Below are 113,638 nucleotides of genomic sequence, written 5' to 3'. Positions count from 1 at the left end.
CGGCATGGTGCGGGTCTGCCTGGCGTTGCGGAACTTCCCGTCGCGGAACTGCGGCGAGTCGCGGACCCGGTCGCCGCCGGGCTTGCCGCCCAGCGCGACCGGGACGTCCCGGGCGGCCCAGGCCACCGCCCCCGCGACCAGCCCCAGCGCGAGTCCGAGCTTCTTCATCGCCACCGCCCCCTCACAGCTCGTCCGCCACCACAACGGTGCGGTGCCCGAGCCGGGCCGACAACTCGGCGACGAACCCGGGGCGCAGCGGTGGCCAGTTCCAGAAGGTGAAGGCCACGGCACCGAAGCCCCACTGCGGTACCCAACGCCACCCGTTCGGATCGAGTTCCCGGGCGCACGCCGGGCACGGCCGCGCCCCCGGTTCGCCGCGCAGCCACTCGTCGAACGAGTCGGCGACCCGCTCCAGGCCGACGTCCGCGCCGCAGTGCGGGCAGAGGACGCCCTGGTCACCCCTGGTGTAGTGGACGGCGCGGCCGACGACGACCTGGAGGCCGTTCCACGCCGGCACCGCCTGGTCCGCGTCCGGCGGGGGCGCGGCGAGGGCCCGTTCCGGGCCGGGCGCGTGACCGGGACCACCGGCGCAGCTGGTGACGCCGGCCACGACGACGCCCCGTTCGACGAGCCACGCGGTCACCGCGGCGGCGAGGTCGGCGGCCTCGGCGTCGGTCGCCTCGACGTCCACGACCGTCTGGTACCCGTTCTGCATCAGGCAGGTCTACACGCACCGGGGCGGGGGCACCGCACCGGTGCCCCCGCCCCGATCCCGCGGTCAGTCCAGGACGATCAGCAGGTCGCCGCCCTCCACCTGCTGCACGCCGCGCACCGCGAGCCGCTTCACGCGGCCGGCCCTCGGCGCGGTGATCGCGGCCTCCATCTTCATCGCCTCGATGGTCGCCACGGTCTGCCCGGCCTCGACCCGGTCGTCCTCGTCCACGCTCGGCGTGACGACGCCCGCGAACGGCGCGGCGACGTGGTCGGGGTTGGCCCGGTCGGCCTTCTCGGCCACCGGGACCTCGGCGGCGATCGACCGGTCGCGCACCTGGATGGGCCGCAACTGGCCGTTGAGCACCGCCATCACCGTGCGGACGCCGCGCTCGTCGGCCTCGCCGATGGCCTCCAGGCCGATCAGCAGCCGCACGCCCGGCTCCAGGTCGACCGAGTACTCCTCCCCCGGCTTGAGGCCGTAGAAGAAGTCCTTGCTGCTCAGCACGCTGGTGTCGCCGTAGGCGTCCCGGTGCGCCAGGAACTCCTTGGTGGGCGCCGGGAACAGCAGCCGGTTGAGCGTGGCCCGCCGGTCGCCCTCCAGGCCCTTCTCGTCGTCCTCGGTCAGGTCCGCCACGCCCTTGGGCGCCGGGCGGCCCTGGAGGGCCTTGGAGCGGAACGGCTCCGGCCAGCCGCCGGGCGGGTCGCCCAGCTCGCCGTGCAGGAACCCGATCACCGAGCCCGGGATGTCGTACCTGCCCGGGTCGGCCTCGAACTCCTCCGGCTTCACGCCCGCGCCCACCAGGTGCAGCGCGAGGTCGCCGACGACCTTCGAGGAGGGGGTCACCTTCACCAGCCGGCCGAGCATCCGGTCGGCCGCGGCGTACATCGCCTCGATCTCCTCGAACTTCTGCCCGAGGCCGAGCGCGACCGCCTGGGTGCGCAGGTTCGACAGCTGCCCGCCGGGGATCTCGTGCGTGTAGACGCGGCCCGTGGGGCCGGGGATGCCCGACTCGAACGGCGCGTAGACCTTGCGCACCGCCTCCCAGTACGGCTCCAGGTCGCACACCGCCCGCAGGTCCAGGCCCGTGGCGCGCTCGGTGTAGTCGGTGGCCGCCACGATCGCCGAGAGCGGCGGCTGCGACGTCGTGCCCGCCATCGAGGCGACGGCGCCGTCCACCGCGTCCACCCCGGACTGGATCGCCGCCAGGTAGGTGGCCAGCTGGCCGCCCGCCGTGTCGTGGGTGTGCAGGTGCACGGGCAGGTCGAACTCCTTGCGCAGCGCCGTGATCAGGCGCGCGGCGGCCGGCGGGCGCAGCAGGCCCGCCATGTCCTTCACCGCGAGCACGTGCGCGCCCGCGCCCACGATCTGCTCGGCGAGCTCGAGGTAGTAGTCGAGCGTGTAGAGCCGCTCCGCCGGGTCGGACAGGTCCGAGGTGTAGCAGAGGGCGACCTCGGCGACCGCCGTGCCGGTCTCCCGGACCGCCTCGATGGCCGGGCGCATCTGCTCGACGTCGTTGAGGGCGTCGAAGATGCGGAAGACGTCGATGCCGGTCTTCGTGGCCTCCTCGACGAAAGCGCTGGTCACCGCCTCGGGGTAGGGCGTGTAGCCCACCGTGTTGCGGCCGCGCAGCAGCATCTGGAGGGTGATGTTGGGCACCGCCTCCCGCAGCGCCGCCAACCGCTCCCACGGGTCCTCGGCGAGGAACCGCAGCGCCACGTCGTACGTCGCGCCGCCCCACGCCTCCAGGGACAGCAGCTGCGGCGCCATCCGCGCGACGTGCGGCGCGACGGCCAGCAGGTCCTTGGTGCGCACGCGGGTGGCCAGCAGCGACTGGTGCGCGTCGCGGAACGTGGTGTCGGTGACGCCGAGCGCCTTCGACTCCCGCATCCAGCGGGCGAAGCCCTCCGGGCCCAGCTCCACCAGCTTCTGCTTCGACCCGGCGGGCGGTTCCGCGGCGAGGTCCGCGGCCGGCAGCTTCACGCGCGGGTCCACGGCGGGCGGGCGCGGGCCGTTCGGCTTGTTCACCGTCACGTCGGCCAGGTAGGTCAGCAGGCGCGTGCCGCGGTCGGCCGGGACGCGCGCGGTGAGCAGCCGGGGGCGCTTCTCGATGAACGAGGTGGTGACGCGGCCCTCGTAGAAGTCCGGGTCGTCCAGCACCGCCTGGAGGAACGGGATGTTCGTGGACACGCCTCGGATGCGGAACTCGGCGACCGCGCGGCGGGCCCGCGCCACGGCGGCGGAGAACGTGCGCCCGCGGCAGGTGAGCTTGACCAGCATCGAGTCGAAGTGCGCGCCGATGGCCGTGCCGGCGCCGGTCGTGCCGCCGTCGAGGCGGATGCCCGAGCCGCCCGGCGAGCGGTAGGCGCTGATCATGCCCGTGTCGGGGCGGAACCCGTTGGCCGGGTCCTCGGTGGTGATGCGGCACTGGAGGGCCGCGCCGCGCAGCTGCACGGTCTCCTGGCTGAGCCCCAGGTCCTCCAGGGACTCGCCGCTCGCGATCCGCATCTGCGACTGCACGAGGTCGACGTCGGTGACCTCCTCGGTCACCGTGTGCTCGACCTGGATGCGGGGGTTCATCTCGATGAAGACGTAGTTGCCGTGCGGGTCGAGCAGGAACTCGACCGTGCCCGCGTTGCGGTAGCCGATGTGCCGCGCGAACTTCACCGCGTCGTCGCAGATGCGCTGCCGCAGCTCCGGGGCCAGGTTCGGCGCGGGGGCGATCTCGATGACCTTCTGGTGGCGGCGCTGCACCGAGCAGTCGCGCTCGAACAGGTGCATCACGTTGCCCTCGCCGTCGGCGAGGATCTGCACCTCGATGTGCCGCGGCTCGACCACGGCCTGCTCCAGGAACACCGTCGGGTCGCCGAAGGCCGACTCGGCCTCGCGGGACGCCGCCTCCAGGGACTCGCGCAGCGCGCCCTCGTCCTCCACCCGCCGCATGCCGCGACCACCACCGCCGGCGACCGCCTTCACGAAGACCGGGAAGTCGATGCCCTCGGCGGCGGCCAGCAGCTCGTCGATGTCGCTGGACGGCGCGCTGGACTTCAGCACGGGCAGGCCGGCCTCGCGGGCCGCGGCGATCGCGCGGGCCTTGTTGCCGGTCAGCTCCAGCACGTCGGCGGGCGGGCCGACGAACGTGATGCCCGCCGCGGCGCACGCCTTGGCCAGCTCGGGGTTCTCGGAGAGGAAGCCGTAGCCGGGGTAGACGGCGTCGGCGCCGGCCTTGCGCGCCGCCCTGATGACCTCGTCCACGGACAGGTAGGCGCGGACGGGGTGGCCCGGCTCACCGATCTCGTAGGACTCGTCGGCCTTCAGCCGGTGCAGGGAGTTGCGGTCCTCGTGGGGGAAGACCGCGACCGTGCCCGCGCCCAGTTCGTAGGCGGCGCGAAAGGCGCGGATCGCGATCTCGCCGCGGTTGGCGACAAGAACCTTGCGGAACATGCGGCGTTCCCTCCCGGTTGCTCGACGTGGATCAAGGCAGGGGTGAATCAAGGCACGCTACCGCGCGCTTCCCGCCCTTCGGGAGTTCCATCCCACGTGACGGACGTCATCGTGATCGGTCACTCATCCGGTCAAGGGTGGCCGCGACCTGGGACCATGCCCCCGGATTCTCCCCTGCGGCGCCCTCCGGCGCAGCTCCTCGTTCCGTCGAACACGCGTTCGACGCACGGCCGTCACGCTCCGTTCACCACGCACGCAGGATGACCGACCCGTTACGGTGCGTTCGCTGCATCGGGTGACTGCGGTCAGCGACTTCTCGGTAGGGTTGAGGTCATGGCCGGGGCTGAAGGGACTGGGCAGCCTGCTGCCCGCACCCATTTCGACGTCGTTCTGCGCGGGTACAACCAGCGTCAGGTGAACGAGCGCGTGACGCGTCTCGAGTACGACCTGAAGAACTCCAACAGAGCGCGTGAGGCGGCCTCCACCCAGGTCGCGGAGCTGTCCAAGCTGCTCGGCTCGACCCGCGCCGAGCTGGACAAGGTCAAGGGCCAGCTGAGCAACCTCGCCAACAGCCCGGTCAACGCCTCCAACGTCACCGAGCGCGTCCGCGTGATGATGACGCTCGCCGAGGAGGAGATCGCCGACATCCGCAAGGCCGCGCTCGACCAGGCCAACGCGACGCGCGCCGAGGCCGAGCGCGCCGCCGCCGAGGGCCGGGCGGCGCACCAGCGGGCGATGACCGACCTGGAGGAGCGCCGCCGCCAGTTGGAGGCGGCCCACCAGCAGCGGACCGCCGAGCTGGAGCGCCAGTACGAGGAGCGCCGCGCCGAGCTGGAGAAGTCGCTGGAGGAGCTGCGCGCCAAGCTCACCCGTGAGCACGAGGCGCTGGTGGCCGAGGCGACGTCGGAGCGCGAGCGGCTGACCGCCGACTTCGAGGGCCGGACCGCGGAGCTGGCGGCCAAGCGCACCGAGCTGGAGCAGAAGTACAAGGGTCACCACGACGAGCTCGACAAGGAGTACGACGAGCTGCGCACCACGCTCCGCGAGGAGCACGAGGTGCACGTCGTCGAGGCGAAGGCCGAGGCCGCGAAGCTGCTCGAAGCGGCCCGCGCGGACACCGCCGAGCTGCGCGCCGAGTCGGCGAGGCAGATCGCCGAGCTGGAGTCCGAGGCCCTGGCCAAGGCCGAGAAGGCCATCGCCGACGCCAACGCCCGCGCCGAGAAGACGATCACCGAGGCGGACGCCCACGCCGACCGCCGCGTCACCGCCGCCGACCGCAAGCTCGCCGAGCTGCACAGCGTGCACCGGGCGGTGACCGAGCAGTTCGGCGCGGCGCAGGAGGCGATCACCCGGGCGATGGCCAGCCTCTCGCCGCTGGACGTCGAGGCCCTGGCGGACGACGAGGCCGAGAGGGCCGCGGCAGCCGAGACCGAGCCGGCCGAGTCCAAGGTCGCCGAGTCCAAGGTCGCCGGGACCGAGGCCTCCGCACCGAAGGTGAAGGTGGCGTCGAAGGCCGCCGAGCCCGAGGTCGACCCGTCCGAGCAGCCCACGACCCAGCTCCCGGTGCCGAAGGCGGCGCCCCGCAGGGGCAGGTGACCCGGGCCGACCGGCTGCCGGCTACCCCGGCAGCCGGTCGGCGGGCACGACCTCGGCCTGGTCGGGCACCGCGATGTCCACCGGCCCGCCCCAGTCGCGGAACCGGGTGGTGGACCGCTTGACCACCTCGCCGTCCAGCTCGAAGCGGTACTCGGCCTTCAGCGGCGCGCCGGTGCCGTCCACCCACACCGAGGCGGCGATGGCCACGCCGTACTCGGCGAGCTGGGTGTGCTGGAGCTGGATGTCCCGGTCCTCCACGACCTTCGCCATCGTGAGCGGGTCGACGACCAGGTCGTGGCGGGTCACCGGCACGCCGTCGAGCTGCTCGGACGCCGTGCCGACGACCAGCGCGGCCCGGGGTTCCACGTAGTCCAGCTCGGCGCCCACCGTGGCGCTCGGTCCGAACCCGCGCATCAGCGCGTCCAGCGAGCCGCTGTTCTCCGCCGTGTAGTAGCCCCACTTCTTGCCCTCGGGCATGGGCGCGCCCGCGACCTGCACGTACGTCCCGGCGGGCACGACCACGAGCGACGTCCTGTTCGCGGGCCGACCGCCGGTCGCGACGTCCATCACCATCGACGCGCTCACCCCGCCGGGCGAGTGCCGGACCGACCCGTCGACCACGCTGCGGACCTCGGTGGCCTGCCCGTCGGAGGCGAAGCCCTCGGTGTGGAACGTGGCGGTGGACAGCTCGGCGCGGCGCTGCTCGATGCGCTCGGCGAGCACCGCCAGGTCACTCCGGGGCGGCGCGCTCGACGGGGCCGGGTCGCCACCCGGACCGGACGAGCAGGCGACCAGCGCCAACGGGATCAGGACGAACGGGAAACGGCGCACGATCCACCCTAACCGGACCGGCGCTCAGGCCTTCTCCAGGTACTCGGCGCGCTCCTCGTCCAGCAGGCCCGCCACCAACCCGGCCAGCCCCGGGTGGTCCGCCAGGTCCGGGTCGGCCTCCACGACCTCCTGCGCCACCACCCGCGCGTCGGCGATCACGTCCTCGTCGCGCAGCAGCGACAGCATCTTCAACCCCGATCGCGTGCCCGACTGGGCCGCGCCCAGGACGTCGCCCTCCCGACGCAGCTCCAGGTCCAGCTGCGCCAGCTCGAAGCCGTCCAGCGTGGACTCGACGGCCCGCAGCCGCTCCATGGTCGACGTGCCGCCGGGCATCTCGGTCACCAGCAGGCACAGCCCCGGCGCGCTGCCCCGGCCGACGCGCCCGCGCAGCTGGTGCAGCTGGCTCACCCCGAACCGGTCGGCGTCCATGACCACCATGACGGTGGCGTTGGGCACGTTCACGCCCACCTCGACCACCGTCGTCGCCACGAGCACCTGCACCTCGTTGGCGGCGAACGCCCGCATCACGGCGTCCTTGTCGTCCGGCGCCATCCGACCGTGCAGGATGTCGACCCGCAACCCCCGCAGCGGCCCGGCGGCCAACCGGTTCGCCACGTCCACCACCGCCAGCGGCGGGCGGCGCTCCGAGCCGTCCTCCTTCGGCGGCGCCTCGCCGTCCTCGTTCTCCCCGTCGCCGATGCGCGGGCACACCACGTACACCTGGTGCCCCTTGCGCACCTCCTCGTGGATGCGCTGCCACGCCCGGTCGAGCCACTGCGGCTTCTCCGCGATCGGCACCACGGACGTCGAGATCGGCGACCGACCGCGCGGGAGCTCGCGCAGCGCGGACACCTCCAGGTCGCCGTAGACCGTCATGGCCACCGTGCGCGGGATCGGCGTCGCCGTCATCACCAGCACGTGCGGCGCGGACCCGCCCGCCCGCCCGCTCAGCGCGGCCCGCTGCTCCACGCCGAACCGGTGCTGCTCGTCCACGACGACCAGCCCCAGGTCGTGGAACTCGACCTCGTCCTGGATCAGCGCGTGCGTGCCGACCACGATCCCGGCCTCACCGGTCACGATCTCCAGCATCGCCTTCTTCCGCGCCGCCGCCCCCATCGACCCGGTCAGCAGGGTGACGCGCGTCGCGTGCTCCGCTCCCCCCAGCTCACCGGCCCGCGCGAGGTCCCCCAGCTGCTCCCGCAGCGACCGCGCGTGCTGCGCGGCCAGCACCTCGGTGGGCGCCAGCATCGCGGCCTGCCGCCGGGCGTCGACGACCTGGAGCATCGCCCGCAGGGCGACCATCGTCTTGCCGCTGCCGACCTCCCCCTGGAGCAGCCGGTTCATCGGCACGTCGCGCGCCAGGTCGGCCGCGATCTGCTCGCCGACCTCGCGCTGACCTGCCGTCAGCTCGAACGGCAGGCGGGCGTCGAAGGCGTCGCGCACCAGGCCGTCGCGGGGCGGGCACGCGGGGGCCGGCCGGGCGGTCGAGGACCGGCGGCGCTGGGCCAGGGTGAGCTGGACGGCCATCGCCTCGTCCCACTTGAGGCGCTGCTGGGCCACGGTGATGGCGGCCCAGCCATCGGGGCGGTGGATGTCGCGCAGGGCCTTCTCCAGCGGCACGAGGTCGCGGGCCCGGCGCAGGTCCTCGGGCAGCGGGTCCTCGGTCACGCCGTCCCACAGCGCGAGGACCTGCTCCACGCAGTTGGAGACGTTCCACGACTGGATGCCCTGCGCCGCCGGGTAGACCGGGATGAACGCGCCCGCGAACTTCGCCGCGTCGCCGTCGAACCCGTCGAGGACCTGGTAGTCGGGGTGCGCGAGCTGGAGCTTGCCGTTGAACAGACCGACCTTGCCCGCGAACATGGCCTCGCGGTTGGGCAGCAGCTCCCGCTCGACCTTGCGCGAGCCGCGCCCGAAGAACACCAGGTGCAGGTCGCTGGTGCCGTCGGTGATGACGGCCTCCAGCAGCTCGCCGCTGCGCGACTTCATCCGCCGCTGCCGCGCGCTCTTGACCCGCGCCTGCACGGTGACGTGCTCGCCCAGCTCCAGCCCGGCGATCTCGGTGAGCTTGCCGCGCTCGTCGTAGCGGCGCGGGTAGTGGCGCAGCAGGTCGCCGACCGTGCGCAGGCCCAGGCCGGACTCCAGCGCGTCGGCGCTCTTCTTGCCGAGCACCGACACCAGCTTCTCGTCGAAGGTCGTCATCAGCGGCCCATCCAACTACTCGACACCGACAAAACCGCTACTCGACGCCGACGACGACGAGGGCGTCCGCCTGTCCGCCCTGGTAGGCGGCAAGCTCCACTTCGGGGTGGGTCACCCGCAGGTGATCCTCCAGCACCAGCTCCAGGCCGGCCGGGGCACCCCGGCCGAGCAGCACGGTGACCAGCTCGCCGCCGCTGGCGAGCATCCGGTCGACCAGGCGGCACGCGAGGTCGCCCACGTCCTCGCCGCCGGGCGCGATGAGCACGACCTCGCCGTCGAGCATGCCGAGCAGGTCGCCCGGCTCGCAGCGGCCGACCCAGGTGATGGCCTCGCGCCCGGACACCGCGACCTCGCCGCGCCGGGTGGCGGCGGCGGCCTCGGCCATGGCGACCACGTCGTCGCCGGCACGCCGGGTCGGCGAGTGCACGGCGAGCGCGGCCAGCGCCTGCACGGGCGAGAACGTCGGCACCACCACCACGTCCTGCCCGGCGGCGACGGCCTGCGCGACGGCCTCGTCGAGCGGTTCGCGCCACGCCGGGTCGCCGGGCAGCACGGTCACCTGCCGCGCTCGCGTGCCGACGATCACGGCGAGCAGGTCGGCGGCGGTGACCCCGTCGCCGGGTTCGAGCACCGCGGCGCCCTCCGAGCGGAACAGCTCGGCCGCGCCGGGCCCGTCGACCAGCACGACGATCGCCCGGTCGCGCACGAAGCGGGGTGCGGCGGCGGCGATCTGGTCGGCGAACCGGGAGACGGTGATGCGGTGCGGGCGGCCGACGGCGATGCCCGCCTCGATCGCCGCGCCGACGTCGTTGCAGTGCACGTGCACGGTCCACAGGCCGGCCCCGTCGCCGACGACGGACACGCAGTCGCCGAGCGCGCCCAGCGAGACCTTCAGCAGCTCGGCGTCGAGGTCGCCGTCGAGCAGGTACATGACCTCGTACTCGTAGTCGGCGGACCCGGCCTCGCGGGCGGTGGTGAGCGCGTCGCGCGGCACGGTCGCCGGGACCGCCGCCCCCACGGGCTTCGGGACGGCGGGATCGGGGACGGTGGGCTCCGGGACGCGACCGGTGACGACGTTCACCAGGGTGTCCAGGAGCACGACGAGGCCCCGCCCGCCCGCGTCGACGACCCCGGCGCGGGCCAGCACGGCCAGTTGGCGGGGTGTGTCGGCGAGCGCGACGGCGCCCGCGCCGGCGGCGGCGGTGACCACCTCGCCCAGGTCGTCGGAGCCGCAGTCGCGGGCCGCCTCGGCGGCGGCGTGCAGGACGGTCAGCACGGTGCCCGGCACGGGCGCGGACACGGCGGCGGTGGCGAGTTCGTCGGCGCGCAGCAGCGCCCTCCGCAGCGACGAGCCGCCGGCCGTGGACGCGCCCTGGGCGGCCTCGGCGAGGCCCCTGAGCACCTGGGACAGGATGACGCCGGAGTTGCCGCGCGCCCCGGCCAGCGCGCCGCGGGCGAGGGCGGCGAGGGCCGTGCCGACGTTCTCGTCGGCGGGGGTGCGGAGCAGGTCGTCCAGCGCCGAGCGCATGGTCTGGAGCAGGTTGGTGCCGGTGTCGCCGTCGGGCACCGGGAACACGTTGATGCGGTCGATGTCCTCCCGGTTCGCGTCCAGGGAACGCACACAGGCGTCCGCCCACTGGCGCACCGCGACCGCATCGAGAGCCCGCATGGCCGCCCAGGGTATTCGACCCGGTTTGGAGGGGGTGCGGCCGACCGGTTACCCTGTCCAGGTTGCCATGCCCGGCTGAGGCTTGTGCACGCTTGCGCGCCCGCCGGGGCGTGAGTACCCCCAGAAGAATCTGAAGGAGTGGCTGACGTGGCTGCCGTGTGCGACGTCTGTGGCAAGGGGCCGGGCTTCGGCCATTCTGTCTCGCACTCCCACCGGAAGACGAACCGCCGGTGGAACCCGAACATCCAGACCGTGCGCGCGAAGGTGTCCTCTTCGCAGCGCCAGCGGCTCAACGTGTGCACCTCGTGCCTGAAGGCGGGCAAGGTGGTGCGCGGCTGACGCCGTGCCCTGACGTGCAGTGGAAAGGCCCCCGGGGTTGTCGCCCCGGGGGCCTTTCGCTGTCCGCGCGGCCGGTCGGGCGCGGGTCCGGGGTGCCAGGTGGACGGACCCGCTGTGCCCTGGTGGCGGAACCCGGGCGGCGCGCGGAGGTCTGTGGTGGTCAGTGGTCGTCGGCCGCCCAGACGTGCTCCGGGTGCGGGTCCGGGGTGGCGGGCGCGAGGACGGCGGTCGCCGGGCGGTCGCCGTCGTAGCCGACGCCGAGCACGAGCCGGCGGTTCGCGCCGTGGGCGAGGGTCCAGCCGCCGTCGCCGCTCGGGCGCAGGGCCCAGCGCTGGTCGGCGGCGCCGTCGCACGCCCGCAGCCCGACCCGCGCGCCCGGTCGCACGTCGGTGGCCGGCCCGGTGAGGCACCGGCCGGTGGCGGTGTCGCGGACCCGGACGCCCTCGGTGGTCTGGTCGACGTCCCAGGTGTCGGCGTCCGAGCTGCGGGTGAGCACGACCGCGTCGCCCCTGGCGGCCAGCCGGGTGCCGGTCGACGGGTTCGCGAGCCGCGTGGTGTCCGGCTCGGCGCCGGTCCGGCCGGGCTGGTGGCCGGGGGTCGAGACGACGCCGGGCGTCACCACCGGCACCGGGACGGGCCACCCCGCCCGTTCCGGACCGGCCGCGAGGGCGGTGGTGGCGAAGGCGGTGGCGGCGCAGGCCGACGCGGAGAGCGCGAGGAGCGCGCCGGACGTGAGCGAGCGTGCGAGCGGCATCGTCGGTCGTCCTTCCCGTCGGTCCTGGGGACCTCGGGGTTGCCCGCCCGGCACGCCCTACGCGGCCGACCCCCCGGCCGTGGGCACTTCTCCCACCTACGGGTGAAGGGAGGTGCTCAGGGCAGTTTCCAGTCCACGGGCTCCGCGCCCTGCTGCACGAGCAGCTCGTTGACCTTGCTGAACGGCCGCGAGCCGAAGAAGCCGCCGGACGCGGACAGCGGGCTCGGGTGGACCGACTCGACGCACGGGTACGGCGCGAGCATCGGCTTGAGCGCGCGGGCCTGGCTGCCCCACAGGACGGCGACGAGCGGGGTCTCGCGGGCCGCGAGCGCCTTGATGGCCTGCTCGGTGACCGGCTCCCAGCCCTTGTTGCGGTGGGAGTTCGACTTGCCCGGCTGCACGGTCAGCGCCCTGTTGAGCAGCAGCACGCCCTGCTCGGTCCACGGCGTCAGGTCGCCGTTCGACGGCGTGGGGTGGCCGAGGTCGGCCGTGTACTCGGTGTAGATGTTGTTCAGGCTCTTGGGGATGGGCCGGGTCTCCGGCGACACCGAGAAGCTCAGGCCCACGGCGTGCCCCGGTGTCGGGTACGGGTCCTGGCCGACGACGAGCACCCGGACGGAGTGGAACGGCTGCTGGAACGCCCGCAGCACGTTCTCCCCCGCGGGCAGGTAGGTGCGCCCCGCGGCGACCTCCGCCCGCAGGAACTCGCCCATCCTGGCGATCTGATCGGCGACGGGCGCGAGTGCGGCGGCCCAGCCGGCTTCCACGATTTCCTCAAGGGGACGTCCCACGGCGGGACCCTATCTCAGTCGAGGCGCCGCAGTTCCCCGCGGTAGCGCGAGGCGTTGTCCACGTACTTGTCCACCGCGAACTGCCAGGCGCCGTCCGGCACGACGTACCCCTCGCGGATCTTCGCGGGCACGCCGAGGGCCATCGACCGCGCGGGCACGTGCCCGTCGAACGAGACCACCGCGCCGGCCCCGACGATCGAGCCCTCCTCGACCACGGCCCCGTTGAGCACCACCGACCCCGACGCGATCAGGCAGCGGTCGGCGATGGTGGCGCCCTCGATGTGCGCGTTGTGGCCGATGACGCACTCCGCGCCGATGACGGCCGGGTGGACCTCGGTGCAGTGGACGACCGTGCCGTCCTGCACCGACGTGCGCTCGCCGACCTCGATGCGCCCGTAGTCGCCGCGCAGCACGGCCTGCGGCCACACGGAGGCGTGCGCGCCGATCCGGACGTCGCCGATGACGGTGGCGTCCGGGTGCACGTAGGCGTCCGGGTGGATCACCGGTTCCAGCCCGCCCAGCGCGTAGATGGCCACGACCGCTCCCTCGGGGTCCTAGAGCGCCTTCCCGTAGCAAAGGCTGTCCGGATGATTCCGGTAGACGCCGAAGTTGTCTATGCGCCCGTACCCGGCGGCCTCGTACAGGCCGATCGCCTCGGGCTGGCGGGTGCCGGTCTCCAGCACCATGCGGGTGCGGCCGGCGGCCCGCGCGGCGTCCTCCAGCGCGGCCAGCACGACCCGGGACAGGCCCCGTCCGCGCAGGGAGTCGACGACGTACATGCGCTTGATCTCGGCGTCGCCTGGGCGCAGCGCCTCCTCGGCCACGTCGTGCGCGCGCCACCCGCCGCAGGCCACCGGGGTGTCGTCGAGGTAGCCGACGACGAAGTGCCCGAGGGGCGCGGAGAACTGCGCCGGGTCCACCGGGGTCACGTCCACCTCGCCGTAGCGGGCGACGTAGACCTGCTGGAGCTCGGAGATCAGCTTGACCGAGTCCGGATGGTCATACGGGAGCGTGCATAGTTCCACATTCGTCAGGTTACCTACCGCCAGTGCTCCCAGCCAGGGGGTTTCTCGTACGCGCGGCCGTCCACGGTGACGCCGCTGCCGTGCCGGACGGTGCCGATGGTCTGCCAGCCCTCGGGCACGGCGGCGGGTTCCGGGAACGTCGCGGCCAGCGCGTGGTCCTCGCCACCGGTGAGCGCCCAGTGCCGGGCGTCCGCGCCGAGCGCCGCGGCCACGTCGATCAGCCGCGGGTGCACCTCCAGCAACTCGGTGCGGATGTCGATGCCGATGCCCGACTCGTCGGCGATGTGCCCGAGGTCGGCGAGCAGCCCGTCCGAGACGTCGATCATCGCCGTCGCGCCCGCGGCGGCGGCCTGCGGCCCGGCGGCGTACGGGGGTTCGGGGGTGCGCTGCGCCCCGACCACCGCGACCGGCGACCGGAACCCCCGCTGGAGCACGGCGAGGCCGCCCGCCGCCCAGCCGAGCCGCCCGCACACCGCGACGACGTCGCCGACCTGGGCGCCGGACCGCGTCACGGGCTCCAGCCCGCCCATGTCGCCCATCGCCGTAACGGAGATCACCAGTGTCGCGGAGGACACCATGTCGCCGCCCACCACGCCCGCCCCCGCGACGACGGCCTCCTGCCACAGCCCGGCGGTGATCCCCTCCACCACCGAGGAGGGCGTGTCGGCGGGGCACGCGAGGCCGATCGTGAGGGCCGTCGGGACCGCCCCCATGGCGGCCACGTCGGCCAGGTTCACGGCCGCCGCCTTGCGGCCGACCTGCTCGGGGGAGGACCAGTCGAGTCTGAAGTGGACACCTTCGACCAGCACGTCGGTGGACACCACCACGCGGCCGTCGGGCGCCGCGACCACAGCCGCGTCGTCACCCGGGCCGAGCAGGGTGGTGGGCGGCTGCGTCCGACCTGCCGTCACCCGGCGGATGAGACCGAACTCACCCACTTCAGCGACCGTGTCCGCGTTCCGCGGCGGCTCCGGACGCAAGATTGCCTCCCGTTCTGAGCATTCGGAACCCCGACTGGGGTACGTTGCTGTCCACGTTCCTACCCCGACCTAACCTGTCGCGACGAAGGGGCACGCCGTGGTGCACGCATACATCCTCATCCAGACCGAGGTCGGGAAGGCAGCCGCCGTCGCGGCGGAGATCTCCGGCATCCCCGGAGTGGCCCAGGCGGAGGACGTCACCGGCCCGTACGACGTGATCGTCCGCGCCGAGGCCGACACCGTCGACCAACTCGGACAGCTCGTGGTCGCCCGCATCCAGAACGTGGAGGGCATCACGCGAACCCTGACCTGCCCGGTGGTCCACCTGTAGGCCCGTGCTGTCATAACCGGGTGGCACAGGAACCGGAACCCGCCTCGCTGCTCCCCCGTCCGCTGCTCGCCGTGGCCCTGGGCCTGCCGGCGCTGCTCGCGGCGGGCGTGGCGGCCGTGGGCCTCTTCCTCGGCGCGGGGGGCAAGGACGCCCCCGCCGACCCGTCGGTCGACCGCTCCGGCCCCGTCGCGCTGGTACCCGTGCCCGCGCCGGGCGCCGGGTCGGCCGAGTGCGCGGCGCTGGTGAGCGCGCTGCCGATGCAGCTGCTGTCCAACGGCGCCACGCTGCCGCGCCGCGAACTGGCGCCCCCCGCCCCTCCGAGCGCGGTGGCGTGGGGCGACGCGGCGCACGAGCCGATCGTGCTGCGGTGCGGTCTGGACCGACCGGCTGACCTCACGCCGACCTCCACCCTGCGGACGATCTCCGACGTCGACTGGCTGGTGCTGTCCGAGGGTGCCACGTCGACCTGGTACGCGGTGGACCGGCCGGTGTACGTGGCGCTGACCGTGCCGTCGGACGCGGGCACGGGGCCCCTGCAGGACATCTCGACGACGATCCGAGACACCCTCGCCAAGGGCCCCGTGGACACGCGGGGGTGACTAGCGCAGGCCGGTGCCCCGGGCGATCGCGGTCTCCACGAGCGTCGTGAGCAGCGACGGGTAGTCCACGCCGGTCTTCGCCCACATCGCCGGGTACATCGAGATCGGTGTGAAGCCGGGCATCGTGTTGACCTCGTTGACGACCAGCTCGTCGTACTCGGTGACGAAGAAGTCGACGCGGGCCAGGCCCTGGCAGTCGAGCGCGCGGAACGCGGCGACGGCCATCCGGCGCAGGTCGCGGGCGACGTGCTCGTCGAGCTTGGCCGGGATGTCGAACTCGGCGACGTCGTCGAGGTACTTGGCGTCGAAGTCGTACCAGTCGACCGCGCCGCCGACGATGCGCAGCTCGGCGGGCAGCGACGCCTCGACGCGGCCGTCCGGGAACTCCAGCACGCCGCACTCGACCTCGCGGCCGGTCACCGCGGCCTCGATGATGACCTTCGGGTCGGTCTTGCGGGCCAGCGCGATCGCGCTGTCCAGGTGGGACCAGTCGACGACCTTGGAGATGCCGACCGACGACCCGGCGCGGGCGGGCTTCACGAAGACCGGCAGGCCGAGCCGCTCGCGGTCGGCGTCGGCCAGGGTCTGCTCGTCGCGGCGCAGGATCGCGAACTCGCCGACCGGGAGGCCCGCGTCCTTGAGGAGGCGCTTGGTGAACTCCTTGTCCATGGCGACCGCGCTCGCCAGGACGCCGGGGCCGACGTAGGGGATGTCGGCCAGCTCCAGCAGGCCCTGGACGGTGCCGTCCTCGCCCCACGCGCCGTGCAGGACGGGGAAGACCACGTCCACGTCGCCCAGCACCGCGTCGGGGGTCACCGGGACCAGCTCGCCGCCGGACACCGGGACCAGGGAGGCGACGGTGGGCAGCTGCCGGTCCCGCACCTCCAGCGCCTTCGTGTCGTCGGCGCCGATCACCCACGCGCCGCCCTCGGTGATCCCCACCGGCACCACCTCGAACCGCTCGCGGTCCAGGTGCGGGAGGACGCTGCCGGCGGACAGGCAGGAGACCATGTGCTCGCTGCTGCGCCCGCCGAACACCACGGCGACCTTGGTCTTGCGCTGTGTCATGGCTCGGACCCTACCCGGATGGCGTAACCCCCACCGCGACCGTGGAACTCGGACGTCGCGAGAGTCCGACGCCCGGGTCGCGAGAGTCCGGTGTCGGACTCTCGCGACCCGGGGGTCGGACTCTCGGGGTGAGGACGGGGATGAGGGTGGGGATCGCGGCGGTGAGCTGGTCGCGCGAGCAGGCGCTGTAGCCGATCGCGGCGCCGTGGACGCCGGGGCGGCCGGCGTGGTGGCGGCCCAGGCCGTCCAGGCGCAGGCCGTGGGCCAGTGCTTCGGCGAGGACGTCGCGCTCGGCCTGCGCGGTGGGCAGGGGCACGACGATGTGCGCGCCCGCGTCGTCGCCCAGCACGGGGATGCCCGCCTCGGCGAAGGCGGCGGAGAGCAGGGCCCGGCGCTCGGACAGCTCGCGCCGGAGCTTGCGCAGGTGCCGGCCCAGGTCGCCGTTGCGGGCGAGTTCGACCAGCACGCGCTGCCCCGCCGCGGACGGGCTGGTGCCGGTCTCGTCGCGGTGGGCGAGGACGGCGGTGGCGACGGGTTCGGGCGCCACCATCCAGCCCGCGCCGAGCGTCGGGGTGAGGATCTTGCTCGTCGTGCCCAGGTGCACCACGACGTCCGGCGCGAGCGCGGCCAGCAGCGGCAGGGGGGCGACGTCGTAGCGCAGCTCGCCGTCGTAGTCGTCCTCCACGACCAGCCACCCCTCGGCGCGGGCGCGCTCCACCAGGGCCACCCGCCGCCCGGCCGACATGCGCCCGCCCATCGGGTACTGGTGCGCGGGCGAGCAGTACACGCCGCGCACGCCCGCCGGCACGGCGTCGACGAGGATGCCCTCCTCGTCCACGGGCGCCTGCACGACCCGCACGCCCGCCGACCGCAGGGCGGACACGGCGCGCTGGTAGCCGGGCTCCTCCACGGCCACCGCGTCACCGGGTTCCAGCACGGCCGCCGCCAGCTCGACCAGCGCGGCGGTGGTGCCACCGGTCGCCAGCACGTGCTCCTCGCGCAGCCCGCCGCGCACGGCCAGGCCGCGGTGGCGCAGCAGGTGCTCGGCGACCACGGCGCGGTACTCGGGCAGCCCGGCGCGCGCGGGCCGGAACAGCGGCGGCACGTCCGCCGCCGCCCGCCACGCCCGCCGCCACGCCGCCCGGTCCAACCCCTCCGCCCACGGCGCGCCGGGCGCCAGGTCGAGCACCCCGGACGGCACGGCGGGCGCCGCGGCACGGCGGGTGCGCGCCCGCAGCGCCCCCGGCGGGGTGGTGGTCACGTAGGTGCCCGACCCGTGCCGCCCGGCGATCCAGCCCTCGGCGTGCAGCTGCTCGTAGGCCGCCGCCGTCACGGTCCGGCTCACGCCCAGCCGCTCGGCCAGCGCCCGGGTGGACGGCAGCCGGTCGCCGCTGCGCAGCCTGCCGTCGGCGGCGGCCGTGCGCAGCGCCTCCGCGAGCTGCACGGCCAGCGGCTCGCCCGACGCGCGGTCCAGCGAGACGGCGAGCGCGGTCTCCGACACAGTGGCCTCCTCGAAACGCCGGGAATTGGCACTTGAGAATAGCCACTCTACCGGAGAAGCTGATCGCATGACCCTGTCACCGACGCCGCGCAGCACGATCAGGCGCGGGAGCAACCGCGCCGCCACCGACCGCGCCGACCTGCACGCCGTCCTCGACGCCGCCCTGGTGTGCCACCTCGCCGTCGTCGTGGACGACGCGCCGCTCGTGCTGCCCACCGGCTACGGCCGCGACGGCGACACCCTCTACCTGCACGGCTCGACCGGCGCGCGCAGCCTCCGCGAGGCCGCGCGCGGCGTGCCGGTGTGCGTCGCCGTGACCCTCCTGGACGGCGTCGTCTACGCGCGCTCGGTGTTCGACCACTCGATGAACTACCGCGCGGCCGTCGTCCACGGCACGGCCGTCCCGGTCACCGACCCGGACGCCAAGGCGCACGCCCTGCGCGTCCTCACCGAGCACATCGCGCCCGGCTCGTGGGACTACGCCCGGCAGCCGACGCCGAAGGAGCTGGCCGCGACGTCGGTGCTGGCGCTCGACCTCGCCGAGGCGTCGGTGAAGATCCGCAGCGGCCCGCCCGGCGACGAGGAGGACGACGTCGCCGCGAACGCGCGGTGGGCGGGCGTGCTGCCGCTGCGCACCTCGTGGGGCGCGGCGGAGTCGGACCCGGCGCTGGTGGGCGACTGGGACGTCCCGCCGCACGTCGTGAACAGGACCTGACGGCGGGCGCTAGCCGACGGGGTCGAACCGCACCGGGCGGACGGTGCGCCCGCCGTCGCGGTAGACGTGGATCGTGACGGCGGGGTCGACGCCGTCGTTGCGCACCTGGTGGGCGTAGTCGGGCCCGAACACGCGCGACTGGCCGGCCACCAGGTTGTGCAGCACCTGGTGGCCGCGGGACGCGACCACCTCGGTCAGCGAGCCGCCGACCACGGTGAACGCGCCGGTCGTCGGGCCGTGGTCGTGCAGGTCGGTGTGCTGGCCGGGCAGCCAGCTCATCAGCCACACCTCCTGCTCGTCGGTGCGCTCGACGAGGGCGGCGAAGCGGGTGTCGGGGTCGTAGCGGAGCAGGTGGGCCCAGCGCTCTCGCCGCGCCGCCACGTCGAGCGCGATCCGCACCGGGTGCGGCGCGGCGTGCGACTGGGGCAGGGCGATCGTGTTCTCCGGAACGGCGAACATCAGGTTCCTTCTTCGGGGTGCCGTGGGTGGCGAGCGTCGACTGCTCGCGGGACGCGGGGCGATCACCGACAGGAACAGAGTGCGCTGGCGACCAGGCCGAGGTCGATGTGACCCCGCCCGTCGATCATGGCGCGGAAGGACATGACGACGAGGGTGGCAGCGACCCGCCACCCCCGCAACCACGTCCCACGAAATGGACCCGTTGGGGCGAACTTCAGAGGGCCTTCAGCACGTCGGCCACCAGGTCCCCGGTGTCCTCGCAGCCCGCGGACAGCCTGACCAGGCCCTCCGGCACCGGGTCGCCCCACTGGGCGCGCCGGTCGAGGCTCGTGTGCAGCCCGCCGAAGCTGGTGCTCGCGTACACCAGCTCCGAGCGCGCCAGGAACGCCGCGACGGCGTCCGCGTCCGCCAGCACGAAGGTCAGCACGCCGCCGAAGCGGCGCATCTGCCTGGCCGCCACGGCGTGCGCCGGGTCCTCGGGCGCGCCGGGCCAGCGCAGCCCGGTCACGGCCGGGTGCGCCTTGAGCGCGTCGTACAGCGCGGCGGCGTTCTCCGCCTGCCGGGCGAGCCGCAGGTCGAGCGTGCCGAGCCCGCGGTGCGCCAGCCACGCCTCGAACGGGCCGGGGATCGCGCCGCCGGTGGTGCGGGCCGCGCGGACCTCCTCCGCCAGCTCCGGGTCGGCCGCGGTGACGTGCCCGAGCAGCACGTCGCTGTGCCCGGCCACGGCCTTGGTGTCGCTGCTCACCACGACGTCCGCGCCCAGCGCCAGCGGCAGCTGCCCGAGCGGCGTCGCGGTCGTGTTGTCCACCGCCACCAGCGCGCCGGCGGCGTGCGCGGCCTCGGCGAGCGCCGCGATGTCGCACACGTCGAGCCCCGGGTTGGACGGCGACTCCAGCAGCACCAGCCGCACGCCGTCGAACGACGGGTACGGCCCGGCGGTGGGCGCCTCGACGACCTCCACGGGCATCCCGGCGACCAGCGCGCGGGTCAGGTAGTAGCCGTCGCCGGGCACGACGACGGTGTCGCCGGGGGCGAGCACGACGCGCAGCAGCGTCGAGATCGCCGCCATGCCGGACGGGAAGAGCACGGTCGTGCCGCCCTCCAGCCCGCCCAGCGCCTCCTCCAGCACCCGCCACGTCGGGTTGTGCGCGCGGCCGTAGGTGTCCGCGCCGCCCAGGTGGTACGCCGACGCGAACACGGGCCCCGCGGTGAACGGCTCCCCCGCCACCGCCGGCGTCGTGTGCACGACCCGCGTGCCGTCGCCCCACCGGCCGACGTCGTTCACTGCCGTTCCGCCTTCCGCTCCCGCCCGAGCAGCGCCGCGGTGAGCACGCGCGGGTCGAGCCCCTCGTGGCACACCTGGTGCACGCCCTCGGTGATGGGCATGTCCACGTCGTGGCGCGCGGCCAGCTCGCGGATCGACGAGCACGACTTCACGCCCTCGGCGACCTGCCCGTGCGCCGCCTCCTGCGCCCGCGCCAGGGAATCGCCGCGACCGAGCCTCTCACCGAACGACCGGTTGCGCGACAGCGGTGAGGCGCACGTCGCCACCAGGTCGCCCAGGCCGGCCAGGCCCGCGAACGTCAGCGGGTCGGCGCCCAGCGCCGCGCCCAGCCGCGCCGTCTCGGCCAGGCCGCGGGTGATGATCGAGGCCATCGTGTTGTCGCCGAACCCCATGCCCGCCGCCATGCCGCACGCCAGCGCGATGACGTTCTTGCACGCCCCGCCCAGCTCGCAGCCGACGACGTCGACGTTCGTGTACGGCCGGAAGTAGGAGTTGGAGCAGGCGTGCTGCAACTCCACCGCCCTGTCGTGGTCGGTGCACGCGATGACCGTGGCGGTCGGCTGCTCGGCCGCGATCTCCTTGGCCAGGTTCGGCCCGGTCACCACGGCGACCTGGTCCTCCGGCACCCCGGCGACCTCGCGGACGACCTCGCTCATCCGCTTGAGCGTGCCCAGCTCGACACCCTTGGCCAGGCTGACCAGCGTGGCGCCGGGCGGCAGCGACGGGCGCCAGCCGGCGAGGTTCCCCCGCAGCGTCTGGCTCGGCACGGCCAGCACCACGGCCCGCGCGCCGTCGAGCGCCTCGTCGGCGTCGGCGGTGGCGGTCAGGTTCGCCGGCAGCACCACGTCCGGCAGGTAGTCGGTGTTCACCCGGCCCGTCGAGATGGCGTCGGCCACCTCGGCGCGCCGCGCCCACAGCACCACGTCCGTGCCGGAGTCGGCGAGCACCTTGGCGAAGGCGGTGCCCCACGACCCGGCGCCCAGCACCGCGACCCGGTCCACGTCAGGACTTCTTCGCCGAGTAGAAGCCGTCCGGCGCCTGCTCCTCGCGGATCTCCGCGAGCAGGCCCTTCACCTCGCCCATCAGCAGGTCGGTGACCTCGCGCAGCAGGGCGAGGTTCTGCGGCCGGGCGCGGTGGGCGGACAGGTCGACCGGCTCGCCGACCTTCGTCACGACGGTCTTGCGCGGGAGCGGCCGGAACTTCCGGCGGTAGTGGTCGTAGACGTCGCGGGTGCCCCAGCGGGCGACGGGCAGCACCGGCACGTCGTGCTCCAGCGCGAGCCGCGCCACGCCCGTGCGGGAACCCATCGGCCAGCCGTCGGGGTCGCGGGTGATCGTGCCCTCCGGGTAGATGATCACCACCAGGCCCTGCTCCAGGGCGTCGTGGGCGGCGCGCAGGCTCTGCTGGGCGTCGGACGTGCCGCGGTAGACGGGGATCTGGCGGGCGCCCTTGAGCACGGAGCCGAGCACCGGGACGTTCCACAGGCCGTGCTTGGCCAGGAAGTGCGGCACGCGCCCCTGCTCGTGCGTGAACACCGCGTCGTAGACGGGGTCCAGGTGGGACACGTGGTTCATCACGACCAGCGCGCCGCCCTTCCGGGGGAGCCGCTCGCCGCCCTCCGTGCGCCGGCGCGCCATCACGGCGGTCGACGGGTAGAAGACCACCGCGGCGAACCCGACCCAGAAGCCGCCCTTCTCTCTGGCCACGTGCACTCCCTCTCCGTTCGTGGACCTGGAGTCTTCCCCGGAGGCCCCGGCCAGGTCCAGCCGGCATCGGGGAGTCCGGCATCGGGGAGTATGGCGGGGTGGGAGCCGAAGTGGACCTGGTGGTGCCGGTCAAGACGCTGGACCGGGCCAAGTCGCGACTCGTGGGGCTGGACCGGCCGGCGCTCGCGCTGGCGTTCGCGCTCGACACCGTCACCGCCGCCCTGCCCGCCGTGCGCCGTGTGGTGGTCGTCACGTCCGATCGCGCGGTGGCGGCGGAGCTGCGGGCGCTGGGCGTCGAGTCGATCGCCGGGCCGGAGGGGTTGAACGAGTCGCTGCGGTTCGGCTGGGGGGTGCTGCGGGCGCGGGACGCCTCGTCGGTCGTGGGGGCGCTCCAGGCCGACCTGCCCGCGTTGCGGACCGCCGAACTCGCGGCGGCGCTGGCGGCGGCGACGGGCCGGTCGTTCGTCCCGGACCGCCAGGGCACGGGGACGACGGTGCTGCTGTCCGCGCCCGGCGGCGCGCTGGACCCGTCGTTCGGCGCGGGGTCGGCGGCGGCGCACGCGGCGTCGGGCGCGGCGGCGCTGATCGGGCCGTGGCCGTCGCTGCGGCACGACGTGGACACGGCGGAGGACCTGGGGTCCGCGGCGGCGCTGGGGCTGGGCGCCCGGACGGCGGCGGTCCTCGCGCCGGTGTGCGGCTGAGGGGACGGGGCCGAGGGGGTGGGGCCGGCGGGGTGGGGCCGGCGGGGTGGGGGCCGGGCGCCCGCGGGATCGGTTAGCTTGGCGGTGTGACCGAGCAGGCGACCGTGAGCGCGCACCACCCGGACGGGTCGGCGACAGTGCTGCGCGACGACGGCGTTCTCGTGGACGTCCCGGCCGCCGCGGTGGCCGAGGGCGGGTGGCGGGTGCTGCGCCCCGGCCAGCGGGTGGCGCTCGTGCGTGACGGCTCGGGTGCGGTGCGCGGTCTGCTGCGGCCGGTGTGACGGGGAGTTCACCTCCCGGCCGGCTCCGATCGGCGCGAGTGGCCCGGAATTGGTGGACAATACTGTTCGTGAGCACGGACAACACGCCTGAGCAGCCTGCGCCGAAGCGACGCTCCAGGACGCCGCGGGCCACGCCCGCCGCGAGCGCACCCGCCGCGGGCGCGCCCACGCCTGGGGCGCCGAAGCGCCGACCGCGACCGGCCGCCCGCCGGGCGCCCACGGACGGTGCGCCGGCGGCGGTGCAGCCGAAGCCGGAGACGCCCGCCCGCCCGTTCCCGAGCTCACCGCCCGCCGCCACCGCCACCGAGGCGCAGGCCGACCTGCCCGACGACCGGTACTTCAACCGGGAACTGTCCTGGTTGGACTTCAACGCCCGGGTCCTGGCGCTGGCCGAGGACGCGTCCCAGCCACTGCTGGAGCGGGCGAAGTTCCTGGCGATCTTCGCCTCGAACCTCGACGAGTTCTACATGGTGCGGGTCGCCGGTCTGAAGCGCCGCGACGAGACGGGCCTGTCGGTGCGCAGCGCGGACGGCCTCACCCCGCGCGAGCAGCTGGCGAACATGTCCAAGCGCGCCCAGGAGCTGGTCGAGCAGCACGCCCGCGCGTTCCTCGACCACGTGCAGCCGGAGCTGGAGAAGCACGGCATCAGCATCGTCAACTGGGCGCAGCTCAGCGAGTTCGAGCGGCTGCGCCTGTCGAACTACTTCACCGACCAGGTGTTCCCGGTCCTCACGCCGCTGGCCGTGGACGCCGCGCACCCGTTCCCCTACATCTCCGGCCTGTCGCTGAACCTGGCCGTGACGGTGCGCGACCCGGAGGGCGGCGCGGAGCGGTTCGCGCGCATCAAGGTGCCCGACAACGTGCCGCGCCTGGTGCGCGTGGAGAACGACCGCACCAGCCCGACGGCGACGTTCCTGCCCGTGGAGGAGCTGATCGCGGCGCACCTGGGCGAGCTGTTCGCGGGCATGCACGTCGTCGAGTGCCACGCCTTCCGGGTCACCCGCAACGCCGACCTGGAGGTCGAGGAGGACCAGGACGAGGACCTGCTCCAGGCGCTGGAGCGGGAGCTGGCGCGCCGCCGGTTCGGCCCCCCGGTCCGCCTGGAGGTCGCCGACGACATGACCGAGAACATGCTGGAGCGGCTGCTGCGGGAGATGGAGGTCGACCCGCACGACGTCGTCCAGGTGCCCGGCCTGCTGGACCTGTCGTGCCTGTGGCAGCTCTACGGCGTGGACCGCAAGCAGCTCAAGGACGCGCCGTTCGTGCCCGCCACGCCCCCGGCGTTCGGCGAGCGGGAGACGCCCAAGAGCATCTTCGCCACCCTGCGCGAGGGCGACGTGCTCGTGCACCACCCGTACGACTCGTTCTCCACGTCCGTGCAGCGGTTCATCGAGCAGGCCGCGGCCGACCCGCGCGTGCTGGCCATCAAGCAGACCCTGTACCGCACGTCCGGCGACTCCCCGATCGTCGACGCGCTCATCGACGCGGCCGAGGCCGGCAAGCAGGTCGTGGCGCTGGTGGAGATCAAGGCCCGGTTCGACGAGCAGGCGAACATCAAGTGGGCGCGCGCGCTGGAGAAGGCGGGCGTGCACGTCGTGTACGGGCTGATGGGCCTCAAGACGCACTGCAAGACGTCGCTGGTGGTGCGCCAGGAGGGTTCGCGCATCCAGCGCTACTGCCACATCGGCACCGGCAACTACAACCCGAAGACGGCCCGGCTGTACGAGGACGTCGGCCTGCTCACCGCCGAGCCGACCATCGGCGCGGACCTGACCGACCTGTTCAACGTGCTCACCGGCTACGCCCGGCAGGACCACTACCGCAGCCTGCTCGTCGCGCCCTACGGCGTGCGGCGCGGCATCGTGGAGCGCATCGAGCGCGAGGTGGAGCACGTCCGGGCCGGCCGGCCCGCCGGCGTGCGCATCAAGGTGAACTCGCTGGTGGACGAGCAGGTCATCGACTCGCTGTACCGGGCGTCGCAGGCGGGCGTGCCGGTGCAGGTCGTCGTGCGCGGCGTGTGCTCGCTCAAGCCCGGCATCGAGGGCCTGTCGGAGAACATCCACGTCCGCTCGATCCTCGGCCGGTTCCTGGAGCACTCGCGGGTGTTCCACTTCGTCGGCGCGGGCGAGCACTGGATCGGCAGCGCCGACATGATGCACCGCAACCTCGACCGGCGCGTCGAGGTCCAGGTGCGGGTGACCGACCCGAAGCTCACCGCGCAGCTCGACTCCATGCTCGACTCGGCGCTGGAGCCCACGACCCGCTGCTGGGTGCTCCAGCCCGACGGCGAGTGGGAGGCGTCGCCGTCCGACGGGAGCCGCGTGCGCGACCACCAGACCGAACTGCTGCGGGCGCACCGCGCGCAGGGGTGAACCACGTGATCAGGGCTGCCGGCGCCGTGCTGTGGCGCGAGGGTTCCGTGGCGGTCGTGCACCGGCCGCGCTACGACGACTGGTCCCTGCCGAAGGGAAAGCTCGACCCGGGCGAGACGGTGCCCGCGGCCGCGGTGCGCGAGGTTCGCGAGGAGACCGGCTTCCACGCCGTGCTCGGGCGGTACCTGTGCCGGGTGTCCTACGAGGCGTTCGGCAAGCCGAAGGTCGTGGACTACTTCAGCGCCCGGGTCGGGTCGGGTGCGTTCGAGCCCAACGACGAGGTGGACGAACTGCGCTGGCTCCCGGTCGCCGAGGCGGCGGCGCTGGTGACGGGGGACGGCGACCGGCGTGTGCTGGAGCGGTTCGCGGCCGAACCGGCGGACCTGGCGACCCTGCTGCTGGTGCGGCACGCGAAGGCGGGCAAGCGGGACAACTGGCCGGGTGACGACGACCTGAGGCCGCTCAGCTCGGCGGGCTGGCGGCAGGCGGCCGGGCTGCGGTCGCTGCTGCCGCTGTGGGGTCCGTCGCGGGTGCACGCCGCACCGCGCGCGCGGTGCGTGGACACGGTGCGGGGCGTCGCGGACGACCTCGGCGTGGGCGTGCTGCTGGAGCCCCGGCTGTCCGAGGAGGGCTACTGGCCCGACCGCGAGGCGGGCCTGGTCCGGCTGCTGGAGATCGCCGACGGCCCGGGCACGCCGGTCGTCTCCAGCCAGGGCGGGGTGATCCCGGACGTCGTCTCCACCCTGGCCGACCTGGGCGGCCTGCACCTGCCCGACGTGCCGTGCAAGAAGGGCAGCGCCTGGCTGCTGGCGTTCCGCCGCCCGGCGCCGGGCTGGTCCACTTCGGACTCGTCCACGGGCTGGCCGCGACTGGTCTCGGCGCACTACATGCCCACCGCGTTGGCCGCGCCGACCACCTGACGGGTACAGCGGGTCCGCGTCCGTCCCGCCACGACTGGGCCGGACGGGTTCGTGGTGCGGCCGGTCGGGTAACGCGGGAATGCGCGTCGGCACGGTGGGTTCCGGACGGCGGGTTCCGGCGTTCACGGGTGCGGAGTTCGGGAGGCCGAAAAGCCCCGGCCCATTCCGCCGCGGATTCCACGCCGTGGCGCCGACTTCCGCCGCGTGGTCCGGCTTTCACCTCTCCCGGTAGCGGGGTCGGTCACCGGCCGCGCGGGCGGAAAGGCGCGAAACCCGAACTTGTTAACCCGTAAGTGTGGTCTTGCGGCTGATACCGGCCGGCGTCGTCGGACCGCGGGCGCCGAGACGGCCGCTGAGCGCCGAACGGCCGGCGCCCACCCTGAAAACAGGCTCAGGGCCCGGTGCGCGTCCGCACCGGGCCCTGAGCGCCTGGAACTGCTGTGCCTGGCCGGCGATCACCCGGCTCAGGGTCACTTCTTCTTGGCCGGGGCCTTCTTGGCCGCGGGCTTCGCCGCGGCCGAGGTGGTGGCCTTCGCCGCCGCCGGGGTGGCGGTCTTCGCCGCCGCCGGGGTGGCGGCCTTGGCCGCCGCCGTCGTGGCCTTGGCGGTGGTCGCCTTGGCCGTGGTCGCCTTCTTGGCGGCCGGGGCCTTCGCCGCGGTCGTCTTGGCCGCCGTCGCCTTCGCGGTGGTGGCCTTGGCCGGGGCGGCCGCCTTGGTCGCGGTGCTCTTCGCAGGCGCGGCCTTGGTGGCGGTGGCGGCGGGCTTCGCGGCCGCGGCGGTCCGACGGGTCGCCGGGGCCTTCGTCGCGGCGGCAGCGGCGCGCGTGGTGGTGCCGGTGGCACGCGTCGAACGCGCCGTGGTGCCGCGCGTGGCCGGGGCCTTCGTGGCCGCGGCCGGCTTGGCGGCGGCAGCTGCCGCCGGCTTGGCGGCAGCGGGCTTCGCGGCCGTCACGCGCGGCAGCTTCTTGGTGCCGCTGATGACGTCCTTGAACGTCGAACCCGCGCGGAACGCGGGAACGTTGGTCTTCTTGACCTTCACGGTCTCACCGGTGCGCGGGTTGCGAGCGGTGCGGGCCGCACGGGCACGCTTCTCGAAGACACCGAAGCCGGTGATGTTGACCTTCTCGCCCTTGTGGACGCTGCGGACGATCACGTCGACGATGCCGTCGACAGCGGCAGCCGCGTTCTTCTTGTCGCCAAGGCGCTCGGCGAGCGCCTCGATGAGCTGGGCCTTGTTCACCTTCAGTCCCTCCCAGGACGCTCACGGCCCTTAGCTCGGGCCGACTGATTGCCCACGGTAAGCCCATATGCAAGGAAATACCAATCGCCACGCCAGATTTTCCGTTGTGGCGTGGGCGATTACGACCCTTCGAGGGACGCCCCGGGAGGCCCCGGCGGAAACGAAGGGGTCGGATTTCCGCTGCTAGAGGCGAAATCCGACCCCTTCGACTACCGGGTGGGCAGCGGATCGGTGGTGGGCAGCCAAGCCGCCCTTCCCCGCTCGAACTCGGTCACCTCATCGGCGTGCCGCAGGGTCAGGGCGATGTCGTCCAATCCCTCCAGCAGCCGCCAGCGGGTGTACTCGTCGATCCCGAAGCGGGCGGTGAAGTCCTTGGCGGTGACCGTGTTGTTCGTGAGGTCGACGGTCACCGGGGTGCCCGGGTCGTTCTCCAGCACCTTCCAGAGCAATTCGACATCGGACTGCTCCAGCTGCGCGGCCAGGAGCCCCTGCTTGCCCGCGTTGCCCCGGAAGATGTCGGCGAACCGGGAGGAGATGACCACCCGGAAGCCGTAGTCCATGAGCGCCCAGACGGCGTGCTCGCGGGACGAGCCGGTGCCGAAGTCGGGCCCGGCGACGAGCACGCTGCCCGCCTTGAAGGGCTCCTGGTTGAGCACGAAGTGCTCGTCGGAGCGCCAGGCGGCGAACAGGCCGTCCTCGAAGCCGGAGCGGGTGACCCGCTTGAGGTAGACGGCCGGGATGATCTGGTCGGTGTCCACGTTGGACCTGCGCAGCGGAACGCCGACCCCGGTGTGCGTGGTGAACGCTTCCATGGTTGTAGAACTCCCTCAGACCAGGTCGGCGGGCGACGACAGGGTGCCCCGCACGGCGGTGGCGGCGGCCACGAGCGGCGAGACCAGGTGGGTGCGACCGCCCTTGCCCTGCCTGCCCTCGAAGTTGCGGTTGGAGGTGGACGCGCTGCGCTCACCCGGCTTGAGCTGGTCCGGGTTCATGCCCAGGCACATCGAGCAGCCGGCCTGGCGCCACTCGGCGCCCGCCGCCAGGAACACCTCGTGCAGCCCTTCGGACTCCGCCTGCGCGCGCACCCGCATGGAGCCGGGCACGACGAGCATCCGGACGCCGTCGGCGACCTTGTGGCCCTTCAGCACGTCCGCGGCGGCCCTCAGGTCCTCGATGCGGCCGTTCGTGCAGGAGCCGAGGAACACGGTGTCGACGTGGATGTCGCGCAGCGGGGTGCCCGCCTCCAGGCCCATGTAGGCCAGCGCCTTCTCGGCGGCGACCCGCTCGTGCTCGTCGAGGATCGCCTCGGGGTCCGGCACCCGGTCGGTCAGCGGCAGGCCCTGGCCGGGGTTGGTCCCCCACGTGACGAACGGCGTCAGCTCGGCGGCGTCCAGGCGCACCTCGGCGTCGAACTCGGCGTCGTCCTCGCTGCGCAGCGTCTTCCAGTACGCGACGGCCTCGTCCCAGCGCTCGCCGGACGGCGCGTGCGGGCGGCCCCGGAGGTAGTCGAACGTGGTCTGGTCGGGCGCGATCATGCCCGCGCGGGCCCCGGCCTCGATCGACATGTTGCAGATCGTCATGCGGGCTTCCATCGACAGCGCCTCGATCGCGCTGCCCCGGTACTCCACGACGTAGCCCTGGCCACCGCCGGTGCCGATCTTCGCGATGACCGCGAGGATCACGTCCTTCGCGGTGACCCCGGGCGCGAGCTGCCCGTCGATGGTGATCGCCATGGTCTTGAACGGCCGCATGGGCAACGTCTGGGTCGCCATCACGTGCTCGACCTCGGAGGTGCCGATGCCGAACGCCAGCGCGCCGAACGCGCCGTGCGTCGAGGTGTGGCTGTCACCGCAGACGACCGTCATGCCCGGCTGCGTGAGGCCCAGCTGCGGACCCACGACGTGCACGATGCCCTGTTCGAAGTCGCCCATGGGGTGCAGCCGGACGCCGAACTCGGCGCAGTTCTTGCGCATCGTCTCGACCTGCGTGCGCGACACCGGGTCGGCGATGGGGAGGTCGATGTCCACGGTGGGGACGTTGTGGTCCTCCGTGGCGATGGTGAGGTCGGGGCGGCGCAGGCGGCGCCCCGCGAGGCGCAGGCCGTCGAACGCCTGCGGGCTGGTCACTTCGTGCAGCAGGTGGAGGTCGATGTAGAGCAGGTCCGGCTCGGCGCCACTCCCGTGGCGCACGACGTGTGCTTCCCACACCTTCTCCGCGAGCGTGCGGCTCATCGCAACTCTCCCAAGATCTGGACAGTCGATAGATCTGGACTTCCCAGACAGTGGGAAGTTAGTATCGGCTTGTGGGACAGCATAGCGGGATCGGCGTGTTGGACAAGGCAGTGGCTGTCTTGAACGCCGTCGCAAAGGATCCGTGTGGGCTCGCCGAGTTGTGCAACCGGACGGGTCTGCCCCGGGCGACCGCGCACCGGTTGGCGGTCGGCCTGGAGGTGCACCGGTTGCTGCGGCGGGGTTCCGACGGCCGCTGGCGGCCCGGCGCGGCACTGGCGGAGCTGGCGGGTGGCGCGACCGACCCGCTGCTCGACGCGGCGTCGTCGGTGTTGCCGCGCTTGCGCGACATCACGGGCGAGAGCGTCCAGTTGTACCGGCGGGACGGGATGCAGCGGATCTGTGTCTCCTCCGCGGAACCGCAGAGCGGTTTGCGTGACACCGTGCCGATCGGTGCACGTTTGCCGATGACCGCCGGATCGGGCGCGAAGGTATTGGCCGCGTGGTCCGACCCGGGCACCCAGCGAGCCGTTCTCGCGGACGCCGTTTACGGCGAGCGCACTTTGTTGGAAGTGCGCCGCCGGGGTTGGGCACAAAGCGTGGCGGAACGGGAACCGGGCGTCGCGAGCGTTTCCGCGCCGGTGCGCGACAGTTCCGGCGCGGTGGTCGCCGCGGTATCCGTTTCGGGCCCCATCGACCGCATGGGCCGCCGTCCGGGGGCGAGGTGGGCCGCAGACCTCCTGGCGGCCGCGGAAGCCCTCCAGTCACGCCTCTGAGCACCGCAGGAGCCCGTGGCGCCCTCATCACCCGGTGGGGCGCCACGGGCTCCCGGAGGGCGGTCGGCACACAAGGAAAATCCCCCCACCCGCGATGGGGTGGGGGGATTTCCGTGTAGCCCCGAAGGGATTCGAACCCTCGCTACCGCCTTGAGAGGGCGGCGTCCTAGGCCGCTAGACGACGGGGCCCTGGGAACTTCCGTTATATTCAGTTTATCAGATCCGGGAGGCTCTCACCAAATCCGGGGTCTTGCTCTGTTGCTCCGGTAGTCTAGCAGGTCTTTCTTTCCACCGTTGCAGCTGGGGTACCAGGACTCGAACCTAGACTAACTGAACCAGAATCAGTCGTGCTGCCAATTACACCATACCCCATTGGTTTCCCGGCGAGCCTACCCGTCCTCCCGGGATCTTGTCCTCGGGGTTTCGGGGGCTCTCCGTTCCGCCGGGAGGAATACTAGACCACGAGCCCGGCGGAACGGAAATCGGGGGTCACACGGAGGCTGCCGACAGCTCGCAGACGAGGAGTTCGGGCAGCTCAGCGAGGCTGGAGATGGCCGAGATGCCGGTGGGCAGCCCGCCGTCGCGAGGGCCCAGCCGGTTGAGCCAGACGCCCCTCATGCCGGCGTCGCGGGCGCCGATGGCGTCGGCGTGCAGCCGGTCGCCCACGTGGATCGCGTCGCCCAGCTCGACGCCGAGGTCGGCGCACGCGGTGTCGAAGATCACCCGGTCCGGCTTGGCGGCGCCGACCTCGCCCGCGATGAGGACGGTGTCGAAGTACTGGGCCAGCCCGAGGGCCGCGATTTTCACCCGTTGGTGGCGTCCCGAGGCGTTGCTGACGGCAGCCACGGGCAGACCGGTGGCCCGCAGCCACTCCAGGCAGGGCACGACGTCGGGGAACAACCGCCAGCCCGACGCGAGGACCTCCTGGCGGCGCAGCTCCCGCCGGGTCGCCTCCTCCTGGTCCAGCTCCTCGCCGAGGGCCGCGAAGAAGGCGCGCGTGCGGATGTTGCGCATGCTCTCGTACTCGAGCTCGCCGGCGAGGAGGCGGGAGCAGTGCTCATCGGTGATGCGCTGCCACAGCGGCCACGCGTCGGCGTTGCCGACCATCGCGGCCAGGGCGGCCCGGGACGAGGTGCTGTAGTCGACCAGGGTGTCGTCGACGTCGAGGCACACTGCCCGGATCTCGCCGGTTCTCCGAGGGGTGAAGGTCGGGGCTGCGGTTGTCACCCCGTGAGGCTAGGTGCGGTCACCCCTCGTCCGACTCGACCAGAGAGGTGATATCTGGCGGTGCTTGCACGATCAAGCACCGCCGAACCGCCCGATCGCACCAGTCAGATTGCCCCGAGCGCGCGCCGCAATCGCCCGATCGAGCGACTTTGGCCCAACAGTTCCATGCTTTCGTACAGCGGAGGCGAGACGGTACGGCCCGTCACGGCAACCCGCACGGGGGCGTAGGCCTTGCGCGGCTTGAGGCCCAACGTGTCCACAAGGGACACCTTGAGCGCCTCCTCGATCGCGGCGGTCGTCCACTCGGGCAGCGGCTCCAGGGCGGCGATCGCCGCCTCCAGCACGGGGCGCGCGTCCTCGCCGAGCGCCTTGGCCGCGGAGTCCTCCTCGGGCGCGAAGTCCTGCTCCGCGACGAACAGGAACCGGACCATCCCGGACGCTTCGGACAGCACGACCAGCCGCTCCTGCACGAGCGGCGCGACGCCGGCGAGCACGGCGAGCTGCTCGGGCGTGGGCTCGGCCGGCAGCACGCCGTCCTTGACGAGGTGCGGCACCACGCGGCTGACGAACTCCTCGACGGGCAGCGCGCGCAGGTGCGTGGCGTTGATCGCCTCGGCCTTCTTCAGGTCGAAGCGGGCCGGGTTGGCGCTGACCTTGGACAGCTCGAACGCCTCGACCATCTCGGTCATCGAGAAGATGTCGCGGTCGTCGGCGATGGACCAGCCGAGCAGCGCGAGGTAGTTCAGCAGGCCCTCGGGCACGAAGCCGCGGTCGCGGTAGAGGAACAGGTTCGACTGCGGGTCGCGCTTGGACAGCTTCTTGTTGCCCTCGCCCATGACGTAGGGCAGGTGGCCGAAGAGCGGGGTGGACGTGGTCACGCCGATCCGGGTCAGCGCCTCGTACAGGGCGACCTGGCGCGGGGTCGACGGGAGCAGGTCCTCGCCGCGCAGCACGTGGGTGATGCCCATGAGCGCGTCGTCGACGGGGTTCACGAACGGGTACAGCGGGTCGCCGTTGGCGCGCACCATGACCGGGTCGGGCGTGCTGCCCACCTTGAACGTGACCTCGCCGCGGATCAGGTCGTCGAACGTGATGTCGCGGTCGGGCATGCGCAGGCGCAGCACCGGGTTGCGGCCCTCGGCGCGGTACGCGGCCCTCTGCTCGTCGGTGAGGTCGCGGTCGTAGCCGTCGTAGCCGAGCTTGGGGTCCTGGCCGGCCGCCCTGCGCCGCGCCTCGACCTCCTCGGGCGTGGAGAACGACTCGTACAGCTCGCCCGCCTCGAACAGGCGCTTGGCGATGTCGTCGTAGAGGTCGCGCCGCCGGGACTGCCGGTACGGCGCGTGCGGGCCGCCGACCTCGGGACCCTCGTCCCAGTCGATGCCCAGCCAGCGCATCGCTTCGAGCAGCGAGAGGTACGACTCCTCGGAGTCGCGGGCCGCGTCGGTGTCCTCGATCCGGAACACCACGGTGCCGCCCACGTGGCGGGCGTACGCCCAGTTGAACAGGGCGGTGCGGATGAGCCCCACGTGGGGCGTGCCGGTCGGCGACGGGCAGAAGCGGACGCGGACCTCTGGGGATGCTGCTGATGCGCTCATGACCCGATCAGCCTATCCGGCTTGACCAAGCCGTTTCGCGGGAGCATGCTCAAGTTATTCAACTGGTGTTGAAATCTGAGGGGTGGACCATGGAGAGGACAGGCGTCGTGGTCGTCGGCGGCGGACCGGCGGGCGTGGTGTGCGCGCTGCTGCTGGCCCGCGCGGGCGTGGAGGTGACCGTGCTGGAGAAGCACGGCGACTTCCTGCGCGACTTCCGCGGCGACACGGTGCACGCGTCGACGTTGACGCTGCTGGACGAACTGGGGCTGGGGCCGTCGTTCGCCGAGGTGCCGCACCGGCTGGTGCAGCGCGTCCAGGTGCTGCTGGACGACGGCCCGGTGACGATGGGCGACATGTCGCGGCTGCGCGGCCCGCACCGGCACATCGCGATGGTGCCGCAGTGGGACTTCCTCGACCTGCTGGCGGACGCGGGCAGGCGCGAGAAGACCTTCGCGCTGCGGATGGGCACCGAGGCGGTCGGCCTGCTCCGCGAGGGCGACCGGGTCACCGGCGTCCGCTACCGCACCGCGGACGGCGGCACCGGCGAGCTGGCCGCGGACCTCGTGGTCGCCGCCGACGGCAGGCGCTCGCTGGTGCGCGACGCGGCGGGGCTCCCGGCGCGCGGCTACGGCTCGCCGATGGACGTGTGGTGGTTCCGCCTGTCGCGCCGGTCCGACGAGACGGAGGGCGCGACCGGCAGGTTCGGCGGGGGCAGCGGCCTGGTGCTGATCGACCGGGGCGACTACTTCCAGGTCGCCTTCCTCATCCGCAAGGGCACCGACCGGGCGCTGCGGGAGGAGGGCGTCGAGGCGTTCCGGGCGCGGGTGGCGGCCCTGGTGCCGTGGTTGGGCGACCGGGTGGACGAGATCGCGTCGATGGACGACGTGAAGCTGCTCGACGTGCGGATCGACCGGTTGCGGCGCTGGCACGTCGACGGCCTGGTGTGCATCGGCGACGCGGCGCACGCCATGTCGCCCATCGGCGGGGTCGGCATCAACCTGGCCGTGCAGGACGCGGTGGCCGCCGCGCGGATCGTGGCCGGTCCCCTGCGCCGCGGCGCGCTGGCGCCGCGGGTGCTGGCGAAGGTGCGCCGCCGCCGGTGGCTGCCCACCGCGGCGGTGCAGGCGGCACAGCGGCGCGTCCAGGACTCGTTCCTCGCGCCGGTGCTCGCCGGCGGCCCCGGCGCGACGGCGGGGAAGGTCCCCCTGCCCGTGCGGCTGGTGCGGCGGTTCCCCGCGCTCCAGGTGGTGCCCGCCTACGTCGTCGGCATCGGGCTGCTGCCCGAGCACGCGCCGGGCTTCGCCCGCCGCGCGCCCGAGCGCATCGAGCGGAGCTGACGGGTCAGCGCTCGGAGACCGTGTTGGTCAGCGTGCCCAGGCCCTCGACGGTGACGGACACGGTCTGCCCGGCGGTCAGCGGGCCGACACCGGCGGGGGTGCCGGTGAGGATCACGTCGAGCGGGCGCAGCGTCATCACCGACGAGATGTACTCGATCAGCCCGGGGATGTCGTGGATCAGCAGCGAGGTCCGCGAGTCCTGCTTCACGACGCCGTCCACCTCGGTGCGGATCGCCACGTCGGACGGGTCGAACGAGGTCTCCACCCACGGGCCGAGCGGGCAGAACGTGTCGAAGCCCTTGGCGCGCGTCCACTGCCCGTCGGTCTTCTGGAGGTCGCGCGCGGTGACGTCGTTGGCGATCGTGTAGCCGAGGACCGACTGCCACGCCCGCGACGCGGGGATGTCCCGGCCGCCGACGCCGACCACCACGGCCAACTCGCCCTCGAAGTCGACCCGCTCGGACACCGCGGGCAGCTTGATCTCGGCGTTCGGGCCGATGACCGCGGTGTTCGGCTTGAGGAACATCAGCGGCTCGGCGGGCACCTCGTTGCCCATCTCGGCGGCGTGCTCGGCGTAGTTGCGGCCGATCGCGACGATCTTGGGCGGGAGGAACGGCGCCAGCAGCCGGACGTCCGCCAGCGGCCAGGACCGGCCGGTGAACGTCGGGTTCGCGAAGGGGTCGTCGGCGATCTCGACCGCGGTCAGGTCGTCGCCGTCGCCGCGGATCTCGGCGAAGGCCAGGCCGTCGGGCTGGGCGATACGGGCAATGCGCACGCCGAACACCCTAACCGGCGGCTTGAAACCGCACCGTCCGTGCCTAGCGTCAGGAGGATGCGAACCCTGCTGATCGCCCTCGCCCTCTTACTGGGGACGGCCGCCCCCGCCGCCGCCGTCGCCCCGACCCCGCTCGAAGCGGGCACCCCGCTCACCGCCGCCGGCGGCGGGCGCTGCCCCAACGGCTTCAACGCCCGCGGCCACCTGCTCGTCCCGACCTCCTGCGGTCCGGTCGGCACGCTGGTCAGCGGTCCCGGCGGCGTCGTCGTCGGACCGATCACCGCGGTCCGACCGACGTACGCGGTGGTCACCATCACCAACCCGGCCGCCTGGGTCCAGCGGCCCACCGTCGCCGGTGCGCCCGGCACGATCACCGGCTCCGCCGAGACCGCCGTCGGCGGCTCGGTCTGCCGGGTGGGCGGCGTCACCGGTCTGCGGTGCGGCACCGTCCAGCAGAAGAACGCCACGGTGTCCTTCCCCGGCGGCACCATCACCGGCCTGACGCGCACGAACCTGTGCCCCGACGGCCGCGACCACTGGGTCGCGGTGTTCAGCGGTTCCCAGGCCCAGGGCCACGTGATCGGCGGCTCCGGCAGCTGCACCAGCGGCGGCACGACCTGGTTCTACCCGCTCAACCGCGTCCTGGCGGCGGAGGGCCTGACCCTGGTGACGGGATGAGGGCGGTGCTGCCCGCCGTCGCGCTCCCGGTCGCCACGGCCCAGCCGGCCCGGCGGCGCCGACCCCGCTCGAAGCGGGCACCCCGCCCGTCACCGCGAGCGGCGGGCGGCGTCCTCCGGCACACCGACGGCAGGCGGATCGGCACCGTCGTCGCGAGCCGTGACAGCACCCCGCGCTTCGGCGACGGGTCGGTCCTCCACGGGGTGTCGCGGACACCGGTGTGCCCACCCCCGAACGACGACCGGGGCGCCGTGGGCGCGGTCGCGGGCCCGGGGCCTGGTGTTCGTCGCGCACGGCTGCCCCGACGGCACGTCGTCTCCTTCCCGCTGGTGGACGTGCCGGCGCGGGAGGGGCTCAGGCCGGTGACGGGCTGACCCGCATGGCCTTGTGCGCGAGCGCGTCGCACAAGGCCAGCCAGCTCGCCTCGACGATGTTGCCGTGCACGCCCACGGTGGTCCACTCGCGCTCGCCGTCGGTGGACTCCACCAGCACGCGGGTGACGGCGTCGGTGCCGTGCTCGGCCGGGTTCTGCCGGGTCCCGGGCAGGATGCGGACCTTGTAGTCGTTCAGCTCCACGGCGTCCAACCAGGACAGGTGGGGCAGCAGCGCCTTCCGCAGGGCGGCGTCCAGCGCGTGCACCGGGCCGTTGCCCTCGGCGGTGGCGATGACCCGCTCCCCCGCGACGTGCACCTTGACCGTGGCCTCGGACACGATCGTGCCGTCCTGCTGGTGGTCCAGCACGACCCGGTAGGACTCCAGCCGGAACGGCGGCGCGTCCAGTTCGGACAGCTCGTCGCGCATGAGCAGCTCCAGGGAGGCGTCGGCGGCCTCGAACGACCAGCCGCCCGCCTCCAATTCCTTCACCCGGCGCACCGCGTTCGTCAGCGCGTCGGGCCGGCGGGCCAGGTCGATCCCGAACTCGCGCCCCTTGAGCTCGAGGCTGGCCCGGCCCGCCATCTCGGTGACCAGCACCCGCATGTCGTTGCCGACGGTCCCCGGGTCGATGTGGTTGTACAGCTCCGGGTCGACCTTGATCGCGCTCGCGTGCAGCCCCGCCTTGTGGGCGAAGGCCGACGACCCGACGTAGGCCTGGTGGGTGTCGGGTGCGATGTTCGCGATCTCGGCGAGGGCGTGGGACACGCGGGTCAGCTCGGCCAGCGACTCGTGCGGCAGCACCTGGAGGCCGAGCTTGGTCACGAGGTTCCCCACCACGGCGAACAGGTCGGCGTTGCCCGCCCGCTCGCCGTAGCCGTTCGCGGTGCACTGGACGTGGGTCGCGCCCGCCTGCACCGCGGCGAGGGTGTTGGCCACGGCGCAGGACGTGTCGTCCTGGCAGTGGATGCCGACCCGGAAGCCCGTGCGGGCCACCACGTCGGCGACGGTCTCGGCGAGCCCCAGGGGCAGCTGCCCGCCGTTGGTGTCGCACAGCACGACGACGTCCGCGCCGCCCTCCGCCGCGGACTCCAGCACGCGCAGCGAGGTGTCCGGGTCGAACGCGAAGCCGTCGAAGAAGTGCTCGGCGTCGAGGAACACGCGGCGGCCCTCGTCGACGAGGAAGCGCACGGTGTCGCGCACCATCGCGCAGTTCTCCGCGACGTCGGTCCGCAGGGCCTTCTCGATGTGCCTGCGGTCGGACTTGGCGACCAGCGTCACGACCGGCGCCCGGCTGTCCAGCAGTGCCCTGACCTGGGCGTCCTGCTCGACCCGGACGCCCGCCTTGCGGGTGGAGCCGAACGCGACGAGCTGCGCGTGCTTGAGCGTCAGGTCCCCCGCGGCGGCGCGGGCGAAGAACTCGGTGTCCTTCGGCAGCGCGCCCGGCCAGCCGCCCTCCACGAACCCCACGCCCAGCGAGTCGAGCAGCCGCGCCACGGCCAGCTTGTCGGTGACCGAGTAGGTGATGCCCTCGCGCTGGGCACCGTCGCGCAGGGTCGTGTCGTAGACGTGGAAGGAATCGCCGAGGGGGGTCACGAGAGGTCTCCTTGGGGATCTCGGAAAACAAAAAGACCCCCCGCAGGATGCGGGAGGTCGGCGCGCCGGGTGCTTCTCAGGAGCACTACCCGGCGCGCTGGGCGATAATGATCACGGCGTGGAGAGCCACGTCCGGAATGGTGCCACACCCCTCCCGCGCATACCAAGCCACGGACGGGTTGTCCCACATGATGGGTCCGGCTACCGGTGGCGAACCCCGCGGGCGCCTCGTGCGGAAAGCGAGGGCCACCGCGGCGGCGCCGCGGTGGCCCTCGTGCATACTCCGGCGCTCAGCCGGTCCGGACGTTCGACGACACCAGGGCCGCCAGGCGGTCGCCGACCGCGTAGGTGGCGCCCGGCGACGCGTGGTCGCGGGTGGCCAGGTCGAACGCCACCGACGCCTCGATCCGGCGCGCCGACTCCGACTGGCCCAGGTGGTCGAGCATCAGGGCCACCGACAGGACCGCCGCCGTCGGGTCGGCGATGCCCTGGCCCGCGATGTCCGGCGCGCTGCCGTGCACCGGCTCGAACATGCTCGGGTTGCGCCGCGTCACGTCGAGGTTGCCCGACGCCGCCAGCCCGATGCCGCCGGTCACGGCCGCCGCCAGGTCGGTCAGGATGTCGCCGAACAGGTTGTCGGTGACGATCACGTCGTACCGGCCCGGGTCGGTGACCAGGTGGATCGTCGCGGCGTCCACGTGCTGGTACGCGACCGTCACGTCGGGGTGCTGCAACGACACCTCCTCCACGACCCGCGACCACAGCGAGCCCGCGTGCGTGAGCACGTTGGTCTTGTGCACCAGCGTGAGGTGCTTGCGCGGCCGGTTCGCGGCGCGGGCGAACGCGTCGCGCACCACCCGCTCCACGCCGAACGAGGTGTTGATCGACACCTCGGTGGCGATCTCGTGCGGCGTGTCCTTGCGCAGCAGGCCGCCGTTGCCCGCGTACAGGCCTTCGGTCCCCTCCCGCACGACCACCATGTCGATCTCCGGCGGGTCGGAGATCGGGCTGCGCACACCGGGGTAGAGCCGCGCCGGGCGCAGGTTCACGTGGTGGTCGAGCTCGAACCGGAGCCGGAGCAGCAGGCCGCGTTCCAGGATGCCGCTGGGGACCGACGGGTCCCCCACCGCACCGAGCAGGATCGCGTCGTGCTGGCGCAGTTCGCCCAGCACGGACTCCGGCAGGAGTTCACCTGTGGCGTGCCAGCGCGCCGCGCCGAGGTCGTAGCGGGTGATCTCAGCCGCTGGAACGACCTCACCGAGCACCTTCAGGGCCTCGGCGACGACCTCGGGCCCGATCCCGTCTCCTGGGATCACTGCGAGCCGCATCCACACACCTCCCAGGTATCAGTCCCATTGCACGGGACTAGTTTTCATTGCGAAAGGCTACCGGTCCAAGGCCCTGGGACCGCACTCGGAACACCCCTCCGTGGCCGAGTATCCCGGACTGCGGGACACCCGAACGGTTCAGTGCCTCCAAATGGCGGTCACCCGATGTGCTTAAACGACTCTGGCCGGCCGGGGGAACCCCCGACCGGCCAGAGCGTCGTACGGCGATCAGTCCGCCGAGCGGTTGTTCGTCTTGCCCTTCACCTTCACCACGGACGCCCGGTCACCGGTGGCGTTGTGGTGGTGCAGGACCAGCAGGCTGTCCGCGCCGTCGGTCGCGAGCGACGCGGCGTCGCGGTTGACCACGAGCGCGGTGCCCGGGCGGGCCGAGTAGGACAGCGCGGCGTCACCGCCGCCCTGCACCCACAGGCCCGGCTTGAGCGGGTCGAACGACAACTGGCCGGGGATCGAGTCGATCAGGCCGTTCGTGCTGCCCGGGGCGAGGTAGAAGCCCGCGGTGCCGGCCTGGTACCTGATCCGCGAGGTGTCCGCCGAGGCGTCGATGCCGATCGCCGACAGCAGCACCGGCAGGACCACCACGTTCGTGTCGAACACGTTCGTGTCGACGTCGCCGAACTGGCCGTTCACGCCCTGGAGGTCGACCGTGACGCCGGTGGCGAGGTCGACCGTGGCCGCGACCAGCAGGTCGGTGTCGGTCAGCTTGGTCGCGTACACCTCGTAGTCGAACACGCCGTCGCCGTTGGTGTCGATGTCGACGAACGGCACGGTGTTGCTGCCCAGGTTGTACCAGTTGCCCCAGGTCGCGACGCCGAACGCGAGCAGCGCCTCCTCCGGCGCACCCTGCGCCCTGGCCAGCGGCGCGGTGGACGCGGCACCGACGTAGCGCAGGTCACCGCCCTTGGCCGTGTCGTTCAGGGTGCAGTTGGCGGTGACGTTGCGGCGGCACTCGGGCAGCTTCGGCGAGGACGCCTGGAGCTCCAGGACGCTCACCAGGGACTTGTACGCGCCCTGGTCGAGCCCCTTGCCGGTCAGGTTGAGCACGGCCTGGCCGCCGTTGTTCGCCTTGACGCTCTTCGGCACGTCGATGTCGGCGACCGGCTTCGGCGCCGAGTACACCGGCACGCGCAGCGGGACCGCGGTGCCCGACTTCGGCGCGAACACGACCCGGCCCGACGCGTCCGCCAGGAACTGGCGCGGCACGTCCAGCTGCAGTGCCTCCACGGTCGGGTCGACCGTCTTGCGCAGCGCCTTCGGGTCGTCGATCTTCAGGGTGACCTTCACCCGGGCGATGCCGCGCGGCGACAGCCGGACGGTGTCCGCCGACAGCTCGTAGCGCACGCCCGGGATCTGCGTCAGGGCCTCGTAGCCGACGGTGTAGTCGACCCACTTGGTCGACTTGTTGACCACCTTGATCGTCTTGGTCAGCGACACCGGCTTCGAGACCTCGACCACGCCGAACGACGCGGACACCGCGCCCGGGTCGTCCTGCACGTAGGCCAGCACCTGGTTCTCGACCGCGGCCTTGCCGTCGATGCGGCCGGAGCCGACGCGGTTCGGGGCGTAGGTCTTGCCGTCCTGGCTCTTCACGTCGGCCGAGGCGCTGTTCATGACCGCGGCCTTGACCTCCTCGGGCGTCCAGTCCGGGTGGACCTGGCGCACCAGCGCGGCGATGCCGGTGGTGTGCGGGGCCGCCATCGAGGTGCCCGAGATGACGAGGGTCTTGTCGCCCGAGCCCACCAGCGCCGAGGCGATGGTGTCACCGGGGGCCGCCACGTCCGGCTTCACGACCGGGCCGCGCACGCCGCGCGAGGTGAACGAGCTGGGCGTGTCGGTGATCGACTGGTCGTACGTCGGCAGCGAGGTGCGCAGGTCGCCCGCGAGGCGCAGGGTCAGCGCACCGGTGGCCAGGACCGGGCGCAGCGCCGCGGTGGCCGAGCCGGTGATCTGGATGACCGGGATGGCCGCGTTGCCCGCGATGCCCGCGTTGAAGTTCTCCAGCTGCGAGGTGAACACCGCGCCGATGGCGCCCGCGGCGGTCACGTTGTTCGTGCGACCGGCCGAGCCGCAGCGACGCGTCGCGTCGTTGTCGTCCCACTCCAGCCACGCGATCCTGCCCGCGACGGCGGCCTTGTCGGCGGCCGACAGCGGGAGGCAGCCGTCCTTGTTGCCGGCGTCGCCCAGCGGCACGGCGACACCCGTGACGCTCTTGCCCTCGTAGTTGTAGCTCTGGCTGTACTGGCCCGGCTTCGGCCCCTTGACGGCGTCGGGGGCGGTCACCTCGACCGCGTCGCGCAGCACGTAGGAGTCGCGGGTGCTGGCCACGGTCAACGCCTCGGGGGTGCTGCCCGGCGAGCCGCCGATGTCGTACAGGTCGCCGCCGTTGCCCGCGGAGAACACGGTCAGCACGCCGGAGGCGTTGAGCTTGCGCACGAACAGGCTGTCGGGGTCGTCCGGGGCGCCGTAGTCGGAGCCCAGCGACAGGTTGACCACGTCGAGGTGGTCGGAGAAGTCGCCGTCGCCGTCGGGGTCGAGCGACCAGTCCAGCGCCTGCGCGGTGACGTTGGTCGACCCCTCGCAGCCGAACACCTTGAGCGCGTACAGCAGGGCCTTCGGCGCGGTGCCGGGGCCGATGCGCATGGCGTCGAGCGCCTCGGGGGTGAGCTTGGTGTAGTCACCGGTGAAGGTGGACCCGTCGGCGTTGACGCCGAAGCCCGCCGCGGTGCCCGCCACGTGCGAGCCGTGGCTGTTGCAGTCGAGCGGGTTCGGGTCCGGCTTCGGGGTGTTGACCGCCGGGTCGTCGCTCTCGCCGTCGTAGGCGTTGCCCACGAAGTCGTAGCCGCCGACGACCTTGGCGGTCGGGAAGTACGACGGGTCGACCTTCGTCTCGTCGATCGCCTGGAACGCCTCGACGGTGCCCGGACCGCCGAAGTCTGCGTGGGTGTAGTCGATGCCCGTGTCGATGATGCCGATGCGGGTGTCGTCCCCGAGCTTGCCGTACTGCTGCCACGCCTTGAGCGTGTTGGTCAGCTGCACGGCGGTGGAGTTCTGGCGGGACTTCGGCACCACCGTGCGCACGGACTTCACGTCCGGGCGCTGCGCCAGCTCGCGCACCTTGGCGGCGTCGGCGGTGACCACCACGCCCGGCACGCCGTTGGCGGTCCGGTACAGCTCCTTGGTGGCGGAGTCCTTGCCCTTCAGGTCGGTGACCACCCGGTCGACGACCTTGCCGGTGTCGTTCCTGGTCGCCTTGGCGGCGTCCTTGGCCTGCTGCTTGCTCGCGCCCTGGCCGGTCTTCTCCGCGTAGGTGTCGACGGCAGGCTTGGCCTCCAGCTCGACGAACGCGGTGACCTTGCCCCGGGCGGCGGAGAGCCGCTTGGAGACCTTCAGCTGCAACGTGCCCGCGTCCAGCCCGCGCGCGGTGGCGACGGACGGCGCCGGCGGATCTTCCGCGGCCAGTGCCGTGCCCGCCGTGGACGCCACGAGGAGGATCGCGGCGAACAGCGGTACGGCTGATCTGGCGACAACGCGAGATCGGCTCACTACGTGCCCCAACCGAGGTCGGATTCGACCGGGCGGGCAGCGTCGCGACGACTCGGGGGACAGCTGCCCGCGTGGTGCCGTGCCCTCTACGGCACCGGGTCAACCTCGTTGGGCAGCAACCTAACCGCTCTAAAGAGCTGGCCAATTAGTCCGAACGAGTGAGAACACCAACAGTTTTAGCGACTAACGGTTAAATGTGACACCGCCGAGACCTGCGACGATATACACCCACAGGTCTCGGCGGCACTAGTCCGATTCAGCTACGGACACTCCGCGTCACTTCGGTCAGTCGAAGTTGACCGAGCGCGCGGTGCGGGCGCCGACGGCCGCGCCGATGGGGGCCAGCACACCGGCGTCCACCGGGCGGTCGACGCGCAGCAGCATGAACGCGTCCTGGCCGTCCGTGGTCTGGCTGATCTGCGCGGCCTCGACGTTCACGCCCGCCTCGCCGAGCAGGGTGCCGACGGTGCCCATCACGCCCGGCCGGTCCGGGTACTCCAGCAGCAGCACGTTGCCCTCGGCGCGCAGGTCGAAGCCGCGGCCGTTGATGCCGACCAGCTTCTGCACCTGGTCCAGGCCCGACAGCGTGCCCGACGCGGTGATGACCGCGCCGTCCGCCTGCACCGCGCGCACCGTCACCAGGCTGCGGTGGGCGGCGCTCTCCGGCTCCTTCACCAGGTCCACGTCCACCCCGAGCGAGTTCGCCAGCGCCGGGGCGTTGACGAAGGTGACCTGCTCCTCGACCACGCTGGAGAACACGCCGCGCAGCGCGGCCAGCGGCAGCACCGCGACGTCCTCGTTGGACAGCTCGCCGCGCACCTCGACGGTGACCGAGGTGGGGGCCTTCGCGCTCAGCGCGGCGACGACCGTGCCCAGCTTCTGCACCAGCGGCAGGTACGGGCGGACCTCCTCGCCGACCACGCCGCCGCCCTGCACGTTCACCGCGTCCGGCACGAAGTCGCCCGCCAGCGCCAGCAGCACCGACTTGGCCACGTCCGTGCCCGCCCGGTCCTGCGCCTCGGACGTGGACGCGCCCAGGTGCGGGGTGACGACGACGTTCGGGACGCCGAACAGCGGGTTGTCGGTGGTGGGCTCGCTGGAGAACACGTCCACGCCCGCGCCGCCGACCTGGCCCTCGCGCACCGCCTCGGCCAGCGCCTCCTCGTCGATCAGGCCGCCGCGCGCGGCGTTGACGATGATCACGCCGCGCTTGGCCTTGGCCAGCTGCTCGGCGCCGATGAGGCCCTTGGTCTCCGGGGTCTTCGGCAGGTGGATCGAGATGAAGTCGGAGCGCTCCAGCAGCTCCTCCAGCGACACCAGTTCGATGCCGAGCTGCGCGGCGCGGGCGGCGCTCACGTACGGGTCGTAGGCGATCAGCGTGGTGCCGAAGGCGGCGATGCGGGCCGCGAACAGCTGGCCGATCTTGCCCAGGCCGACGACGCCGACGGTCTTGCCGTTGACCTCGACGCCGTTGAACCTGCTGCGCTTCCACTCGTGGTCCTGGAGCGTGGCGTGCGCGGCCGGGATCTGGCGGGCGGTGGCGAGCAGCAGCGCGACGGCGTGCTCGGCGGCGCTGACGATGTTCGAGGTCGGCGCGTTCACCACCATGACGCCGCGCTCGGTGGCGGCGGGCACCTCGACGTTGTCCAGGCCCACGCCCGCGCGGGCGACGACCTTCAGCTTCGTGGTGGCCTTGAGGACCTCGGCGTCCACCTTGGTCGCGGAGCGGACCAGGAGGGCGTCGGCGTCGGCCACGGCCGCCAGCAGGGCGGGGCGGTCGGTGCCGTCGACGTGGCGCACCTCGATGTCTTCGCCGAAGACGTCGAGAACGGACGGTGCGAGCTTCTCGGCGATGAGGACAACGGGCTTGGTCACGGACGTCGCTCCCAGTGCTTCTGGTCGTGTGGGGAGCGCGGGGCCGTCGTGCAGGTAGTCACCCGCGCCGGCCGGCCACGGCAATGTGTCCGGGTTGTTAACGAGCTTAGTCGGGACGCCTTCACGGATTCACACCCGGGTGCCGCGTTTCACCTGCTGGGACCCGGTACGCACGTCCCACTCCCCGCGAGTCGTACGTCCGGCCCGCGCGTGTCGTAATCCCGGCCCGGGCGTGTCGTACGTTCATGACCACCCGAGTCCGCAAGCGGTGCGCAACCGCAAGTGCCCCGGCTTACGACTCGCCCGGGCTGAACCGACGACTCGCGGGGGCCGAAGTGACGACTCGCGGGTCACCAGGGTTCGTCGAACTCGCCGTCCTTGACGCCCAGGATGAACGCCTCCCACTCGGCGGGGGTGAAGACCAGCACGGGGCCCTCGGGGTGGGCGGAGTTGCGCATGGCCGTGTACGTGATGCCGTCGGTGTGCTCGACGAACGCGATCTCGACGTGCTCCTCCTCGTCCTCCGCACCCTCGTCGCTGCGGATCCACTCGGCGGCGGTGAGGTCGAGGCTGCCCCGGACGTGGGCCTTGTCGTCGTATATCGGCGCGCTGTCGGTCATGGGACCTAGATATACCGGAGCCCGCGGCGTGCGTGAACACCGCGGGCTCCGGGGGCGAAACAGCAGGTACTAGGCCGTTTCGGTGATCGGGCGGTCCACCCACGACATGAGGCCGCGCAGCTTCTTGCCGACCTCCTCGATCGGGTGCTGTTCGCCCTCCTGCTGCAACTTCTTGTAGTTGCCGCGGCCGGCGTCGTCCTCGTTCACCCACTCGGTGGCGAAGGTGCCGTCCTGGATCTCGCCCAGGATCTTGCGCATCTCCTCCTTGACGGCCGGCGTGATCACGCGCGGGCCGCGGGTGAGGTCGCCGAACTCGGCCGTGTCGGAGATCGAGTAGCGCATGCGCGCGATGCCGCCCTCGTACATGAGGTCCACGATCAGCTTCAGCTCGTGGAGGCACTCGAAGTAGGCGACCTCGGGCGCGTAACCGGCCTCGGTCAGCACCTCGAAACCGGCCTGAACCAGCGCGGACGCGCCACCGCAGAGCACGGCCTGCTCGCCGAACAGGTCGGTCTCGGTCTCTTCCTTGAACGTCGTCTTGATGACGCCCGCGCGCGTGCCGCCGATGCCCTTGGCGTAGGCCAGGGCGAGCGCCTGCGCGTTGCCCGTCGCGTCCTGCTCGATCGCGATGAGCGCCGGCACGCCCTTGCCGTCGACGAACTGGCGGCGGACCAGGTGGCCCGGGCCCTTGGGCGCGACCATGGCCACGTCCACGTTGGACGGCGCCTCGATCAGGCCGTAGCGGATGTTGAAGCCGTGGCCGAAGAACAGCGCGTCGCCGTCCTCGAGGTTCGGCGCGATGTCCTGCGCGTAGATGTGCCGCTGCGCGGTGTCCGGCGCCAGGATCATGATCACGTCGGCCTCGGCCGCCGCCTCGGCGTTGGTGAGGACCCGCAGGCCCTCCTCCTCCGCCTTGGCCGCGGACTTCGAGCCCTCGCGGAGGCCGATCCGCACGTCGACGCCGGAGTCGCGCAGGCTCAGCGCGTGGGCGTGGCCCTGGCTGCCGTAGCCGATGACCGCGACCTTGCGCCCCTGGATGACGCTCAGGTCGGCATCGTCGTCGTAGAAGATCTCGACGCTCACGTGTGGTACTCCCTTTCGAACAACGGGGTGGGGTTCAGCGCACCGCGGTGGCGGTGATGGAGCGGGCGCCACGGCCGATGGCGACCATGCCGGACTGGACGATCTCGCGGAGCCCGTAGGGCTCCAGCATCCGCAGCAGCGCGTCGAGCTTCTCAGACGTGCCGGTGGCCTCGACGGTGACCGCCTCCGGGGAGACGTCGACGACCTTCGCGCGGAAGAGCTGCACCGTCTCGAGGACCTGGCTGCGCACCGTGGCGTCGGCGCGCACCTTGACGAGCAGGAGCTGCCGCTGCACGGCGGCGGCGGGCTCCAGCTCGACGATCTTGATGACGTTGACGAGCTTGTTGAGCTGCTTGGTCACCTGCTCCAGCGGCAGCTCGTCCACCGAGACGACGATGGTCATCCGGGAGATGTCGGGGTGCTCGGTGCGCCCGACGGCGAGCGACTCGATGTTGAAGCCGCGCCGCGAGAACAGGCCCGCCACCCGGGCGAGGACGCCGGGCTTGTCCTCGACCAGGACGCTGAGGGTGTGCCGGGTCATCACTCGTCCTCGTCGAACAGGGGGCGGATGCCCCGCGCGGCCATGATCTCGCTGTTGCCGGTGCCCGCCGCGACCATCGGCCACACCTGGGCGTCCTTGCCGACCACGAAGTCGATGACGACGGGGCGGTCGTTGATCTCCATGGCCTTCTCGATGACCGCGTCGACCTCCTCGCGGGACTCGGCGCGCAGGCCCGCGCAGCCCATCGCCTCGGCCAGCAGCTTGAAGTCGGGGATGCGGTGCTTGTGGGTGCCCAGGTCGGTGCTGGAGTAGCGCTCGCCGTAGAACAGGGTCTGCCACTGGCGGACCATGCCCAGGTTGCCGTTGTTGATGACGGCGACCTTGATCGGGATGCCCTCGATGGCACAGGTGGCGAGTTCCTGGTTGGTCATCTGGAAGCAGCCGTCGCCGTCGATCGCCCACACCTGGACGTCCGGCACGCCGGCCTTCGCGCCCATCGCGGCCGGGACGGCGTAGCCCATCGTGCCGAGGCCGCCGGAGTTGATCCAGGTGCGCGGCGACTCGTACTTCACGAACTGCGCGGCCCACATCTGGTGCTGGCCGACGCCCGCCGTGAACACGGTGTCCGCCGGGGTGAGGGCGCCGATCCGCTCGATGACGTACTGCGGGGACAGCGTGCCGTCCTCGGGCCAGTCGTACCCCAGCGGGAACGTGCCGCGGACCTCGTCGAGCGTGGCCCACCAGGGGGCCAGGTCGACCTCGCGGGCGGCGTTCTCCTTCTCGGCGCGGACCGCGTCGATCAGCTCGGCGATGATCTCCTTGCAGTCGCCGACGATCGGGACGTCCGCGCGGCGGTTCTTGGAGATCTCGGCCGGGTCGATGTCGGCGTGCACGACCTGCGCGTCCGGGGCGAACGTGGACAGCTGGCCGGTGACCCGGTCGTCGAACCGCGCGCCCAGGGCGACCAGCAGGTCCGCCTTCTGCATCGCGGCGACGGCGGCGACCGTGCCGTGCATGCCCGGCATGCCCAGGTGCTGGGGGTGCGAGTCGGGGAACGCGCCGCGCGCCATCAGCGTGGTGACCACCGGGATGCCGGTGGACTCGGCCAGCTCCAGCAGCTCCGCCGACGCCTCGGCCTTGATGACGCCGCCGCCGGCGTACAGGACGGGGCGGCGGGCCGCGGCGATCAGCTTCGCGGCCTCGCGCACCTGCTTGCCGTGCGGCCGGGTCGTCGGCCGGTAACCGGGCAGGCGCAGCTCCGGCGGCCAGGAGAACGAGGTCATCTCCTGGAGCACGTCCTTGGGGATGTCCACCAGGACGGGGCCGGGTCGGCCGGTGGAGGCCAGGTGGAACGCCTCGGCCACGGCGCGCGGGATGTCCGCGGCGTCGGTGACGAGGAAGTTGTGCTTGGTGATCGGCATCGTGATGCCGCAGATGTCCGCTTCCTGGAACGCGTCGGTCCCGATCAGCGGGCGGGACTGCTGGCCCGTGATGGCGACCACCGGGACGGAGTCCATGTTGGCGTCCGCCAGCGGCGTGACCAGGTTCGTGGCGCCGGGGCCGGAGGTGGCCATGCACACCCCGACCCGGCCCGTGGCCTGGGCGTACCCGGTGGCGGCGTGGCCCGCGCCCTGCTCGTGGCGGACCAGGATGTGGCGCACCTTGGTGGAGTCGAGGAGCGGGTCGTAGGCAGGCAGGATGGTGCCGCCGGGAATGCCGAAGACCACCTCGCAGCCCACCGCTTCGAGGGAGCGGACGAGGGACTGGGCACCGGTCACGCGGATGGGGGCTCCGCTCGGCGGGGCCGGTTTCGGCCGCGGTCCAGGGCGGGGCGACGGCGGCTCACCGGGAGCCGGTCGCGAGGTTGCGCTGGTCATCTGTCTGCCTCGTGGGTAAGGAGAATGCACGGTCCGGGCACGAAAAAACCCTCGCCAACCCGGACGGGTCGCACGAGGGTCGCGCGTCGACGCAAGCTCGGTTGCCTAGGCGTCGACGCGCCTGGGAAGTACGAGAACGAGGTTGCGCTGCATGGAGGTGACGTTAACCGTCAAGTGCGGGAAGCGTCAACTCTGCGGGACGGCACTCCCGGATCGTGGACACCTCCACGTGCCCGGACCCGGGCCGGGGTCACCCGCCCGGACGACCGGTGGGACCATGCGGGACGTGTCGAAGGTCGTGTTCCGCATCCCCACCCCCGCCCTGCTCGCCGCCGGGCTCGCCACCATCTGCGCGACGCCGTTCGCCTGGGCGGCGCCCGGTCTCCAGGCGATCTACCTGCTGCCGGCGGCGTTCGCGGTGTGGGTCGTGCGCAACCGGACCACGGTGGACGGTGAGCGGATCGTGGCGCGGAGCACGTTCGGCAAGCGGGTCGTGCCGTGGTCCGGGGTCACGGCCCTGAAGGTGGTCGAGCGCGGATGGCTGAGCGTCGTGCTCGCGGACGGTTCGCTGGTCCGGCTGCCCGCCGTCCGGGCGGGTCACGTGCCCGCGCTGGCCCTGGTGAGCGGCGGTCGCCTGCCGACCCCGACCCCGGCTCCGGACCCGGACGAGGCGCCGTCGACGCCGGAGCCCACCACCACGACACCGGCGGGCACGACCGCGGCCGGCACGGCGGCGACCGCACCGGCGAGCACCGCGGGCGACGCCGCTTCGGGTGGTTCCGCGGAGACCCCGGTCACGCCTGACCGGGGTGCAACGCCGCCCTCCGTACAGTCCGGGGAGTGAGTTCGAACACGCGGACCCTCCGTTGGGTACGGGTCGTCAGCCTCGTGCTGTCGCTCGCGGGCCTGGCCGTCTCGACCTACCTGACCACCGCCCACTACACCGCCGGCGCGCTGCTGTGCGCCGAGGGCGAGGTGATCGACTGCGGCACGGTCACCACCAGTGAGCAGTCCGAGCTGCTCGGCATCCCGGTCGCGGTGCTGGGCCTGGCGTTCTTCGCCTTCCTGACCGTCGCCACCCTGCCGTTCGCGTGGCGCGTGGAGGCGCTGCACTGGGCGCGGTTGGCGTCGGTCGCGGTGGGCGTGCTGTTCGTCGTCTACCTGGTGGCCGCCGAGTTCCTGCTGATCGGCAAGATCTGCCTGTGGTGCACCGCCGTGCACGTCATCACGCTCGCGCTGGCGGGCGTGCTGGTCGCGGGGGCGCTGCGGCGGAGTAGCCTCTAGGCACCGCTCCCACCACCCCGGCGCCCACCCCACGCGCCGTCGGCGCCTTTCGCGCGCCCCGCGACCAGCACCTGAACCGCAGACATGGAGGAGCCGTGCCACCGCTCCGTTCCCGCACCACGACCCACGGCCGCAACGCCGCGGGCGCCCGCTCGCTGTGGCGGGCGACCGGCATGACCGACTCGGACTTCGGCAAGCCCATCGTGGCGATCGCCAACTCCTACACGCAGTTCGTGCCCGGTCACGTGCACCTCCGCGACCTCGGCGACATCGTGGCCGAGGCGATCCGCGAGGCGGGCGGCGTGGCGCGCGAGTTCCACACCATCGCCGTGGACGACGGCATCGCGATGGGCCACAGCGGCATGCTCTACTCGCTGCCCTCGCGCGAGATCATCGCCGACTCGGTCGAGTACATGGTCAACGCGCACCAGGCCGACGCGATCGTGTGCATCTCGAACTGCGACAAGATCACCCCGGGCATGCTGAACGCCGCGATGCGGCTCAACATCCCCGTGGTGTTCGTCTCGGGCGGGCCGATGGAGGCGGGCAAGGCGGTCGTGGTGGACGGCGTGGCCGTCGCGCCCACCGACCTGATCACCGCGATCTCCGCGTCGGCGTCGCCGGACGTGGACGAGGCCGGGTTGGCCGAGGTCGAGCGGTCGGCGTGCCCGACGTGCGGCTCCTGCTCGGGCATGTTCACCGCGAACTCGATGAACTGCCTCACCGAGGCGCTGGGCCTGTCGCTGCCCGGCAACGGGTCGACGCTGGCCACGCACGCCGCGCGCCGCGAGCTGTTCGCCGAGGCCGGCCGCGTGGTCGTGGAGCTGTGCAAGCAGTACTACGAGCAGGACGACGAGTCGGTGCTGCCGCGGTCGATCGCGAACCGCAAGGCGTTCGAGAACGCCATGGCGCTGGACATGGCGATGGGCGGCTCGACGAACACCGTGCTGCACGTCCTCGCCGCCGCGCAGGAGGGCGAGGTCGACTTCACGCTGGCCGACATCGACGCGCTCAGCCGCCGCGTGCCGTGCCTGTCGAAGGTGTCGCCGAACTCGGACTACCACATGGAGGACGTCCACCGGGCCGGTGGCATCCCCGCCCTGCTGGGCGAGCTGTGGCGGGCCGGGCTGCTCAACGAGGACGTGCGCACCGTGCACAGCCCGGACCTCGCGTCCTGGCTCGGGGCGTGGGACGTCCGCGCAGAGTCGCCGTCCGGGAAGGCGGTCGAGCTGTTCCACGCGGCGCCCGGCGGGGTGCGCACCACGCAGGCGTTCTCCACGACGAACCGCTGGTCGAAGCTCGACACGGACGCCGCCGGCGGCTGCATCCGCGACGTCGAGCACGCCTACACCAAGGACGGCGGCCTGGCCGTGCTGCACGGCAACCTGGCCGAGCGCGGCGCGGTGGTCAAGGCGGCGGGCATCGACGAGGAGCTGTGGCGCTTCGAGGGCCCGGCGCGCGTCGTCGAGTCCCAGGAGGAGGCCGTCTCGGTGATCCTGAAGAAGGAGATCCGGGCCGGCGACGTGCTGGTGGTCCGCTACGAGGGCCCCGCGGGCGGGCCGGGCATGCAGGAGATGCTGCACCCGACCGCGTTCCTCAAGGGCGCGGGGCTGGGTCGGAAGTGCGCGCTGATCACCGACGGCCGGTTCTCCGGCGGCACGTCGGGCCTGTCGATCGGCCACGTCTCGCCGGAGGCGGCGGGCGGTGGCGTGATCGGCCTGGTCCAGGACGGCGACCGCATCCTGATCGACGTGCACGAGCGCCGGCTGGAGCTGCTGGTCGACGACGAGGTGCTGGCCGAGCGGCGGGCGAAGATGGAGGCGTCCGAGCGGCCGTGGCAGCCGGTGGACCGGGTGCGCCCGGTGACCTCGGCGCTGCGCGCCTACGCGCGGATGGCGACGGACGCGTCCACCGGCGCGGTGCGGGACGTCACCAGGTAGGTCTTCCCGGGGACCGGCCGTCCCCTCGGGGCGGCCGGTTTTCGCACGTCGGGAGGTTCGTCAGCGGAACACGTAGAGGGTCGCGGCCGTCGCGCCCGCCGCCAGCACCAGGCAGATGAACCCGGCGAGCAGCGCGTGGCGGAACCAGCCGCGGTCGTAGTCCAGGGCCGCCCGGCCCGGCCCGGCGAACAGCAGGCCGAACGCCATCGCCGCGTACGCGACCTCCAGCTCCACGCCGTTGGGCGCGAAGAACCCGCCCCGGTACTTGAGCGCGATCACGTTCGCCATCACGCCCAGCACGCCGGCCGCCGCCAGCGGCGTGAACAGGCCGAGGACGAGCAGACCGCCGCCCGCCAGCTCGGTGACGCCCGTCACCCACGCCAGGATGCGCGGCTCGCGGAAGCCCACCGACTGGAGGTAGTTCGCGAAGCCGTCGACGCCCGGTCCGCCGAACAGGCCGAACACCTTCTGCGACCCGTGCACCACGAACGCGCCGCCCAGGGCCAGTCGCAGCACCAGCAGGCCGATGTCGGGGCCGGCGCTCCACCCGAACGGCCTGCGCTCGTCGTCCTCGTCGTCGTAGTGGGAGGCGGGCTCGTCGAGCGTGGTGACCGGCGTGTACCCGGTGGAGTCGAAGCTCTGGGTGTCCTTGTCGTACGCCTGCGCGCCGAAGGCGGTGGTGCCGTCGTCGAAGTGGTGGACTCCGCCGCCGCCCGCGCTGCTCGTCGAGTAGAACCCGTCGTCGGAGTAGCCGCCCGAAGCCTTCGAGCGGTCGTCGTGAGTAGCCACGCACCCGCACGTTAGGAGGTTCGGACGACGACCGCGAGCGTCCGTTTCGCGGCGCAGGTTCACCCGAACGGGTTAATAATCGCCTGTCACCACGTTGACCGGCCGCTCTCCGCGGGCGTACCGGGCCACCTCGGCGGCCACCACGGCGTACGCGCGCTCGGTGTGACCCGTGCAGCTGCCCGCCACGTGGGGGGTGATGAACAGGCCCGGCGCCGTCCACAGTGGATGCCCCTCGGGCAGCGGCTCGGGCTCGGTGACGTCCAGCGCCGCCCGCAACCGGCCCGAGCGCAGCTCCGCGAGCAGCGCGTCGGTGTCGACCACCGCGCCGCGCGCCGCGTTCACCAGGACCGCGCCGTCCTTCATCCGGGCCAGGAACGCGGCGTCCACCAGCCCCGCGGTCCGCCCGGTCAGCGGCACCACGACCAGCACCGCGTCGAAGCCGCCCAGCAGCTCCGGCAGCTCGTCCACGCCGTGCACGCCGGGCCGGGCCGTGCGGCCGACCATCGTGGCGGTCGCGTCGAACGGCTCCAGCCGCCGCCGGAACTGCTCGCCCAGGTCGCCCGCGCCGACCACGAGCACCTTCTTGTCCTGCAACGTGTCCGTCGCGTGGAAGTCCCAGCGGCCCTCCTGCCGGGCCCGCTCGAACGCCGGGAAGTCGCGGTAGATCGAGAGCAGCGCGCCGATCGCCCACTCCGCCGTGCTGCCGCCGTGCGCGCCCCGGCACGTCGACAGCAGCACGCCGTCCGGCACCGCGCCGACGAACCGCTCCGCGCCCGCCGACAGCAGCTGCACGTACTTCAGCGCGGGCAGCTGCGCGAACACCTCGCCCGGGTCGGTGGTCTGGAGGAAGCGCGGCACGATCACCTCGGCCTCGGCGGCCTCGGCGGGCAACGGCTGCCCGGGCTCGTAGCGGACGGGCCGCACACCCTCCACCCGGGACAGGGCGCGGACACCGGTTTCGTCGGGAACCAGCACGGTGACACTCACGCCCCCGCACGTTACGGCACACTGGCCGCCATGCTGGAGCACGACGTCCGCAGCGCGGACGGCACGCGGATCAGGCTGTGGCGCACGGACGGCGACGGCCCGGACGTGCTCCTGTCCCCCGGTCTCGGCGCCGTGCCCGACGGCTGGCCGGAGCTGCCGACCGCCCGCGTGCACAGCTGGTACCACCGGGGCACCCCCGGGTCCGACCGGCCCGCCGACCCCACCCGCATCGAGGTGGCCGACCACGTGGCCGACGCGCTGGCCGTCCTCGACGACGCCGGGGTCGAGCGGTGCGTCGTGATGGGCTGGTCGATGGGGGTGACCGTGGCCGCCGAACTGGCGCTGCGGCACCCGTCGCGGGTCAGCGGGCTGATGCTCGTCGCCGGCTCGCCGGGGGACTCCTTCGCGGGCGTCCTCGCCGTGCCCGGCGTGCCGCCGGAGGTGCGGCGGCTGCTGGGCGTGGCGGGCGCCACGGCGTTGCGGGCCGCCGGGCCGCTGCTGGACGGCGTGCTGCACCGGCTGCCCGTGCCGAACCTGCCGCTCCCGCTGGTCGCGACGCTGCGGCGGTTCCTGCGGCACGACTGGCGGTGGTACTTCACGCTGGCGCTGGCGCTGGGCCGCACGCCCCCGCTCGACCTGGCCGGCGTGACGTGCCCCACCACCGTGCTCGCCGCGCGGTACGACGTGCTGGCCTGCACGTCGGGCGTGGTCGACCCGGTCGCCGCGCTGCCGCAGGCCAGGGTGCGGGTGCTGCCCAACACCCACTTCCTGCCGCTGGAGGACCCGCGCGTGGTCGTCGAGGAGCTGGAGCTGCTGCTCGACCGGGTGGCGGCGGTGGAGCGGGTGCTCGGCGACGACGTCGACGGGCCGCTCACCCCGCGTTCACGGCCGCGCGCTTAACCTGGGTGGTGTGTCGCGACTGCGTGGAGTGGTGATCGGGTCAGCCCTGGGCCTGCTGGTCGCGGGCTGCGCGAGCTTCCCCGAGCAGCCGGGACCGGCGGGGTGGAGCGCGGCGCAGCAGTTGACGCCGCAGGCCGGGCCGGTGCCCGAGCTGCCCGGTGAGCTGCCCAAGGCCCCGCAGGGGCAGGAACCGGGCCAGTCGCAGACCCCCGTGCCGCCGCCGCAGGGCTGCAAGGACTTCAACCCGGCCGTCGTCGGCACCTGCCTGGACCCGGTGTCCGGGGTCGCGCTGACCGACGTGAACCCGTCCACGGGCGCGGTGACGGCGCTGGCCACCGAGCGGTCCACCGGGCGGCTCGTGCGCGTGGCGAAGGACGTGGACCCGGTCGAGCTGGCCCGCTTCGACGTGGACGCCGCCGCCGACGGCGGGCTGACCGGGCTGACCCTGTCGCCCACCTATCCCGAGGACCAGCTCGTCTACGTGTACGTGACGACCGCCACCGACAACCGGGTGATGCGGATCGCACCCGGCGACGTGCTCAAGCCCGTGCTCACCGGCATCCCCAAGGGGCCCTCGGGCAACCGGGGCGTGCTGGCGCACGACCGCACCGGCGCGCTGCTCGTGGCCACCGGGGACGCGGGCGACCCGGCGTCGGCGGCCGACCCGGCGTCGCTGGCGGGGAAGGTGCTGCGGATCGACGGCTCCGGCCGGCCCGCGCCGGGCAACCCCACCGCCGGGTCGCGGGTGCTGGCCTCCGGGCTGCGGTCGCCGGGCGGGCTGTGCGTGTCCGGCGACGGGTCGAAGACGTGGGTGACCGACGCGGGCGCGTCGGCGGACCTGCTGTACCGGGTCGAGGCGGGCAAGGCCCTGGGCGACGCGGCGTGGTCGTGGCCGGAGCGGCCGGGCGTCGCCGGGTGCGCGTCGATGTCGGACATGGTGTGGGTCGCGACGTCCGCGACGCCGGGCACCCTGTCGCTGCCGATGAACCCGGACGGGAGCTTCACCGGGAAGCCGGAGCCGATGCTGGGGGGCGAGGACGGCTTCGGCCGCCTGGGGCCGTTGGTGGCGCTGGACGACCGGACCGCCCTGGCGGGGACGGTGAACAAGGCGGCCGGCGGGACCCCCGTGTCGAGCGACGACCGGGTCGTGATCATCCTCCGCCCGGACGCGGCGGGCGGCAGCAAGGACTGAGCGGCCCTCCTTCCCGGCTCCCCGCACGCTTCCCCGCTCCCCTGCCCGGCCCTCGGCCCGTCCGGGTCGTCCCCCGGTCTTCGGGACTTCCCGTTATCGCCCCTCGGCGGCGGCGTCCCCTGGTCGGCACCACGCGGTGCCGACCCGCGGACGCCCCGTCGAGGGGCCGCCGGGCGGCGGGTGTCGCGGGCGCAGCTGGAGGAGTCCGCCGCGGGCGCTTCGGCCGAGCGGTCCGCCGGGGTGGCCGAGGACGTCGTGTCCCCGCCCACCCGCGCTCCGGGACCTAGTGCGCCGTCCGGTAGATCGCGTCCGCCACCTGCCAGTACAACCCCTTCGGGTGGTCCCTGAAGAGGGGCTCCGTACCGAACAGCACCGCCTCGCCGCCGCGCGGCGACCTGCCCGCCACCACGGCCGCCTGACCGGCCGCCTCCGACTGGCCGCCGGTGCCGTCCGGGCGGCTCCCCCAGTGCCCCGCGACCAAGCCCCCGTAGCGTTGCAGCGCCCGGACTTCTCCCGCCAGGTCGGTGAACCAGTGAGGGGCGTACACGAACGAGTGGTGTTCGACGCCCGCGCCGTCGACCACCGACACCACGCCGTTCGCGTCCTCGCGGCCGGCCACCGGCCTCACCGGCAGCAGGGCCGTGTCGGTGGCGAAGCGGGCACCGGTCGCGCCCCGGGTCACCACGCCCCCTCCGGCCAGGAACGCGTCCACGGCGGCCCGGGCCGCGGGGACCAGTTGGTCGTAGCGCAGGCCCGACGAGACCAGCAGGACGTTCACGCCCGCCAGGTCGGCACCGGCGTTCAGGGTGGCCGTCGACACGGGCCTGACCTCGAACCCCATGTCCCGCAACGCCTTCAACTCGTCCGCCGCCACGGCACCCGCGACCACCGGGCGGGGCAGCGGACGGGTGGGAGCGGCCGTGGCAGCGGTGAAGCGGGCACCGTGGCGGTCGGAGGCGTCGGTGACGGCGGCACGGGCCGACGCGGGGACGACGATGGTGCCGTCGTCGGCTCGGCGCAGTTCCACGCCCCTCGCCAGCAGGTCGTTGACGGCCGCGGCGTCCTTGCCGTCGCGCGGGGTCAGGGCCAGGTCGCTCCCGGGGGGCGCCTCGACCGATCCCGTCGGCGAGGCGGCGGCCACGGGGCGGCCCCGCACGTCCAGGCCGCCGGAGACCACCGCCTCGACGGTGGCGCCCCACAGCAGGCCGTGGCTCCAGCCGCTGATGTCGTACATGACGTCCACCCGGTCGGAGATGTCGCGCCCGGCCTCCAGCAGCGCGTTGGCCAGCGCCCGCTTCGGCTGGTGCATGTCGACGACGTACGACCCCGCGGGGTGGTCGCGGCCGGCCAGGGTGAACGGGCGCTCCGCCCGCACCACCCGGACGTCGTGCGCCACCAGGTGGTCCACCAGGCGCGCGGCGGCGGCGCCGGAGCGCTGGCCGGCGCCGACCGGGATGACGTAGGCGCGGGGGAACGTGGTGGTGTAGCGGTCCTCGGGGCCGAAGCCGGGGACGATGCCGTCGGGCGCGGGCCGCTGGGGTTCGCCGAACAGGCCCCGGCGGAACAGCTCGATCTGGTTGTCGAGCATGGACGTGCGGTTGTCGCGCACGTAGCCGAGCGCGCTGCGGACCGTGGCCTCGACGACGTCGGTGTTGATCGCGGAGCGGCGGCGCAGCTCGGGCTCGGGCAGCGTCCGGTACTCGCCGCGGTTGACCCGCATGGGGACCTCGACCGTGTAGGACACGGCGCCGTGGTACATCGAGTACTGGGCGGTGTAGATGGGTGCCCACCCGTCCCACACGCCGGGTTCGTAGTCGCGGAACGGGATCTCGGGCTTGGCGGCCTCGGGGTGGCCGAGTGCCCGCACGGCCTTCTCCATGCGCAGCCCGCCCGCGTACCCGTGCCGGATGTAGAGGTCGAAGTCGTAGTTCTGGCCGTGCGGCGGGGTGGTGGGCTCGACGAGGGTGTTGGTCACGTACCCGTGCTCGTCGAGCACGAGCAGCGGCTGGATGCGCTTGACGACGTCGCGCAGGGCCCGGGACTCGGGCTGCGAGTTGGTGGCGAAGTCGCGGTTGAGGTCGAACCCCGCGCCGTTGGCGCGGGTGCCGGCGACGCGCCCGTCGGGGTTGGCGCTGAGGGTGAAGTAGACGCGGTGGCGGCGCAGGAACGGCGCCGAGGAGGGGGTGAGCGCGAGGTCCTCGATGACGCGCAGGGCGCCGTCGGTGCCCTCCCACTCGTCGCCGTGGATGTTGGCGTTGACCCAGACCGGCGCCTTGTAGGCGGCGCGCAGGAGGATGTCGCGGCGCGCGGCCACGGGGTCGTTCTCGATCTTCTCCCGCCACGCGTCCTGGCGGCGGGTCTCGGCGGGCGCCTCGGGCGCGGTGAGGGTGACGAGGTACAGGTCACGGCCCGCGGTGGAGCGGCCGACGACCTCGACGGACACGCGGTCGCTGCGGCGCTGGAGGTCGTTGAGGCGGGGCGCGAGGGAGTGGTACGGGGCGAGGCCGAGCTTGACGGCCTTGTCGGTGGGGTCCTCGGGGTAGGCGCGGAGCTGGGTTCGGCGCGGGTAGCCGGGGTTGGCGTCGGGCCAGTTGTCGCCGCGCGCGGTGGCGGTGGCGAGCGGCGCGTCGGTGGCGGCGACCTGGTTGCGCTCGGGGCCGTTGCCGGGTTCGTGGCCGCGTCCGGTGGCCGGGTCGGCGGTCGCGGGTGTGGTCAGCGTGGTCAGCAGCAGTGCGGCGAGCAGGATGGAGCGCACCGGTCACCCTCCGATCACCGGGGAACCCGCGGGGGGGTTCACGTCCATCCTGACTAGCGGGTGGGTCGGCTCCGGGTCAACCGGTCATCGGGAGGGTCGGCCGGCGGCGTGGCGGGTCCGGCCGGCCCCCGCGGGGAGGGGTCAGCCGGAGCCGAGGCAGACGAACGGCCTGCGCAGGGGGTCGGCGGCGACGGCGTCGGCCAGGGCCACGGCGGGTCGGGCGCCGCCGGCGAGGTGGCGGTGGAAGTCGGCCATCGCGGCGGCGGAGGGCTCGTCGCCCACGCGGCTGGACGCGGCGATGACGGTGCGCGCGCCGCCGGCGAGGAGCGCCCCGGCGAACCCGAGGGGCTCGTCACCGGGGCGGACGCGGTTGAGGGCGAGCTCGCAGGCGGCGAGCACGACCCGGTGGGGCGGGCGGCGGAGGCGACCGACCTCGTGGGCGAACACGGCGCCGTCGACGAGTTCGAGCCGGGAGAACAGGGCGTTCTCGGGTTCGTGCTCGCCGTGGGCGGCGATGTGGGCGAGTTCGACGCCGTCGAGGGCGTCGAGGACGGCGGCGACGCGGGCTTCGGGGACGCCGAGGCACGTGGCGTCCCGGTGGTAGCCGGCGAGGCGGTCGATCTCCCCCTCGGCGGCTTCCAGGCCGGGGCCGCGGACGAGGAGGACGCCGCCGGCCGGTTCGCGCTCGGCGCGGGTGGCGGACAGCCAGGCGGTGGCGGACGGCACGGCGGTGGTGGGCCGGTTCGCGCAGGTCGGGAGGACGCCCCAGGGCACGACGTAGAGGGCTCCGGTGGGCACGACGACGAGTTCGCGGTCGCCGATCATGGGCGCGAGGGGGCGCAGCAGGAGCCGGTCGAGCTTGTCGGCCTCGCGGCGCGCGGAGGCGGCGATGACGTCGACCAGGGGCGGTGCGAGGTGGTCGGGGGCGAGGGCGTTGAGGTCGGCGTGGAGGCGGCGGGCGCCTTCGGTGGCGGCGGTGGCCGAGCCGAGGTGCACCATGCGGACGCGGTCGTCGGCGAGGACGACGGCGATGAGGTCGTCGTCGACGACGGCGAAGCTGACCAGGGCGCGGCCGTCGAGGCGGGCGAGGACCTCGTCCGGGGTGCCGACCGGGCGGGGTGTGCCCCACGGGCTGGCGGCGCTCCAGCCCAGGCGGGAGGCGGCGCGCTGGCTCGCCTTGAGGCGCGACTCCAGTTCGGCGGTGGGCAGGCCGTCGAGGCGGGCGCGGAGCAGGACGCGGCTGAGCCGGCGCACCTCGGTGATCCGCTCGCCCAGTTCGGAGTCCACTGTGGACTCGGCGGGGTCGTAGCGGTAGAGCTGGGCGCGGGTGCGCTCGAGCCAGGTGAAGAGGCGCTTGGCGTTGGCGGCCGAGTCGCGGCCGCGCAGCACCAGCCGCACGGCGAGCTCGCCCAGCTCGCGGCCGTGCACGGCGGTGCCGGAGACGAGTTCGAGGCCGCCGAGGCCGTCGCGCATGCGGCCCAGCTCGGCGAGGCCGGCCTTGGCCTGGGCGAGGGCGACGCGCTGGTTGCCGCGGGCGAGGGCGAGTTCGGCCCGGGCGAGCCGCAGCAGCATGCGGTGGTCGATGGGCGCGATGCGGCGGGACTTGGGGACGCTGCGCAGCAGGGCGTCGGCGCGGTCGGGGTCGCCGCGGCGGATCTCCAGGCGGGCGGCGAGGACGAGCGCGAACGCGGCCTGGTCGCCGAGCTTGAGGCGGGCGAGTTCGGCGGACAGCGCTTCGGCGCGGGCGACGACGGTGGCGGAGGGGCGTCCGGCGAGGGCGCGCGCGGCGTCCACGCGCAGGGCGATGAGGCCGGCGACGGCGGCCCACGCGGGGCTGCCGCGGCGGGCGAGCTTGCGCTGGGCGGCGCCCGCCGTGCGCTTGGCGAGCGCCGCGTCACCGTCCTGGAGGGCGGCGGCGGCGCGGAGCAGCTCGGCTTCGGCGACGTCCTGGCCGATGCGCTGGCGGCGCAGGTCCGGCAGGACCTCGTCGAGCAGCCGGCCGGCCTCGTCGGCGAGGCCGACGCTGATCATGGCCTCGGCCTGGTCGATGCGCAGGCGCAGCAGCAGGCCGGGTTCGAGCTCCTGGAACGCCCGGTTGGCCTCGTGGTAGTGCCGCAGGGCGACGGGGATGTCGCCGGCGCGCTGCACGGCGTTGCCGAGGGCGTGCTTGGCGATGGCGGCGCGCAGCGGCAGGTCGTGGGCCTCGGCGAGGGCGACGACGCGGTCGAGGTCGCGGACGGCCTTGTCGTGGCGGTGCACCTCGCCGTGGGCGTTGCCCCGGTTGGACAGGGCGAGCGCGAGGAGGTTGACCGCGTCGAGGTCGGGGGACGTGGCCCGCTGGATCACGGCGTCGAGCAGGTCGACGACGACGTCGAGGCTGGCGATGCCCTCGTCGATGCGGCCGACGCGGCACAGCAGGGCGGAGCGGTTGAGGTTCGCGGTGGTGGCGAGCCGGGTGCGCAGGCCGTCGTCGCGCAGTTCCCCCAGCTCTCGGTCGACGGCGGCGAACTGGAGCAGGCCGTCCTCGACGTTGCCGGTCTCACCGAGGCAGAAGGCGAGGAGGCTGAGCAGCCGGATGCGGACCTCGTGGCGCTCCTGCGGGTCGATGCCGGGGGTTTCGAGCAGTTCCAGGCCGCGGCGCATCTGCCGGATGGCGACCGGGTGCCGGTCCGCGGTCGCGGCGTCCAGCGCGCTGTCGCGCAGCTGCCGGGCGAGGGCGACTGCCCGGGCGGACTTCGGCGCAGGCACGGTCATATGAGATCACAACCGGGGAGCGGGCACCGCCGACTCGGCGTCGGCGGTGCCCGCCACGTGTCACCGGGTGTCCGCTAGACGGCGGCCGCCGGCTCGCTGCCGGGCTTGTACGGGCCGCCCTGGGGCGTGGGCAGCGGCTCGCTGCCGGGCTTGTAGGGGCCGCCGGTGGGCTTCGGCAGACCGCCGCCGCCCGTGCCGAGGCCACCGCCGGCACCGAGGCCGACCTCGGGTGCCACCACGTCGGTCGTCGCGTCGACCATGTCGTCCTCGATCGCGTCGATCTCCGCGACGAGCTTCGGATCGGTTCCAGCCATGACGTCGTCCTCCCCTACAACGGGCCCTTCCGGGCACCTACGGCGGGTGATCGTCCGGTGGCGACCTCCCCGACCGCCGTCCGAACGGTGGCAAGCCTTACACAGACGGACGCATGCACAAGAGGAAATCTCACTAAGCGCTACCAAGATCACTTCCGACACCGCGATGACCAGCAACGGCGTCCTCAGTTGAGCTTCGTTACCACTCGAACGGACGAATGTGTTCACAGGCTGCATGCACTGTGAGTCCGCAATAAGGGGACCGCGCCGGACCCCGGGAACGCCGGTGGGGGCGGCGCCCGACGGCACCGCCCCCACCCGGACGGACTACTGGGAGCAGCGGGCGACGACGAGCTCCCGCACGCGCTTGGCGTCCGCCTGGCCCTTCGTCGCCTTCATCACCGCGCCGACGATCGCGCCCGCCGCGGCGACCTTGCCGTCGCGGATCTTCGCCGCCACGTCCGGCTGCGCGGCCAGCGCCTCGTCGACCGCCTTCTCCAGCGCGGAGTCGTCGGACACGACCTTCAGGCCGCGCGCCTCGACGACCGCGTCCGGCCCGCCCTCGCCGTCCAGGACGCCGACGACGACCTCGCGGGCCATCTTGTTGGTCAGCTCGCCGGAGTTGACCATCGCCACGACCCGCGCCACCTGCGCCGGCGTGATGGCCAGCCCGGACAGCTCGACACCGCGGCCGTTGGCCTGCTGCGGCAGGTACGACACCCACCACGACCGGGCCTCGGCCGACGTCGCGCCCGCCTCGACGGTGGCCGCCACCAGGTCCAGCGCACCGGTGTTCACCAGGTCGCGCAGCTCCGGGTCGGTGAGGCCCCACTCCCGCTGGACGCGCTTGCGGCGCTCCCACGGCAGCTCCGGCAGCGTCCCGCGCAGCTCCTCGACCCACTCGCGCGACGGCGCGACCGGCACCAGGTCGGGCTCCGGGAAGTACCGGTAGTCCTCCGCGGTCTCCTTCTTGCGCCCCGGCGAGGTGCTGCCCGTCGACTCGTCGAAGTGGCGGGTCTCCTGGGTGACCGAGCCGCCGTTCGCGAGCACCGCCGCCTGGCGGGTCATCTCGAACCGCACGGCCCGCTCGACGCTGCGCAGCGAGTTCACGTTCTTCGTCTCGGTGCGCGTGCCCAGCTCGCCCGTGGTCTTCGGCGAGAGCGACACGTTCGCGTCGCACCGCAGCGAGCCCTGGTCCATCCGGACGTCCGACACGTCGAGCGCCTTGAGCAGGTCCCGCAGCGCCGTCACGTACGCGCGCGCCACCTCGGGCGCCCGCTCACCGGTGCCCGGGATCATCTTGGTGACGATCTCGATCAGCGGCACGCCCGCGCGGTTGTAGTCCAGCAGCGAGTGCTCGGCGCCGTGGATGCGGCCGGTCGCGCCACCGACGTGCAGCGACTTGCCGGTGTCCTCCTCCATGTGGGCGCGCTCGATCTCGACCCGCACGACCTCGCCGTCGTCCAGCGCCACGTCGAGCCAGCCGTTGAACGCGATCGGCTCGTCGTACTGCGAGGTCTGGAAGTTCTTCGGCATGTCCGGGTAGAAGTAGTTCTTCCGGGCGAACCGGCACCACTCGGCGATCTCGCAGTTCAGCGCGAGGCCGATGCGGATGGCCGACTCGATCGCGGTGGCGTTGACCACCGGCAGCGCGCCGGGCAGGCCCAGGCACACCGGGCACACGTTCGTGTTGGGTTCGCCGCCGAACGCGTTGGCGCACCCGCAGAACATCTTGGTGTTGGTGTGCAGCTCGACGTGCACCTCCAACCCCAGCACCGGGTCGTAGCGCTCGACGACCTCGGCGTAGTCCATCAGCTCGTCGACCGACGTCATGCCTTCCCGCCCTTCCGCAGCCCGCGCACGGCCAGCGCCGCACCGGTGATGGCCACCAGGACGCTCGCCGCCGCGTTGGCCAGCGCCAGCTTGTCGCCCTTGCCGCGGGCCGACTTCAACGTGGAGAACGCGCTGGTCGCGGCGCCCGCGGCACCGACCAGCGACAGGACCACCCGTGCCTTCTTCACCGCGCACCCGCCGGTTCCGGCGCGCCCAGGATCAGCGGCGAGCCGTCCGCCGCGTCCCGCGCCACCTCGTAGGCCGCCGCCACCCGGTACATCCGGTGGTCCTGCAGCGCCGGGGCCATGATCTGGAGGCCCACCGGCAGCCCGTCCTCGTCGGACAGTCCACTCGGGACGCTCATGGCCGCGTTGCCCGCCAGGTTGGCGGGGATCGTGCACAGGTCGGCCCGGTACATCGCCATCGGGTCGCCGGTGCGCTCGCCGATCCGGAACGCCGTGGTGGGCGTGGTCGGCGACACCAGCACGTCGACGGTCGCGAACGCCGCCTCGAAGTCCCGCGAGATCAGGGTGCGCACCTTCTGCGCCGACCCGTAGTACGCGTCGTAGTAGCCCGACGACAGCGCGTACGTGCCGATCATGATGCGGCGCTTCACCTCGGGGCCGAACCCGGCCTCGCGGGTCAGCGACATGACCTCCTCGGCGCTGCGGGTGCCGTCGTCGCCCACCCGGATGCCGTAGCGCATGGCGTCGAAGCGGGCCAGGTTGGACGACGCCTCGCTGGGCGCGATCAGGTAGTACGCGGGCAGCGCGTAGTCGAAGCTCGGGCAGGAGACCTCGACGACCTCCGCGCCGAGCTGCTTGAGCCGCGCCACGGCCGCCTCGAAGCTGCGCAGCACGCCCGGCTGGTAGCCCTCGCCGGCGAACTGGGTGACCACGCCGACGCGCACGCCGGACAGGTCGCCGTTCGCGCCCTCGCGGGCCGCCGCCACCACCGGTGGGACCGGCGCGTCGATCGAGGTGGAGTCCAGCGGGTCGTGACCGGCGATGACCTCGTGCAGCAGGGCCGCGTCCAGCACCGTGCGGGCGCACGGGCCGGCCTGGTCCAGCGACGAGGAGAACGCCACGAGGCCGTAGCGCGACACGCCGCCGTAGGTGGGCTTCACGCCGACCGTGCCGGTCACCGCGCCGGGCTGGCGGATCGAGCCGCCGGTGTCCGTGCCGATCGACAGCGGGGCCTCGAACGCGGCCAGGGCCGCCGCCGAACCGCCGCCGGAGCCGCCGGGGATGCGGTCGAGGTCCCACGGGTTGCGGGTCGGCCCGTAGGCGGAGTTCTCGGTGGAGGAGCCCATCGCGAACTCGTCCATGTTGGTCTTGCCGAGGATCACCACGCCCGCCTCCTTGAGGCGGCGGGTGACCGTGGCGTCGTAGGGCGGCAACCAGCCCTCGAGCATCCTGGAGCCGACCGTGGTCGGCACGCCCTCGGTGGTGAAGACGTCCTTCAGGGCCAGCGGCACACCGGCCAGCGGGCCGACGGCCTCACCGGCGGCGACGGCGTCGTCCACCTTCTTCGCGGCGGCCAGCGCGCCCTCGGTGTCGACGTGCAGGAACGCGTGCACCGCGCCGTCGACCTCGCCGATCCGGTCGAGGTGGGCCTGCGCCACCTCGACGGCGGAGACCTCGCGGCCCGCGATCCTCGCGGCGAGCTCGGCCGCGGTGCTGCGGATCAAGTCCTTGCTCATGCTTCCTCACCCAGGATTCGGGGAACGCGGAAGCGGCCTTCCTCGGCGGCGGGGGCGCCGGCGAGCGCCTGCTGCTGACCGAGGCTGGGACGCACCACGTCCTCGCGGAACACGTTGGTCAGCGGGACGGCGTGCGACGTGGGCGGGATGTCCGCGGTGGCGATGTCGCCGACCGTGGCAACCGACTGGAGGATCACGTCCAACTGGCCCGCGAACAGGTCGAGCTCGTCGTCGGTGACGGCGAGCCTCGCCAGTCGGGCCAGGTGCGCGACCTCGTCGCGGGAGATGCTCGGCACCTCGTCAACCCCCGGGGGTCTGGTTTTCTCGGATTTTGGACCCACCGAGTCTATTGGCTGGTCAGGGCGACCTCGTACCGGGTTGTCCGCTCCCGCGCGCGGGGGTGCGCGATTTTACCGGTGCGCAACGCGGCCGGTGGGTCCGAAAGCGAAGCCGCGTCTGCGAGAATCACCGGTCGGCAAGTACCACCACCTGCTCTGGAGGCGTGCACCGTGTCCTTCCTGATCCGGGTCCAGCTCCCGGACCGTCCCGGCGCGCTGGGCGCGGTCGCCACCGCGCTCGGCCACATCGGGGCCGACATACTGAGCGTGGACGTGGTGGAGCGCGGCGCGGGCCTGGCCATCGACGACCTGGTGGTCGAGCTGCCCTCCGGGCGGCTGCCGGACGTGCTGATCACGGCGGCCGAGTCCATCGACGGTGTCGAGGTGGACGCGGTCCGGCCGTACGCGGGGGTGCTGGACACCCACCGCGAGCTGGAGCTGGTCGAGGAGGTCGCCGAGGACCCCAAGCACGGGCTGGAGGTCTTCACCGAGGGCGTCCCGAAGATCATCCGGGCCGGGTGGGCCGTGGTGGTGTCGTGGGACGGCGCGAAGGTGCACCGGTTGACCTCGTCGTCGGCCGCGCCGGAGACCCGCCTGGAGGCGCAGCCGTGGATGCCGCTGGCGCGGGCGACGGTGCTCGACGGCGACGACGACTGGGTGCCCGAGACGTGGCGCGAGCTGGGCACCGAGCTGGCCGCCACGCCGCTGGGCAAGCCGGACCGCGTGCTGCTGGTGGGCAGACCGGGCGGTCCGATGTTCCGCGCGGCCGAGGTGGCCCGCCTGGCGCACCTGGCGGGCATCGTGTCCGTCGTGCTGCCGGACTGAGCCGGGCCGGGCCGAGTCCCGGCCGGAACGAGCCGGACCGGGTCAGCCCTCCCTGCCGGAGACGGCGACCGCGACGCCCAGTCCGATCATCGTCACCCCGCCGACCCCGCCGACCGCCGCGAGCCGCCGGGGTGATCGGGCGAACCAGTTCCGCGCGGTGCCCGCGGCGAGTCCCCACGCGCTGTCCGAGACCACCGCGATGAGGTTGAACACCAGGCCGAGCAGCAGCACCTGGCCCACCACGTGCCCGCGCGCCGGGTCGACGAACTGCGGCAGCACGGCGGCGAAGAACACCACGGTCTTGGGGTTGGCCACGCCGACCGCGAACCCCTCCCACAGCGTGCGCAGGCCACCGCGTGCGGCGGCGACGCCGGCGGACGAGGCCGTCAGCCCGCCCCGCCGCCGCACCGCCCGCACGCCCAGGTGCACCAGGTAGGCGGCGCCCGCGAGCTTCAGCGCGGTGAACACGACCACCGAGCGCTCCACGACCGCGCCCACCCCGAACGCCACCGCCACCACCAGCAGGTACGCGCCCAGGGTGTTGCCGACGACGGTGATCAGCGCCGCTCGGCGGCCCTGTGCCAGGGCCCGCCCGATGACGAACAGCACGCTGGGCCCCGGCACGAGGATCAGCGCGGACGACAGGGCCGCGAAGGCCGGCAACCGGTCGGTGGACACCACGGGCCCAGGCTAGGCGGCGACGCCAAGCCGTTTTACCCGCGCGCCTGGGCGACCAGTCGCGCGTTCGTCAGGCCCGTCTCGCCGCCGCGACCCAGCAGGGTGTCCTCCAGGCCGACGCGGGTGTCCAGCCCGCGGGAGAGCGCCAGGTCCAGCACCGGCCACGCGCTGCCGTCCTCGCCGTGCAGCAGCAGCGGCGCGCCGAGCGGCGCCAGCAGGTCGAGCAGGCGCTCGGCGTCGTCGGTGGTGCCCCCCGGCCGCACCTCGGCCAGCACCCGGACCGCACCCGGTGGCAGGCCCGCGTCGAGCAGGGTGCGCGCCGCGTCCTCGTGGAACACGCCCAGCTCGACGCCGACGCCCGCGTCGCGCAGGGCGGCGGCGGTCTCCCGCCAGCCCTCCTCGTGGACGTTGACCGACGCCACGTCCGGGCGGCCCGCCGCCAGTCCCGCCCAGCCGCGCACCAGCTCGGCCCGCCGCACCGGGTCGGGCACGATCCACGCGCCCGTCGTCACGCCGATCTCCGCGCCCGGCACGGCGGCGCGCACCACCGCCACCGCCGTGGCGACCTCGGGTCCCGCCAGGACCTCCAGCCCCACCACGTCGCGCGGGTGGAGGTGGAACGCCGCCACGCCCAGCTCGGCGCACGCCGCGGCGTCCGCGGCCAGCTGCTGCGGGGTGATCGGCAGGCTCGGGTGGGCGCCCGGCCGGCGGGCGCCGTTCAGACAGGCCTGTAGCACGCGACCCACTCAACCGCACGGTGTTGGATACCGCCATGCGGACGCTCACCCCGGCCCTGCTCCGACACCACGCGGGAGCCAAGTCGTACTGGCGCGGGTTGACCTACCGGGACTCCGTGGTGGACCTGGTCGTGCGCTCGCGGCACGTGGACGCGACCGTCGTCGGCGCCGACGCCTACCGGGTGTCGCTGGCCTGGGAGGACACCCACCTGACGGGCTCCTGCTCGTGCCCGTACGGGGCGCAGGGGTTCTTCTGCAAGCACTGCGTCGCGGTCGGCCTGGTGCTGCTCGACCGCGGCCTCACCGTGCCGCCGCCGGACGCGGAGGACGCGGAGCTGCGCGCCCGGCTGGGCGAGCTGGAGCACGCCGAGCTGGTCGAGCTGCTCTACGAGCGCGCCTGCGCCGACCGGGCGCTGTACGACGCCGTCATGCGAGTTCGAGGCTGAACGCGCACGCCACGACGTCCGTGCCGGGCACCGGCAGCCAGTCGCGCTCGGGCAGCCGCCGGAACCCCAGCCGCCGGTAGAGGCGGTGCGCGGTGAGCATCCGCTCGGAGCTGCTCATCACCAGCCGCCGCGCGCCCAGCTCCCGCGCCCGCGCGACGACCGCCAGCACCAGTGCCTCCCCGACGCCCCGCCCGCGCGCGCCGGGGCTCACCGCGAGCATCCGGAACTCGACCTCGCCCGGCCGGCTGACCTCGGCGTACGGGGTGCCGGGCCGCACCACGGTGACCGTGCCCAGCACCGTGTCCGCCACGTCCACCGCCACCAGCAGCTCCGCTTGCGCGGCCCGGGTCCGCGCGTCGACCAGCACGTCGGCGTACCCGCCGGTGTGGCTGTCGACGTGCCGGTCGACCCGGTAGGCGGCCACGGTGACCTCGCCCGCCGCCGCCCACTCGTCTTCCCTCGCCGGCCTCACCACGACGTCGGCCATCTGGCACCCCTCCACCTCGGCGACTCCCCGATCCCCACCCAGACAACTGCGCGGGTGGTGCTGCGATCAAGGTCCGACCGCGATGTCACCCGCGGCCACCGCCCTTCCGGAAGGTCCGGAACGCCTGCCCGGAGGACATGGCGACTGGTGCGAACGCTCCCCCGGGCATCCCGACGCGAGGTCCTCGCGGACGGCCTGCGCCCGGCGGCCCGCCACGAGTCGCGGGACGGCCGCCCCTCCACCGGGGGCAGCGGGCAGCACGTCCCGGTCTACGAACCGGCCTGACCGCCCTCGTCGGGGGATTCCGCGGGGGGCTCCTCGACGACGGCCACGGCCGCGGCGGCTTCGGGGCCCCGCTCCAGCAGGACCCGGAAGCCCGCCTCGTCCAGCACGGGCACCTTCAGCTGCACGGCCTTCTCCGCCTTCGACCCCGGCGACTCGCCGACCACCACGAACGCCGTCTTCTTCGACACCGCGCCCGCCGCCTTGCCACCGCGCGACAGGATCGCCTCCTTGGCCTCGTCGCGCGAGAACGTCTCCAGCGAGCCGGTGACCACGATCGACAGGCCCTCCAGGGTGCGCGGGACCGACGTGTCGCGCTCCTCCGCCAACCGGACGCCCGCCGCGCGCCACTTCGCCACGACCTCCTGCCGCCACGGGGTGCCGACCCACTCGCGGACGGCGGCGGCGATGGTCGGGCCCACGCCCCCGGCCGCCGCCAGCTCCTCCTCCGACGCCGACGCGATGCGGTCCAGCGAGCCGAACTCGCGGGCCAGCGCCCGCGCCGCCGTCGGGCCCACGTGGCGGATCGACAGCGCCACCAGCACCCTCCACAGGGGACGCCGCTTGGCCGCCTCCAGGTTGTCGAGCAGCTTGAGCGCGTTGGCGGTCGGCTCGCCGTGGAGGGTCCGGAACAGGTCGACGCCGAGCAGCTTGTCGGCGTCGAGGTCGAACAGGTCGCCCTCGTCGCCGTAGTGGGGCGACTCGACCAGGGCCGCGGCGGCCTCGTAGCCGAGCACCTCGACGTCGAGCGCGGACCGGGACCCCAGGTAGGCCAGGCGCTCCCGCAGCTGCCCCGGGCAGCGCGCCGCGTTGGGGCAGCGGATGTCGACGTCGCCCTCCTTCATGGGGCGCAGCGCGTGGCCGCACTCCGGGCACGTCGCCGGCATCTCGAACTCGCGCGCGTCGTCGGGCCGGGCCTCGACCACCGGGCCGAGCACCTCGGGGATCACGTCGCCCGCCTTGCGGATGACGATGCGGTCGCCGATCAGCACGCCCTTGCGCTTGACCTCGCTCGCGTTGTGCAGGGTGGCGCGGGCGACCGTGGACCCGGCGACCTTCACCGGCTCCATCACCGCGTACGGCGTGACCCGGCCGGTGCGGCCCACCTGCACCTTGATGTCGAGGAGCGTGGTGGTGGCCTCCTCCGGCGGGTACTTGAACGCGATGGCCCAGCGCGGCGCGCGGGACGTGCTGCCCAGGCGGCGCTGCACCGACACCTCGTCGACCTTGACGACCACGCCGTCGATCTCGTGCACGGCGTCGTGCCGGTGCCCGCCCCAGTAGTCGACGTGCTCGGCGACGTCGTCGAACGAGGTCAACACCTTCGTGTGCGACGACACCGGCAGGCCCCACGCGCGCAGCGCCTCGTACGCGTCGGACTGGCGGGTCAGCTCGAAGCCCTCCCGCTTGCCCAGGCCGTGGCAGATCAGCCGCAGCCGCCGGGACGCGGTGACCTTCGGGTCCTTCTGCCGCAGCGAGCCCGCGGCGGTGTTGCGGGGGTTCGCGAACGGCGGCTTGCCCGCCTCCACGAGCGTGGCGTTGAGCTCCAGGAAGTCCTCCACGGCGAAGAACACCTCGCCGCGCACCTCGACCAGCGCGGGCACCGGGTGCTCGTCGGTGCCGGTCAGCACCTCCGGCACGTCCCCCAGCGTGCGCGCGTTGAGGGTCACGTCCTCGCCGGTGCGGCCGTCACCGCGGGTGAGGGCGCGGACCAGCCTGCCGTGCTCGTAGAGCAGGTTGACCGCCAGGCCGTCGATCTTCAGCTCGCACAGGTAGTGGACGCCCGCGCCGACCTCCTTCTCGACCCGCTCGAACCACCCGCGCAGCTCGTCGAGGGAGAACACGTTGTCGAGGCTGAGCATCCGCTCCAGGTGGTCGACCGCGGTGAACTCGGTCGAGAACGTGCCGCCGACCCGCTGCGTGGGCGAGTCGGGCGTGGCGAGGCCCGGGTGGACCCGCTCCATGGCCTCCAGCTCGCGCAGCAGCGCGTCGAACTCGCCGTCGCTGATCGTCGGCGCGTCCTTGACGTAGTAGTCGAACTGGTGCCCCCGCACCACCTCGGCCAGGGCGGCGTGCGCCTCCCGCGCGGCGGCGGGCACGTCCTCCGCGCCCTCGGCCGGCTGCTGGCTCTCGTCCACCGCGTCGCTGCTGGTCACGGCATGATGCTAACGAGGGGGTCCGACGGTTTCAGCCGCCGTCCCCGATCATCGCGCGGACGAGGTCGCGCAGTTCCAGCAGGTCGATCGTGCCCTCCGGTTCGGTGGACGCGGTCTCCACCCGGCCGAGTCGTTCACCGGCCAGGCGCTCACCGAGCGTGACGTCCAGGGGGAGGAACGTCATGGTCCGCCGGGCGTCGTCGTCCAGGGCGGCGAACTCCGGGTGGTACACGGCGACGTCCACGAGCCCGTCGGCCACCCGGGCGACGACCCGCACGTCGGCGAGCGCGATGCGACGAGCTCCCAGGTTGATCGTCACCTTGGTCGGGTCGGGCACCGGCGGCACCGAGTCGTGGTACTCCCAGATCATGTCCTCGGTGGGCGCGGCGGCCATCCACGCGTCCGTCCACGGCCGCAGCCTCGGGTCCTCCTGGCCGGTGACGACCAGCGCGTAGATCGCGCGGTGCCCGCGTTCGAGGGAGAAGTGCAGGTCCGGGTGCAGGTCGGCGACGAGCGCCCCGATCCCGCCCTCCACGCGGTGCGGTTCGCCGTCGCCGAGCGCCGCGCTGACCGTCGGCAGCAGGTCGGACCAACCCGTCCAGAACGCGACCGCCGCCTCCCGCGGGTTCGGCAGGTGCGCGGGCGCGCCCCCCGCCGGGGGTTCGGGCCGGGGCTGGGCGGGGCGTCGGCGGCGGAACCAGCTCATGGCCCCATTGAACTACGGCGGGTCGCCGCGGCGAGGAGTTCCGCGGCGGGTCCCACCAGCCGCCGTCCACCCGGCCACACGGCCCGCAGCACTCGCCGCAGGTCCAGGGCCACCGGCACCTCCACGAGCCGCCCGTCGGCCAGGTCCAGCCCCACCGCGAGGACGCTCAGCACGGCCGGCGCGACCCCGGCGACCACCGCGCCGCGCACGGCCGTGGTGGACCCCAGTTCCAGCGCGGGCGGGCAGGCGTCCGGCAGCGCGCGGTCGAGGGTGTCCCGCGTCCCCGAACCGCGCTCGCGCACCACCAGGGGGACGGTCGCCAGCTCCGCCGCCGTCAGCTCGCGCCGCCGTCGCGCCCACGGGTGGCCGGGCGCCACCACCAGGGCCAGCCGGTCCACCGCCACCCGTCGCGTCGACAGCCCCGCCAGCGCGCCGGGCGCCTCGACGAACCCGACGTCCACCGCGCCGTCGCGCACCAGCCCGACCACGGTCTCCGAGTTCGTCACCCGCAGCCCCACCCGCAGCTCGGGTCGGTGCCGCCGCAGCTCGGCGATCCAGCCGGGTGCGAGGTGCTCGGCCACCGTCATGCTCGCCGCGACCCGCAGCCCGGCCTCCCGCGCCGACCGCAGCGCCTCCGCGCCCTCCAGCAGCCCGGAGACCTCGTCCAGCACGCGCCGCGCCCGTTCGCCGACGACCACGCCCGCCGGCGTGAGCACCGACCCGCGCCGCCCCCGGTCCACCAGCACCAGCCCCAGCGCGCGCTCCAGCGTGGCCAGGCGCTTGCTCGCCGAGGGCTGCGCGACGCCGAGCCGCTCGGCCGCCCGCCCCAGGCTGCCCAGCTCGCCCACCAGCACCAGCAGGCGCAGCGAGCCCAGGTCGGGGGTCATCGCGGGTCCGAGGTCATAGCCCCAGGGTATGAGCACAGAGCGGGTTGCCGCCTACCGGCGGGCCCCGGCAGGGCGCACGGTGGGCGGGTGCTGATCGCCGCGGTGGTGCTGGGTGTGCTCGTGGGCGGCCGGGTGCCCGACCTGTCGACGTGGACCCGGCGGCTGCTGCGCGCCGGCGTCGTCCTGCTCGGCCTCCAGCTGTCCGTGCCGCTGCTGCTGTCCCTCGGACCGGGCGTGCTGGTCGCGGTCGTGGTGACGGTCGGCGTCACGTTCCTGGGCACGCTGTGGCTGGGCGCGCGCCTGGGCCTGCCCCGCGGGTTGACCGTGCTGGTGGCGAGCGGCTTCTCCATCTGCGGCGCGTCGGCCATCGCCGCCGTGGAGGGCGTGGTCGAGCGCGAGGACGAGCACGTGGCCGCGAGCGTCGCCCTGGTCACCCTCTACGGCAGCCTCGCGATGGTCGCGCTGCCGCTGCTCGGCGCGTCCGCGCAGTGGACCGGGCTGAGCGTGCACGAGGTGGCGCAGGTGGCCGCCGCCGCGCCCGCGGGCGGGCTGGCGACGGCCATGGCGGTCAAGCTCGGCCGGGTGGCGCTGCTGGCGCCGATCGTGGCGGGCCTGGGCGGGCGGCGCGGCGTGCCCGTCTTCCTGCTCGGGTTCGCGGCGGCGGCGCTGGTGGCCCCGCTCGTGCCCGAGCCGGTGCTGGGCGTCGCCCGGACGGCGACGACGGTCCTGCTCGCCGCCGCCCTGTTCGGCCTCGGCACGGCCGTCCGGCCGCGCGCCCTGCTGCGCCTCGGCCCGCGCCCGCTGGTGCTGGGCCTGCTGTCGACGCTGCTGGTGTGCGGGACGGGCTACCTGTCGCTGCGGCTGGTGTGAGCGCGCAGCAGGTCGGCGTTGAGGCGGGCGATCGTGGTCAGCGGGATGCCCTTGGGGCACGCCGCCGTGCACTCGCCGGTGTTCGTGCAGCCGCCGAAGCCCTCCGCGTCGTGCTCGGCCACCATGTCCCGCGCCCGCGACCACCGCTCCGGCTGCCCCTGCGGCAGCACGCCCAGGTGCGTCGCCTTGGCGGCGGTGAACAGCATCGCCGACCCGTTCGGGCACGCCGCCACGCACGCGCCGCACCCGATGCACGCCGCCGCCTCGAACGCGGTGTCCGCGTCCGGCTTCGGCACGGGGGTGGCGTGCGCGTCGGGCGCGGACCCGGTCGGCACGCCCACGTACCCGCCGGACGCCACGATCCGGTCGAGCGCCGACCGGTCCACCACCAGGTCCCGCACCACCGGGAACGGCTCGGCCCGCCACGGCTCCACGGTCACCACGTCGCCGTCGCGGAAGTGCCGCAGGTGCAGCTGGCACGCCGTGGTCGCCCGCTGCGGCCCGTGCGCCACCCCGTCGATCATCAACCCGCACGCGCCGCAGATGCCCTCGCGGCAGTCGTGGTCGAACGCGACCGGCTCCTCCCCGGCCGTGGTCAACCGCTCGTTGAGCACGTCGAGCGCTTCCAGGAAGGACATGTCCGGCGACAGCCCGTCGACCGGGTACTCGACCAGCCGCCCGGTCGCACCGCGCTGCCGCCAGATCCGCAGGGTCAGCTTCACGAGTAGCTCCTCGTCGACGGCGTGACGTGCTCGAACACCAGCTGTTCCCTGTGCAGCACCGGCGGTGTGCCGACGCCCGTCCACTCCCAGGCGGCGACGTGGGCGAAGTTCGCGTCGTCGCGCAGCGCCTCGCCGTCCGGGGTCTGCGACTCGGTGCGGAAGTGGCCGCCGCAGGACTCGGCGCGGTGCAGGGCGTCGACGCACATCAGCTCGGCCAGCTCGAAGAAGTCGGCCACCCGGCCGGCCTTCTCCAGCTCCTGGTTGAAGTCCCGGCCGCCGGGCACCTTCACGTCGTGCCAGAACTCCTCGCGCAGCTCGGGGATGCGCTCCAGGGCCTTGCGCAGCCCGGCCCCGTCGCGCTCCATGCCGCACTCGTCCCACATCAGCCGGCCCAGCTCGCGGTGGAACGACTCGGCGGTGCGCCGGCCGTCCACGGCCAGCAGCGTCGTGAGCCGGCCGCGCACCTCGGACTCGGTGTCGGCGACCTCGCGGCGGCCCTCGACGGGCTCGAACGGCGCGTCGGCCAGGTAGTCGCCGACGACGCCCGGCAGCACGAAGTAGCCGTCCGCGAGACCCTGCATCAACGCGCTGGCGCCCAGCCGGTTGGCGCCGTGGTCGGAGAAGTTCGCCTCGCCGATCACGTACAGGCCGGGGATGTTCGACCTCAGGTCGTAGTCCACCCACAGGCCGCCCATCGTGTAGTGCACGGCCGGGTAGATGCGCATCGGCGACCGGTACGGGTCGTCGCCGGTGATGCGCTGGTACATCTCGAACAGGTTGCCGTAGCGCTGCTCGACCACGCCCCGCCCCAGCCGCCCGATCGCGTCGGCGAAGTCGAGGTACACGCCGCGCTTCTCGTCGGAGATGTTCTTGGCCGCGCGGGAGGCGATGTCGCGCGGCACGAGGTTGCCGAAGCTCGGGTACATGCGCTCCAGGAAGTAGTCGCGCGCGTCCTCCGGGACGTCGTTCGGCGCGCGCCGGTCGTGCGGGTCGCGCGGCACCCACACGCGACCGTCGTTGCGCAGCGACTCGCTCATCAGGGTCAGCTTCGACTGGTGCTCGCCGCTGACCGGGATGCACGTGGGGTGGATCTGGGTGAAGCACGGGTTCGCGAACAGCGCGCCCCGCCGGTGCGCCCGCCAGATCGCGGTGGCGTTGCAGCCCTTGGCGTTGGTGGACAGGTGGAACACGTTGCCGTAGCCGCCGGTGGCGAGCACGACGGCGTCCGCGAAGTGCGTCGACACCTCGCCCGTGACCAGGGACCTGACCACGACGCCGCGCGCCCGGCCGTCCACCACGACGAGGTCGAGCATCTCGGTGCGCGGGTGCACCTGCACCCGCCCGGCCGCGACCTGCCGCTCCATCGCCTGGTAGGCGCCCAGCAGCAGCTGCTGCCCGGTCTGGCCTCGGGCGTAGAAGGTGCGCGACACCTGCGCCCCGCCGAACGAGCGGGTGTCGAGCAGGCCGCCGTACTCGCGGGCGAACGGCACGCCCTGCGCCACGCACTGGTCGATGATCGCGGTGCTGACCTGCGCCAGCCGGTGCACGTTGGACTCGCGGGAGCGGAAGTCGCCGCCCTTGACGGTGTCGTGGAACAGCCGGTGCACGCTGTCGCCGTCGTTGCGGTAGTTCTTGGCCGCGTTGATGCCGCCCTGCGCGGCGATGCTGTGCGCCCGGCGCGGGCTGTCCTGGTAGCAGAACGACGTGACCCGGTAGCCCAGCTCGCCCAGGGTCGCCGCGGCGGACCCGCCGGCCAGGCCGGTGCCGACGACGATGACGGAGCGGTTGCGGCGGTTCGCCGGGTTGACCAGCCGCGCGGAGAAGCGGCGGCGGTCCCAGCGCGACTCGATCGGCCCGTCGGGGACGCGCTGGTCGGTGATCGGGGAACCCTCGGTGAAGTGCATGTCAGCCCACCAACCCGGTGACGACGGCGAACGGGACGGACAGGAAGCCGGCGCAGACCACCACGGCCACGCCGAGGCCGGCCACGCGCGACGTGGTGACCCCCAGCGTCTGCGTGGCGCTCCACACGCCGTGGCGGATGTGCAGGCCGAGGGCGAGCACGGCGACGGTGTAGGCGAGCACGACGTACCAGTGCCGGAAGTCCGCGACGACGTTGGCGTGGATCTCGCCGGCGACGCCGTGCGGGTTGAGCCACCCGGCGGTGAGGTCGAGCAGGTGGTAGACGACGAACAGCGCGATCACCACCCCGCCCCAGCGCATGGTGCGGGCCGCGTAGCTCCCCTGCACGCGCCGCCGGTGCTCGTAGCGACCGCGGGCCCTCCGGGCGCGGGCGGCGAGCTGGTGGGCGGCGGTGAAGTGCAGCGCCACGGCGGCGAGCAGGGCCACCCGCGTCGGCCACACGGCGCCGATCCCGCGCAGCCACCGGCCGTAGCCGTCGATCGCCTCGGGCCCGGCGAAGATCGCGAGGTTGCCGACCATGTGCGCGACGACGTACAGCAGCAGCACGGCGCCGGTGACCGCCATGACGGCCTTCTTGCCGACGGTGGTGCGGTAGAGCCGGATCGTGTCCACCCCGAGGACGGTAGGAAGAGGTGCGACGAGTCGTCCAATACATCGTGGAGTACGAGACGATAGCCTGTGGCTATGACGCTCACGCAGCTCGCGTACTTCCTGGCAGTGGCCAGGACGCGGCACTTCACCCGCGCCGCCGAGGAGGTGCGTGTGGCGCAGCCCTCACTGTCCAAGCAGATCCACGCGCTGGAGAAGGAGCTCGGGGCGGAGCTGTTCAGCCGGGCGCGGGGCAACATCGCCCTCACCCCCGCCGGCGAGGCGCTGCTGCCGGTGGCGAACCGCATCCTGTCCGATGTGGACACCGCGCGGCTGGAGGTGGCGGAACTGGTGGGGCTGCGGCGCGGCCGGGTGCGCGTGGGCGCGACGCCGAGCCTGTGCGGCAGCCTGTTCGCCGACGTGATCAAGCGCTTCCACGACGCGCACCCCGGCATCCGGGTCGCGGTGACCGAGGGCGGGTCGCGCGACCTGGTGGCCGCGCTGGAGGTCGGCGACCTGGACCTGGCGCTGGTCATCGTGTCGCCCGCGGACGCCGACCGGGCGCTGACCGTGGTGCCGGTGCTGCGCGAGGACCTGGTGGTCGCGTCCGCCGAGCCGCTCGGCGTGACCCGGATGCGCCTGGCGGACCTGCGCGAGCACCCGCTCGTGATGTTCCGGGCCGGGTACGACCTGCGGGAGACGACGCTGGCCGCGTGCCGCCAGGCCGGGTTCGAGCCGTCGTTCGCGGTGGAGGGCGGCGAGATGGACGCCGTGCTGCGGTTCGTGGAGGTGGGGTTGGGCGTGGCCATCGTGCCGTCCACGGTGCTGGCCACGCGGTCGCTGCACGCCACGCCGCTCGCGCCGAGCACCACCCGCACGGTCGCCCTGGCGCACCGCACCGACGTGGCCCCCACGTCGGCCGGCCGGGCGTTCCGCTCGGTCCTGCTGGGCTTCCTGCGCGGCGCGGAAATGCCCCCGGGCGTGCACCTGGTGGAGCCGTAGGCTGCGCCGCGTGCTGATCCGACGCGAGACCCCCGCCGACGTGGACGTCATCCGGGCCGTGACCGAGGCCGCCTTCGCCGCCCGGCCGGGCGGCGAGGCGTGGCTGGTGGACGAGCTGCGCCGGGACTCCGGCTGGATTCCGGCCCTGTCCCTGGTGGCCGAACTGGACGGCGAGGTGGTCGGGCACGTCGTGTGCACGCGCGCCACCGTGGGCGGGGCCCCCGCGCTGGGCCTGGGTCCGCTGAGCGTGCGCCCGGACCGGCAGCGCGCCGGTGTGGGCAAGGCCCTCGTGCACACCGTCCTGGGCGCGGCCGACGGCCTGGGCGAACCGCTGGTGGTCCTGCTGGGCGACCCCGCCTACTACTCCCGCTTCGGCTTCCGCCCGGCCGCGGACCTGGGCGTCACCCCACCCGTGCCCGAGTGGGCCCCCCACTTCCAGGCCCGCCCCCTGACCACCCACGTCCCCACCCTGCGCGGCGAGTTCCGCTACGCCACCCCCTTCACCCACCTCTGACCGCGAGTCGTAAGCCCATCCCGCGCGAGTCGTAAGCCCATCCCGCGCGAGTCGCAAGCCCGTGCCCCGCGAGTCGCAAGTCCGTGCCCCGCGAGTCGTAAGCCCGTGCCCCGCGAGTCGCAAGTCCGTGCCCCGCGAGTCGTAAGCCCGTGCCCCGCGAGTCGTAAGCCCGTGCCCCGCGAGTCGCGGTTGGCCGAACTTGAACCTACGACTCACCGAGCCTGAACTTACGACTCGCGCGGGATGGGCTTACGACTCGCGGGTCACCAGGTTTCGGGGGGTTCCACGAACGCCTTGCCCAGGTCGCGGGTCAGCGACAGCGCCCGCCGCGCCCAGGTCGCACTCGCCCCGGACAGGCCGCACGTCGGCGTCGGCACGGCGTGGGTGCCCAGGACGTCGCGCGGGAAGCCGAGCCGGTCGACCAGGTCGAGCACGGGCCGCGCGAGCGACTTCAGGGTCGGCGGCGAGGCCGGATCGGTGCTCGGCGTGACGCCGAGGAACAGCTGGGTCTTCTCCTCCCACGCCTCGCCGACCTCGTCCCACAGCGACTCCTGGAGCGCGGTGACGTCGAACGAGACCGCCTTCGCACCCGTCCGGCGCAGCAGCCCGATCGGCGGGTTCGGGGCGCAGCAGTGCAGGACCACGTCCGCCTCGACGCCCTCGACGACGCCCTGGAGCAGGGCGAGCGCGTCGGGTTCGGGCACCGCGGCCACCGTGCCGAGCTTGGACGGCGTCGGCAACAGGCCGCGCAGCACGGCGGGCAGCGACGGTTCGTCCAGCTGCACGAGCACCGTCGCCCCGGTCCGCCTGGCGACCTCGGCGACGTGCCGGTTCAGCCCTTCGACGAGCGACGCGGTGAACTCGCGCAGCGCGCCCCGGTCGGTGAGCACGCGGTGCCCGCGCACCAGCTCGACGTTGGCCGTCAGCGTCCACGGCCCGGCGGCCTGCACCTTGACCAGCCGGGGCGGGGCGGGGTCGGCGGCCTCCTCGAACGCGTCGAGGTCGCGGCGCATCAGGTCCACCGCACGCCGGTGGTCGCGGCCGGGGTGCGCGGCGACCCGGTAGCCGGACGGGACCACCTCGACGGGCAGGTCGACCAGCAGCCCGGCGGTGCGGCCGATCACGTCCGCGCCGACGCCGCGCGTGGGGAGTTCGGGCAGGTGGGGAAGTTCGGGCAGCTCGCCGAGAACGATCCGCGACGCTTCCAGCGGGTCGGTTCCGGGCAGCGAGCCGAGGCCGGTGGCGGTACCGGCGGTCCAGGGGAGGGCGTCCACCGGCACAGTCTCCCACCGACCGCCGCGGGACCACCCGCCCGAGGACCGCGTGCGCACCGCACGAGCCACAAAAGGTCTAGACCCATTGACGTCGTGGTGCAGACCACATACCGTCACCTTGTCGGTGCCGACAGTTGCGACGACACCGCCACGACCGTGGTGTGGGGGCGTGCCGCGCCCCACGTCCTCACACCACTCCCACCCCGGCCGGCGGACCTTAGGGTGCTGCCATGGACCCCGCGGAGATGCTCGCCAACGACCCCGCCTCGCAGGCTCTCGGCATCCGGGCGCTGGAGCTGGGCGACGGCACGGCCCGGGTGGCCATGGTGGTCACCGAACGCATGATCAACGGGCACGGCATCGGGCACGGCGGGTACGTGTTCCTGCTCGCCGACACCGCCTTCGCCTGCGCGTGCAACCGCCACGGCGCGGTGACCGTGGCGGCGCAGGCGGAGATCGACTTCCTCGCGCCGGTCCGGGCCGGCGACGAACTGGTGGCGGAGGCGGTGGAGCGGGTGCGGTTCGGCCGCAGCGGCATCTACGACATCACCGTGCGCCGGGGCGACGAGGTGGTCGCGGAGTTCCGCGGCCGGAGCCGGACGCTCAGGCCGAGCGCCGCAGACCCAGCACCTGGAGGGCGATGAACCCGGCCACGGCCGCCACCTGGGCCAGTACCAGGAACAGACCGGGGCCGGTCAGCGGGAACCAGCCGGCGAACGCGACCAGCAGGCTGTCCACCACCCACACCAGGTTGCCGATCACCACGACCGCGACCAGTGGCCGCACGGGCCGCGTGCCGAGCAGGAAAACGCCGATCCCGTAACCCACGAGGAAACGCCGAGCCCGCTCGCGAGGCCGCGCGGCAATCCGTGGTCGACGTCGAGGACAAGGGCCGACAGGCCCAGCGCGCCCGAGGCGACGCCGTCGAGCTTCAGCGCGAAGCGGAGCAGGTCGTCATTGCGCACAGCGGTGGTCGTCATGGCGTCGACACTGCAGCCCGGGGCACTGCCGGCGGTATGCCGAACACTGCCGACTCCTGCCGGTTCTCAGGGCGCGACCTGCGCGGACAGGTCTTCGGCCACCAGCCTGGCCCCCGCGTTCTGCCAGTTGTGCAGGGTCCGCTCCGGCACCTGGTCCACGAACCACGCGAGCGCCCGGCGGCCGACCGGGTCGAGGTCCTCGCGCTTGGTGCGCCTGCTGTAGGGGCGGATTCCGACGACGTAGTAGAAGCAGAGCGCGTTGTAGTGCCGCCACTCGTCGCTGGTGCCGAATTCGCCGTCACGCGGTTTCAACCGGGAATGCCCTCCAGCAGCAGCGACTTCAACTCGGCCGCGCGTTCCAGCGGGTTGTCCGGGGCGCCGCGCGCGGCCAGCCGGGCGTCGATCACCGGCAGGTCCACCAGCGGGCTGGCGACGAGCTTGCCGAGGTCGCCGTAGTGGCTCAGCGCGCGGCGGACGAGCTTCGCGAAGTCGGCCGGCACCTCCAGCGGCGGGCGCTTCGGCAGCGAGTCGACGGCCTCGCGCAGCTCGGCCCGCCCGGCCGCCACCGCGGGCACGGTGACCCGGTCGGCCAGCAGCGCCAGCGGGTTCGCCAGCACCTGCACGGCGATCGCGGCGGCGACCGTGCCGTACAGCAGCGGCACCAGCCGGTCGTCCAGGAACAACGCCACCTGCCCGCCGAACACCGCCGCGAGACCGGCCGAGGCGAGCAGCGAGCGCAGCATGTCGCCCCGGATCGCCTCGCCCTCGTCGAACGCGTCCGCCACCGCCACGAGCACCCCGAACAGCAGCAGGTCCACGCCCGCCGAGGCGACCACCAGCGCCCTCGGCAGCACGTCGAGCGGCAGCGCGCCGCAGCTCAGGCCGAACAGCGCGGTCACCGCGCCGAGCAGCGCGCGCCGGGTGCGCAGGCACAGCGCCAGCGACGCGGCCAGCGGCACGAGCACCACGACGGGCGCGAACCAGGCGGCCACCAGCAGCGGCACGGCGCTCCAGCGCCACCACCGGTCGTAGCGGGCGGGCAGCCGGCACACCACCGCCCCGGTCCACGCCACGGCCGGCACGGCCAGCGCCACCGGCGGCAGCGGGAGCGCGATCACGGCGGCGTAGGCCGGCAACCCGACCGAGGCGCGCCGGAGCAGGGCCTAGCGGGGGTCGCGCGCCAACAGGTAGAGCCCGAGCCACAGGCCAGGCCGGAGGTCACCACCGACAGCGTGATCACCGGGCGATCCTACGGTTGCGCCCACTGGGACGATGTGCGTCATGCCGGTCGAGCGGACGCTGCGCAGGGTGGCCGAGGAGGTCGAGCGGGGCGACCTGGCGAGCGTGCTGCGGGCACGGCAGCGGCTGGTCGGGCTCGTGACGAGCTACCCGGACCGGCTCGACCTGCGCGACCGCCTCGCCGGGGTGTACCGGCTGCTGGGCGACCCCGCCCAGGCCGGGCGGTGGAGCTACCTGGCCGAGGAGCGCGACGAGGCCGAGGTCGCCGCGTTCGAGCGCGCCTACCGCACGCCGCTGGCCCGGCTGACCGCGATGAACTGGGTGGGCGGCGAGGCCGCCGCGACGACGGGGACCGCGCGCGACCGGCTGGTGGCGCTCCAGAGCGCGGCCGGCGCGCAGCTGCGCGCCGAGCTGCTGGTGACCGAGGACCGCGACTCGTCGTGGGCGACGAACGCGCTCGTGCTGCTCGGCCTCGTGGTGGTGCTGCTGTGCTTCGTCGTCGGGGTGGTGACGCTCGTCATCTGGGCCTACAGGTGGTCCACCGGCTGAGCGCATCCTGGTGGCATGAACCCCGACGTCTCCGCCGCCGCCGACCGCATCCGACCGCACGTCCGCCGCACGCCCCAGTGGCGCGTCGAGGTCGACGGCCGGCCGCTCGTCCTCAAGCTCGAACACCTCCAGCTCACCGGCTCGTTCAAGCTGCGCGGCGCGGTGAACGCCCTGCTCACCGCAGGTTCACCCGAACGTGTGGTCACGGCGTCGGGCGGCAACCACGGCCTGGGCGTGGCGGAGGCCGCGCGGCTGCTCGGCGTGCCCGCCACCGTGTTCGTGCCGGTGAGCGCGCCGGAGGGCAAGGTGCGGCGCATCGAGGCGGCCGGCGCGAAGCTCATCCGGCACGGGGACACCTACGCGGAAGCGGTGCTGGCCGCGCGCGAGACGCCGGGCTTCTACTTGGAGGCGTACGACTCGCCGGACGTCGTGGCTGGTCAGGGCACTGTGGCGGCCGAGGTCGTGCAGGACGACCCGGACGTGGACGTCATCGCGGTGGCCGTCGGCGGCGGTGGTCTGGCGGCGGGCACGGCACTGGGCTCGGGGCTGCCGACGGTGGCCGTCGAGCCGGAGCGCTGCTGCGCGCTGCACCGCGCCCTGGCGGCCGGCGAGCCCGTCGACTCGGAGGTCGCCTCGGTGGCCGCATCCGCCCTCGGGGCCACCCGGGTGGGTGAAATCCCGTTCGAGGTGCTGCGGGCGCACGACGTGCGCCCGGTGCTGGTGTCGGACGCCGAGCTGCTGGCCGCCCGCGACCGGTTGTGGGAGGAGTTCCGGTTGGCCGTGGAACCGGCCGCCGCCGTGCCGTTCGCCGCGTGGCTGGCCGGGCGCGTGCCGGGTGAGCTGGCGTGCGTCGTGCTGTGCGGCGCGAACACCGACTGGACGCCCTGACGGGAACCCCGTCCCGGACCCCCGCACCGGGGGCCGGGACGGGTCGCTACTCCTCCCGCCACCGCCAGGACACCGGCACGTCGTCGGCCTCGCGCGGACGCGCGACCCTGGGCCCCGCTCCCCGCGCCTGAGCCGGCACGTCGACCTCGACCACCGGCACCATCCGGTCGACCCGCTCGACCAGCGCCTCGACGCGAGCCAGCACGGTCGCCCACTCCACCCGGTGCCGGCGTTCACGAGCGACCCACTGCACCGTCCGGACCTCGGCCCTCAGCCGCTCGTGCTGCTCGACCGTGAGGCGCTGCGCGGACGGGTGGTCGACCTTGCTCCCCAGCACACCGACCCGTTGTTCGACGTCCGCCAGCGACTGGCGTCGTCGTGCGTTGTCATGCGACACCCGACCAGTGTCCCAAATCGCACCGACAAAATCCCCGGCTCAGCGCGTCGACCTGATGGTCGCGCTCGCCAGCACGAGGTCGCCCGCGGCGTCCTCCCGGTACACCGCGACGGCCTGACCAGGGGCGACGCCGCTCAGCGGCTCCCGCAGGCGGACCACCAACTCGCCGTCGACGATTTCCGCGACCGCGGGCGCGAGGCCGCCGTGCGCGCGCACCTGCGCCACGCACTCCACCGGGCCGTCGAACCGCGCCCGCGTCACGGGCCGCGTCGCCACGATCTCGGTGACCTGGAGCCTCTCCGCCGAACCGACCCGCACGGTGCCGCTCACGGGCTCCAGCGACAGCACGTACCGCGGCCTGCCGTCCGGCGCCGGCGCGTCGATGCCGAGGCCCTTGCGCTGGCCGACGGTGAACTCGTGCACGCCGACGTGCCGGCCGAGCACCGCGCCGGTCTCGTCGTCCACCAGCACGCCGGGCTGCTCGCCGAGCTTGCGGGTGAGGAAGCCGCGGGTGTCGCCGTCGGGGATGAAGCAGATGTCGTGGCTGTCGGGCTTCTCGGCGACCTGCAACCCGCGCGCGGCTGCCTCGGCGCGCACCTCGGTCTTGGTCGAACCGCCGAGCGGGAACAGCGCGTGCGACAGCTGCTCGCGGGTCAGCGACGCCAGCACGTAGGACTGGTCCTTGCCGTCGTCGGCGGACCGGCGCAGCTCCACCTCGCCGCCCACCGCGGACAGCCGCGCGTAGTGGCCGGTGCACACCGCGTCGAAGCCGAGCGCGACCGCCTTGTCCAGCAGCGCCTCGAACTTGATCTTCTCGTTGCACCGCAGGCACGGGTTGGGCGTGCGGCCCGCCGCGTACTCGGCGACGAAGTCGTCCACCACGTCCTCGGTGAACCGCTCCGCGAAGTCCCAGACGTAGAACGGGATGCCGAGCACGTCCGCCGCGCGCCGCGCGTCCCGGGCGTCCTCGACCGTGCAGCAGCCGCGCGCGCCGGTGCGCAGCGTGCCCGGCTTCGCGGACAGCGCCAGGTGCACGCCGGTCACGTCGTGCCCGGCCTCCACCGCACGCGCCGCGGCCACGGCGGAATCCACACCGCCGCTCATCGCCGCCAGCACCCGCATCCCCGTCACACCTCCGCTGTCCTGTGGCCCCGGGTCCTGCCCGCGAGCCGCTTCAGGCCCGCGATGCCCGCGGTGCGGGCGCGGTCGACGACCGGGCCGATCACGTCGACCAGCTCGCGCACCTCGGCCGCCGTGGACGTGTGCCCCAGCGAGAAGCGCAGCGAGCCGCGCGCCGCCACCGGGTCCACACCCATCGCCAGCAGCACGTGGCTGGGCTGCGCCACGCCCGCGGTGCACGCCGAACCGGTGGAGCACTCCACGCCCTTGGCGTCGAGCAGCATCAGCAGGCTGTCGCCCTCGCAGCCGGGGAAGGTCAGGTGGGCGTTGCCGGGCAGCCGGTGCACCGGGTCGCCGTTCACCGCCACGTCCGGCACCACCCGGCGCACCTCGGCGACCAGCTCGTCGCGCAGCGCGGACAACCTCGCGGCCGCCTCCTCGCGGTGCTCGACCGCGTGCCGCACCGCCGCCGCCAGGCCCACGATCGCGGGCACGTCGAGCGTGCCGGAGCGCACGTCGCGCTCCTGCCCGCCGCCGTGCAGCACCGGCGTGGTGGGGACGTCCCGGCCCAGCAGCAGCACGCCCACGCCGTAGGGGCCGCCGACCTTGTGGCCGGAGAGGGTGAGGGCGGAGGCGCCGGACGCCGCGAAGTCCACGGGCACCGCGCCGACCGCCTGCACGGCGTCGGTGTGGAACGGCACGCCGGCGGCGGCGCACAGCGCGGCCAGCTCGCGCACCGGGTTGACGGTGCCGACCTCGTTGTTCGCCCACATCGCGGTGACCAGGGCGACGTCGTCGCCCAGCGCGTCGGCCAGCACCTCGGGCCGGACGCGGCCGAGGCCGTCGGGTTCGAGCCACGTGACGTCGGCGCCCTCGTGCTCGACCAGCCACTGCACCGCGTCCAGCACGGCGTGGTGCTCGACGGACGAGGCGACCACGCGCCTGCGGCGGTCCGTGCGGCGGGACCAGTAGACGCCCTTCACGGCGAGGTTGTCGCTCTCCGTGCCGCCACTGGTGAAGATCACCTCGGAGGGGCGCGCGCCGAGGGCGTCGGCGATGTCCTCCCGCGCCTCCTCGACCGCGCGCCGGGCCCGCCGCCCGGAGGTGTGCAGCGACGAGGCGTTGCCCGGGGTGGACAACGCCCTCGTCATCGCCTCGATCGCCCCCGGGAGCATGGGGGTCGTGGCGGCGTGGTCGAAGTAGGCCATCAGTGGTCCAGGGTAGCCCGCCCCAGCCGGCCGGCGAGTACGGCACCGAGCACGGCGACCCCGGCCATCAGCAGGTCGAACGGCAGCACGGCCGCGGTGGGCGCGGTGGCCGAGGCGAAGGTCGTGACGAGCACGCCGCCGAGACCGACCAGCAGCGCCGAGCCGAGCATGTCGCTGATCTGGAGCGCTGCCGAGTTGAAGCCCCGGTCGACGTCGGTGGACGCGGCCAGGGTGAGCACGCTGAGGCTCGACATGGCCAGCCCCATCCCGGCCCCGGCGATCGCCCACAGCACCGGCGTGGCCCACGCGGGACCCCACGGGGGTGCGATGAGCGTCACGCCCGCGATGCCCGCCGCGTTGAGGACGAACCCCCACCGCACCAGCTTCTCGCGCGGGATGTGCGTCCGGCGCGACTGCCACCAGGCGGCGCTCGACCAGCCGAGCGCGCTCAGCGTGAGCGGGATGCCGGAGGCGACGGCCGAGTAGCCGTGCACGGACGTCAGGGTCAGCGGGATGAACGCCTCGGCGGCGAAGAACGACCCGGCGAGCAGGGCGCGGGCCAGGATCGTCATCGGCAGGCCGGGTCGGGCGGTCAGCGTGCCCCTGGGCAGCAGCACGCGCAGCGAGGGCACCAGCGCGGCCAGCCCGGCGGCCCCGATCACCAGGTCGAGCCCGCTGGGGTGCTGCGCGGCCCAGCTCAGCGCCGCCACGCCCCCGCCGGCCCCGAGCGCCGCCCACGGCAGACCGCGCCGCGTGCCCTGGTCGGGGGTGTGCGCGGGCAGGTTCCGCAGGACCGGCACCAGCAGCAGCACGCCGAGCAGCACGAACGGCGCGAGCCCGAGGAACACCCACCGCCAGCTCGCCACCTCGGTCAGCCACCCGGACAGCGCCGGGCCGACCAGTGAGGGCACCACCCACGCGGAGGCCAGCAGCCCGAACACGGCGGGCCGGTCCCGTTCCGGGTACACCAGCCCGATCAGCACGTAGACCGCGACCACCTGCGCCCCGCCGCCGATGCCCTGGAGCACCCGGCCGAGCAGCAGCTGCACCATGTCCTGCGCGAGGCCCGCGACGACCAGGCCGACCAGGAACAGCGCCGGTCCCACCAGCAGCGACGGGCGCGGCCCGCGCAGGTCGCTCAGCCGCCCGGACAGCACGGTCGCCACGACGCTGGCGGCGAGGAAGGCGAGGAAGGGCCAGGCGTACAGGTCGTTGCCGCCCAGCTCGGCGACCATCCTCGGCATGGCGGTCGAGACGCCCATGTTCTCGAAGGCGAGGAGGGTGACGAGGAGCACTATGCCGATCGTCGGTCCCCGCCGTTCGGCGGTCCAGAGGTTGCTCTTGCCGGCAGGCGCCTCGGTGCTCGTCACGGCTCAATGGTTCAACCTCCACCCCCGTCGAGGTCAAGGTGATATGACCTGGACGGGCGGGGACCGCTCACGGCGGCACGGCCCGCGGCGCCGGCCGCGTCATCGCGGGCGTCCCGCCGGTGGCACCCGGCTCGGGGCGCCGAGCACCGAGTGCTCCCGCCGCACCGGCACGACCAGGTCGCCGTGCGCGACCCGCTCCGACTCCCGCTGCACGATCGCCGCCAGCTCGCGGCGGTCCGCCGCGCGACCGGGCGCGACCTCGTCGAGCACGTGCACCTCCACGACGAGCCGCCGGGCGCGCAGCACGCGCGACACGGAGTCGAGGAGCGTGTCCGAGCCGACGAACGCGGGCCGCGTCGAGGACGCCCCCTCCTGGAGGTAGCGCAGCACGACGGGCCGCACGGGCACGCCCGCGTCCAGCGCCGCCTGGAACAGGGCCGGGCGGTAGCGGCCGGACGCCACGCCGCACCACGTGGTGCCCTCGGCGTGGATGCCCACGGCCGCGCCCCCGCGCAGCGCCGCGGCCAGCTCCGCCACCGTGCCCGGCAGCAGGGACAGCCGCTCGCGGTCCAGGTACACGGTGCGGGCCGCGGTGATCAGGCGCCCCAGCACGGGCCAGTCGCGGATGTCCCGCTTGGCGACCAGGCGGATCGGCTGGGTCGCGTCGATGGCCAGCTCGTCCAGCCACGACACGTGGTTGGACACCACCAGCACGCCGCGACCGGGTGTCGCCTGGAACACCGGCCCGACGACCCGCAGCCGCGCGCCGAACGCCCGCAGCAGCGCCCGGAACCAGCCGCGCAGCAACGACTGGCGCGCCCCGCCCCGCAGCACGAGCACCGCGCACACCACCAGCGCGCCGGACAGCAGCACGACGAGCGCCGCGAACCCCCGGAGGAACGCCCGGAACCCGCCCACGGTCGGCGTCGAGCGGTCGACGCACCCGTCACCGCACGGCGACACCGGCATCCACGGGTGCGCGCTCACGCCCCCTCCCCGAGGAAGAACTTCAGGTACCGCCGGTCCACGCGGTCCATGCCGAGCAGCACGGGCAGGTCGACCACGCCGAAGTCGGCGTCCAGCGCGGGCGGTCCGCACACCCACGCGCCCAGCCGCAGGTAGCCCTTGAGCAACGGCGGCAGCACGGCCTTGCCGGTCCGCCGCACCGCGTCCGGGTCCCACGCGCGCAGCGGCACGACCCGGTGCTCCTCGGGCGCCAGGTGCCGGGCGCGCACCAGGTCCCACACGCCCGCCGCGAACGCGCCGCCGTCGTGCAGCGGCACGGAGGCGCAGCCGATGAGCCACGAGTGCCCGGACAGCAGCATGTACCGGGCGATCCCGGCCCACACGAGGGACACGACGGCGCCGTTGCGGTGGTCGGGGTCCACGCACGAGCGGCCCGTCTCCACCAGCGACGGCCGCAGCGGGTCCAGCCGGGACAGGTCGAACTCGGTGTCGGAGTACAGCCGCCCGGCCTCGCGGGCCCGCTCGGGCGGCAGCATCCGGTAGGTGCCGACGATGTCGCCGGTGCGGTCGTCGCGCACCACGAGGTGGTCGCAGAACTCGTCGAAGTCGTCCACGTCGTGGCCGGGCACGGGCGTGCGCAGGGTGGCGCCCATCTCCTCGGCGAACACCCGGTGCCTCAGCCGCTGCGCGGCGACGACCTCGTCGCCCTCGCGCGCGACCAGCAGGGAGTAGCGCGGCGCGTCGGAAGCGGCGTCACCGGTGCTGACAAGCAGTTGCGGCTGCGTCATGGGTCTGGTCTACCGACCGGTCGGCGACCGGGAGCAGGCCGTTCCGGTGACGCGTCGGTGAGGGCTCGGTGAAGCCCTGGTGGGCAGGGGACGGGCGAGGGCCGCCCCGCGACGTGCGGGACGGCCCTCGACGTGCGAGCGGGTGCTCAGCCCTTGCGCTTGCCCACCTCGTCGGTGAGCTGCGGCGCGACGGCGAACAGGTCGCCGACGACGCCGAAGTCGGCGATCTCGAAGATCGGCGCCTCCGGGTCCTTGTTGACCGCGACGATCGTCTTCGACGTCTGCATGCCCGCCCGGTGCTGGATGGCGCCGGAGATGCCCAGGGCGATGTAGAGCTGCGGCGACACCGTCTTGCCGGTCTGGCCGACCTGGAACTGGTGCGGGTAGTAGCCGGAGTCGACCGCGGCGCGGGACGCGCCCACGGCGGCGCCCAGGCTGTCGGCGAGCTTCTCGACGACGTCGAACTTCTCCGCGCTGCCCACGCCGCGACCGCCGGACACGACGACCGACGCCTCGGTCAGCTCCGGGCGGTCGCCGCCGGTGATCGGCTCGCGGCCGGTCACGCGGGTCACCGTGGCCGGGTCGGCCGCGGGGACCTCGACGGCCTGCTCGACCGCGTCGGCCGGGGACTCGGTCGCCTCGACGCCGCCGGGGCGGATCGCGATGACCGGGACGCCCTGCTTGACCTTCGACTTCACGACGTACGCGCCGCCGAAGATCGACTGGGTGGCCACGCCCTCGCCGTCGAGGTCGACGGCGTCGTAGAGCAGGCCGGAGCCGAGGCGCACGGCCAGCCGGCCCGCGACCTCCTTGCCCTCCAGCGTCGCCGACACCAGCACGGCGGCCGGGGACGCGGTGCCCGCGATCGCAGCCAGGGCGTCGACCTTGGGCGTCACCAGGACGTTGAGGGCGTCGTCGGACTCGACGGCGTAGACCTTCGTCGCGCCGTAGCGGCCGAGGGACTCCCTCACCTTGCCCGCGGTGCCGGGCGATCCGACCACCACCGCGGCCGGCTCGCCGAGACCGCGCGCGGCGGATAGAAGCTCATAGGTGACCTTCTTGACCTCGCCGTCGACGTGATCGACGAGGACCAGGACTTCGGACATGTGTTCCCTCGCCTTCAGATGAGCTTCTGGCCGACCAGGTACTCGGCGATCTTCGAACCGCCGTCACCCGAGTCCTCGACGCGCTGACCGGCGCTGCGCGGCGGCTTCGGGGCCGCCTCCAGCACCTGCGACCACGCGGCGCCGAGGCCGACCTCGCCGGCGTCCAGACCGAGGTCCGCGACGGTGAGCGTGCTCACGGGCTTCTTCTTGGCCGCCATGATGCCCTTGAAGGACGGGTAGCGCGGCTCGTTGATCTTCTCGTTCACGGAGACCACGGCGGGCAGGCTCGCCTCCAGGTGCGCCACGCCCTCGTCGGTCTCGCGCTCGGCCTTGACGGTGCCGCCCTCGACGCTGAGCTTGCGCACCTGCGTCACCTGCGGGAGGCCCAGCAGTTCGGCCAGGATGGCGGGCACGGCGCCCGCGCGGCCGTCGGTGGCCTCGTTGCCGGCGATGACGAGGTCGAAGCCCTCGACCGTGCCGATGGCCTTGGCCAACACCTTCGCGGTGGTGATCGCGTCGGAGCCGTGCAGCGCCTCGTCGGAGACGTGGATCGCCTTGTCCGCCCCCATGGACAGCGCCTTGCGGATCGCGTCGGTGGCGCGCGCGGGACCCATCGAGACGACGGTCACCTCACCGCCGTGCGCCTCCTGGAGCAGCAGGGCCTCTTCCACGGCGCGCTCGTTGATCTCGTCGAGCACGGCGTCCGCGGAGTCGCGGTCGAGGGTGTGGTCGGCGTCGGAGAGCTTGCGCTCTGACCAGGTGTCGGGCACCTGCTTGACCAGGACGACAATGTTCATGGGTCCTCTTCGACCTCCTGCGGACGGGCGGCGACGTGCCTGGGCGACGGTGGTTTCCCCCGGTCGCCGGTTGTTCTCGGTGACCCGTGACCCTGCCATGTCATCGCCGCGTTGGCATGGTGGTGTCGACCACCCCGATGTTACCCGTGAGTAGCAGGGGTGCAAACGACAGCAAGCACCCGGCAAGCGTGATGATGCTCACTGGGCCGTTCCGCCCACTCGCACGACCGCCTGCGCAGCGGTCGCGTCACCACGCGCGTCGTGACCACCCCGTTACAAACGCTCCCCCTGTTGGGTTACCGTCGCCCCATGTTCCGGCGAGTAGCGATAGTCACGGACTCCACCGCGTGCCTGCCGCCGCAGTTGACCGAGAAGCTCGGGATCACCGTCGCGCAGCTCCAGGTCCGGATCGGCGACTGGGTGGAGGACGAGGTCCGCGTCCCGGTGCCCAGGCTGGTGGACGCGCTGCGCGGTCGGCTCGACGTGGTCACCGCGCCGCCCGACCCCGGCGCGTTCTTCTGGACCTACGCCGACGCCGCGGCCTCCGGCGCGGAGGCGATCGTGTCGCTGCACGTGTCCACCGGGTTGTCGGGGACCGTCGAGGCCGCCCGGCAGGCCGCCGCCCAGTCGCAGGTCCCGGTCCACGTCGTGGACACCCGCACCTGCGGGATGAGCCTCGGCTACGCGGTGGTCGCCGCCGCCACGGTCGCCGCGGCGGGCGGCGGGGTCGAGCGGGTCGTGTCGGCGGCCCAGCGCACCGCGACCCGCAGCACCGAACTGCTCTACGTCGACACGCTGGAGTTCCTGAAGCGCGGCGGGAAGATCGGCCGGGCGGCGGCCCTGCTCGGCTCGACGCTGTCGATGAAGCCCCTGCTGACCATGTCCGGCGGGCAGATCACCCCGCTGGACAAGGTGCTCGGCGCGGAGCGGGCCGTGCGCAGGATGGTGGACATCGCGGTCAAGCGCGCGGGGGGCGGCCAGGTCGACATCGCGGTCGAGCACTTCGACTCCGCCGAGCGCGCGGGGTCCGTCCTGCAGTCGCTGCGCGGGAAGCTGCCCAACGTGCGCCGGTTCATGCTCACGCAGGTGAGTTCCGCGATCGGCGCGCACGTCGGCCCGGGAGCCGTCGGGGTGACCGTTTCGCCGGTTTAGCCGGGTTGGGAACCGCGGTGGGGGTTTGGGCGTTGAGCGGACAGGGAAGCTTGGACTGTCAAGGAGGTAGACATGGCTTCGCTGTTCAGCAAGATCGCCGCGTTCGCCCGCAGTCCTCAAGGTCGTCGGGTCACCGATCAGGTCAAGAACGCCGCCCGCGACCCGCGCAACCGCGCCAAGGCGCAGCAGATGCTGCGCAAGTTCCGCGGCAACAAGCACTAGCTCCGACAACGGCCACCGGCTCCGGCGGACGACGGGGACCGGTGGCGACCGGTCACCGGCGGCCCGAGTTCCGGTGACCGGGCTCCGACCGGCGCCGGGCCGCTTCGAACGCCCGCAGGTGGCGCTCGCGGCACCCGCTCGCGTCCGGCCGGGATTCCCCCGGCGGGTACGGGTCCGCCCGAACCGGCAGGTCCGCGGCGACGTGCGCCGGCGCCCCGTTCGCGGGATGCGCCGGCGTCGTCGCGTCCGGGGCCCGCTCCACCGGTTCGGCGGGTCGCCCGGTCTCCGTTCCCGGGGCGGCCGTTCCCGGGGCGACCTCTCCCCCGTCCTCGGGATCGGTGGCGGGCACGGTGCGCAGCACCACGGGTCCCGGGCTCCCCGGCGCCGCGGCCATCTCCGGCGCCACGGGCGCGAGGGCCACCAGCGCGGGCTCGGAACCGGCCCGCCGCGCCGGTTCCGGCAGGTCGCGCACCAGGTGGATGCGGCGCGCGGCGGCGGGCGCCACCGGCCGCTCGGGCTCCGGGTCGGGCACGACCGACAGCTTCGGCTGCTCGGGCAGCCCCTGCGGGATGCCCGGCACCGGGATGCCCAGCACCGGGTTGCGGTGGATCGGCCTGGTCGCGTAGTCCTCGGGCGGCCAGGGCTCCTCCTCGCGCACCCGCACGTCCGGTTCGACGGCCTCGGGCCACTGCCGGGGCTCCTCCTCCGGCACGGGCTCGCGCCGGAGCATGACGGCCGTCAGCACGCACCCGGCGACGAACGACAGCGCGCACAACCCGACGACGAACGCCACCGCACCTGACATCACCGCATCCCTACCCCACGAGCACGTCGACTCGGGGACCGTCACCGAAGGACGGGCCCCGCACCGGGGCGGCCACGTCCCCGGCGCTGATGGACTCGGCCGGGACACCGCGCCCGACCGGGGACTCCCGCACGACCCCGTCGCGCCCGGCGGACCGCGCCGGCTCCTGCGTCGGCCGGACCGGCGCGGCGGTGGGCCGCGGCGCCCCGTGGCCCGTCGACGAGGTGACGGACGGCGGCGCGGCGGCGACCTCCCCGCCGTGGCCGCCGAACCAGAACGCGGTGACCGCGGCGGGCACCACGACCAGCCCCGCCGCGAACGGCGGGACCGGCCTCCCGGAGCGGACGGGCATCAGGCGTCCACCCGGCGCCCGGAGTCCTGCCCCGCACCTACCTGCCCGCTGCCCGCCTGCCCCGCGCCGACCGGCACGCCGTTGGACTGCCGATCACCGCCCTGCCGGACCGCGTCGGCCTCCTCGGCGCTGGTCTGCTCCGGGATCAGGCTCGGCACGTGGTCGGCCGCCGACGCCAGCGCCACGCGGGCCGCCGCGAGCTGGTCCGCCACGGTGTGCCGCAGCTCGTCGAGCTGGTCGCTGCGCTGCTGGATCTCGGCGATGCGCCGGTGCGCCTCGCGCGCGGCCATCTTCACCAGGAACGCGGCCCGCGTGCGGGCCAGCTCCTCCTGCTCGGCGAGGTGCTGGTCGGCCTCGTGGCGACGCCGGGTCATGGTCAGCTCGAAGAAGTTCTGCGCCTTGGCGCGCTTGGCGTCGGACTCCGCCTCCAGCCCGGCGCACCGCTCGGCGGTCTCGCGCAGCAGGCGGTCCGCCTCCGCCTGGGCCTGCACCACGGCGGCGGCGCACTCGGCGTCGGTCTCCTCGGTGCGGGCCTTCAGGTGCGCCTCGACCTCGACGCGGCGGCGCTCCAGGTCGACCTCGCGCTGGTCCAGCTCGGCGGCACGCCGGTTCGCGGCCTCGCGCTGCTCGGCGGCGTGCGCGTCGGCGCGTTCGCGGAAGGCCTCGATCTCCGCCTCGACCTGGCGGACCCGCTCGGCCAGCTCGACCTCGGTGCGCTGCCGCAGGGCGGCCACGTCGCGCTCGGCGCGCAGCCGCAGCTCGTTCGACTCGTCCTCGGCGAGCAGCAGCATCCGGTGCAGGCGCTCGGTCGCGCCGGCCGTCGTGCCCGGCGACATCTCCATCCGCTCGATCCGCGCGCGGGCCTCGTCCAGGTCGCGCCTGGTCATCTCCAGCAGCTTGCGGAGGTCGGCGGCCTGCGCCAGGGCCTCGGCGCGGTCGAGGGTCGTGTACCTGAGCTGCTCCTCCAGGTTCTCCAGGTGCTCGATCACCTGCTTGCGGTGGAATCCCCGGTAGACCACGTCGAAACCCGCGTGCAGCGGAACAATCTCCGGCTCTTTCGCACCCATGGTCGCCCCACTCGGTTGAAGATTGGCCGAGAGTACCGAGCACGCGGCACCTCAACCAGCACTTGACCACCTCTCACTACCCCGCGCATCCCGGGGTGAAGCGGCCCGGAGCAGCCGTAACACTATCGTGGATGATCGCCGCCCCCCTGATTGGAGGTCACCCGATTGTGTCATTGTCGACGAATGGGCGACCTCCGGCGGAATGGCCACTCCACGCCGCTCCGGAAAACCGGGAACCGACCGCTCACGTGAATTCACCGCCCTCCCGGGACCGGGCGCTGCCTACCCGTCAGTAACGGGCAACTACGCTGGTCGGGTGACCGTCGAGCCGCTGCCCCTCACCGGTGAGCGCACCGTGCCCGGTGTCGCCGAGGAGAACTACTGGTTCAGGCGCCACGAGGCCGCCTACCTCGACCTCGTGCGGCACTGCGGGGGCGCGGTGGTGCTGGAGGCCGGGTGCGGCGAGGGCTACGGGGCCGCGCTGGTCGCCGAGCGCGCCGCGCGGGTCGTGGCGCTGGACTACGACGGGCCGACCGCCGCCCACGCCGCGCGGGCGTACCCGGCGCTGGACGTGGTGCGCGGAAACCTCGCGTCCCTGCCGCTGCGCGACGCGAGCGTGGACGTCGTGGCGAACCTCCAGGTGATCGAGCACCTGTGGGACCAGGAGGGTTTCCTCGCCGAGTGCGCGCGGGTGCTGCGGCCCGGCGGCAGGCTGCTCGTCACCACGCCGAACCGGATCACCTTCTCCCCCGGCCGCGACACGCCGCTGAACCCGTTCCACACCCGCGAGCTGGCGCCGGCGGAGCTGCGCGACCTGCTCGTCGGCGCGGGCCTGCGCGTGGAGCTGCTGGCCGGGCTGCGGCACGGACCCGCGCTGCGCGAGCTGGACGCGCGGTTCGGCGGCTCCGTCATCGACGCCCAGGTGGCGGTGGTGGTGGACGGCGGGGAGTGGCCCGCCGACCTGCTGGCGGCCGTGGCGTCGGTGCGCAGCGAGGACTTCGAGATCACCACCGACGACCTGGACGCCTCGCTCGACCTCGTGGCCGTGGCGGTGCGCGGGTGAGCGGTGCGGGGACGACGGGGACCGAGGGCACGTTCTGCCTGGTCCTGCACAGCCACCTGCCGTGGCTCGCGCACCACGGGGCCTGGCCGGTCGGCGAGGAGTGGCTGTACCAGGCGTGGGCGCACTCCTACCTGCCCGTGGTGGACCTGCTGGAGAGGTTCGCCGCCGAGGGCCGCGAGGACGTGCTGACGCTCGGCGTGACACCGGTGCTGGCCGCCCAGCTCGACGACCCGTACTCGCTGCGCGGCCTGCACGACTGGCTGGGGAACTGGCAGCTGCGGGCGCACGGCGCGGCTCCCCGGCTGCCGGACCTGGCGGCGCGCGAGCACCGGGCGTCCGCGTGGGCGCTGGAGCGCTTCGAGACGCGGTGGCGGCACGGCTTCTCGCCCGTGCTGCGCCACCTCGTGGACTCGCGGGTCGTCGAACTGCTCGGCGGGCCGGCCGCGCACCCGTTCCAACCGCTGCTCGACCCGCGCGTGCGGGCGTTCTCGCTGCGCACCGGCCTGGCCGACACCGCGCTGCGGATCGGCTCGGCGCCCGAGGGCATCTGGGCGCCGGAGTGCGCCTACGCGCCGGGCCTGGAGCACGACTACGCGCGGGCCGGCGTGCGGCGGTTCCTGGTGGACGGCCCGTCGCTGCGCGGCGACACCGCCGCGGGCAGGCCGGTCGGCACCTCGGACGTGGTGTGCTTCGGACGCGACCTGGAGGTGTCCTACCGGGTGTGGTCGCCGAAGGTCGGCTACCCCGGCGACCCCGCGTACCGCGACTTCCACACCTACGACCACCCCAGCGGGCTCAAGCCGTCCAGGGTGACCGGCAAGGGCGTCGCGCCGGAGGACAAGCGGCCCTACGAGCCGGACGCGGCGGCGCTCGCCGTGCGGCGGCACGCGGCGGACTTCGTGGACGTCGTCGTGGCGCGGCTGCGGGCGCTGCGGGAGCGGCACGGCAGGCCGTCGCTCGTGGTCGCCGCCTACGACACCGAGCTGTACGGGCACTGGTGGCACGAGGGCCCGCGCTGGCTGGAGGCCGTGCTGCGGCTGCTGCCCGAGGCCGGGGTGCGGGTCACGTCGCTGCGCGGCGCGGTCGAGGCCGGGCACGTGGGCGCGCCCGTCGAGGTGCCGCCGTCGTCGTGGGGCGCGGGCAAGGACTGGCACGTGTGGAACGGGCCGCAGGTCGCCGACCTGGTCGACCTCAACGCGTCCGTGCAGCGGGAGCTGCTGGAACTGGACCTGTCCGGCCCGGTGCGGTCGCCGGTCGCCGACCAGGCGGTGCGCGAGGCGCTGCTGGCGCTGTCCAGCGACTGGGCGTTCATGGTCACCAAGGACTCGGCCGCCGACTACGCGCGCTACCGGGCCAAGGTGCACGCCGACCGGTTCGCCGAGCTGGCCGCGCTGCTGCGCGCCGGGTCGCCGGCCCGCGCCCTGCCCCGGGCACGCGAACTGCGCGCGGTCGACGGGCCGTTCGGGCACCTCGACGCGCGGGGGCTGGGCCGGGTGGCCCGTCCCGGCGCCGCCCGCACCCAGCACTGACGCCGACGAATGCGAGGATGCCCCATGCGCGTGCTGATGTTGTCGTGGGAGTACCCGCCGGTCGTCGTGGGCGGCTTGGGCAGGCACGTGCACGCGCTGGCGACGTGCCTCGCGGCGCAGGGGCACGAGGTGGTCGTGCTGTGCCGGCAGCCCGCGGGCACGGACGCGGTGACGCACCCGACGTCCGACGAGGCGGTCGAGGGCGTGCGGCTGGTGCGCGTCGCGGAGGACCCGGCGCACCTGGTGTTCGAGCGCGACCTGGTGGCCTGGACGCTCGCCCTGGGCCACGCCATGACGCGGGCCGGGCTCGCGCTGCTGCGCGGGTGGCGGCCGGACGTGGTGCACGCGCACGACTGGCTCGTGACGCACGCCGCCGTGGCGCTGTCCGAGGCGTCCGGCGCGCCGCTCGTGGCCACCGTGCACGCGACCGAGGCCGGTCGGCACAGCGGGTGGCTGTCGCAGGTGCTCAACCAGCAGGTCCACTCCATCGAGTGGTGGCTGGCGAACCGCGCCGACGCGCTGATCACGTGCTCGGCGGCGATGCGGGCCGAGGTGGCGCACCTGTTCGAGGTGGAGCGGTCGCCGATCACCGTGCTGCACAACGGCATCGAGCCGCGCCGGTGGCGGGTGCGCGCCGCGGACGTGGCCGAGGCCCGCGCGGAGCACTCCCCGACCGGCGCGCCGCTGCTGCTGTTCTTCGGCCGGTTGGAGTGGGAGAAGGGCGTGCAGGACCTGATCGCGGCCCTGCCGAGGGTGCGTCGCGCGCACCCCGGCACGCGCCTGGTCGTGGCCGGCACCGGCACGCACCGCGACTGGCTCGTGGAGCAGGCACGCAAGCACAAGGTGCGCCGCGCGGTCGACTTCGTCGGCCACCTGCCCGACCGCTCCCTGGCCGCCGTGCTGGCCGCCGCCGACGCGGTGGTCCTGCCGTCGCGCTACGAGCCGTTCGGCATCGTCGCCCTGGAGGCCGCCGCCGCGGGCGCGCCGCTCGTCGCCTCCACCGCCGGCGGCCTGGGCGAGGTCGTCCTGGACGGCCGCACGGGCCTGTCGTTCCCGCCGGGCGACGTGGACGCCCTGACCGCCGCCGTCCGCGCGGTCCTGGACGACCCGTCGGCGGCCGCGCGCCGGGCGAGGGCCGCCAAGGCCCGACTGACCACCGACTTCGACTGGAACCGCATCGCCGCCGACACCGCGGACGTCTACCGCTCCGCCGCGGTCCGCGCCCGCGAGCCGCTGGGCCGGCCGAAGATCGCGACCGGAAACGCGTTCCTGTAAGAAGGAACCCGTGATCACCGACCGGACGCTCATCCGGACAGGCGAGGCCGTGCAGCTCGGCCACGGGGGCGAGCGCGACGCGGCCCGCCGGCTGCTCCAGGCGATCCGGGACGAGATCGGCGGCGAGCGGGGGACCCCCTGCACCGCTGCACGCTCGCGCACGCGATGGCGGACGTGCAGGACGACGTGCGCCGGGAACTGGTCCGGGACGAGCGGGCGCCGGCGGCGGCCGGCCCGCTGACCGACGCGCGGGTGGCGGAGGCGGGGGTGGCGCTCCCGGTGGCGGGCCTCTCCCCGTCGCCGCACCTCAACCTGAGCGAGTGCCACCGCAGGCTGGGCGACCTCGACCGGGCCCGCGAGCACCTCCGGCGCGCGCGGGACGCGATCGGCGCGCTCGGCGACGACGAGTACGGGCGGCTGATCAGGGACGGCCTGGAGCAGGTGGCCGAACAGCTGGAGAACGAGGCGTAGCCCGCCCGCGGGTCACCCCTCAGGGTCTCCCGACCGGGAGCAGTTCCGCGACCGCTCCAGGGCCTCCCGGGCCTTGCGCGCCATGTCGGCCACCGCCGCCCGGCGCACGGCGTCCGCCTCGTAGTCCGCGCGCCGGTCCTTCACGACGCGCGCCGGGATGCCGACGGCGATCTTGTAGTCCGGCACGTCGCCCCGCACGACGGCGTGCGCGCCCAGCACGCAGCCGCGCCCGATCCGCGTGCCGCGGGTGACGGTGACCTTCGTGCCCAGCCAGCAGTCCGGGCCGATGCGGACCGGGGACTTCACGATGCCCTGGTCCTTGATCGGCAGGTCGACGTCGGCCGTCACGTGGTCGAAGTCGCAGATGTAGACCCAGTCGGCGACGAGCGTGGCCGCGCCGATCTCCACGTCGAGGTAGCAGTTGACGGTGTTGTCCTTGCCGAACACCGCCTTGTCGCCGATGCGCAGCGACCCCTCGTGGCAGCGGATGGCGTTGCCGTCGCCGATGTGCACCCACCGCCCGATCTCCAGCCGGCCGTAACCGGGGCGGCAGTGCAGCTCGACGCCCTTGCCGAGGAACACCATGCCGCGCAGCACCACGTGCGGGTTCGCGATCCGGAACCGCAGCAGCCGCCAGTACCGCACCAGGTACCACGGGGTGTACGCACGGTGCCGCAGCACCCAGCGCAACGAGGCCAGGGTGAGGAACCGGGCCTGCTCCGGGTCGCGGCGCGACGTGCGCCACCTCGTCCACACCGGCGCGCCCCACATGCTCGTCACGCGGGCACTCTAGCCGCGCCTGCCCGGGCGGTACGGTCCCGGCGTCACCGAGCAGCGGGACGACGTGGGGGCACGTGGCGCACTGGGACGCGCACGGGACGGCGGGCCGCCGGCCCACCCGGGTCAGGGTCGACGCGCAGCGCGCGCGGGTCGGTGCGCGCGGACCGGCGACGCGCGGGCGGTCGTGGAGCCCGTGGGAGGTCGCGGGAGCTGTTCAACCTGTCGACCGGGTTCTGGCCGGCGGCCGAGGCGATCGACAAGGCGGACGGGAGCAGGGTCGTGGGTTACGTGGTGGGAGCAGGCGACCACGACCTCACCGTGATCGAGCAGACCGCGAAGCGGCCGGAGATCCTGCGCCAGGACTCGGTCGTCAAGAGGACGCTGTGCTCGACGCGCGACCGGGAGAACGCGGTCGCGCGCGTGGCGCTCACGCCTGTGCACCGGCTGCCGGCGCACCGCCGTGCCGATACGCCGCGGCTCCCCGCTGCTGACGGCGCGGCCGGACCGGCACCGCCCACCGGACGCCCCCGGTGGGCGCACCACCAGGATGGGGCACGTGACGACACCCCTCATCATCGACACCGACCCGGGCGTGGACGACGCCTTCGCCCTGGCCCTCGCGGTCGCCAGCCCGGAGGTCGAACTGCTCGGCGTGACCACGGTGTTCGGCAACGTCGCCCTGCCCGACACCACGGAGAACGCCCTGCGCCTGCGCGCCCTCCTCGGCCGCGAGGACGTGCCGGTCGCGGTGGGCGCGGCGCGTCCCCTCGTGCACCCGCAGCCGCGCCTGTCCAGCGCGCACGGCTCCGACGGCCTGTCGGGTTTCCGCCACACGCTGCCCGAACCGACCGCCCCTGTCGACGCGCGCGACGCCGTCACGCTGCTGCGCGAGCTGCTGGAGGCCGCCGACCGGCCGGTGACGGTCGTGCCCGTCGGCCCGCTGACGAACATCGCCCTGCTGCTGGCCGCGCACCCGCACGTGAAGCCGAAGATCGCCCGCCTGGTGATCATGGGCGGCGGCCTGGAGGGCGGCAACATCACCGCGTCCGCCGAGTTCAACCTGTGGTGCGACCCGGAGGCGGCCCGCCGCGTGCTGGCCGACGAGGACGTGCCCACGACGCTGGTCACGATGGACCTGACCAGCCGCTGCGCGGTGAGCGGCGAGTGGCTGGGCGACCTCGCGCGGACCTCGGCGCGGGCCGCGAAGCTGGTCGGCCTCACCCCCGACTACCTGGCCACCTACCGCCGCTTCCTGGGCATCGACGGCATGGCCGTGCACGACGCCGTCGCGGTCGCGGAGGCGATCCGGCCGGGCCTGCTCACCACCGCCGCCTACCCGGTGGACGTCGAGTGCGCGTTCGGCCCGAGCCGCGGCGCGGTCGTCGCGGACCGCCGCCTGGACGCACCCGCCGGGCGGCGCGTGGACGTCACGACGGGCGCGGACCTACCGGCCGTGCGCGACTTCCTGTTCGAGCGGCTGGGTGCGCTCGGCGACGGCGAGTAGGCACACCGGCTCACGGCCGATCCTGGTCAGCACGACGGTCCGCTCGACCGACCCGCTGAGCTTCAGCCGGCGGCGCAGCGCGTTCGGGTCCACGTCGAGCCCGCGGACCAGGATCTCCAGCCGGCCGACGTCGTGGGCGCGCAGGAGCGCCTTCAGCGACTTCTCGCCGTAGTGCCCGTGCTCCAGGACGCGGAACGCGCGCACGCCCGGCGGCGGGGTCGGTCCGGTCAGGTAGGCGATGCGCTCGTCGAGCTGGGCGAGGCCGTGGCGGGCGGCGTAGTGGCGCACCAGGCCCGCCCGCACCACGGCGCCGTCCGGGTCGACCAGCCACTCGGCGGGCGGGGTGACGGGGCAGTCGTCGGGGTCGGCGGAGGTGATCGTCCACTCCGCGCCGGACGACGACAGGACGGTCGCCCGCCGCGCGACGCCCGCCGTGGCCAGGCCCCGCGTCCACAGGCACGCCTCGCGGACGGCGCCGTCCAGCGACACCAGCTCGACCTCGTCGGCCCACGGCGCGACCGCGAAGTCCACGCCCGGTGAGCACTTCACGGCCAGGTCGCGCCCCCCGTACGCGGCGGCCAGCCCGTCCAGGGGCGGCAGGAAGTCGGCCGGGCGCCACGTGCGGCGGCCCGCCGAGTCGCGCCGCGCCGGGTCGGCCAGCACGGGCACCCCGCGCGACACGGGGCGCAGGGCGTCGGCGCGCACCACGGCCGCGCCGGGCACGTTGTGCCGGGCCATCGCCAGCCGCACGGGGTCGAGGTCGGAGCCGAACGACCCCGGCGGCAGCGCGGCGAGGTCCGCGCCGACCGAGCACGTCACGTCGTGCACCGGCCCGGTGAACCGCCGGGCCCGGTGCGCGGCGACCGGGTGCGCGGTGGCCTGCTGGAGCGCGTCGGCGGTGAACAGGCCGTCCTCCGCGAACGGCACCCGGCCGACCGCCCTGCGCCGCAGCAGCAGGGTCTCCAGCACGGCCGCGAAGTGCTCGGGCGCGACCGCCCGCGCCGCCCGCACGTCGGACAGCCGCGACGCGTCGGTCAGCGGCAGGTCGGCCAGCGACGACAACGCGGCGCGACCGGCGTCGGAACGCAGGTGCGCCACGTCGTCGAGGCTGAACTCGTACCCCACTGGAGCGGCTCCGCTAGACCGGCTTGCGGCCCGTCACGGAGACGTTGTAGAAGACCTCGCGCGGCAGGACCTTCGACAGCACGTTCTCGTCCACCCAGGACAGGCGCTGCCAGGTGCGGTAGGCGAACATCGCCCAGCCGAAGCCCAGCTTCTCGCGCGGCACGGCGGCCTCGAACGTGCGCACCGGCCACCCGAACAGCGCGGCCGACAGCTCCTCGGTCACCGCCTTCACGTCCACCGCGCCCGCGCCGCGCGCGGTCCGCTCCAGCTCGCCCGGGTCGAACGTGTGGAGGTCCACGACGGCTTCCAGCGCCGCCGCGCGCGACGACTCGTCCAGCTCCTCCTGCGGCCGGCGCCAGTCGTTCAGCGGCGACAGCTTCGTCACGTTCGTGGTCAGCCACCAGGTGAGCTGCCCGAGCTTGCGGGCGTAGAAGTTGCCCACGTTCGTGGGGTCCCCGGCGAACACGAACCGCCCGCCCGGCTTGAGCACCCGCAGCACCTCGCGCATGGCGGCGGGCACGTCCGGGATGTGGTGCAGCACCGCGTGGCCGACGACCAGGTCGAACGTGTCGTCGTCGTACGGGATGCGCTCGGCGTCGGCGACCCGGCCGTCCACCGGTAGTTCCAGCTGCTCGGCGTTGCGCAGCGCCACCTCGACCATGCCCGGCGACAGGTCCGTCACGGACCCCTTCTCGACCACGTCGCCCTGCATGAGGTTGAGCAGGAAGAACCCGGTGCCGCAGCCCAGCTCCAGCGCGTGCGCGTACGGGCCGGTGTCGCCCGCGACGGCGCGGAACCGGTCGGTCGCGTAGGTGATGCAGCGCTCGTCGTAGGAGATCGACCACTTCTCGTCGTACGTGCCGGCTTCCCAGTCGTGGTACAGCACGTTGGCGAGCTTGGGGTCCTCGTAGGCGGCCTGGACCTCCTCCGCGGTGGCGTGCGGGTGCGGTTTCGGGTCGACGGGGTCCACCGGCCCGGGGGTGTCCACGCGATCAACGGCCACTGAACTTCGCCTTCCCCGGGCCGTTCTCGATGAACGACGCCATGCCGGTCTTCTGGTCCTCGGTCGCGAACATCGCCGCGAACAGCTGGCTCTCCAGCTTCAGGCCGCTGCCGAGGTCGGTGTCGAGGCCGCCGTCGATGGCGGCCTTGGCGGCGGCGTAGGCGCGCACCGGGCCGCCGACGAACTGCCCGGCCCACCGCCTGGCCGCCTCGTACACGTCGTCGGGCGCGACGACCTCGTCCACCATGCCGATCCGCAACGCCTCCTCGGCGCCCACGAACCGGCCGGTGTAGACGAGGTCCTTGGCCTTCGACGGGCCGATCAGCCGCGGCAGGCGCTGCGTGCCGCCCATGCCGGGGATGACGCCGAGCAGGATCTCCGGCTGGCCGACCTTGGCGTTGTCGCCCGCGATGCGGCGGTCCGCGCACAGCGCCAGCTCGAAGCCGCCGCCGAGCGCGTAGCCGGTGACGGCCGCCACGGTCGGCTTGGGGATCTCCTCGACCGCCCGCAGGGCCGAGGTGAACGAGCCCGCGCGGGCGGCCATCTCGGCGTAGGACAACCCGGCCATCTCCTTGATGTCCGCGCCGGCCGCGAAGACCTTCGGGCCGCCGTAGACGATCACGGAGAACACGTCGGCGCGGTCGGCCGCCTCCAGCGCGGCGGACCGGATCTCCTCCTGGACCTGCCTGTTGAGCGCGTTCATCGGCGGGCGGTCCAGCCGGATGGTGCCGATCCCGCCCTCGACTTCGAGCCTCACGAACTCAGCCACGCAGTCCTCCTCGACCGTGCGTCAATAGCCGCCTCGCAGGTTACTACCGGGTAGTCGGGCTGCCCGCCCGGCCGTCACGCCTGCTTGCGGCGGGCGAAGTACCGGTCGCCCGCGCGCTGGAGCTCCAGCGGCTGGTCGAAGGTCCTGGTCAGGTTCTCCTCGGTCAGCACGTCCGCCAGCAGGCCCTGCGCCACGACGCCGCCCCCGCGCAGCAGCAGCGCGTGCGTGAAGCCCGGCGGGATCTCCTCCACGTGGTGCGTGACCAGCACCATCGCCGGTGCGTCCGGGTCGAGCGCCAGCTCCGAGAGGCGCGCCACCAGGTCCTCGCGCCCGCCCAGGTCCAGCCCGGCGGCCGGCTCGTCGAGCAGCAGCATCTCCGGGTCGGTCATCAGCGCGCGGGCGATCAGGGTGCGCTTGCGCTCGCCCTCGGACAGCGTGCCGAACGCGCGGTCGGCCAGGTGCTCGATGCCGAGCGCGCCCAGCAGCTCCTTCGCGCGGCCCGTGTCGAGCTTGTCGTACTCCTCGCGCCACCGGCCCAGCACCGCGTACCCGGCGCTGACGACCAGGTCGACGACCTTCTCCTCGTTGGGGATGCGGTTCGCCAGGGCCGCCGAGCAGAGGCCGATGCGCGGGCGCAGCTCGAACACGTCGGTCTTGCCGATGCGTTCGCCGAGCAGGTGCAGCTTGCCCTTGGTCGGGTGCAGCTCGGCGCCGGCCAGGCGCAGCAGCGTGGTCTTGCCCGCGCCGTTGGGGCCGAGCACGACCCACCGCTCGTCGAGTTCCACGCCCCAGTCCACGTCGCCGACCAGCGTGGTCTTGCCACGTCGAACCGAAACACCCTGCATGTGGATGACCAGATCTTCGTTTTCCACGCTCGTCCTCGCCCCGATCGACACCAACCCCGGCCATTGTTCTGCAAGCCCCCTCGCGAGCGGTGCGGCGGGTGCGGGTTCATGTGACGTTCCGGCCACGTCGCGCGCTCATCCCCACTCCGTCGGTGGCTGCTGGAAGGATCGCGGTATGCCAGCCGACTCGATCCTGCTTGCCGGCCGACCGTTCCCCCTCGGCGCCCACCCGGAGGCCGGGGGTGTGCGCTTCGCCGTGTCCGCACCGCCCGCCGAGGCGGTCGAGGTGTGCCTGATCAGCGAAGACGGCACCGAGGAGCGCGTCGAGCTGACCGAGCGCACGTTCGGCGTGTGGCACGGGTTGATCTCCGGCGTCACCCCTGGGCAGCGCTACGGCTACCGCGTGCACGGCCCGTACGACCCGTCGCGCGGCCTGCGCTGCAACCCGGCGAAGATCCTCGTGGACCCGTATGCGACGAGGATCACGGGCGCGCTGACCGACCTCGACGCCGCCCTCGGCTACGTGGGCGACCCGATGCACGGCGGGCCGTCGACGGTCGACTCGCTGGGCAGCGTGCCGCTGTCCGTCGTCACCTCGCCGGGCGGGCCGGACACGGGCGTGAAGCCCGAGGTGCCGTTCGAGGAGGCGGTGGTCTACGAGCTGCACGTGAAGGGCTTCACCCAGCGGCACCCCGGCGTGCCCCAGCACCTGCGCGGCACCTACCTGGGCCTGGCCCACCCGTCCGTGGTGGAGCACCTGGTGCGGCTGGGCGTGACGACGGTCGAACTGCTGCCCGTGCAGGCGTTCCTCGACGAGCCGTCGCTGGTCGAGGCCGGCCGGCGCAACTACTGGGGCTACTCGCCGCTGGCGTGGTTCGCGCCGCACCCCGGGTACGCCAGCGAGCCCGGCCGCGAGGTCGAGGAGTTCCGCACGATGGTGTCCGCGCTGCACTCGGCGGGCATCGAGGTGCTGATCGACGTCGTCTACAACCACACCTGCGAGGGCGGCCCGGACGGGCCCACGCTGTCCTACCGGGGCTTCGACGCGCCCGGCTACTACCTGCACATCGAGGGCGGTGGCACGCTCGACATCACCGGCTGCGGCAACACGACCGAGGCCGGGTCGCCGCAGTTCGTGCGCCTGGTGACCGACTCGCTGCGGTACTGGACGACCGAGCTGGGCGTGGACGGGTTCCGGTTCGACCTCGCGTCCACGCTGGGCCGACCCGGCGGGCGGGGCTTCGACCGGGCGTCGGCGATGCTCACCGCGATCACCACCGACCCGGTGCTGTCGCGGTGCAAGCTGATCGCCGAGCCGTGGGACGCCACCGGCGACGGCTACCGGGTCGGCGACTTCGGCGTGCAGTGGGCCGAGTGGAACGGCCGCTACCGCGACACGGTGCGCGACTACTGGCGCGGCATGACGAGCGTGCGCGACCTGGCCTACCGGCTGTCCGGGTCGTCCGACCTGTACTCCGACGACCTGCGCCGGCCGTGGCAGTCGATCAACTTCGTCACCGCGCACGACGGGTTCACGCTGCGCGACCTCGTGTCGTACAACGACAAGCACAACGAGGCCAACGGCGAGGACAACCGCGACGGCACCAACGACAACCGGTCGTGGAACTGCGGCGCCGAGGGCGAGACCGACGACGCCGAGGTGCTCGCGCTGCGCGCCCGGCAGGCCCGCAACCTGTTCGCCACGCTGCTGCTGTCCACCGGCACCCCGATGCTGACCGCGGGCGACGAGCTGTGGCGCACCCAGCTCGGCAACAACAACGCCTACTGCCTGGACGACGAGACGTCCTGGGTGGACTGGGAGCTGTCGCCCGAGGCCGAGTCGATGCTGGCGTTCGCCCGGCGGGTCATCGCGCTGCGCGCGACCAGCCCCGCGCTCCGGCAGCCCGCGTTCTTCGACGGCCGCACCACCCCGTCGGGCGCGCCGGACCTGGTGTGGTTCCGCCCGGACGGCGAGGAGATGGCCGAGACGGACTGGTTCGACGACGGCCGCCGGTTCCTCGGCATGTGGATCGACGGCTCCACGTCGCTGTCCCGCTCGCGCGACGGGGAGCTGGTGTCCGACGACTCGTGGCTGCTGCTCGTGCACGCCGGCGACGAGCCGTTGGAGGTCACCCTGCCGGGCCCGGAGTACGGCGGTCGCTACGAACCCGTGGTCGACACGACCACGGCCGACGGCTCGCCGGCCACGCCGGGCAGCTTCGCGGCGGGTGCGCCGCTGGTGCTGGGCGGCCGGGCGCTGGTGTTGCTGCGCGTGCCCGGCTGACCCGGCCGGGGTCACCCGGATCGCTCGGACACCGAGGCAATCCTGCCTGGTGAGAGCGCTCGGGCGGGGTGCCGCGGGCCGTGACAGGATGCCGACGTGGACCGGCCGTTGCTCACGTGGCGTGACCGCACGATCGACCTCCTGCTGGTGGCGTCGTGCGGCTGTAGCCGGACGCGGCGCGGTCGGTAGGAGGCCCGGGAGCCACCCCGGAACCGCGTCGCGTCCCGATCGCTACCCGCACCCGTAGCCGTCAGGAGCGACCCCGTGACCACGACGACCCCGCGCGCCGACCTGCACCCGGCGCTGGACGTGCCGCTGCTGCGCGACCTCGTCCACCCCGACCGCGAGCTGTGGACGCCGCGCGAGCTGCGCGAGCTGACCTCCACCGTCGCGAACGAGCTGACCACCCCGCTGCTGGAGATCCTCCGGTACGACCGGGAGCGGCGCTGGTGGGCGCGCCTGGGCCTGACCGGGGGCGTGGAGCTGTGGCTGCTGAGCTGGCTGCCCGGCCAGGGCACCGAGCCGCACGACCACGGTGGCGCGGCGGGCTCGTTCACCGTGCTCACCGGCGAGCTGTCCGAGGAGTACCGCTACCCCGGCGGTCCGGTGCGCGACGCCACCCGTCCGGTGGGCAGCGCCCTCGGGTTCGGCGCGGGCCGCGCGCACCGGGTGCTGAACCGGGGCATGATCGGGGCGGCGAGCGTGCACGCGTACTCGCCGCCGCTGGTGCCGACGCGGGAGTACCCGAGCCTGCTCGACATCCCGGACGAGATCCCGCCACTGCCCGCGCGGAGGCTGCCGCTGGAGCAGCTGCGCGAGTTGGCCGACCAGGAGGGCCCGTGAGCGTCGAGCAGTTGTTGGAGGAGGCGCGCGGTTCGCTGGCGCGCGTGGAGCCGCACGAGCTGGCCGAGCTCGACGACGTGCTGGTCGTCGACATCCGGCCGCGGGAGAACCGGGCCGCCGAGGGCGAGATCCCCGGTTCGGTGCCGGTGGAGCGGATCGTGCTGGAGTGGCGCCTCGACCCGACCGGCGAGTGGCGCATCCCCGGCTTCACCGCCGACACGACCGTGGTCGTGTTCTGCAACGAGGGCTACTCCTCCAGCCTGGCCGCCCGGGACCTCCAGCGCGTGGGCCTGCCGAAGGCGACGGACCTCGTGGGCGGCTTCCGCGCCTACGCCGCCGCCGGCCTCCCCGTCCGCCCGGGCCCCACCGAAGCCGTCACCTGACCGGGAGTCCGACGCCCAGGGTCCTGGGCGTCGGACTCCCGCGGTGGGAACCCGGGGTGGGGCGGTAGCGTCTCCTGCTCTGTGTGGAAATGGCTGACCGGGCTGGTCCTGGTGGTGTTGGCGGTCTGGCGGCCGGGCGTGGTGAGCTTCGGCGGGGCCGCGGTGGGGACGTGGGCGGTGCTCGCGCTGCTCCAGTTGGGACTGCTGGTGGGCGCCCTGGTGTTCGGCGTCCGGGTGCCGCTGGTCGTCATCGGCGTGGGCGGTGAGGTGCGCACGTGGACCAGCCCGCGGCGGCGGGTGGTGTGGCGGACCGTGCCGCTGCTGTTCGCCGTCGGGCTCAGCTCGGTCAAGGCGCCCGTGCGCAGGCGGCTCTTCCTGACCGCGCTCACCTCCCTCGTGTCGAGCGCGGCGGCCGTGGCGGGTGCCTGGTCGGCAGCGCGGGCGGGAGGGGGCTTCTGGCACGGGTTCGCCATCGCCGGCACGGCGGTGCTGGTCAACGCGCTGTGGCCGCGACGCGGGGCGGGCACGACGTCGCCCGGCTGGTTCCTGTTCTCGCTGCCCCGGCTGACCGGGCGCACCGCCGAGGAGTTCGAGGCGACGCCGCTGGTCAACGAGGTGTCGGACCTGCTCGCGGTCGGCGACCTCGACCGGGCCGAGGTGGCGGCCGAGGAGATGGCGCGGCGGTACCCGACGCTGCTGCTGTCGACGTCCGCGAAGGTCGCGGTGCTGACCCTGCGCACCAGGTACGCCGAGGCGCTGCACGCGGTGAGCGCCCTGGTCGGCCGCACGGACCTGGAGCCGCGCGACATGGCGTTCGTGATGGCCGAGATGGCCAGTGCCACGGCCAACGCCGTGGAGGGCGGCCAAGTGCCCGCCGACATCGGTCTGCCCGCCGCGCGCCGGGCCGTGGAGGGCGCGATGCAGCTGGGCTACCCGCGCTACCGCTGCACCGGCACGCTGGCGCAGCTCGCGCTGCTGGAGGACGACCACGCCGCGGCGATCGCCCTGGCCACCCAGGCCGGGAACACCAGCGAGAGCGGCCTGGGTCGGGCGGACGCGCTGGCCACGATCGCCCGCGCGCAGATGGCGTCCGGCGACAACGCGGCGGCCCGCCGCACCCTGGTGGAGGCGGTGGAGCTGGCCGGCTGGATGCCCCGCGTGGCCGAGACCAGCGCCCGGCTCAACGTCGGCTGACACCCGTTGCCACCACCCCCGGTCAGGTGGGCCGCGCGGACGTCGTCGTGGGCGAGGGGGTGGTGGTGGAGGTGGGTGAGGGCGAGCCCGGCGCGGGCACGGTCGGCAGTCCGCCCTCGGGTTCGGGCAGGCCGCAGTTCGCCAGCAGGTCCTTCACCGTCTTGAGCACGCCGGTGACCTCGTTCTTCAGCTTGCCCGGGTCGGGCGGCACGGCACCGGGCACGACCTTGCTCAACACGCTGTAGACCCCGGCGAACGAGGCCATCGCGTGGGACGGGCACAGCTCCGGCCCCGGGAACGGCTCTGCGGCCGGCGACCCGGCGGCGGGCGCGCTCACCGGCGGCACCGGCAGGCACTTCGCGCCCTGCATCGCGGTCAGCAGCCCGAGCGAGTCGCCGAGCGCCTCCGACACCGCCTTGCCCTCGGGCGGCTCGGCCACGACGCCGTCGACGACCCCCTTCAGCGTCGACGACAGCTGCCCCACCAGCCCGCCGCACGCCGCCGGGGGTTCCTCCGCCACCGCCGAGGGGACGACGAGGACGACCCCCGCGACGATCAGGGAAATACCGGACGCGATCGATTTCCGGATCGTTCCCACTCGACCTCCAGCACGATCGGCGACCCGTTCGGCGGGCTGTTCCACGCAATCGAGCGTAAGGCGCTGAACTGCCCGCTACCAGCGGAGACACCGATTTCACCTGAAGGTCGAACGCGGTTCTGACGTGTTGGGAGAAATGCGCTCCGGATGACCGTCGGTCACCACCGACGGTCATCCGACCGGGTCACCAGCCCGCGAGCACCACACGTCCGAGTTCAGCCGGTGACGCCAGCAGTTCGTGCCGCGGCAGCACGCGCACGGTGTACCCGACGGCGCCCGCGTGCGGCAGCGGCACCTCGGCCTCGTAGTTGCCGTTGCCCGCGTAGGCCATGCCGTGCGTGACCACGTCGTACAGCTCGTCCGAGTCGCCGACCCGGCCGAGCGCCACCTGCACGTCCACCTCGGACGGCTCCAGCCCGGCCAGCTCGACCCGGGCCCGCACGCCGACCGGCGCGCCGAGCAGCGGCGCGGCGGACCCGTTGAGCGAGACGTCCGAGTCGAGCACCCGCACCCGCGTCCACGACGCGCGCAGCCGCTGCCGGTAGGCGGCCAGCTCCTTGGCGCCGCGGTAGCCCTCGCCGACGACCGACGCGGCCGACGCGGCGGCGGGCGCGTACAGGTTCTCCACGTACTCGCGGACCATGCGCGACGCCTGCACGGCCGGGCCGAGCGAGGCCAGCGTGTGCCGGACCATCGAGAGCCAGCGCGCGGGCACGCCGTCCTCGCCGCGGTCGTAGAACAGCGGCGCGACCTGGTTGCCGAGCAGGTCGTAGAGCGCGGCGGCCTCCAGGTCGTCGCGCCGGGTCGGGTCGGTGACGCCGTCCGCGGTCGGGATGGCCCAGCCGTTGCTGCCGTCGTACAGCTCGTCCCACCAGCCGTCGCGGATCGACAGGTTGAGGCCGCCGTTGAGCGCCGACTTCATGCCGGACGTGCCGCACGCCTCCAGCGGGCGCATCGGGTTGTTCAGCCACACGTCGCAGCCCCAGTACAGGTACCGGGCCATGGACATGTCGTAGTCGGGCAGGAACACGATCCGGTGGCGCACGCCCGCGTCGTCGGCGTAGCGCACGATCTGCTGGATCAGCGCCTTGCCGCCGTCGTCGGCCGGGTGCGACTTGCCCGCGACGACCAGCTGCACGGGGCGCTCGGGGTGCAGCAGCATCGCGCGCAGCCGCTCCGGGTCGCGCAGCATCAGCGTGAGCCGCTTGTAGGTGGGCACGCGGCGGGCGAAGCCGACGGTCAGCACGTCCGGGTCGAAGACGGAGTCGGTCCAGCCGAGTTCGAGCGCGGACGCGCCGCGCTGGAGCCAGGACGCGCGGGTGCGGCGGCGGACCTCGTCGACGAGCTTGCCGCGCAGGTCGTTGCGCAGCTCCCACAGCCGCTGGTCGGTGACCGGCTCGAACCCGCGCGGGCCGACGCCGTCGTCCTCGCCGTCGCCGAGCAGCCTGCTCATCTCGGTCGCCGCCCACGTCGGGCCGTGCACGCCGTTGGTGACCGAGCCGATGGGCACCTCGGTGGCGTCGAAGCCCGGCCACAGGCCGCGGAACATGTCGCGGCTGACCCGGCCGTGCAGCTTGGACACGCCGTTGGCGCGCTGCGCGAGCCGCAGTCCCATGTGGGCCATGTTGAACAGGCCGGGGTTCTCCTCCGCGCCGAGGGCGAGGACGCGCTGCGTGTTCACGCCCGGCAGCAGCGTCCCGGAGCCGAAGTAGTGCTGGACGAGGTCGACGGGGAACCGGTCGATGCCCGCCGGCACGGGGGTGTGCGTGGTGAACACGGTGCCCGCGCGCACGGCGGCCAGCGCCTGGTCGAAGTCCAGGCCCTCACCGGTGACCAGCTCGCGGATGCGCTCCAGGCCGAGGAACCCGGCGTGTCCCTCGTTGGTGTGGAAGACCTCGGGGCTCGGGTGACCGGTCAGGTCGCAGTACGTGCGCACGGCCCGCACGCCGCCGACGCCCGCCAGGATCTCCTGGCGGATGCGGTGGTCCTGGTCGCCGCCGTAGAGGCGGTCGGTGACGCCCCGCAGGTCCTCGTCGTTCTCCTCCACGTCGGAGTCGAGCAGGAGCAGCGGGATGCGGCCCACCTGGGCCTTCCAGACCTTCGCGCGCAGCACGCGGTCGCCGGGCATGGCGACGTGCACGAGGATGGGCGCGCCGGACGGCTCGGTCAGCAGCTCCAGCGGCAGGCCGCGCGGGTCGAGCACCGGGTAGTGCTCGATCTGCCAGCCGTCGAGGCTCAGCGCCTGGCGGAAGTAGCCGGACCGGTAGAGCAGGCCGACCGCGATCAGCGGGACGCCCAGGTCGGACGCCGCCTTCAGGTGGTCGCCGGCGAGGACGCCGAGGCCGCCGGAGTAGTTCGGCAGGGCTTCGGTGACGCCGAACTCCATCGAGAAGTAGGCGACGGCCGCGGGCAGGGGGGCCGTCTCGTGGTCGCCGTGCTCGCGGCGCTGCCGGACCTCGTCCCGGCGGCGCTGGAACCAGCGGGGGCCGGTCGTGTAGCGGTGCAGGTCGTCGGCGAGCGCGCGGACGTGGGCCAGGAACTGCTCGTCCCCGGCGAGCGCGTCGAGGCGCTCGCGTGACACGGTGGAGAGCAGGCGGAGCGGGTCGCCGTGCTCCGCCCACAGCTCCGGGTCGACGGAGGCGAACAGGTCCTGGGTGGGCTGGTGCCACGTCCAGCGCAGGTTGGTGGCGAGGGTGCCCAGCGCCCCGAGCGGCTCGGGCAGGCTGGCTCGGACGGTGAACCGGCGGAGTGCTCGCATGGCGTCGGACCTTATCCCCCATCCAGCGGTGTCGAGCAACGGTCACCCGAACCGATGCAGGGACCGATACAGCCGGACCTGCGACAACGCTTCCGTGCAAGTTATTTCGCAGAAGCGCCGCAAGCGTTAACAGGGGTCGCCGGAACCCGCACGATCAAGCCCCCGAACGTGTGACCCCGCGCTCGGCCACGGCGGCCCGATAATCGATCAGGGCTTGCGGGAACAGCGCCGCGCACTCCTCCAGCACCCGCTCCGTCAGGACCAGCTGGAAGGTGTTGTCACCCTGGAACGAGAACTCGACCGCCTCGTCCTCGACGTCGACCGCGTGCACCACCCGGGCCCCGTCGTACGCCTTCACCCAACCACCGACAGCT

112 protein-coding genes and 2 tRNA genes (2 of these 114 cut by a window edge) are annotated in these 113,638 nt (G+C 73.7%); 38 read left to right on the top strand and 76 right to left on the bottom strand.

Annotation, left to right across the window (positions count from 1 at the left end):
- From CKY47_RS20240 to CKY47_RS20230, 3 genes are all read right to left on the bottom strand, one after another.
- Positions 1-168, bottom strand: the 5' portion of a protein-coding gene (locus CKY47_RS20240) for an MBL fold metallo-hydrolase (protein ID WP_306747458.1). The gene continues 912 nt to the left of window position 1, outside the view; the window shows 168 of its 1,080 coding nt (coding positions 1-168); its start codon is at positions 166-168; its stop codon lies off the left edge, out of view.
- 13 nt (positions 169-181) lie between these two features.
- Positions 182-715, bottom strand: coding sequence for a hypothetical protein (locus tag CKY47_RS20235; protein ID WP_306747457.1), 534 nt, complete (start codon positions 713-715; stop codon positions 182-184).
- A gap of 63 nt (positions 716-778) precedes the next feature.
- Entirely contained in the window at positions 779-4,156 is a 3,378-nt protein-coding gene (locus CKY47_RS20230) for a pyruvate carboxylase (protein ID WP_306747456.1), read from the bottom strand.
- Positions 4,157-4,582: 426 nt separating this feature from the next.
- Here CKY47_RS20230 and CKY47_RS20225 point away from each other — a divergent pair, with 426 nt between their 5' ends.
- Positions 4,583-5,752, top strand: coding sequence for a coiled-coil domain-containing protein (locus CKY47_RS20225; RefSeq protein WP_306747455.1), 1,170 nt, complete (start codon positions 4,583-4,585; stop codon positions 5,750-5,752).
- Between the two features lie 21 nt (positions 5,753-5,773).
- On the opposite strand, the gene CKY47_RS20220 is transcribed toward CKY47_RS20225, so the two are convergent.
- Genes CKY47_RS20220 through CKY47_RS20210 form a run of 3 tightly spaced genes read right to left on the bottom strand, consistent with a single transcriptional unit; the run spans position 5,774 to position 10,454 of the window.
- Positions 5,774-6,583: a hypothetical protein gene (locus CKY47_RS20220; RefSeq protein WP_306747454.1), complete on the bottom strand. Its 810-nt coding sequence runs from the start codon at positions 6,581-6,583 to the stop codon at positions 5,774-5,776.
- Positions 6,584-6,607: 24 nt separating this feature from the next.
- Complete coding sequence (gene recG, locus CKY47_RS20215; RefSeq protein ID WP_306747453.1) at positions 6,608-8,785, bottom strand: ATP-dependent DNA helicase RecG; 2,178 nt, start codon at positions 8,783-8,785, stop codon at positions 6,608-6,610.
- A gap of 37 nt (positions 8,786-8,822) precedes the next feature.
- Positions 8,823-10,454, bottom strand: coding sequence for a DAK2 domain-containing protein (locus CKY47_RS20210; RefSeq protein WP_306747452.1), 1,632 nt, complete (start codon positions 10,452-10,454; stop codon positions 8,823-8,825).
- A 147-nt stretch (positions 10,455-10,601) separates the two neighbouring features.
- Between CKY47_RS20210 and rpmB the strand changes: the two genes are divergently transcribed.
- Positions 10,602-10,793 (top strand): 50S ribosomal protein L28, encoded by a 192-nt coding sequence (gene rpmB, locus CKY47_RS20205; RefSeq protein ID WP_306747451.1) that lies wholly within the window; start codon positions 10,602-10,604, stop codon positions 10,791-10,793.
- A 160-nt stretch (positions 10,794-10,953) separates the two neighbouring features.
- On the opposite strand, the gene CKY47_RS20200 is transcribed toward rpmB, so the two are convergent.
- The 5 genes from CKY47_RS20200 to CKY47_RS20180 form a co-directional block, all read right to left on the bottom strand.
- Entirely contained in the window at positions 10,954-11,547 is a 594-nt protein-coding gene (locus CKY47_RS20200; RefSeq protein ID WP_306747450.1) for an RICIN domain-containing protein, read from the bottom strand.
- Positions 11,548-11,663: 116 nt separating this feature from the next.
- Entirely contained in the window at positions 11,664-12,338 is a 675-nt protein-coding gene (locus CKY47_RS20195; RefSeq protein WP_306747449.1) for a uracil-DNA glycosylase, read from the bottom strand.
- Between the two features lie 14 nt (positions 12,339-12,352).
- Positions 12,353-12,874 (bottom strand): gamma carbonic anhydrase family protein, encoded by a 522-nt coding sequence (locus CKY47_RS20190; protein ID WP_306747448.1) that lies wholly within the window; start codon positions 12,872-12,874, stop codon positions 12,353-12,355.
- A gap of 18 nt (positions 12,875-12,892) precedes the next feature.
- Positions 12,893-13,363 (bottom strand): GNAT family N-acetyltransferase, encoded by a 471-nt coding sequence (locus tag CKY47_RS20185; RefSeq protein WP_306747447.1) that lies wholly within the window; start codon positions 13,361-13,363, stop codon positions 12,893-12,895.
- Positions 13,364-13,377: 14 nt separating this feature from the next.
- Positions 13,378-14,343: a thiamine-phosphate kinase gene (locus CKY47_RS20180; RefSeq protein ID WP_306747446.1), complete on the bottom strand. Its 966-nt coding sequence runs from the start codon at positions 14,341-14,343 to the stop codon at positions 13,378-13,380.
- 97 nt (positions 14,344-14,440) lie between these two features.
- Between CKY47_RS20180 and CKY47_RS20175 the strand changes: the two genes are divergently transcribed.
- Positions 14,441-14,674: an Lrp/AsnC family transcriptional regulator gene (locus CKY47_RS20175; RefSeq protein ID WP_033431506.1), complete on the top strand. Its 234-nt coding sequence runs from the start codon at positions 14,441-14,443 to the stop codon at positions 14,672-14,674.
- Between the two features lie 20 nt (positions 14,675-14,694).
- Positions 14,695-15,273, top strand: coding sequence for a DUF3515 domain-containing protein (locus tag CKY47_RS20170; protein ID WP_306747445.1), 579 nt, complete (start codon positions 14,695-14,697; stop codon positions 15,271-15,273).
- Here the strand turns inward: CKY47_RS20170 and CKY47_RS20165 are convergent, their stop codons facing one another.
- Positions 15,274-16,341: a D-alanine--D-alanine ligase family protein gene (locus tag CKY47_RS20165; protein WP_306747444.1), complete on the bottom strand. Its 1,068-nt coding sequence runs from the start codon at positions 16,339-16,341 to the stop codon at positions 15,274-15,276.
- Positions 16,342-16,351: 10 nt separating this feature from the next.
- Entirely contained in the window at positions 16,352-17,842 is a 1,491-nt protein-coding gene (gene pdxR, locus CKY47_RS20160; RefSeq protein WP_306747443.1) for a MocR-like pyridoxine biosynthesis transcription factor PdxR, read from the bottom strand.
- A 67-nt stretch (positions 17,843-17,909) separates the two neighbouring features.
- Between pdxR and CKY47_RS20155 the strand changes: the two genes are divergently transcribed.
- Positions 17,910-18,557, top strand: coding sequence for a pyridoxamine 5'-phosphate oxidase family protein (locus CKY47_RS20155; RefSeq protein ID WP_306747442.1), 648 nt, complete (start codon positions 17,910-17,912; stop codon positions 18,555-18,557).
- Positions 18,558-18,566: 9 nt separating this feature from the next.
- Here CKY47_RS20155 and CKY47_RS20150 read toward each other — a convergent pair whose 3' ends face one another.
- From CKY47_RS20150 to CKY47_RS20135, 4 genes are all read right to left on the bottom strand, one after another.
- The gene (locus CKY47_RS20150; protein WP_306747441.1) at positions 18,567-19,016 is read right to left on the bottom strand and encodes a cysteine dioxygenase; all 450 of its coding nucleotides are present in this window, start codon (positions 19,014-19,016) and stop codon (positions 18,567-18,569) included.
- Between the two features lie 214 nt (positions 19,017-19,230).
- Positions 19,231-20,301 carry a cystathionine gamma-lyase gene (locus tag CKY47_RS20145; RefSeq protein ID WP_306747440.1) on the bottom strand — a complete coding sequence of 357 codons (1,071 nt, stop codon included), beginning with the start codon at positions 20,299-20,301 and terminating at the stop codon, positions 19,231-19,233.
- Positions 20,298-21,302, bottom strand: a complete 1,005-nt coding sequence (locus CKY47_RS20140; protein ID WP_306747439.1) for an NAD(P)H-dependent glycerol-3-phosphate dehydrogenase — start codon at positions 21,300-21,302, stop codon at positions 20,298-20,300. Before CKY47_RS20140 ends, CKY47_RS20145 begins: the two co-directional genes overlap by 4 nt.
- 1 nt (position 21,303) lies before the next feature.
- Entirely contained in the window at positions 21,304-22,008 is a 705-nt protein-coding gene (locus CKY47_RS20135; protein ID WP_306747438.1) for a lysophospholipid acyltransferase family protein, read from the bottom strand.
- Between the two features lie 98 nt (positions 22,009-22,106).
- Here CKY47_RS20135 and cofC point away from each other — a divergent pair, with 98 nt between their 5' ends.
- The 4 genes from cofC to CKY47_RS20115 all read left to right on the top strand — a co-directional run bounded on the left by cofC (position 22,107) and on the right by CKY47_RS20115 (position 26,282).
- A complete protein-coding gene (gene cofC / locus CKY47_RS20130) occupies positions 22,107-22,709 on the top strand; it encodes a 2-phospho-L-lactate guanylyltransferase (RefSeq protein WP_306747437.1) in 603 nt (200 codons plus the stop codon).
- An 86-nt stretch (positions 22,710-22,795) separates the two neighbouring features.
- Complete coding sequence (locus CKY47_RS20125) at positions 22,796-22,990, top strand: hypothetical protein (RefSeq protein WP_306747436.1); 195 nt, start codon at positions 22,796-22,798, stop codon at positions 22,988-22,990.
- Positions 22,991-23,229: 239 nt separating this feature from the next.
- Positions 23,230-25,362, top strand: a complete 2,133-nt coding sequence (locus CKY47_RS20120) for an RNA degradosome polyphosphate kinase (RefSeq protein ID WP_371320702.1) — start codon at positions 23,230-23,232, stop codon at positions 25,360-25,362.
- Positions 25,359-26,282, top strand: a complete 924-nt coding sequence (locus CKY47_RS20115; RefSeq protein ID WP_306747434.1) for an NUDIX hydrolase — start codon at positions 25,359-25,361, stop codon at positions 26,280-26,282. The genes CKY47_RS20120 and CKY47_RS20115 overlap by 4 nt, the downstream gene beginning before the upstream one ends.
- A 470-nt stretch (positions 26,283-26,752) precedes the next feature.
- On the opposite strand, the gene CKY47_RS20110 is transcribed toward CKY47_RS20115, so the two are convergent.
- The 3 genes from CKY47_RS20110 to leuC form a co-directional block, all read right to left on the bottom strand.
- The gene (locus tag CKY47_RS20110; RefSeq protein WP_306747433.1) at positions 26,753-27,520 is read right to left on the bottom strand and encodes an HU family DNA-binding protein; all 768 of its coding nucleotides are present in this window, start codon (positions 27,518-27,520) and stop codon (positions 26,753-26,755) included.
- A gap of 209 nt (positions 27,521-27,729) precedes the next feature.
- On the bottom strand, positions 27,730-28,332 hold the full coding sequence (leuD, locus tag CKY47_RS20105) for a 3-isopropylmalate dehydratase small subunit (RefSeq protein WP_306747432.1): 603 nt from the start codon (positions 28,330-28,332) through the stop codon (positions 27,730-27,732).
- A 15-nt stretch (positions 28,333-28,347) separates the two neighbouring features.
- Entirely contained in the window at positions 28,348-29,751 is a 1,404-nt protein-coding gene (gene leuC, locus CKY47_RS20100; RefSeq protein ID WP_306747431.1) for a 3-isopropylmalate dehydratase large subunit, read from the bottom strand.
- Between the two features lie 71 nt (positions 29,752-29,822).
- Between leuC and CKY47_RS20095 the strand changes: the two genes are divergently transcribed.
- The gene (locus CKY47_RS20095) at positions 29,823-30,524 is read left to right on the top strand and encodes an IclR family transcriptional regulator (RefSeq protein WP_306747430.1); all 702 of its coding nucleotides are present in this window, start codon (positions 29,823-29,825) and stop codon (positions 30,522-30,524) included.
- A gap of 116 nt (positions 30,525-30,640) precedes the next feature.
- Here CKY47_RS20095 and CKY47_RS20090 read toward each other — a convergent pair.
- The 4 genes from CKY47_RS20090 to gltX form a co-directional block, all read right to left on the bottom strand.
- Positions 30,641-30,713: transfer RNA gene (locus CKY47_RS20090), tRNA-Glu, on the bottom strand.
- A gap of 111 nt (positions 30,714-30,824) precedes the next feature.
- Positions 30,825-30,896, bottom strand: a tRNA-Gln gene (locus tag CKY47_RS20085).
- Between the two features lie 117 nt (positions 30,897-31,013).
- Positions 31,014-31,751, bottom strand: coding sequence for an HAD family hydrolase (locus CKY47_RS20080; RefSeq protein WP_306747429.1), 738 nt, complete (start codon positions 31,749-31,751; stop codon positions 31,014-31,016).
- Positions 31,752-31,855: 104 nt separating this feature from the next.
- Positions 31,856-33,346, bottom strand: coding sequence for a glutamate--tRNA ligase (gltX, locus tag CKY47_RS20075; RefSeq protein WP_306747428.1), 1,491 nt, complete (start codon positions 33,344-33,346; stop codon positions 31,856-31,858).
- Positions 33,347-33,435: 89 nt separating this feature from the next.
- Here gltX and CKY47_RS20070 point away from each other — a divergent pair, with 89 nt between their 5' ends.
- Positions 33,436-34,683 (top strand): FAD-dependent oxidoreductase, encoded by a 1,248-nt coding sequence (locus CKY47_RS20070; RefSeq protein ID WP_306747427.1) that lies wholly within the window; start codon positions 33,436-33,438, stop codon positions 34,681-34,683.
- 4 nt (positions 34,684-34,687) lie between these two features.
- Here CKY47_RS20070 and CKY47_RS20065 read toward each other — a convergent pair whose 3' ends face one another.
- Positions 34,688-35,458 (bottom strand): fumarylacetoacetate hydrolase family protein, encoded by a 771-nt coding sequence (locus tag CKY47_RS20065; RefSeq protein ID WP_306747426.1) that lies wholly within the window; start codon positions 35,456-35,458, stop codon positions 34,688-34,690.
- Positions 35,459-35,515: 57 nt separating this feature from the next.
- Between CKY47_RS20065 and CKY47_RS20060 the strand changes: the two genes are divergently transcribed.
- Entirely contained in the window at positions 35,516-36,136 is a 621-nt protein-coding gene (locus CKY47_RS20060) for a S1 family peptidase (protein WP_306747425.1), read from the top strand.
- Positions 36,133-36,510 (top strand): hypothetical protein, encoded by a 378-nt coding sequence (locus CKY47_RS20055; RefSeq protein ID WP_306747424.1) that lies wholly within the window; start codon positions 36,133-36,135, stop codon positions 36,508-36,510. Before CKY47_RS20060 ends, CKY47_RS20055 begins: the two co-directional genes overlap by 4 nt.
- Here CKY47_RS20055 and cimA read toward each other — a convergent pair.
- From cimA to CKY47_RS20015, 8 genes are all read right to left on the bottom strand, one after another.
- Positions 36,491-38,104 (bottom strand): citramalate synthase, encoded by a 1,614-nt coding sequence (gene cimA, locus CKY47_RS20050; RefSeq protein WP_306747423.1) that lies wholly within the window; start codon positions 38,102-38,104, stop codon positions 36,491-36,493. The genes CKY47_RS20055 and cimA overlap by 20 nt on opposite strands.
- 290 nt (positions 38,105-38,394) lie before the next feature.
- Complete coding sequence (locus CKY47_RS20045) at positions 38,395-39,432, bottom strand: 3-isopropylmalate dehydrogenase (RefSeq protein WP_306747422.1); 1,038 nt, start codon at positions 39,430-39,432, stop codon at positions 38,395-38,397.
- A gap of 228 nt (positions 39,433-39,660) precedes the next feature.
- Positions 39,661-42,993, bottom strand: a complete 3,333-nt coding sequence (locus CKY47_RS20040; protein ID WP_306747421.1) for a S8 family peptidase — start codon at positions 42,991-42,993, stop codon at positions 39,661-39,663.
- Between the two features lie 285 nt (positions 42,994-43,278).
- A complete protein-coding gene (gene serA / locus CKY47_RS20035) occupies positions 43,279-44,868 on the bottom strand; it encodes a phosphoglycerate dehydrogenase (RefSeq protein WP_306747420.1) in 1,590 nt (529 codons plus the stop codon).
- Positions 44,869-45,218: 350 nt separating this feature from the next.
- Positions 45,219-45,488: a DUF397 domain-containing protein gene (locus tag CKY47_RS20030; protein ID WP_306747419.1), complete on the bottom strand. Its 270-nt coding sequence runs from the start codon at positions 45,486-45,488 to the stop codon at positions 45,219-45,221.
- Positions 45,489-45,557: 69 nt separating this feature from the next.
- Positions 45,558-46,571 (bottom strand): ketol-acid reductoisomerase, encoded by a 1,014-nt coding sequence (gene ilvC, locus CKY47_RS20025; RefSeq protein ID WP_306747418.1) that lies wholly within the window; start codon positions 46,569-46,571, stop codon positions 45,558-45,560.
- Positions 46,572-46,605: 34 nt separating this feature from the next.
- Positions 46,606-47,112, bottom strand: a complete 507-nt coding sequence (ilvN, locus tag CKY47_RS20020; protein ID WP_306747417.1) for an acetolactate synthase small subunit — start codon at positions 47,110-47,112, stop codon at positions 46,606-46,608.
- Positions 47,112-48,950 carry an acetolactate synthase large subunit gene (locus CKY47_RS20015; RefSeq protein ID WP_306747416.1) on the bottom strand — a complete coding sequence of 613 codons (1,839 nt, stop codon included), beginning with the start codon at positions 48,948-48,950 and terminating at the stop codon, positions 47,112-47,114. Before CKY47_RS20015 ends, ilvN begins: the two co-directional genes overlap by 1 nt.
- Positions 48,951-49,236: 286 nt before the next feature.
- On the opposite strand from CKY47_RS20015, the gene CKY47_RS20010 reads away from it, so the two are divergent.
- The 3 genes from CKY47_RS20010 to ilvD all read left to right on the top strand — a co-directional run bounded on the left by CKY47_RS20010 (position 49,237) and on the right by ilvD (position 52,174).
- Positions 49,237-49,794, top strand: coding sequence for a PH domain-containing protein (locus CKY47_RS20010; RefSeq protein WP_306747415.1), 558 nt, complete (start codon positions 49,237-49,239; stop codon positions 49,792-49,794).
- Positions 49,791-50,234 (top strand): vitamin K epoxide reductase family protein, encoded by a 444-nt coding sequence (locus CKY47_RS20005; RefSeq protein ID WP_306747414.1) that lies wholly within the window; start codon positions 49,791-49,793, stop codon positions 50,232-50,234. The genes CKY47_RS20010 and CKY47_RS20005 overlap by 4 nt, the downstream gene beginning before the upstream one ends.
- A 95-nt stretch (positions 50,235-50,329) precedes the next feature.
- On the top strand, positions 50,330-52,174 hold the full coding sequence (gene ilvD / locus CKY47_RS20000; RefSeq protein ID WP_306747413.1) for a dihydroxy-acid dehydratase: 1,845 nt from the start codon (positions 50,330-50,332) through the stop codon (positions 52,172-52,174).
- Positions 52,175-52,234: 60 nt separating this feature from the next.
- Here ilvD and CKY47_RS19995 read toward each other — a convergent pair whose 3' ends face one another.
- Entirely contained in the window at positions 52,235-52,963 is a 729-nt protein-coding gene (locus CKY47_RS19995) for a DoxX family protein (protein ID WP_306747412.1), read from the bottom strand.
- A 72-nt stretch (positions 52,964-53,035) separates the two neighbouring features.
- Positions 53,036-53,950, bottom strand: a complete 915-nt coding sequence (locus CKY47_RS19990; protein ID WP_306747411.1) for a 2-hydroxyacid dehydrogenase — start codon at positions 53,948-53,950, stop codon at positions 53,036-53,038.
- A gap of 30 nt (positions 53,951-53,980) precedes the next feature.
- On the opposite strand from CKY47_RS19990, the gene CKY47_RS19985 reads away from it, so the two are divergent.
- Together CKY47_RS19985 and CKY47_RS19980 are read left to right on the top strand one after the other, a co-directional pair.
- Complete coding sequence (locus CKY47_RS19985) at positions 53,981-54,850, top strand: alpha/beta fold hydrolase (RefSeq protein WP_306747410.1); 870 nt, start codon at positions 53,981-53,983, stop codon at positions 54,848-54,850.
- Between the two features lie 28 nt (positions 54,851-54,878).
- Positions 54,879-56,042, top strand: coding sequence for a PQQ-dependent sugar dehydrogenase (locus CKY47_RS19980; protein ID WP_371320710.1), 1,164 nt, complete (start codon positions 54,879-54,881; stop codon positions 56,040-56,042).
- A gap of 283 nt (positions 56,043-56,325) precedes the next feature.
- Here the strand turns inward: CKY47_RS19980 and CKY47_RS19975 are convergent, their stop codons facing one another.
- The 7 genes from CKY47_RS19975 to gatC all read right to left on the bottom strand — a co-directional run bounded on the left by CKY47_RS19975 (position 56,326) and on the right by gatC (position 65,696).
- Entirely contained in the window at positions 56,326-58,797 is a 2,472-nt protein-coding gene (locus CKY47_RS19975; RefSeq protein WP_306747408.1) for a M14 family zinc carboxypeptidase, read from the bottom strand.
- Positions 58,798-58,938: 141 nt separating this feature from the next.
- Positions 58,939-61,545, bottom strand: a complete 2,607-nt coding sequence (locus CKY47_RS19970; protein ID WP_371320701.1) for a CHAT domain-containing protein — start codon at positions 61,543-61,545, stop codon at positions 58,939-58,941.
- Between the two features lie 80 nt (positions 61,546-61,625).
- Positions 61,626-61,865, bottom strand: coding sequence for a hypothetical protein (locus CKY47_RS19965; protein ID WP_306747406.1), 240 nt, complete (start codon positions 61,863-61,865; stop codon positions 61,626-61,628).
- 327 nt (positions 61,866-62,192) lie between these two features.
- Positions 62,193-63,698, bottom strand: coding sequence for an Asp-tRNA(Asn)/Glu-tRNA(Gln) amidotransferase subunit GatB (gene gatB / locus CKY47_RS19960; RefSeq protein WP_306747405.1), 1,506 nt, complete (start codon positions 63,696-63,698; stop codon positions 62,193-62,195).
- On the bottom strand, positions 63,695-63,886 hold the full coding sequence (locus tag CKY47_RS19955; protein WP_306747404.1) for a hypothetical protein: 192 nt from the start codon (positions 63,884-63,886) through the stop codon (positions 63,695-63,697). The genes gatB and CKY47_RS19955 overlap by 4 nt, the downstream gene beginning before the upstream one ends.
- Complete coding sequence (gene gatA, locus CKY47_RS19950; RefSeq protein ID WP_306747403.1) at positions 63,883-65,400, bottom strand: Asp-tRNA(Asn)/Glu-tRNA(Gln) amidotransferase subunit GatA; 1,518 nt, start codon at positions 65,398-65,400, stop codon at positions 63,883-63,885. Before gatA ends, CKY47_RS19955 begins: the two co-directional genes overlap by 4 nt.
- A complete protein-coding gene (gene gatC, locus CKY47_RS19945; protein WP_015804727.1) occupies positions 65,397-65,696 on the bottom strand; it encodes an Asp-tRNA(Asn)/Glu-tRNA(Gln) amidotransferase subunit GatC in 300 nt (99 codons plus the stop codon). Before gatC ends, gatA begins: the two co-directional genes overlap by 4 nt.
- Positions 65,697-65,909: 213 nt before the next feature.
- On the opposite strand from gatC, the gene CKY47_RS19940 reads away from it, so the two are divergent.
- The gene (locus CKY47_RS19940; protein WP_306747402.1) at positions 65,910-66,563 is read left to right on the top strand and encodes an ACT domain-containing protein; all 654 of its coding nucleotides are present in this window, start codon (positions 65,910-65,912) and stop codon (positions 66,561-66,563) included.
- Between the two features lie 42 nt (positions 66,564-66,605).
- Here CKY47_RS19940 and CKY47_RS19935 read toward each other — a convergent pair whose 3' ends face one another.
- Together CKY47_RS19935 and CKY47_RS19930 are read right to left on the bottom strand one after the other, a co-directional pair.
- On the bottom strand, positions 66,606-67,244 hold the full coding sequence (locus CKY47_RS19935; protein WP_306747401.1) for a LysE family translocator: 639 nt from the start codon (positions 67,242-67,244) through the stop codon (positions 66,606-66,608).
- Between the two features lie 32 nt (positions 67,245-67,276).
- On the bottom strand, positions 67,277-67,978 hold the full coding sequence (locus CKY47_RS19930) for a 3-keto-5-aminohexanoate cleavage protein (RefSeq protein WP_306747400.1): 702 nt from the start codon (positions 67,976-67,978) through the stop codon (positions 67,277-67,279).
- 35 nt (positions 67,979-68,013) lie between these two features.
- Between CKY47_RS19930 and CKY47_RS19925 the strand changes: the two genes are divergently transcribed.
- Positions 68,014-68,424 carry an SWIM zinc finger family protein gene (locus CKY47_RS19925; RefSeq protein ID WP_306747399.1) on the top strand — a complete coding sequence of 137 codons (411 nt, stop codon included), beginning with the start codon at positions 68,014-68,016 and terminating at the stop codon, positions 68,422-68,424.
- Here CKY47_RS19925 and CKY47_RS19920 read toward each other — a convergent pair.
- The gene (locus CKY47_RS19920) at positions 68,405-68,911 is read right to left on the bottom strand and encodes a GNAT family N-acetyltransferase (protein ID WP_306747398.1); all 507 of its coding nucleotides are present in this window, start codon (positions 68,909-68,911) and stop codon (positions 68,405-68,407) included. The two genes, CKY47_RS19925 and CKY47_RS19920, sit on opposite strands and share 20 nt — an antisense overlap.
- A 147-nt stretch (positions 68,912-69,058) precedes the next feature.
- Between CKY47_RS19920 and CKY47_RS19915 the strand changes: the two genes are divergently transcribed.
- On the top strand, positions 69,059-69,196 hold the full coding sequence (locus CKY47_RS19915) for a hypothetical protein (protein ID WP_306747397.1): 138 nt from the start codon (positions 69,059-69,061) through the stop codon (positions 69,194-69,196).
- On the opposite strand, the gene ligA is transcribed toward CKY47_RS19915, so the two are convergent.
- The 3 genes from ligA to CKY47_RS19900 are packed head-to-tail and all read right to left on the bottom strand — an operon-like array spanning position 69,181 to position 72,942.
- Positions 69,181-71,349, bottom strand: coding sequence for an NAD-dependent DNA ligase LigA (gene ligA, locus CKY47_RS19910; RefSeq protein ID WP_306747396.1), 2,169 nt, complete (start codon positions 71,347-71,349; stop codon positions 69,181-69,183). The genes CKY47_RS19915 and ligA overlap by 16 nt on opposite strands.
- 31 nt (positions 71,350-71,380) lie before the next feature.
- Positions 71,381-72,055 (bottom strand): hypothetical protein, encoded by a 675-nt coding sequence (locus CKY47_RS19905; RefSeq protein ID WP_306747395.1) that lies wholly within the window; start codon positions 72,053-72,055, stop codon positions 71,381-71,383.
- Positions 72,052-72,942, bottom strand: a complete 891-nt coding sequence (locus tag CKY47_RS19900) for a LysR substrate-binding domain-containing protein (RefSeq protein ID WP_306747394.1) — start codon at positions 72,940-72,942, stop codon at positions 72,052-72,054. The genes CKY47_RS19905 and CKY47_RS19900 overlap by 4 nt, the downstream gene beginning before the upstream one ends.
- An 87-nt stretch (positions 72,943-73,029) precedes the next feature.
- Here CKY47_RS19900 and CKY47_RS19895 point away from each other — a divergent pair, with 87 nt between their 5' ends.
- On the top strand, positions 73,030-73,812 hold the full coding sequence (locus CKY47_RS19895; protein ID WP_371320700.1) for a YeiH family protein: 783 nt from the start codon (positions 73,030-73,032) through the stop codon (positions 73,810-73,812).
- Here CKY47_RS19895 and CKY47_RS19890 read toward each other — a convergent pair.
- The 3 genes from CKY47_RS19890 to CKY47_RS19880 are packed head-to-tail and all read right to left on the bottom strand — an operon-like array spanning position 73,788 to position 77,069.
- Positions 73,788-74,534, bottom strand: coding sequence for a succinate dehydrogenase/fumarate reductase iron-sulfur subunit (locus CKY47_RS19890; RefSeq protein ID WP_306747393.1), 747 nt, complete (start codon positions 74,532-74,534; stop codon positions 73,788-73,790). The two genes, CKY47_RS19895 and CKY47_RS19890, sit on opposite strands and share 25 nt — an antisense overlap.
- Positions 74,531-76,438: a fumarate reductase/succinate dehydrogenase flavoprotein subunit gene (locus tag CKY47_RS19885; protein WP_306747392.1), complete on the bottom strand. Its 1,908-nt coding sequence runs from the start codon at positions 76,436-76,438 to the stop codon at positions 74,531-74,533. Before CKY47_RS19885 ends, CKY47_RS19890 begins: the two co-directional genes overlap by 4 nt.
- Before the next feature lies 1 nt (position 76,439).
- The gene (locus CKY47_RS19880) at positions 76,440-77,069 is read right to left on the bottom strand and encodes a succinate dehydrogenase cytochrome b subunit (RefSeq protein ID WP_306747391.1); all 630 of its coding nucleotides are present in this window, start codon (positions 77,067-77,069) and stop codon (positions 76,440-76,442) included.
- A gap of 72 nt (positions 77,070-77,141) precedes the next feature.
- Here CKY47_RS19880 and CKY47_RS19875 point away from each other — a divergent pair, with 72 nt between their 5' ends.
- Together CKY47_RS19875 and CKY47_RS19870 are read left to right on the top strand one after the other, a co-directional pair.
- Complete coding sequence (locus CKY47_RS19875) at positions 77,142-78,047, top strand: LysR family transcriptional regulator (protein ID WP_306747390.1); 906 nt, start codon at positions 77,142-77,144, stop codon at positions 78,045-78,047.
- 10 nt (positions 78,048-78,057) lie between these two features.
- Positions 78,058-78,561, top strand: a complete 504-nt coding sequence (locus tag CKY47_RS19870; RefSeq protein ID WP_306747389.1) for a GNAT family N-acetyltransferase — start codon at positions 78,058-78,060, stop codon at positions 78,559-78,561.
- 263 nt (positions 78,562-78,824) lie between these two features.
- On the opposite strand, the gene CKY47_RS19865 is transcribed toward CKY47_RS19870, so the two are convergent.
- A complete protein-coding gene (locus CKY47_RS19865) occupies positions 78,825-79,835 on the bottom strand; it encodes a methionine synthase (protein WP_306747388.1) in 1,011 nt (336 codons plus the stop codon).
- 245 nt (positions 79,836-80,080) lie between these two features.
- On the opposite strand from CKY47_RS19865, the gene paaI reads away from it, so the two are divergent.
- Positions 80,081-80,479 (top strand): hydroxyphenylacetyl-CoA thioesterase PaaI, encoded by a 399-nt coding sequence (gene paaI, locus CKY47_RS19860; RefSeq protein WP_371320709.1) that lies wholly within the window; start codon positions 80,081-80,083, stop codon positions 80,477-80,479.
- On the opposite strand, the gene CKY47_RS19855 is transcribed toward paaI, so the two are convergent.
- The 4 genes from CKY47_RS19855 to CKY47_RS19840 all read right to left on the bottom strand — a co-directional run bounded on the left by CKY47_RS19855 (position 80,439) and on the right by CKY47_RS19840 (position 81,933).
- Positions 80,439-80,600, bottom strand: a complete 162-nt coding sequence (locus tag CKY47_RS19855; protein ID WP_306747386.1) for a hypothetical protein — start codon at positions 80,598-80,600, stop codon at positions 80,439-80,441. The two genes, paaI and CKY47_RS19855, sit on opposite strands and share 41 nt — an antisense overlap.
- Positions 80,594-80,815, bottom strand: a complete 222-nt coding sequence (locus tag CKY47_RS19850) for a hypothetical protein (protein ID WP_306747385.1) — start codon at positions 80,813-80,815, stop codon at positions 80,594-80,596. The genes CKY47_RS19855 and CKY47_RS19850 overlap by 7 nt, the downstream gene beginning before the upstream one ends.
- A 66-nt stretch (positions 80,816-80,881) precedes the next feature.
- The gene (locus CKY47_RS19845; protein WP_306747384.1) at positions 80,882-81,127 is read right to left on the bottom strand and encodes a hypothetical protein; all 246 of its coding nucleotides are present in this window, start codon (positions 81,125-81,127) and stop codon (positions 80,882-80,884) included.
- On the bottom strand, positions 81,124-81,933 hold the full coding sequence (locus CKY47_RS19840) for a hypothetical protein (RefSeq protein WP_306747383.1): 810 nt from the start codon (positions 81,931-81,933) through the stop codon (positions 81,124-81,126). The genes CKY47_RS19845 and CKY47_RS19840 overlap by 4 nt, the downstream gene beginning before the upstream one ends.
- Positions 81,934-82,096: 163 nt before the next feature.
- On the opposite strand from CKY47_RS19840, the gene CKY47_RS19835 reads away from it, so the two are divergent.
- Entirely contained in the window at positions 82,097-82,603 is a 507-nt protein-coding gene (locus CKY47_RS19835; protein ID WP_306747382.1) for a DUF6584 family protein, read from the top strand.
- 15 nt (positions 82,604-82,618) lie between these two features.
- A complete protein-coding gene (locus CKY47_RS19830) occupies positions 82,619-83,491 on the top strand; it encodes a serine/threonine dehydratase (RefSeq protein WP_306747381.1) in 873 nt (290 codons plus the stop codon).
- Positions 83,492-83,537: 46 nt separating this feature from the next.
- On the opposite strand, the gene CKY47_RS19825 is transcribed toward CKY47_RS19830, so the two are convergent.
- The 8 genes from CKY47_RS19825 to CKY47_RS19790 form a co-directional block, all read right to left on the bottom strand.
- On the bottom strand, positions 83,538-83,888 hold the full coding sequence (locus CKY47_RS19825) for a hypothetical protein (protein ID WP_306747380.1): 351 nt from the start codon (positions 83,886-83,888) through the stop codon (positions 83,538-83,540).
- A 39-nt stretch (positions 83,889-83,927) separates the two neighbouring features.
- Positions 83,928-85,010, bottom strand: coding sequence for a tRNA 2-thiouridine(34) synthase MnmA (mnmA, locus tag CKY47_RS19820; protein ID WP_306747379.1), 1,083 nt, complete (start codon positions 85,008-85,010; stop codon positions 83,928-83,930).
- 5 nt (positions 85,011-85,015) lie between these two features.
- Positions 85,016-86,215, bottom strand: coding sequence for a cysteine desulfurase family protein (locus CKY47_RS19815; protein ID WP_306747378.1), 1,200 nt, complete (start codon positions 86,213-86,215; stop codon positions 85,016-85,018).
- The gene (locus tag CKY47_RS19810; protein ID WP_306747377.1) at positions 86,215-87,585 is read right to left on the bottom strand and encodes an MFS transporter; all 1,371 of its coding nucleotides are present in this window, start codon (positions 87,583-87,585) and stop codon (positions 86,215-86,217) included. The genes CKY47_RS19815 and CKY47_RS19810 overlap by 1 nt, the downstream gene beginning before the upstream one ends.
- A 99-nt stretch (positions 87,586-87,684) precedes the next feature.
- Entirely contained in the window at positions 87,685-88,572 is an 888-nt protein-coding gene (locus tag CKY47_RS19805; protein ID WP_306747376.1) for a lysophospholipid acyltransferase family protein, read from the bottom strand.
- Positions 88,569-89,339 (bottom strand): GNAT family N-acetyltransferase, encoded by a 771-nt coding sequence (locus CKY47_RS19800; protein WP_306747375.1) that lies wholly within the window; start codon positions 89,337-89,339, stop codon positions 88,569-88,571. Before CKY47_RS19800 ends, CKY47_RS19805 begins: the two co-directional genes overlap by 4 nt.
- 146 nt (positions 89,340-89,485) lie before the next feature.
- Positions 89,486-90,445 (bottom strand): electron transfer flavoprotein subunit alpha/FixB family protein, encoded by a 960-nt coding sequence (locus CKY47_RS19795; RefSeq protein ID WP_306747374.1) that lies wholly within the window; start codon positions 90,443-90,445, stop codon positions 89,486-89,488.
- A 14-nt stretch (positions 90,446-90,459) separates the two neighbouring features.
- A complete protein-coding gene (locus tag CKY47_RS19790) occupies positions 90,460-91,242 on the bottom strand; it encodes an electron transfer flavoprotein subunit beta/FixA family protein (protein WP_306747373.1) in 783 nt (260 codons plus the stop codon).
- Between the two features lie 309 nt (positions 91,243-91,551).
- Here CKY47_RS19790 and CKY47_RS19785 point away from each other — a divergent pair, with 309 nt between their 5' ends.
- A complete protein-coding gene (locus CKY47_RS19785) occupies positions 91,552-92,394 on the top strand; it encodes a DegV family protein (protein WP_306747372.1) in 843 nt (280 codons plus the stop codon).
- A gap of 72 nt (positions 92,395-92,466) precedes the next feature.
- A complete protein-coding gene (locus CKY47_RS19780; RefSeq protein WP_306747371.1) occupies positions 92,467-92,616 on the top strand; it encodes a hypothetical protein in 150 nt (49 codons plus the stop codon).
- 52 nt (positions 92,617-92,668) lie between these two features.
- Here CKY47_RS19780 and CKY47_RS19775 read toward each other — a convergent pair whose 3' ends face one another.
- Genes CKY47_RS19775 through CKY47_RS19765 form a run of 3 tightly spaced genes read right to left on the bottom strand, consistent with a single transcriptional unit; the run spans position 92,669 to position 94,840 of the window.
- Complete coding sequence (locus tag CKY47_RS19775; protein WP_306747370.1) at positions 92,669-93,421, bottom strand: hypothetical protein; 753 nt, start codon at positions 93,419-93,421, stop codon at positions 92,669-92,671.
- A gap of 10 nt (positions 93,422-93,431) precedes the next feature.
- Entirely contained in the window at positions 93,432-93,773 is a 342-nt protein-coding gene (locus CKY47_RS19770) for a hypothetical protein (RefSeq protein WP_306747369.1), read from the bottom strand.
- Complete coding sequence (locus tag CKY47_RS19765) at positions 93,773-94,840, bottom strand: coiled-coil domain-containing protein (RefSeq protein WP_306747368.1); 1,068 nt, start codon at positions 94,838-94,840, stop codon at positions 93,773-93,775. Before CKY47_RS19765 ends, CKY47_RS19770 begins: the two co-directional genes overlap by 1 nt.
- 316 nt (positions 94,841-95,156) lie before the next feature.
- Here CKY47_RS19765 and CKY47_RS19760 point away from each other — a divergent pair, with 316 nt between their 5' ends.
- The 4 genes from CKY47_RS19760 (at position 95,157) to CKY47_RS19745 (ending at position 99,178) form a co-directional block, all read left to right on the top strand.
- Entirely contained in the window at positions 95,157-95,903 is a 747-nt protein-coding gene (locus CKY47_RS19760; protein ID WP_306747367.1) for a class I SAM-dependent methyltransferase, read from the top strand.
- Positions 95,900-97,432: a 1,4-alpha-glucan branching protein domain-containing protein gene (locus CKY47_RS19755; protein WP_306747366.1), complete on the top strand. Its 1,533-nt coding sequence runs from the start codon at positions 95,900-95,902 to the stop codon at positions 97,430-97,432. Before CKY47_RS19760 ends, CKY47_RS19755 begins: the two co-directional genes overlap by 4 nt.
- A gap of 24 nt (positions 97,433-97,456) precedes the next feature.
- Complete coding sequence (locus CKY47_RS19750; RefSeq protein ID WP_306747365.1) at positions 97,457-98,707, top strand: glycosyltransferase family 4 protein; 1,251 nt, start codon at positions 97,457-97,459, stop codon at positions 98,705-98,707.
- 165 nt (positions 98,708-98,872) lie between these two features.
- The gene (locus tag CKY47_RS19745; protein ID WP_306747364.1) at positions 98,873-99,178 is read left to right on the top strand and encodes a hypothetical protein; all 306 of its coding nucleotides are present in this window, start codon (positions 98,873-98,875) and stop codon (positions 99,176-99,178) included.
- Between the two features lie 12 nt (positions 99,179-99,190).
- Here the strand turns inward: CKY47_RS19745 and CKY47_RS19740 are convergent, their stop codons facing one another.
- Together CKY47_RS19740 and CKY47_RS19735 are read right to left on the bottom strand one after the other, a co-directional pair.
- Positions 99,191-99,958: an acyltransferase gene (locus CKY47_RS19740; protein WP_306747363.1), complete on the bottom strand. Its 768-nt coding sequence runs from the start codon at positions 99,956-99,958 to the stop codon at positions 99,191-99,193.
- Between the two features lie 284 nt (positions 99,959-100,242).
- A complete protein-coding gene (locus CKY47_RS19735; protein ID WP_306747362.1) occupies positions 100,243-100,389 on the bottom strand; it encodes a hypothetical protein in 147 nt (48 codons plus the stop codon).
- Between the two features lie 125 nt (positions 100,390-100,514).
- Here CKY47_RS19735 and CKY47_RS19730 point away from each other — a divergent pair, with 125 nt between their 5' ends.
- On the top strand, positions 100,515-101,462 hold the full coding sequence (locus CKY47_RS19730; RefSeq protein ID WP_306747361.1) for a nucleoside hydrolase: 948 nt from the start codon (positions 100,515-100,517) through the stop codon (positions 101,460-101,462).
- On the opposite strand, the gene CKY47_RS19725 is transcribed toward CKY47_RS19730, so the two are convergent.
- The 4 genes from CKY47_RS19725 to CKY47_RS19710 form a co-directional block, all read right to left on the bottom strand.
- On the bottom strand, positions 101,403-102,587 hold the full coding sequence (locus tag CKY47_RS19725; protein WP_306747360.1) for a THUMP-like domain-containing protein: 1,185 nt from the start codon (positions 102,585-102,587) through the stop codon (positions 101,403-101,405). The genes CKY47_RS19730 and CKY47_RS19725 overlap by 60 nt on opposite strands.
- Before the next feature lie 13 nt (positions 102,588-102,600).
- Positions 102,601-103,590, bottom strand: coding sequence for a class I SAM-dependent methyltransferase (locus CKY47_RS19720; protein ID WP_306747359.1), 990 nt, complete (start codon positions 103,588-103,590; stop codon positions 102,601-102,603).
- Complete coding sequence (locus tag CKY47_RS19715) at positions 103,580-104,359, bottom strand: enoyl-CoA hydratase/isomerase family protein (RefSeq protein WP_306747358.1); 780 nt, start codon at positions 104,357-104,359, stop codon at positions 103,580-103,582. The genes CKY47_RS19720 and CKY47_RS19715 overlap by 11 nt, the downstream gene beginning before the upstream one ends.
- Before the next feature lie 74 nt (positions 104,360-104,433).
- A complete protein-coding gene (locus CKY47_RS19710) occupies positions 104,434-105,204 on the bottom strand; it encodes an ABC transporter ATP-binding protein (RefSeq protein ID WP_306747633.1) in 771 nt (256 codons plus the stop codon).
- 175 nt (positions 105,205-105,379) lie between these two features.
- Here CKY47_RS19710 and glgX point away from each other — a divergent pair, with 175 nt between their 5' ends.
- From glgX to CKY47_RS19690, 4 genes are all read left to right on the top strand, one after another.
- A complete protein-coding gene (glgX, locus tag CKY47_RS19705) occupies positions 105,380-107,488 on the top strand; it encodes a glycogen debranching protein GlgX (protein WP_306747357.1) in 2,109 nt (702 codons plus the stop codon).
- Between the two features lie 264 nt (positions 107,489-107,752).
- Positions 107,753-108,331: a cysteine dioxygenase gene (locus CKY47_RS19700; RefSeq protein WP_306747356.1), complete on the top strand. Its 579-nt coding sequence runs from the start codon at positions 107,753-107,755 to the stop codon at positions 108,329-108,331.
- Positions 108,328-108,714, top strand: coding sequence for a rhodanese-like domain-containing protein (locus CKY47_RS19695; protein ID WP_306747355.1), 387 nt, complete (start codon positions 108,328-108,330; stop codon positions 108,712-108,714). Before CKY47_RS19700 ends, CKY47_RS19695 begins: the two co-directional genes overlap by 4 nt.
- Before the next feature lie 81 nt (positions 108,715-108,795).
- Positions 108,796-109,908, top strand: a complete 1,113-nt coding sequence (locus tag CKY47_RS19690; protein WP_306747354.1) for a hypothetical protein — start codon at positions 108,796-108,798, stop codon at positions 109,906-109,908.
- 22 nt (positions 109,909-109,930) lie between these two features.
- Here the strand turns inward: CKY47_RS19690 and CKY47_RS19685 are convergent, their stop codons facing one another.
- The 3 genes from CKY47_RS19685 to CKY47_RS19675 form a co-directional block, all read right to left on the bottom strand.
- Complete coding sequence (locus CKY47_RS19685; RefSeq protein ID WP_306747353.1) at positions 109,931-110,506, bottom strand: hypothetical protein; 576 nt, start codon at positions 110,504-110,506, stop codon at positions 109,931-109,933.
- Between the two features lie 184 nt (positions 110,507-110,690).
- Positions 110,691-113,264, bottom strand: a complete 2,574-nt coding sequence (glgP, locus tag CKY47_RS19680) for an alpha-glucan family phosphorylase (protein WP_306747352.1) — start codon at positions 113,262-113,264, stop codon at positions 110,691-110,693.
- Positions 113,265-113,418: 154 nt separating this feature from the next.
- Positions 113,419-113,638, bottom strand: partial view of a hypothetical protein gene (locus tag CKY47_RS19675; RefSeq protein WP_306747351.1) — the 3' portion only. The gene runs 11 nt beyond the window's last position; 220 of the gene's 231 nt are visible here — the last part of the coding sequence; the start codon falls outside the window, past its right edge — the gene reads right to left on this strand; the stop codon is at positions 113,419-113,421.

Source organism: Saccharothrix longispora (assembly GCF_030852425.1).
Classification (GTDB): domain Bacteria; phylum Actinomycetota; class Actinomycetes; order Mycobacteriales; family Pseudonocardiaceae; genus Actinosynnema; species Actinosynnema longispora.
This window is presented reverse-complemented; position numbering and strand designations above follow the sequence as displayed.

Bases quoted from the DNA above. Each gene is read 5' to 3' on its own strand.
- CKY47_RS20235 (WP_306747457.1), bottom strand. From the start codon at position 715: ATGCAGAACGGGTACCAGACGGTCGTGGACGTCGAGGCGACCGACGCC.
- CKY47_RS20230 (WP_306747456.1), bottom strand. From the start codon at position 4,156: ATGTTCCGCAAGGTTCTTGTCGCCAACCGCGGCGAGATCGCGATCCGC.
- recG (WP_306747453.1), bottom strand. From the start codon at position 8,785: ATGACGACCTTCGACGAGAAGCTGGTGTCGGTGCTCGGCAAGAAGAGC.
- CKY47_RS20210 (WP_306747452.1), bottom strand. From the start codon at position 10,454: ATGCGGGCTCTCGATGCGGTCGCGGTGCGCCAGTGGGCGGACGCCTGT.
- CKY47_RS20200 (WP_306747450.1), bottom strand. From the start codon at position 11,547: ATGCCGCTCGCACGCTCGCTCACGTCCGGCGCGCTCCTCGCGCTCTCC.
- CKY47_RS20165 (WP_306747444.1), bottom strand. From the start codon at position 16,341: ATGACACAGCGCAAGACCAAGGTCGCCGTGGTGTTCGGCGGGCGCAGC.
- CKY47_RS20155 (WP_306747442.1), top strand. From the start codon at position 17,910: ATGACCCTGTCACCGACGCCGCGCAGCACGATCAGGCGCGGGAGCAAC.
- CKY47_RS20150 (WP_306747441.1), bottom strand. From the start codon at position 19,016: ATGTTCGCCGTTCCGGAGAACACGATCGCCCTGCCCCAGTCGCACGCC.
- leuD (WP_306747432.1), bottom strand. From the start codon at position 28,332: ATGGAAGCGTTCACCACGCACACCGGGGTCGGCGTTCCGCTGCGCAGG.
- leuC (WP_306747431.1), bottom strand. From the start codon at position 29,751: ATGAGCCGCACGCTCGCGGAGAAGGTGTGGGAAGCACACGTCGTGCGC.
- gltX (WP_306747428.1), bottom strand. From the start codon at position 33,346: ATGAGCGCATCAGCAGCATCCCCAGAGGTCCGCGTCCGCTTCTGCCCG.
- CKY47_RS20070 (WP_306747427.1), top strand. From the start codon at position 33,436: ATGGAGAGGACAGGCGTCGTGGTCGTCGGCGGCGGACCGGCGGGCGTG.
- CKY47_RS20060 (WP_306747425.1), top strand. From the start codon at position 35,516: ATGCGAACCCTGCTGATCGCCCTCGCCCTCTTACTGGGGACGGCCGCC.
- CKY47_RS20055 (WP_306747424.1), top strand. From the start codon at position 36,133: ATGAGGGCGGTGCTGCCCGCCGTCGCGCTCCCGGTCGCCACGGCCCAG.
- CKY47_RS20045 (WP_306747422.1), bottom strand. From the start codon at position 39,432: ATGCGGCTCGCAGTGATCCCAGGAGACGGGATCGGGCCCGAGGTCGTC.
- CKY47_RS20030 (WP_306747419.1), bottom strand. From the start codon at position 45,488: ATGACCGACAGCGCGCCGATATACGACGACAAGGCCCACGTCCGGGGC.
- ilvN (WP_306747417.1), bottom strand. From the start codon at position 47,112: ATGACCCGGCACACCCTCAGCGTCCTGGTCGAGGACAAGCCCGGCGTC.
- CKY47_RS20015 (WP_306747416.1), bottom strand. From the start codon at position 48,950: ATGACCAGCGCAACCTCGCGACCGGCTCCCGGTGAGCCGCCGTCGCCC.
- CKY47_RS19985 (WP_306747410.1), top strand. From the start codon at position 53,981: ATGCTGGAGCACGACGTCCGCAGCGCGGACGGCACGCGGATCAGGCTG.
- CKY47_RS19965 (WP_306747406.1), bottom strand. From the start codon at position 61,865: ATGGCTGGAACCGATCCGAAGCTCGTCGCGGAGATCGACGCGATCGAG.
- gatB (WP_306747405.1), bottom strand. From the start codon at position 63,698: ATGACGTCGGTCGACGAGCTGATGGACTACGCCGAGGTCGTCGAGCGC.
- gatA (WP_306747403.1), bottom strand. From the start codon at position 65,400: ATGAGCAAGGACTTGATCCGCAGCACCGCGGCCGAGCTCGCCGCGAGG.
- CKY47_RS19925 (WP_306747399.1), top strand. From the start codon at position 68,014: ATGCGGACGCTCACCCCGGCCCTGCTCCGACACCACGCGGGAGCCAAG.
- CKY47_RS19920 (WP_306747398.1), bottom strand. From the start codon at position 68,911: ATGGCCGACGTCGTGGTGAGGCCGGCGAGGGAAGACGAGTGGGCGGCG.
- CKY47_RS19905 (WP_306747395.1), bottom strand. From the start codon at position 72,055: ATGAGCTGGTTCCGCCGCCGACGCCCCGCCCAGCCCCGGCCCGAACCC.
- CKY47_RS19900 (WP_306747394.1), bottom strand. From the start codon at position 72,942: ATGACCCCCGACCTGGGCTCGCTGCGCCTGCTGGTGCTGGTGGGCGAG.
- CKY47_RS19885 (WP_306747392.1), bottom strand. From the start codon at position 76,438: ATGCACTTCACCGAGGGTTCCCCGATCACCGACCAGCGCGTCCCCGAC.
- CKY47_RS19875 (WP_306747390.1), top strand. From the start codon at position 77,142: ATGACGCTCACGCAGCTCGCGTACTTCCTGGCAGTGGCCAGGACGCGG.
- paaI (WP_371320709.1), top strand. From the start codon at position 80,081: ATGCTCGCCAACGACCCCGCCTCGCAGGCTCTCGGCATCCGGGCGCTG.
- CKY47_RS19850 (WP_306747385.1), bottom strand. From the start codon at position 80,815: ATGACGACCACCGCTGTGCGCAATGACGACCTGCTCCGCTTCGCGCTG.
- CKY47_RS19835 (WP_306747382.1), top strand. From the start codon at position 82,097: ATGCCGGTCGAGCGGACGCTGCGCAGGGTGGCCGAGGAGGTCGAGCGG.
- CKY47_RS19830 (WP_306747381.1), top strand. From the start codon at position 82,619: ATGAACCCCGACGTCTCCGCCGCCGCCGACCGCATCCGACCGCACGTC.
- mnmA (WP_306747379.1), bottom strand. From the start codon at position 85,010: ATGCGGGTGCTGGCGGCGATGAGCGGCGGTGTGGATTCCGCCGTGGCC.
- CKY47_RS19815 (WP_306747378.1), bottom strand. From the start codon at position 86,215: ATGGCCTACTTCGACCACGCCGCCACGACCCCCATGCTCCCGGGGGCG.
- CKY47_RS19800 (WP_306747375.1), bottom strand. From the start codon at position 89,339: ATGACGCAGCCGCAACTGCTTGTCAGCACCGGTGACGCCGCTTCCGAC.
- CKY47_RS19795 (WP_306747374.1), bottom strand. From the start codon at position 90,445: ATGTCCGAAGTCCTGGTCCTCGTCGATCACGTCGACGGCGAGGTCAAG.
- CKY47_RS19790 (WP_306747373.1), bottom strand. From the start codon at position 91,242: ATGAACATTGTCGTCCTGGTCAAGCAGGTGCCCGACACCTGGTCAGAG.
- CKY47_RS19785 (WP_306747372.1), top strand. From the start codon at position 91,552: ATGTTCCGGCGAGTAGCGATAGTCACGGACTCCACCGCGTGCCTGCCG.
- CKY47_RS19780 (WP_306747371.1), top strand. From the start codon at position 92,467: ATGGCTTCGCTGTTCAGCAAGATCGCCGCGTTCGCCCGCAGTCCTCAA.
- CKY47_RS19775 (WP_306747370.1), bottom strand. From the start codon at position 93,421: ATGTCAGGTGCGGTGGCGTTCGTCGTCGGGTTGTGCGCGCTGTCGTTC.
- CKY47_RS19770 (WP_306747369.1), bottom strand. From the start codon at position 93,773: ATGCCCGTCCGCTCCGGGAGGCCGGTCCCGCCGTTCGCGGCGGGGCTG.
- CKY47_RS19765 (WP_306747368.1), bottom strand. From the start codon at position 94,840: ATGGGTGCGAAAGAGCCGGAGATTGTTCCGCTGCACGCGGGTTTCGAC.
- CKY47_RS19750 (WP_306747365.1), top strand. From the start codon at position 97,457: ATGCGCGTGCTGATGTTGTCGTGGGAGTACCCGCCGGTCGTCGTGGGC.
- CKY47_RS19745 (WP_306747364.1), top strand. From the start codon at position 98,873: ATGGCGGACGTGCAGGACGACGTGCGCCGGGAACTGGTCCGGGACGAG.
- CKY47_RS19710 (WP_306747633.1), bottom strand. From the start codon at position 105,204: ATGCAGGGTGTTTCGGTTCGACGTGGCAAGACCACGCTGGTCGGCGAC.
- glgX (WP_306747357.1), top strand. From the start codon at position 105,380: ATGCCAGCCGACTCGATCCTGCTTGCCGGCCGACCGTTCCCCCTCGGC.
- glgP (WP_306747352.1), bottom strand. From the start codon at position 113,264: ATGCGAGCACTCCGCCGGTTCACCGTCCGAGCCAGCCTGCCCGAGCCG.